The organism is Salsuginibacillus halophilus, from assembly GCF_003014715.1.
Classification (GTDB): domain Bacteria; phylum Bacillota; class Bacilli; order Bacillales; family Marinococcaceae; genus Salsuginibacillus; species Salsuginibacillus halophilus.
Window position 1 is genome coordinate 57,672 of sequence record NZ_PYAV01000006.1, and the last position, 115,343, is coordinate 173,014.

Consider the following 115,343-nt stretch of genomic DNA (forward strand, 5'->3'; position numbering starts at 1 on the left):
TTATCCTAAAGACTTTCTGCTTGAACTCGGCCGGCAGGGCTGGCTCTCATCTGAGGGGCGCTCACGAGCGGAGGCAGCTGAAGCAGAGGCTGAAGTTGTTGAAGCAGTGTCCAGCTACTGCATGACGACCGGATTTAACCTTTGGTGTCATTTAGCCGCGCTCACTTACGTCCGGCACACTTCCAATGACGCACTGCGGCAGCGTTTTCTTGCAGATTTAGAAAACGGGCGTCTGCTCGGAGCTACCGGCCTTTCAAATCCAATGAAATATTACGCCGGGCTGGAAAAACTGAATCTGCGTGCAGAAAAAGTGCCCGGCGGCTACCGGATCAATGGCGCACTTGCAGCGGTATCCAACCTCGGCAGCGGTCACTGGTTTGGCGCTATTGCAGAGGTGAGCGCATCCCAGCGTGTTATGGTATTTGTCTCCTGCGATGCTGCCGGCTTAACGATGAAGGAGAAAGTATCGTATCTCGGGTTAAATGGCAGCGCAACTTATGCCTGCCGCTTTGAGGATGTGTTCGTGCCGGATGAAGAAGTACTCGCTGAAGACGCCGACAGCTTCGTCCCTTCCATTCGCAGCTACTTTGTGACGTATCAAGTTCCGCTCGGTCTTGGTGTAACCAACTCGGCGGTAGCTTCAATGAAAAAGTGCAGCGAGCGGCAGAACGGGGCGAATCAACTGCTGCCAACACAGCCCGAACACCTCGAAGTCCGGCTCGCTGACGTGAGTACGAGATTTCAAGAGGAGCTGACATCAGGTGTTAGCTGGGAAGGGATTTTAGAGGTTCGGCGCCAAGCCGTGTATTTGACGCTCGACGCTGTTAATGCGGCGATGATGCATGTAGGCGGTCCGGCGTATTCACAAACAAGCGCCGACGGACGCCGGCTGCGTGAAGCTTATTTCTTCTTAAATTTAACGCCGACAGCTAAACATTTAGAAAAAATGTTATCAACACAGCCTGTATAACAAAAGAACCGCGGTGGGAAGCCATCGCGGCTTTTTTTGGTAGGCGGCTCATTGAAAGCGGAGCAAATCCTAGCGAAGTGGAGCGCCCTATCCCAAATATGAATCGAGCTTTGCCAACAGTGGAGCGAATTCCAGCGATATGGAGCGCGCTTGCTCGAAACTGGAGCGCGACCTTGGAAAAATGGAGCGAATTCCAGCGAAGTGGAGCGCACTCTAACCACTATAGAGCGCTCCCTGCCTAACTTGAACGCGGATCTCTGAATCTGGTACGACAATCAGCAAACACCTCACCCTATACATCACAGTATTCTCACACCCTACCCACCGCAGCCAGCTTTTTGATATGGACATTTGTCCTCACACTTTGTACACTAAAGATTACAAGAATGATGCGAATCGTCAGAGGATTGCGTCCTTTGTCGATCTAAGTGCTGCTCGAGCGGCCTCCATTTTTTCATAAGCAGAGAGGATGAACATAACGATGAGCGAAGAAAAGAAAGACTTGCGGATTAAAAGCCACGTCATCAGCGAAGGTGCCAACCGGGTGCCAAACCGCTCGATGCTTCGCGGTGCCGGCTTTACCGATGAAGATTTCAAAAAACCAATGATTGGTGTGGCAAGCACTTGGACAGAGGTTACCCCGTGTAACATGCATATTGATGTACTCGCAAAAGAAGCGAAAAAAGGTGCTGCAAACGCCGGCGGTGCGCCGATGATCTTCAACACAATTACTGTCGCTGACGGGATCGCAATGGGGCACGAAGGCATGCATTACTCCCTGCCAAGCCGTGAAATTATTGCTGACTCCATCGAAGCTGTAACCGGCGGTGAACGCCTTGATGGTTACGTTGCCATCGGCGGCTGTGACAAGACGACCCCAGGCTGTCTGATCTCAATTGGGCGCATGAACCTGCCGGCAGTCTATGTGTATGGCGGAACAATTAAGCCAGGTAAGCTGAACGGAAAAGACATCGATATCGTTTCTTCTTTTGAAGCTGTCGGTAAGCACCAGCAGGGCGAAATTAACGACGAAGAGCTTCATAACGTCGAATGTAACGCCTGCCCAGGCGCCGGTGCGTGCGGCGGCATGTACACTGCCAATACGATGGCAGCAGCTGTTGAAGCGCTCGGTATGAGCATTCCAGGCTCTTCCTCAACACCGGCAGTGGATGATTATAAAGAACGCGAATGCGAGCAGGCCGGTGAGATGGTGCTTCACCTGCTTGAAAACGAGATTTATCCACGTGATATCATGACGAAAAAAGCTTTCGAAAACGCGATTACCGTTGTGATGGCGCTCGGCGGCTCCACGAACGCTTTCTTGCATCTGCTTGCGATGGCGCAATCAACTGATGTTGACCTTTCTTACGATGACTTCGAGCGCATCCGTGAGCAAGTGCCACACATTGCAGATTTGAAGCCTAGTGGTAAGTACGTTATGGAAAACTTGTATGAAGTCGGCGGTGTGCCAGCCGTTATGAAACTTCTTCTTGAAAAAGACCTCTTGCATGGCGACTGCTTGACAGTAACAGGCAAAACGTTAGCGGAAAACTTGGAAGAACTACCAGGACTCACTGAAGGCCAAGACGTCATTACGCGGTGGGATGCGCCGAAGAAAGAAGACGGCCCACTATACGTGCTGCGGGGGAACCTTGCGCCTGAGGGTGCCGTTGCGAAAATGTCCGGTCAAAAAGTAACCCGCTTTGAAGGCACTGCAAAAGTGTTTGATAGTGAGGCTTCAGCTACAAAAGCAGTTATGAACAATGAAATCGTTGAAGGCGATGTTCTCGTGATCCGTCACGTTGGACCAAAAGGCGGACCAGGCATGCCTGAGATGCTGTCAGTAACTGCACTCATTGTCGGGCAGGGACTTGGTGGCAAAGTTGCTTTAATTACGGATGGCCGCTTCTCCGGCGGCTCACACGGTTTCGTTATCGGTCACGTAGCACCGGAAGCTGCAACCGGCGGGCCAATTGCGCTGCTTGAAGACGGCGACACTGTAAAAATTGATAGCGATGCGCAGGAGATTAATATGGTCGTAAGCGATGAAGAACTCGAACGCCGCAAGAACAACTGGACGGCGCCTGCGCTCTCCGCCTCAAGCGGCGCACTCGCAAAATACGCTAAACTCGTCTCCTCCAGCGCAAAAGGCGCGGTTACAGACGACTTTGAGAATGAATAAAAAATTATATTTTAAGAGCGGACCTAACAAGGGCCGCTCTTTTTACAACACATATTCAACTTTTAACGAAACTAATCTCGCTGCGACCTATTGTTAATTACTTAGAGTTAAAGCACAGAACCTCTTATAACACTATCTTAAACCATTTAAAAGTCACTTCAACTTACGCCATAGTGTAGAACGATTGATCCCTAACCGCTTAGCTGTTTTGGACTGGTTAAATTCCTCCTCCTCTAACACTCTTTCTATAACTTCTTTTTCAATTTCAGCTAAAGTGTTCGACAAGTCTACAGGCAAACTTGAAGATGACCCCTTTTCACTTAAGTCATCAAGCTTGATAAATGAACTTTCCGCCTTTTCAACTCCTTGCTTAACCAAATCTTTTAGCTCATTTAAGTTCCCAGGCCATTTAGACTGCCACCACTTATCTAAAACCTCACTGTCAACACCTACTATTTGCTTACCATATAGAGTATTGAAATTGGCTATAAAAGATCGAATGTAGTCTGTTAAGAAATTAGTGCGATCTCTTAAAGGAGGAAGAAAAAGCGTAGCCTGCGGCCCTAGATAACTCCACACCCATAGAGGGACTCTACTGTAATTGTGAAATGCTAAAATACAGTAGGAAGGTCCAAATTGAGCAGCCCCTACTATTTTCTCTGCAAGTTCGCGCGAAAGCCCTTCCCAACCCTCTATATAAAATGTTCCACCTGTATTTTTAATCATAAAGATGAGACGTTGGCACATAAAGTCATCTAATTCTGCTGTCAGCCGAACATGCCATTGGTTTTCTGGATAACCCTTGACATGATTGTGTAAAGCCGCAGCAAAAGACCGCTTCCCCGTTCCATGTTCACCTTGAAGAAGAAATAATCGAACCTTACCTGTAGCTTCTTTAGCTTTTTCTACAACTGTAGCTATTCGCTCGTCTGTAAGCGATAACTGCGAAAATGAATTGAGCTCTGTTCGTAAAGGTTGAACTGATAATCCAGGCTGTTCGATAGCATACCTTGATTCATTGCTGAGCTTTAAATAATACTGCTGACGAATCCCTTCTCCCAAACATTCCCCTTCAACATGAAAATGCTGATTTTCAACCGTGAGCATAGTTTGTATATATTCATGGGAAACAACCTCTGAGTAACAGTCTTTAAGCTTTGGTACTTCTTTAGGTAGATCGCTACCTACACAATCATTGCCCTCTAAAAAGAAAGCACGAAAAGATTTATTCGCGAATAAAACACGTCCATCTTCTTCAAAAATAACTACAGATTCAACTAATTTTGTTAACAAGTTTTCATAGCTTTCATTAATTTTTTGTTGCTTTCGTACCTCACAAGCCATTTCATAAGACTGTACAAACGATTGGTTGACTGATTCTTGACCAGAAGTGATCATTACTCCTTGTAACCCAAAACGTTCAGCTGTTTTTATAGTAACTGTATCCCCGATTACAACCTGCACACCACGGTTCGCAGCGGAAATTACAGCACTTTCCACTTCCTGCGGTCTATTAATAGTTTGATATGGAATATACGTTTCAAGCAGATTCGAAACCTCACTCAAACCATGGCAAACGTTAGGAAAACCAATAAGCTCCATCGTTTCTTTCGAGTCCTTAACCAAATAAAGAGTACGCAGGATATCATAACCGGAGACATCAATTTCAACGACCGGAACAGTTACATGTTCCCGTATGATGCTCGCCGTACCTCCACGACTAATCAAAACCTGACACCCTGATTTTTCAAGTGTTAATGCAGGTTGAATTGCATCTGTTAAGTCCGCTATGACAACTTCAACATGTAGCGATGACCAGGAACTCGCCACTCTGTCAACTGTTTCTTTCAAACCTCTATAAGGGGCTAATACGCCTACTTTAATTTCCATAATTTCTCTCCCTAAATGTCCTTCCTTTCATTCTACAAGATGCCAGGAAAGATTGGGAAGCACTTGATTACTTTGGGGATAAATCTACCGCTGTATCAATTGCAGCTAGCAAACTTCGGTCATCAGCTATATTTTTACCAGCAATATCAAAAGCCGTGCCGTGATCCACCGAAGTACGAACCACCCCATAGTTTAACCCTACTGTGATATTCACGCCCGCTTCCAATCCTAAGACCTTTACAGGGGAATGGCCTTGGTCGTGATAACAGGCGACCACCATGTCAAAGTCACCACGAACAGCTCGGAAGAAAAGCGTATCCGCAGGATATGGGCCTTCAACACCTATACCTTCTTCTTTAGCCTTTTGAATCCCCGGGATTAATTGTGCTTCTTCTTCCCCTTCACCAAATAATCCATTTTCACCAGCATGGGGGTTTATACCGCACACTGCAATTTTAGGATCTCTATAACCAGCTGCGTGGAGTGTATCGTACGCTAAGCGTACAACTTTATATGTTCGATCTGGTGTAATTGAGTTAATTGCCTGCTTTAAACCTACATGGGTAGTTAAATGTATAACTTTCAAATTCGGTGCCGCAAGCATCATTGAGTAATCTTTAGTACCTGTTAAGTCTGCCAAGATTTCTGTATGACCAGGATAACTATAACCCGCCATTTGAAGAGCTTCTTTATTTAGCGGCGCAGTGCAAACTGCATCTATTTTGTTTTCTTTAGCTAACTCTACTGCTTTCTCTATATAAAGGTAAGCATGGCGACCTGCCTCTCTAGATAACTCGCCGAACTCTAGACCTGCAGGCAGAGAACCTACCTGTAGACAAAATATACGGCGAGGGTCCATACTCACGAGCTGTAAGTCATCCACCTCTTCAATTTCTACATCAATTTCACAAATGCGAACCGCTTCCCTCAACCGATTGCAATCACCAATAACTAAAGGTACACACTTTTCACGCACTTCTTTACCTACTAATGCCTTTACAATGATTTCGGGACCAACACCCGCCCCATCTCCCATTGTAATACCTATAACTGGATAACTCATTTATCCTCCTCTCCCTTCAAATAACGAAGTAAACGAACGAATGTTTCTTTATGCCCAAACGCTCCTGCCTTTGTAATTGCCACTGGTTCATATTCCCCACGCAAAACTCCTAAAGGGATACCTGTTTCAAATTCATAATAAAGTTCAAATGCAGTGGTTCCCAAATGATGGCAAACAGATTTTGCCATATCTCCACCTGTCATAACAAGCGCTTCATAACTTTGATATTCATAAATATAACCCACGAGAGCCCCTATTTCTTCCGCAATATACTCTGCTATTTTTTCAGCACTAACTTGATATTGCTTTTGATATGAGGCAACACGTTCAATTGACTCCTCACTTACATCTAAATAAAGCGCCGTATACAAACTTAAACTATCACGTACCCACTCATAAAGTTCGCCCCCTCTTTCTTCAATTAGAAGTTTAAGAGGGTCTACTTTTATCGCCTTAACATCAACCTCATTGATGAGGCTATCGCGCTGCTGTACGCTCACTTCACTTCTGCTGCCGATAACGAACAAAGCAGAACTGAATTCTTCATAAGTTAAATTTTCTCCACCTTTATTTTTTTCCTCAATGGAAATAATGTGATGCAAATATTGAGCGACCCCAGCAGAACCTGCCCAAGCCAAATTAAACGGCGTGCCACTCAATAATTTAATTTGTTGTTCAAGTTCGCCTTCAGTCTCTGCATCAATACTTAAATAAGCAACCCCCTGCCCGTGCAAGGACTGCATCAGTTCAGACAAGTTTTCAGAACGAATACTTTCTTGAGAGAGATGAGACACACTATACTGGCTCTGTTCATGAATTATATCGATTGGACGAGATGACAGAAAATCAACCCCCGGGTACGGTGATATACTGGTATCAGTTAATTTCGTACCGTGAACAAATAATTCACCTTTAGAGATCGTCCGTCCATTTTTGGGATAGGCCGAGGTCACAACTACAAAATCTGGGTTTACTACTTCATAAACCGCATCAAGCTCAGCCCCAATATTACCGCGAAGTGTTGAGTCCAGTTTTTTATATACCAATTGTGGTGAAACATCAATAACTGAGTTTAATGCCATCTTAACCCTATCATAGGCTTCTGAAGCTAAAAGATTTCTTGAATCCGTGTTAATTACAAGTGCTTCATTATCTATAAGCTTATCTACAGATGCCATATCAAGCGCTACCCACGGCTTATAGCCATACTCCGTACACTGAACTCCCGAATCATTAGCTCCAGTTAAGTCGTCTGCTATAATGCATAAATCCATGAAATAATCACCTCATTCAGTGAGATAAAGAGAGCTTCGATCTTCAACCGAATTCGAAGCCCCCTAACGTCTTAACATTTATCTATTGCCTCACTTCTGCATATAACCCTCAAGTTCTCCTCTTTTCTCAAGTCGCTTTACTAGAAAACCTACATATATAGGTAAGAGGATAGCAGTTGTAACTACGCTGGCTGCAACTTGTACAGTAGCAATTGGCTCAATACTTACAAAAGCTGCATTTGCAGAAGCTATAGCTGCTGGTGTTGCTACTGCATTACCTGCTGTTGAACCTTCAGATGCACCTACAACTGGGTTCCAGTTTAAGGATTTAAACACAAAGTAACCGGCAGTACCTGTAACAAACACTGTCATAATACCAAGGATAACTCCACCTAAGCCACCGGCAATAATATCTGCAAAATTAATACCCATGCCAAGCGCAAAAGCGAAGAATGGGATCAACATGTTGCTGCCACTGCTTAAGAATTCGCGCAACTCTTCATCCAAATTACCTAGTACCGCGCCAATAACAATTGGAAGCAATACCGAAATAAAGTCTGTCGGTGCAAATAATCCATCAACAAATCCCATCGCACCGAAAATGGATAGAGCAACCATAGTCAAAAATGGTCCATCGTTCAGAGCCAAAATAGAGTATGCGGCTCTATCGTCATTTTTACCATATTGCCCTACCAATGCAACATAAAGTCCACCATTACTATTTGTCATGGCTGCAATAATAGCTAAAGGTGCAAGACCAAGAAACAAGCCATCAGGCCCTGCAAAGAGGTAAGCAACTAAACCAACCGTAGCACCTACCGCCCATTTAACTGTTAGCAACGTGACACCTTTACCTATGGTAACTCCCACATTTTTTACATTGATCTGTGCCCCAGCACATAATAAGAATAAAGCAATTAAAACGAGCGCACCATCCACGAAAAGTTCTTGTGTAAATCCTCCAATACGTAGCATTCCAGGAAAAAAGGTGTTAATGACCGCACCTAAAAGTAACGGCACTACCATCAAACCACCAGGAATTTTTTCGATATTCGCTTTAATCCTCATTATACACCCTCCTTATTTTTTTGCAAAATGCAACACACTTACTAAAAGCGCTTTCAAGTTGAAATATAAAACATAACGCACATTTTATCAACAATCTCATAAAAAATTATTGAAAACGTTTAATTTTGCAACGATTTCATTCATTATATTTTAAGTATGTCTGTAAATGATCTAACTGTTTAACTACCAGGATAGACACAAATCTTCAATCACTTTCTTAACCATTGAGCAACAAACACCTACTGGAAAAACGGCTTTTCTCCACTTTACCTTAGTTAAGAACGAACATACTTTACGTATTTGAAGATATAGAAATAAAGTAGATAATCACTGTTTTCACACCTGAATTACCTTTATACTTCAAACGTAAGTATAACGATTTGAGACCCTCGCCGGCGGCGAGGGTCTCACTTATATTTGTCACTCTTTCGTATATCGCTCACACCGCAGAAGCGTCATGGTATTCGCGTAAGTATCATTTATCAAGAGGTCGTAACGCCTCAGCTCATGAAACGTTCGACATCGTAGAAAATATAACCATTGCACTAACAATAAGTAGCGTTTGTACTGCACTCAGCATGAGAAAGCGAGGCGCCTTGATGTTCACCGGTTGTAAAAAGATATGGTAAGCGAGCATATTCAAGGGCAGCAAGAGAATGAACAACAAAGCTGCATCTAACAAAGGAGTATCAAGGAGTCGAGCAAAGGCTTTTGACACCTCTAAAGTTGGAAGCAGCCGGAGCAGACCTATGATGCCAAAAACAGCAACGGCCTGTACGAAAGAAAGCAAGCCCCATCTCGGTTTTTTGGCATCGGGCACCTGTTGTAAAAATGCGATGTATGCAAAGCCATTTAAAGGTACGAGAATGGCAAACAACACGAAAAAATATAACACCCACTCCTCAACCAACTGAACCACCTCCTCCCTATGATTTTACACCAACAAAGAAATCCCTGCCAGCAACCGGCAGGGATTCAGCGTGTAGACAAACTTTTAGAAAGGCGGGGGCTGACGTCGCTTTTCGTCGGACGCTGTTCCTGGTGGCGTCGCTGCCGGTGCTCGTCAGCCACTCTTTATTCAATACTTGGGCTAGGTGTCAGGCAGGCCTTTTTTGTGCCTGACACCTAAAAATATGGATCCTTTGTGGAAGTGAATCGTTAGCCGAAGCCAAGCCCTCGGGAAAGCATCGGTCGGTAGTGTTGATTACGTTTGTGATTCGGCTTTTACCTTCTGAATAAGGAGGTCTACTGATATTGGAGCAGTAAGCTGGAATGTCAGGTTTCGTACTTTGTCGATAGTTTGAAATCCCTGCCAGCAACCGGCAGGGATTTTCACTTTCATTTTACTTGAACGCCATGGCCGCATGAACCGCTTTCTGCCAACCGTTGTACAATTCAGCACTTTCGCCGCTGCTCATTTCCGGTGCGAACGCTTTCTCGACTTTCCACTGCTTCGCCAAGCTGTCTGCCTCCCAAAAACCTACAGCACGACCGGCAAGGTAAGCCGCGCCCAGGGCGGTTGTTTCCTGAATGTGCGGGCGCTCTACATTAGCCTGCAGCACATCACTTTGAAACTGCATTAAAAAGTCGTTATTTACAGCACCGCCGTCAACGCGCAAGTTTTTCAATGCTATGCCGGAATCTTTCTCCATCGCATCTAGCACGTCTTTCGTTTGATAGGCTAGGGACTCAAGGGTTGCGCGGACGAAATGTTCTTTCGATGTCCCGCGCGTTAAACCAAAGACAGCCCCGCGCACATCCGAATCCCAATAAGGCGCACCAAGACCGACAAATGCCGGCACAACGTAAACACCGTCTGCAGACGTCACTGCTTCTGCATATGATTCGCTGTCAGATGCATTCTGGAACAACCGCAAACCATCGCGCAGCCACTGAACCGCCGAACCGGCCACAAAAATACTGCCTTCAAGCGCATAATTTACTTCACCGTCAATGCCCCAGGCGATCGTTGTGAGCAGGCCGTTGTCAGACGTAACAGCTTCAGTTCCAGTGTTCATCAATAAGAAACAGCCGGTGCCATACGTATTTTTCGCCGAGCCGTCTTCAAAGCAAGTCTGCCCGAAAAGTGCCGCCTGTTGATCACCCGCCGCCCCGGCAATTGGAATTTCGTGGCCGAAAAAGTGATAATCAACTGTATGAGCATAAACTTCAGAAGACGGCCGGACTTCCGGCAGCATTGCTTTAGGGACGTTTAAAATCTCGAGAAGCTCTTCGTCCCATGCTAAATTATGAATGTTGTACATCAAGGTACGTGAAGCATTAGAGTAGTCAGTCACGTGCGCCGCGCCCCCGGAGAGACGCCAGATGAGCCAAGTATCGATGGTACCAAACAACAAATCCCCGTTTTCCGCGCGCTCACGGGCACCTTCTACATGATCGAGCAGCCACTTCACTTTTGTTCCAGAAAAATATGGGTCTAACAGCAGACCGGTCTTTTCGCGGAATAAAGGCTCGTGACCTGCAGATTTTAGTTCAGTACAAATATCTGCTGTCTGCCGCGACTGCCAGACAAGCGCATTATAAATCGGCTTGCCGGTATGTTTATCCCAAACGACCGTTGTTTCCCGCTGGTTTGTGATGCCGATCGCACCGATCTCTTTCGGCTCAATCTCCGTATTTGCAAGCACACCTGCAATAACTGCAAGGACAGACGCCCAAATCTCGTTCGGATCATGCTCCACCCAGCCGGCTTTTGGGAAATATTGATTAAACTCGCGCTGCTCTACGGAAACAATTTCTCCTTCTTGGTTGAATAAAATTGCACGCGATGATGTGGTTCCTTGATCAAGCGATAAAATGTACTTTGCTTCTGCCATTTGGCTTCACCTCATATTTCAAAGTTTAAGATTTTGTATGAATCACTTCGTAATCTACCGGCTTTTTTGAAGCTGACTGCTGCTCTAAAACGACGGCAAAAATGACGGCGAGAATAAACAACGTCACCGCCATCCATAACGCAGGAGTCGTCGTTCCTTCAAACCAAGCTTGATAACTAAGCGCCCCGAGACTCCCTCCTAAAAGCGGTCCAACGACAGGAATCCAAGCATACGACCAGTCCGAATCCCCTTTACCTGATATGGGAAGAAACGCATGGGCCAGGCGCGGACCAAGATCGCGGGCTGGATTAATCGCATAGCCGGTCGTACTCCCAAGGGATAAACCGATCACCATAATTAAAGTACCGACGATGATCGGGTTGACGCCTTCAGCAAAAGCTTGACTCCCCATAGCAAGCATAACGAAAACGAGAAGAAATGTCCCTAAGACTTCACTAAATAAATTAGATGGCCGGTGGCGCACTGCCGGACCTGTCGCAAACACACCAAGTTTTGCAGCTGTATCTTCTGTTTTCGCAAAGTGTGGGTAGTAATGGAGCCAGACAGCCGCCGCGCCGGTAAAAGCACCGAGTAACTGTGCAGTAATATAAGCAGGCACCGATGACCACGGAAAATCTCCTACTAAGGCAAAACCAACCGTTACAGCTGGATTTATATGGGCATCACTGATCGGCCCTACCGTGTAAATCGCCATTGTAACTGCAAGACCCCAGGCAATACTGATCACAATCCAGCCGGCACCTTCTGCTTTTGTTCCTTTGAGTGTTACACCAGCAACAACACCAGCTCCGAATATGATTAATATCATTGTACCAAGAAACTCTCCGAAAAAAGGTGTCAATTTCGATTCCTCCTTTATACACAATTTGCGTTCAAGCATAAAAAAAGACACGTTGCACCGAACCGAGCAGGGTCTGCTAGGTACCGGGCGACGTGTCTCATAAACTCTTAGTCGCTATTAACTTAATTTTATTGAAACACACGTTGAAAACGGTGTCAATCAGATCGTCTTTTAGTAATTTACGCCGCTACTTCACGGCACACTTGTGCACACTCACGACACATTTTTGCACATTGCTGGCAGTGCTCATCGTCATGTTTCGCGCATTCATCTGCACATGTCTCACAAATTTTCGCACAAACAGCCGCCAGTTCAGTTACAAAGGGGCTGCCGCGTTGCACTGCTTGAGCGAGATAAGCACACATATCGGCGCATTCCCGGTCCAAGCGAAGACAAGTAGTCATATGCCCCACGTGATCTTCTTCAAGACAGGCATCAAAACACTGGTTACAGGCAGCTTGGCAGGCTTGTAGCGCTTCAAGCAATTGATTTTGCTGTTCTTTTTCCATTAAAAAACGCCCTCCTTTATGGAAATCTAATATCATCTTTCCCTGAGGACATTTTCATTAATCACTTTTTACAGGCTGTTTCAGCTCCTCGAGCGCTGCCGGCTTGCCGGGTACTTCGTGACAGCGGCGGCACCGCGGTTCATAGGCTTCTGAAGCACCGACCAGGATGATTTCATCATCATAATGCGCCGGTGCCCCGTCAATAAGACGCTGCGTGCGGCTGGCAGTCTCACCGCAGGACGGGCATACCGCCTGCAGCTTTGTCACTTCCTCAGCCAGCGTCATTAACTGCATCACCTGCGGAAACGGCTCACCGCGAAAGTCTTGGTCCAATCCAGCAAGGATCACTTGATAACCTTCGTCTGCAAGGTGTTGTGCCACTTGAACAATCGACGGATCGAAAAACTGCACTTCGTCCACTGCCACAAGCTGTATATGCTCATCAACGAGATCGAGTATATCAAGCGGCTGCTGCACAGCCCGGGCCATTGTTTTCGTACCGTTATGTGAAGCGACCTCTTCTTGGCTGTATCGGTCGTCAAAAGCTTGTTTAAAGACGGCGGCAGGCACGTTGCCAAACGCGGCCCGGCGAACACGGCGAATAAGTTCTTCGGATTTACCAGAGAACATGCTGCCACAAATCACTTCAAGTCCGCCTTCGTATTTGATACGCTGCATTTAAAACCCTCCACACAAAAAATCCATCCCGTGACATGCTGATATGTAATTGCGATCAAGGCATTGAAAAGGAAAAAGAGCAAAAAAGAAACAGGCAAGCGGCGACCCCCTGCCTGTTCTTTAAATGCAACCATGAAATTTTAGTCGAGGTTGTATTTTTTCTTAAAGCGATCGATACGGCCGCCAGTATCAGCCAAACGCTGCTTGCCGGTGTAGAATGGGTGAGAGTCGGAACTGATCTCCACTTTGATGAGCGGGTATGAGTTACCGTCTTCCCAGTCGATCGTTTCCTCAGTAGCGCTTGTAGAACCGCTGAGAAACTTAAAGCCCGTGCCTGTATCCATAAATACAACTTTACGGTATTCCGGATGGATGTCCTGCTTCATGATATTCACTCCTTCTGCCCTGAATCGTTAAAGAATACAGAGTTGGTTTTCACACATAGAGAAATTATAGCAATACCCCTCTCGTTTTTCAACCACTGTTGACGAATTTCCCAATCTACATTTATTGAGAGGAGTAGGCGCCGGCTTTTGTGCCATTTTTCTGATTGCGCTGGCGTTCTTTTTCTTTTTGCATATCATCAAGAAATTCTTGATTTGTTTTCTTTTCTTTCAACTTTTTAATAAAGCTTTCCACATATTCCTGTGAATCGTTCATGGTGCGGCGCATCATAAATAGTGTTTCAAGCTGATCTTTGGATACGAGCAGTTCTTCTTTGCGCGTGCTTGAGCGACGAATATCGATTGGCGGGAAAATCCGGCGCTCGGCGAGTTTGCGGTCTAAGTGCAGCTCCATATTTCCGGTTCCTTTAAACTCTTCATAAATAACGTCATCCATGCGCGACCCGGTTTCAACAAGAGCTGTGGCAAGAATCGTTAAGCTTCCGCCCTCCTCAATATTACGCGCTGCACCGAAGAAGCGCTTCGGCCGGTGGAATGCTGCCGGATCGATACCGCCGGAAAGCGTACGACCGCTTGGTGGAATGACCAAGTTATAAGCCCGGGCCAGGCGGGTGATGCTGTCCATTAAAATGACGACATCTTTTTTCTGCTCCACAAGACGCATTGCCCGTTCAAGCACGAGTTCAGCTACTTTAATATGGTTTTCCGGCACTTCATCAAACGTTGAGCTGACAACATCGCCATCTACCGAACGCTCAATATCTGTAACCTCTTCCGGGCGCTCATCAATTAACAGCACCATGAGTTCAGATTCTGGATGGTTCTCGGTAATGCTGTTAGCAACTTCTTTTAAAAGGGAGGTTTTCCCTGCTTTTGGTGGCGCAACAATTAAACCACGCTGACCAAAGCCGACCGGTGTGACCAGGTCCATAATGCGGGCGGAAGTCCGGCCCGGGGTAGTTTCAAGCGCTACTTTACGATCGGGATACAAAGGGGTAAGCGCCGGAAAATGCGGACGCTCCTTCGCTGTATCCGGCTCGTCACCATTCACCGCTGCCACTTGTAAAAGACCGTGATAGCGCTCATTGTCTTTTGGTGGACGAACTTTACCAGAAACACGATCACCATTACGTAAGTCGAAACGGCGGATCTGCGAAGCTGAAATATAAATATCTTCGTTACTCGGCATATAATTGATCGGACGCAAAAAGCCGTAGCCTTCTGATTGAATGATCTCTAGTACACCTTCCATAAACATGTAGCCGTCTTTTTCCGCCTGGCTCTTTAAAATTGCAAACATAAGCTCACGTTTTGTCAGTTTGCTGTAATAAGAGACTTTATATTCCTTGGCTAATGCATAAAGCTCTTTCAAGTTTTTCTCTTCTAGCATAGCTAAATTTACACTCAAACATCGTCACCACTTTTCTATAAATTCACGGCGCGCACGCCTTCAAATGTATGCTCAAGATGATTTGCAGCATACATAAGTACTTATTTATTGTTCTTATTCCTGTTGAGAACACCGGAAATGGTTACGTAAGACATCCAGTTGGACTAAAAACGGGAGGGTATCTGCAGTGAAAGGAATGAGCACATGTTGAAGGATTACGTACGTTACTTCTTTTATTGTACCTTGAAATGGCAGTGACGTTCAATTGAATTTTTTCGCCAGTAAAGCTCAAAAACTAACAGAAAGTGCGCCTTCTGCCCAGCGCACTTTCATTCGTTCGACCGCAGTTACGGTTTAATAACAAAATCTGGCTTTTTGCTCACGTTGTGCGTACCGTCAACAAAGCGAACTGTACCTGATTTGGCACGCATAACGAGCGACTCTGTTGTAGCTCTGCCACCTTTAAAATGAACACCTTTTAGAAGCTCACCGTCAGTCACTCCGGTTGCCGCAAAGATCGCATCATCTCCGCCTACCAGGTCATCCATTCGAAGGACACGGTGAATATCATCAATCCCCATGCGTCCGCACCGTTCTTCCTGTTCTTCGGTTTGTGGCAAAAGACGTCCTTGCAATTCGCCACCGAGACACTTTAAGGCAACAGCTGCTAACACGCCTTCCGGTGCCCCGCCTGAGCCGATCAGCATATCTACACCGGTTTCATCAAACGCTGTATTCATCGCACCAGCTACATCACCGGCCGGGATCAACTTAATCCGGGCCCCTGTGCTGCGCACCTCACTAATAAGTTCAGCGTGGCGGTCGCGGTCAAGAATAGAGACGACTAAATCTTCTACTTCTTTACCTTTTGCCTTCGCTACAGCATTTAAGTTATCAACGACCGGTGCTTCCATATCAATAACACCTACCGCCTCAGGTCCTACTGCAATTTTGTCCATGTAAATGTCCGGTGCATGGAGCATGTGTCCATCATCAGCCACACCTAGTACAGCGAGGGCATTCCAAGTTCCTTTCGCCACAATATCAGTGCCTTCCACCGGATCGACCGCAACATCGACCCGCGGTCCGAAACCGTTGCCGAGGGTTTCATCAATGTAAAGCATCGGTGCTTCATCGCGCTCACCTTCACCGATCACGACGGTACCTTTCATCGGGATCGTATCAAAGACATCCCGCATTGCGCTTGTCGCCGCGGCATCAGCCTCTTCCTTTTCGCCACGACCCATCCAGCGGGCGGCAGACAAAGCGGCTGCTTCTGTTACACGTACAAGCTCCATGGATAAACTTCGTTCCATTATTTTTCCCCCTCAGCGAGAACTTTAAAATCAATATTCACGAACTTCTTGTGCTTCTTCTGCCGTTAACGGTGCACGCCAAATCCTTGCCCCAAGGGCGCGCAGTTTTTTCTCGATATGTTCATAACCCCGATCGATATCATCGATACCGACAATTTCTGTAGTGCCATCTGCCATTAATCCGGCAATCACAAGCGCAGCCCCGGCACGAAGGTCAGTAACTTGTACCGCAGCCGGCTGAAGTTTAACCGGACCTTCAATCAAGGCAGAGCGGCCTTCGAGCTTGACACGTGCGTTCATGCGGCGTAGTTCATCAATATGTTTAAACCTGGCGCTATAAATCGTATCTGTTACCACACTAGTTCCTTCTGCTTTTGTCAGAAGAGCTGTCATTGGCTGCTGCAGATCTGTCGGAAAACCAGGGTGCACGAGGGTTTGAATATCGATCGGTTCTAAACGCTCGGACGCACAGACGCGCAGACGTTCACCTGAGAACTCTACTTGAACACCCATTTCTTCAAGCTTGGCTGCTAGCGGTTCTACATGCTCTAGTATGACCGGTTCAAGCATGATTTCGCCGCCAGCTGCCGCGGCAGCAATCATATAGGTACCTGCTTCGATCCGGTCCGGGATAATAGCATGGGTGCATCCAGAAAGCACCTTTTGTCCTTCAATCCGGATCATATCTGTGCCAGCCCCTTTAATATCAGCGCCCATGCTCGATAAAAGCGTAGCTACATCAATAATCTCCGGCTCTTTGGCGGCATTTTCAATCACTGTCCGGCCTTTTGCTTTTACAGCTGCAAGCATAATATTTATCGTCGCACCGACACTGACAACATCTAGGTAAATCCGGGCACCTGTCAGTTCTTGCGCACGGATATGCATCGTGCCTTTTTCGGTGAATACCTCAGCTCCTAAAGCTTCAAAACCTTTCATGTGCTGGTCCATCGGGCGCGGACCTAAATCACAGCCACCGGGAAGGGTGAGCGAAGCCTGCTTAAAGCGCCCAAGCATTGCACCCATAAAATAATAAGAAGCCCGGAGCTGTTTCACTTGTGAGGCCGGCAGTGGTGCCGGCCGGCCCCCTTGTGGGTTAATGGTCACCCGGCTGCCTTCGCGATGAACAAACACCCCAGCTGCTTCGAGCATTTGCTGGAGAGCAGCGACATCTGAAATCGCCGGTACATTTTCAATTTTTATTGTTGCATCTGCTAATAGAGCTGCTGGCAGTAAAGCCACAGCACTATTTTTCGCTCCGCTGATTGAAACTGAGCCGTGAAGCGGCGTCCCGCCTTCAACGAAAAGTTTATCCAAATGCGTCACATCCTCTTTTCATTGCGGCTGTCGCCGTCTTGACGCATACTTCATTGTTGGGTTGGCATCAACCGTTCCAGTCTTTTAAGAATTTTTCAATGCCTTGATCTGTTAATGGGTGCTGCATGAGCTGTTCGATGACCTTGAAAGGCACTGTGGAAATATGAGCTCCCCGCGCTGCTGCTTCTGACACGTGCATCGGGTGACGTACGGAGGCTGCAATAATTTCTGTGGAAATGTCATGGACAGCAAAAATATGGGCAATCTCATCAATTAAATCGAGGCCGTTATGACCAATATCATCGAGCCGGCCAATAAACGGGGAAACGTACGTTGCACCAGCACGTGCGGCAAGCAAGGCTTGGACGCTGGAGAAGACGAGCGTAACATTCGTTTTGATTCCTTCATCAGTGAACGTTTTTACAGCTTGCAGACCATCTTTTGTCATTGGGACTTTCACGGTAATGTTTGGTGCAATTTTAGCAAGCTCCCGACCTTCATTAATCATTCCTTCTGCATCTGTTGCAATAACTTCGGCACTAACCGAACCTTCCGTTACAACTGAAGTGATTTCCTTTAAACGGTCATGGAAATTGACACCTTCTTTTGCTACAAGGCTCGGATTGGTCGTTACGCCATCTAGTACGCCAAGCGCGTGTGCCGCCTGAATGTCATCAAGATTTGCTGTATCAATAAAGAATTTCACGATGTTGGCCCCCTGTTGAAAAATTCAATTTTCTTAGATTATAACGATGCTTTTGACGCACCGGAGTCAAGAGATTAATGTGTAAACCTTTACAAAACAAGGTTTAAAAATGAAGAAGGGCGCAGAAGGCCAGCAGCCCTCTGCTCTTCTTCATAAAACGCTTTACGCTTGGTTGGAAGAACCAAAGTCACGCATTTTGCCTTTAACTGTTTCTTTGATCGCTTCACGTGCCGGACCGAGATATTTACGTGGGTCGTACTGGTTCGGCTGCTCTTCAAAGACCTCTTTAATCTTTTCAGTTGCAGCGATCTGGCTTTCTGTGTTCACGTTAACTTTTGCATGGCCATAACGGATCGCCTTTTTCACGTCTTCAACCGGCAGGCCTGTACCGCCGTGCAGAACGAGTGGTACGTTGCCGACAAGGTTGTTGATTTCTTCCATGCGGTTAAAACCAAGGTTCGGCTCGCCTTTGTAAGGACCATGTACAGAACCGAGTGCTGGAGCAAAGCAGTCAACGCCTGTCTCACGGATTAAACGCTCACACTCTTCCGGAATCGCGTAAGCTGCTTCAGCATCATCAACGACAATATCGTCTTCTTGACCGCCGATGCGACCGAGTTCTGCTTCAACAGAAACACCGGCTGCATGCGCAACTTCTACAACACGCTTTGTTAGTGCAATGTTTTCTTCAAGCGGATCGTGGGAACCGTCAATCATTACGGATGTAAAGCCAGCATGAATCGCTTGAACACACTTGTCAAAGCTGGAGCCGTGGTCCAAGTGAATCGCGACCGGAACAGTAACGTTATAAGCATCCATCAAAGATTTCACTAAGGACACAACAGCCGGGAAACCGCCCATATATTTTGCAGCACCTTCGGATACACCACAAATCACCGGGGACTGCTCTTCTTCAGCCGCCTGCAGAATAGCCTGGGTGAACTCCAGGTTGTTTAAGTTGTACTGCCCGACCGCATAGTTGTTTGCTTTCGCTGTGCGGAGCATTTCTGTCATTGATACTAAAGGCATGGTAACTCCTCCTTCATTTCTTCTCTATAATCTCTTGACTCCTAATGGGGTGTGTCAACCTGACGGTGCACCGTTCTCCATCAGTATCTTCGGTTATTATATCACATTCACCGGCTTTTTCATCCGGTTTCACGAAAAACGAAAGCAGGATTTCGAAAAAATTATGACGTACCTGCATCAAGCTGCTGCCACACTTCCCGGCGCACCTCTTCAATATCAAACGGCTTGGAAAAATAGTTCAAGACCCCGAGCTCCCCAGCCCGCTCACGCATATTTAATTCTTCGTAAGCCGTCATCATTATGACCGGCATGTGAAACGAACGGCTGCGCAGATGTTCAAGCACTTCGAGCCCATCCATTCCCGGAATTTTCATATCTAAAAGAAGAAGATCAGGCTCAGCTTGTTCAGCTGTTGCAAGCGCCTGTTCGCCATTTGCTGCTTCACAGACGTTTAAACCGTCTTCCTGAAGTACTTCACGCAGCAGCATACGTATCCCTTCTTGATCATCCACAATCATTACTGTTTTCATGAAAAGACCCCTCACATAATTTGCCTTATTTATATAGTAAACCTCACAGCTTTTAAGGTAAATCCTTTCGATAATGTTAATCGCTTTCATTTTCATTACTATTGAAACCCATTCCTGTGCCGAAATAACGTGTTATAATTCGATGGCACAATCGATTTGGAGGCGTTAAAATGATCAAAATGTTCTCTACGCAACTGCAAGGTGTATTTCAAAAAATTCAACAGGAAGAAGAAGCACTTGAAGATGGTGCCCGCCTTTTAGCGCAAGCTGTAAAAGGCAGTGGCACACTTTATACAACAGCAACCCCAAAAGCTGCCGGTATTGAAGCTGCGGCACGCTGTGCAGCTGATGCACCTGCAGGCTGCACTCCTTTTCCAGATGATAACAATAAAGATTTCAGCCCGATGGACCGGGTATTAATTTTCAGCGCCGCCGGGGAAAAAGAAGCGCTTACTGAGCTGCTTGAGCAAGCGGCAGCGTCTTTTGTTCCGGCTGTCGTCATTGGTCCAGAAGCTGTAGATGTTGCAAGTGCAGAAGGTGTGGAAGCTCCGATCCACATACCGACGTACGCAACGGACGGGCTTGTGCCTGATTTAGACGGCAGCCGTTTTGGTGACGGTACAACCTTAGCCGGGCTTTATGCGTTTCAACTCCTCGCACTATTCATCCAGGATATGCTTGAAGATGCTGAATAATCTAACCTACGTTTGATAAATACTTCATAGATGTATCATAAATCAACCCCCACCGCAGCTATTTGCGGTGGGGGTTGATTTGAGTGTGCAGACAAGCTTTTAAGTAAGACTACGGCTGACGTCGCTTTTCGGCGGACGCTGTTCATGGTGGCGCCGCCGCCGGTGCTCGTCAGCTTTGCGTCATTTCATGGTCATAAATGTTAGAGATCTAAATGATCAAGCAATATCTACATGAATCCATTTCATCATGACGCTTTATGAGTGATCAAACGAACCATATACAAATGTAAAAGTGACCGAAACGAAAGACGGCGACTCCCAGAGGGTCAAGCGCAGGCTGAAGATCCACTTGTTCGATTGACAATCCAATCGAGCAAGTTAGCTGAAGCCAAGCCCTCGGGAAAGCGTCCGTCTGAAGTAAAGGTCTCTTACCCTCTTAACAGGGCAGCCCGCGAAGCTCGGAACAGTATGCTGTACTTGAATTTCAAGCCTGGCCTTGCCGCCACCCCGTAATCAACCCCCACCGCAGCCGTTTGCGGTGGGGGTTGATTTTGGTTATTCCGCTTCTTCGCCGGCAGCTGTACGGATAAATTCGCGGAACAGCGGCTGCGGGCGGTTCGGGCGCGATACAAATTCCGGGTGGAACTGTGACGCCACGAAATACGGATGATCACTCAACTCAATGATTTCGACTAAACGACCGTCCGGGCTTGTACCGGAGAAGACGAAGCCGGACGCTTCAAGTGCTTCACGGTACGCATTGTTAAACTCATAGCGGTGGCGATGGCGCTCATATACCACTTCTTCGCCGTATGCTTGTTTCGCAATGGTACCTTCATGCAGCTTACAAGGGTAGAGACCGAGACGCAGGGTGCCCCCCATGTCCTCTACATCTTTCTGCTCCGGCAGCAAATCAATGACTGGGTGCTCGGTTTCCGGTTCAAGCTCAGCAGAACCTGCACCTTCTAAACCGGCAACACCGCGGCCGAATTCTACAGAAGCGAGCTGCATGCCTAAGCAGATGCCGAGAAATGGTACGTTATTTTCACGCGCGTACTTAATCGCATGTACTTTACCGTCGATCCCGCGATCACCAAAGCCACCTGGAACGAGAATACCATCTGCGCTTCCAAGTTTGTCAGCTACGTTTTCTGCAGTCACTTCTTCAGAGTCGACCCAGTCAATATCAATATCAACGTCAAAGTGATAACCTGCGTGCTTTAAAGCTTCAGATACGGACAAATAAGCGTCCGGAAGTGCTACATATTTACCAACAAGCGCAATGCGCTTCGTGCCGGAAAGGTTAGTCACTCGCTCGACGAGGGCTTTCCATTCCGTCATATCCGCTTCACCTTGTGGCAGATGAAGGAAGTCGCAAACAAGGCCGTCGAGATTCTGGTTTTGCAGTTCAAGCGGCACTTTGTACAATGTATCTGCATCGCGCGCTTCAATAACTGCTTCTTTCTTAATATCACAGAAGAGAGCAATCTTTTCTTTCATGCCTTCTGGTACCGGGCTCTCTGTACGGACAACGATCATGTTCGGCTGAATCCCAAGGCTGCGCAGCTCTTTTACGCTGTGCTGGGTCGGCTTAGACTTCATCTCTGCTGCAGCGTTTAAGTACGGAATTAGCGTACAGTGAATGTACATCACATTCTCAACACCGACGTCACTTTTCACCTGACGGATCGCTTCAAGAAATGGAAGGCTTTCAATATCGCCGACAGTACCGCCGATTTCAGTAATAACAACGTCTGCGTTCGTTTCGCGGCCGGCGCGGTAAACCCGCTCTTTAATTTCGTTTGTTACGTGCGGAATGACCTGTACCGTACCACCGAGATAATCACCGCGGCGCTCCTTACGAATGACAGAGGAGTACACTTTTCCTGTCGTTACGTTGCTGTTCTGGCTTAAATTAATGTCGATAAAGCGCTCATAGTGACCGAGGTCCAAGTCTGTTTCTGCGCCATCATCTGTAACAAATACTTCACCGTGCTGATACGGGCTCATCGTACCCGGGTCAACGTTAATGTACGGGTCAAATTTCTGGATCGTCACTTCAAATCCCCGGTTTTTCAATAAGCGTCCAAGCGAAGCGGCCGTGATCCCTTTACCGAGGGAGGAGACTACGCCGCCGGTGACGAAAATATATTTCGTAGACATGGTGATTCATCGACTCCTTTTTTAATTTCCCATTACAGTCTGCAGCTGGCGTTATCATTAAGAGGGAGGCTGTTAAGATTCGTCAGCCTGTAGGGTCCAGCTTATATTGCAGGAAGCGCCTGGCTCCCGGCATTAAAAAAACAAAAGGGCCGCCGAATTTATGTAGTCTTCGGGGGCGCACTTTTGTTTTAATATGCAATCTTGTATGCCAATGTCGTTCGTTTATTTCACGTTCTGCAAAAGCCCAAAGATGATTTTACTCCGGCACTTTTGAAAAGTCAAGCGTTTGCCGGACCGGAAAAATTACTCTTCTTCATCAGTGCTTGGTGTAACTTCCTGGCTGTCATCAAACGCTGCAAACTCGTCTTTTTCCTCGGCTCCAGCGTTTTCTTCTTGAGATAATTCATCGAGCTCGTCTTCAATATTTTCAAAGCCTTCTTCAAAATCTTCATCAAGCATGGCGTCTTCCGGCGGTGCTTCTGTTGATTTTTTCTTGTTCGCCTTAAAGGTTGAAGCGAGTTCTTCGTCGCTCGTTTCTGCAGGATACCAGCCGCGCAGTGCCCAGTGGTTGTCACCCATGTAAGCAAAGCGGCCGTCGATATTCATCGTGGTATAAAGCTTTGTGCGGCGCGCCCGCTTTTCATCGCCTCCATAACCTTTCATTTCAGCGATTTCTTCGAACAAATTGGTATATGCCACCGGCTCTTTCTTTTCTGCCATGAGTGCATGAGCAATTTCTAACGAAGAGAACTCTTGAATTTGTTCATTCGTGTACGTTTTCAGACCCAAGGACCCCACTTCCTTTCCGTTCATATTCATCGGCGGGAGCAGCTGAGTTCAGCCTTCCCCCACAGGGTATCCGTTATCAATCATACCTTTCATTATAAACATATCTATACGGTTTATGCCAGCACTGGCGCACATTTTTTTCAAGCTGACATAAGAAAAGTTTAAGAGAAAGAGGCATTGGTCCAATCGCACGCAAAACCTGCCCCTGCATACACAGGGGACTAGCGTGTAGACAATGTTTTAATACCACCTGTGGAGGACGCGGACGCATGCCTCGGGTAAGACTTCAACTTCCTCGGCAGCCATTACATGTTCCGGCGGTACTGACCACCTACATCATACAATGCTTCTGTGATCTGACCGAGACTTGCCACTTTGACGGTTGCCATTAATTCAGCAAAAATGTTTCCGCCGGTAACCGCCGTTTCCTGCAGACGCTGCAATGCGAAAGGCGCTTCCTCGGCATGACGTGCTTGAAACGCGTGCAGTTTTTCGATCTGGCCGTCTTTTTCTTCTTTTGAAGCGCGGGCAAGCTCCATATCAAAGTCTTCTTCTTCCTCATGTGGACTCAAGTACGTATTCACCCCAACGATCGGCAGTTCACCTGTGTGCTTTTTCATTTCATAGTACATCGATTCTTCTTGAATCTTGCCGCGTTGATACTGCGTCTCCATGGCACCGAGCACTCCGCCCCGGTCGTTTATGCGCTCAAGTTCAGTGAGAACAGCTTCTTCCACAAGCTCTGTTAACTCCTCAACAATGAAAGAACCTTGGTGTGGGTTCTCATTTTTTGCAAGACCCATTTCTTTTGTAATGATCATTTGAATTGCCATCGCCCGGCGCACCGAATGCTCCGTCGGAGTCGTGACCGCCTCATCAAACGCATTTGTGTGCAGCGAGTTACAGTTATCATAGATCGCAAGGAGCGCCTGCAAGGTGGTGCGGATGTCATTAAAGTCTACTTCCATCGCGTGCAGGGAGCGGCCGGATGTTTGAATGTGGTACTTTAAACGCTGGCTCCGGCTGCTGCCGCTGTATTTGTCCCTCATCACGGTCGACCAGATGCGGCGGGCTACACGGCCGATCACCGTATATTCCGGATCGAGACCGTTACTGAAAAAGAATGATAGGTTTGGCGCAAATTCATCGATATCCATACCACGGCTCAAGTAATATTCCACATACGTAAAGGCATTCGCAAGCGTGAACGCAAGCTGGCTAATCGGGTTCGCCCCTGCTTCAGCAATGTGGTAACCGGAAATTGAAACAGAGTAATAGTTTTGTACCTCGTGGTCGATGAAATACTGCTGAATGTCACCCATCATACGCAGCGCAAATTCAGTCGAAAAGATACACGTGTTCTGTCCCTGATCCTCTTTTAAAATATCAGCCTGTACCGTGCCGCGTACAACTGACATCGTCTCACTTTGAATCTTTTGATATTCGCCGGCGTCCGGTGAGCGGCCGTTCTCTGCAGTAAAGCGCTCCACCTGCTGATCCACTGCGGTGTTCATAAACATAGCAAGAATGATCGGCGCCGGTCCGTTAATGGTCATCGAGACAGAGGTAGATGGCGCCGTTAAATCAAACCCTTCGTACAATTTTTTCATGTCATCAAGGGTGGCGATGCTTACACCACTCTCTCCGATTTTACCGTAAATGTCCGGACGCGGATCAGGATCAGCCCCGTACAGTGTGACCGAATCAAACGCCGTGCTCAATCTCTTTGCGTCATCGTCCTGGGATAAATAGTGAAAGCGCCGGTTCGTCCGCTCCGGCGGTCCTTCACCGGCAAACTGCCGCTTTGGATCTTCACCTTTGCGTTTAAATGGAAAGACGCCGGCTGTAAACGGAAAACGCCCAGGAACATTTTCCTTGTACGACCAGCGGACAATTTCGCCCCAGTCTTTAAAATGCGGCAGCTGCACCCGCGGGATCTTTAAGCCTGATAAAGTTTCAACGTTCAACTCATTAACGATTTCTTTTCCGCGGATAACTGTTGTATGAGTGTCACCGCTGTATTCCTCGTGTAGTGCCTCCCAGTTATCGAGCACCGCTTTCGTTTCGTCAGTGAGTTCAGTTTCTACGCTCTCTATTTTTGTATCAATGGCTCCAATCACTTCCGGTGCGCCTGTTTCAAGCTGCTTTTTCGTACCATCAAGTTGAAACAACCGCCGCGCTGCATCCGCCTGCTCATCTGCATGCGCTTTATAGCTGCGCACAGTTTCAGCAACGTGTTGTAAATACTGCACCCGCTCCGGCGGAATGATATGGTCTTTCTCACCAGGGGTACCGTTTATCGCTAAATCTGCCGGCCAATCGGTACCGAAGCGTTCATTTACCACATTTGTCAGGGCGTTAAATAAAACATTCGTGCCGGCGTCATTAAACTGGCTCGCAATGGTTGGATATACCGGCATCGACTCAAGCGGCTCATCAAAGCGGAGATGGGCACGCTGATACTGTTTACGCACATCGCGGAGTGCATCTTCAGACCCTTTTCTGTCGAATTTATTAATCGCAATTAAATCAGCAAAATCAATCATATCGATTTTTTCAAGCTGGGATGGTGCACCGAATTCACTCGTCATGACATACATCGCTACGTCCGCTACATCAGTAATCTCTGCATCCCCCTGCCCGATCCCACTCGTTTCAATAATGATGAAATCATAACCTGCCGCTTTTGTGAGCAGCAGTGCTTCATCCATATTTTTTGTCATCTCCGTTTTTGATCCCCGCGTGGCAAGGCTCCGCATAAACACGCGCGGTGAATGAATGGCATTCATCCGAATCCGGTCACCAAGCAGCGCACCGCCGGTTTTCTGCTTCGTTGGATCAATGGAAAGAATGGCAAGCTTTTTCTCAGGAAACTGGTGGAGAAAACGGCGGACGAGTTCATCCGTCAGTGAGCTCTTGCCGGCGCCGCCAGTACCAGTCATACCAAGCACCGGAGCGTTCGGTTTTTCCGCTTCGAGGGCTTTAATCCCCTCCGTGAGTGCTATGTTTTCAGTATCAGCAGATAACTCCACTGCCGAGAGCATACGCGTTAAACTTTGCATCTCCCCTGCTTGCAAAGCCTTCATATCAGCTTCGACCTGCTTTGGTGTCGCAAAGTCGCTCATCTCAAGCATGCGGCTGATCATTCCCGGCAGGCCGTATTCCCTCCCGTCTTCCGGCGAGAAAATTCGGGCAATCCCGTAGTTATGAAGCTCCTTAATTTCCGGCGGTGTGATTACACCTCCACCTCCACCGAAAATTTGAATATGACCGGCGCCGCGTTCCTTTAAAAGATCGTAGCAGTACTTAAAATATTCAATATGTCCCCCTTGGTAAGATGAAATCGCAATCCCCTGCACATCTTCTTGAATGGCTGCTTCAACCACCTCTTCAGCAGCGCGGTTATGACCGAGGTGAATCACTTCGGCGCCGCCGGACTGCAGGAGCCGGCGCATAATATTAATTGAGGCGTCATGACCATCGAACAAGCTTGAAGCTGTCACAAACCGGATGTGATTAACCGGGCGGTACATGTTTTGCTGGGCCACCCTCATCTCCCCCTTTTATTTTCAACATCAGCTTTTAAACCAGACAAAATCTGTTCAATTTGTGCTTTTGTGTACGTCTCAAGCGAATAACTTGAAGCTAGTGACCAGCGGCGGAAAGCCCACATATGGCCTTTAACCATTAAATTCTCTGCAGCAAGCGGCAGCTGCTCATCAGGCAGTTGGATCACACCTTCAGCACGGCTTTTTGCAAGCACGTCCTGAATCCGCTCTGTCATTTCTTTTTCCCGCTGCAGCACGTATGGGAGTGCCTCTTTCGGCAGCGACTTTGCCTCTTGATACATCACGAGCACTTCATCCTGCATCTCGTCGATTACTTTAAATAAGGAGCGCACAAGGTGACGGACGCGCTCGACCCCTGCATTTTCTTCGGTTAAGAGCTGTTCAAGCCGTTCCATCACTTCACCATAAACTGCATCACAAACAAGATATAGTACATCCTCTTTTGAACCGATATACTCGTACAATGTACCGATACTAAAGCCGGAAGCCTTTGCGATCTCACGGGTTGTTGTCCGGTGGAATCCTTTTTCTTTGAAAAGAGCCACCGCCCCTTTCACCATCTGCGCCCGGCGTTTATGAACAAGTGCTTCATCTTTTACAAGTGACGGGACACGCTTTTTCTCCATCCACTTACCTCCCTTTTAAGTTATCATCAATCTGCAAGCAGCATCTTTGAAATGACGAGACGCTGAATTTCATTTGTCCCTTCATAAATCTGGGTGATTTTTGCATCACGCATGTAACGTTCCACAGGGTACTCTTTCGTGTAGCCGTAACCGCCAAACACCTGCACCGCTTCTGTTGTCACTTCCATCGCCGTGTCGCCGGCCATCAGTTTACTCATAGCTGATGCTTTACTATATGGAAGTTTCTCGCTTTCCCGCCACGCCGCTTGATACGTTAAGAGTCGCGAAGCTTCGATTTTTGTAGCCATGTCTGCGAGCTTAAACGCCACACCTTGTTGTTCACCGATCGGTTTGCCGAACTGTTTACGCTCATTCGCATAACCGGTCGATGCATCGAGTGCGCCTTGAGCAATACCGACCGCTTGGGCGGCAATACCATTACGTCCGCCGTCGAGCGTCATCATCGCAATTTTAAAGCCCTGGCCTTCTTCACCGAGCAGGTTTTCCGCCGGCACGCGGCAGTCTTCCATAATGATTTCTGTCGTCGGTGAAGAACGGATCCCGAGTTTCTCTTCTTTCTTTCCAACTGAAAAACCAGGAAACTCTTTCTCGACAATAAACGCACTCACGCCTTTATGTTTTTTCGCAGCATCTGTAACCGCAAAGACGATGTAGTAATCCGCTAAGCCGCCGTTTGTTATAAAAATTTTCGAACCATTTAAAATATAGCTGTCGCCGTCTTTTTCCGCTGTCGTTTTCATATTGGCCGCATCAGAACCAGATCCCGGTTCAGTTAACCCGTAAGCCCCGATCTTTGAGCCTTCTGCCATCGCGCGCAAATACTTTTGTTTCTGTTCTTCAGTTCCGAACATGTAGACCGGCCAGCCGGCAAGCGACACGTGGGCGGATAACGTCACACCCGTTGAGGCACATACACGCGAAAGCTCCTCAACGGCGATACAGTAGCTGAGATAATCTGCTCCAATCCCGCCATACTCTTCCGGCCAAGGGATACCGGTTAAACCGAGTTCAGCCATCTGATCAAAAATCTCCCGGTCGAAGCGTTCTTCTTCATCGCGCTCTGCAGCTGTAGGCCCCACTTCATTTACAGCGAAGTCGCGGACCATTTTACGTATCATCTCTTGCTCATCTGTAAGTAAAAAATTCATGATTAGAACCCCTTTATTTATTAATCTTGCAGTAATTCGCGGCTGATGACATGTTTTTGAATTTCATTTGTACCTTCGTAAATCTCACATACTTTGGCATCCCGGAAAAACCGCTCGACCGGATACTCGGTGGTAAAGCCGTAGCCGCCAAACACCTGCACCGCCTCAATCGCTGTCTCCACCGCCGTTTTTGAAGCATAAAGTTTTGCCATGGATGCCTCTTTTACCGTGGTGCGGCCGTGATCCCGGAGCCCGGCCGCTTGATACGTTAATAAACGGGATGCTTCGACCGCTGTCGCCATGTCTGCAAGCTTGAAGGCAACGCCCTGCTGCTCACCGATCGGCTTACCAAACTGCTTACGTTCGTCCGCGTAAGCTGTAGCTGCTTCAAGCGCCCCTTCAGCAATACCTAGCGACTGCGCTGCGATACCGATTCGTCCGGCATCGAGGTTGGCCATGGCGATCTTAAAACCTTCGCCTTCTTCTCCCAATCGGTTTTCTTCCGGTACCCGGGCGTCTTCAAAAATAAGCTCTGTCGTGTTTGAGCCGCGAAGCCCCATCTTCTTCTCTTTTTTCCCTACTTGAAATCCTGGTGTATCCTTTTCAACGATAAACGCCGTGACACCTTTCGCACCGGCTGCAGGGTTTGTTTTCGCAAAAACGATATACGTATCAGCTGCCCCGCCGTTTGTAATAAAGACTTTTGAGCCGTTTAACACATAAGCTTCTCCGTCTTTAACAGCTGTTGTTTTCATCGCTTTTGCATCAGACCCGGCACCAGGTTCGGTTAAAGCAAACGCGCCAACGTATTCCCCTGAAGCAAGCTTTGGCACATACTTTTCCTTTTGGGCTTCACTGCCGAAATATAAAATCGGATTTGTGCCGACAGATGTATGCACCGACAAAATGACACCGACAGCCGGGTTCACTTTTGAGATCTCATGAATCGCTGTAATATAGGAGGTGAAATCCATCCCGGAGCCGCCGTAGTTTTCCGGGATCGGAATCCCCATGAGGCCAAGTTCTCCCATTGAACGGATTAGTTCATGTGGAAACTCATCTGTTGCTTCCATGTGGGGCGTGGCAGCGGCGACCCGGTCAGCAGCAAAATCCTGCACCATTTTTTTCATCATCTGCTGTTCTTCTGTGAGATGTAATTGCATGTTGCACCCCCTAGTTGTTGTACACGTAAAACCCGCGGCCGGATTTTCTACCGAGCCAGCCGGCTTTTACATATTTACGCAAGAGTGGAGACGGCCGGTATTTATCTTCGCCGAAACCTTCGTGAAGTACTTCCATAATGTAAAGGCAAGTATCCAAACCGATAAAATCAGCGAGGGTGAGCGGCCCCATCGGCTGATTCATTCCAAGCGTCATTACTTGATCGACATCTTCCGGTGCGGCAATCCCTTCATTTACCGTGCAAATCGCTTCGTTAATCATTGGCATGAGCACCCGGTTGGAAACAAAGCCTGGCGCATCGTTTACTTCCACAGGCGTTTTACCAAGCGCCTCAGCTGCTGCCTTCACATCCTTATACGTATCCTCATTTGTCTGCAGGCCGCGGATGACTTCTACAAGTTTCATAACCGGTACCGGGTTCATAAAGTGCATACCGATCACCTGCGCCGGCCGGTTCGTTTCAGCAGCAATCTCTGTGATCGGAAGCGACGACGTGTTGGTCGCTAAAATTGCTGTCGTCGGTGCATGACGATCGAGCTCTTGAAAGATTTTCTTTTTAATCTCCATCTGCTCAACTGCGGCTTCAATGCAGAGGTCAACATTGGCAGCATCTTCCAAGCTCGTTGACGGCGTAATCCGACCGAGTGCGTCCTGCATGGCATCCTGCTCCATACGTCCCTTATCCACCTGGCGCTGCAGCTGCTTTTCAATTCCCTGACGCCCTGCGGTTACCTTCTCTTCCGTTAAATCATTGAAATATACGTGAAAGCCAGCTACCGCATGCACCTGTGCAATCCCTGCTCCCATTTGTCCGGCGCCAACCACCATCACTGTCTGCATACTCATATAACCCGCTCCTTTATTAAAAATTTGATTAGCCTTCTCTGCTTCATTTTATGGATCTACACGGAGGAGCACTGCATCGCCCTGGCCACCGCCGCTGCAAATCGCAGCAATACCAAGTCCACCGCCCCGCCGCTTTAATTCGTGGGCAAGCGTTAAAATAATTCGGGCACCACTTGCGCCGATCGGATGGCCAAGGGCAACCGCACCACCATTTACGTTCAGCTTCGCTTCATCAAGCTTGGCGATATTGCGACTTGCAAGCGCTACCGCCGCAAACGCTTCATTCACTTCAAATAAATCGATATCTTGAAGCGAACAGCCACTTTTACGAAGCAGTTGTTCAATGACCAGGCCAGGTGTTTTCGGGAAATCTTTTGCTTCCAGCGCCAGTGACGTCTGACACTCAATGGTCGCAAGCGGCTGCATGCCACGGTCGTGTGCGCTCGCTTCGTCCATCAAAAGCATCGCGCATGCGCCGTCGTTTACGCCTGGGGCGTTGCCGGCCGTAATCGTACCATCGCGCCCGAAGACCGGTTTTAAGCCAGCTAATGTTTCGACGGTTGTATCCGGTCTAAGTGCTTCATCTTCAGAAATGGTCGTTACGTCACCTTTTCGGCTGCGCACTTCAATCGGCTCGATTTCTTCGGCAAACCGGCCGGACGCCTGCGCTTTTGCTGCGAGCTCATGACTCCGTGCCGCCCATGCATCCTGCTCACTTCGTGAAATCTCCAGCTCTTCTGCAGTATAGTTGCCGTAAACGCCCATGTGTACATCTGTAAAACTGCACTGCAGGCCGTCTTTCAGCATTAAATCTTCAGCAATGCCGTCTCCCATACGCTCACCAAAGCGCATATTCGGCAGCGTGTACGGCGCCTGGCTCATTGATTCCATTCCACCGGCTGCAACAATTTGTCCGTCCCCGGCGCGAATAATTTGATCCGCAAAAGTAACGCTGCGCATGCCGGAGGCACACACCTTATTAATCGTTTCTGTCGTTACATCCCACGGGAAACCGGCTGCGTGCGCTGCCTGCCTGGAAGTGATCTGTCCCTGCCCGCCTTGAAGTACATGCCCCATCAAAACTTCTTCAATTTCTTCTGGTGCAGTATTAGCTCTTGCAGCTGCTGCCTGCAGCACATGACCGCCGAGCTCAGCAGGTTTCACAGTTTTCAAGCTGCCGCCAAATACGCCAAACGGGGTTCGTGCGCCGGCAATGATCGCTGTCTTTTTCATAAAAAATACCTCCTTTGATGCATAAGCGACTGAACGCTCGCTCGCCACATATATATACGTAAACTTCTACAATCTTATTATTTCGCAATCTTTGAAAACGCTTTCTTTTAACTTACTTCATTATGGAAAAAAACGCAAGGTTGTACCATTGAATTAATCTATATCTGTAAAAAACCCCCGTCGCAGCTTTATGCGGCTGCCACGGGGATTCGGCCCGCTGTTATACAGTTTCAGGCTCTGGTTCGGGCTCCGGGTTTGGTTCAACGTGTTGTTGACCGCCAAGCACAGAGCGCTCTAAGATCTCAGCAACATCCATCGTCGCTATATCATCTTCAACTTCTTTATCTTTCGTTCCGTCACTTAACATCGTTAAGCAGTACGGACAACCGCTGCCGATCATCGATGGGTTGACATCAAGTGCCTGCTCGGTGCGGGCGGTGTTAATGCGGTGGCCTGCTTCTTCTTCCATCCACATCATCCCGCCGCCGGCGCCGCAGCACATGCCGTCTTCGCGGTTACGCTCCATCTCAACAACCTGCAGCCCCGGAATGTTTTCTAAAATGTGACGCGGCGGATCATACACTTCATTGTAACGACCAAGGTAGCAGGAGTCGTGATACGTGATCACTTCGTTAATCGCTTCATTTGGCTTCAAGTGCCCTTCATCAATGAGCCACGCAAGCATCTCCGTATGGTGATACACTTCTACATCTTCAAGCCCGAATTCCGGGTATTCGTTTTTAAAGATATTATAAGCGTGCGGATCAATGGTAACGATCTTTTTCACATCATTTTTCTGAAACTCTGCGATGTTATCAGCCGCAAGCTCCTGGAATAAAAACTCGTTACCGATACGGCGCGGTGTGTCACCAGAGTTTTTCTCTTTATTACCAAGAATCGCAAACTTCACCCCGGCTTCATTCATTAGACGGGCAAACGACTGAGCGATTTTTTGACTCCGCTTGTCATAAGAGCCCATAGACCCGACGAAAAAGAGGTATTCAAATTCTTCCTCGCGCTTTTTCACTTCGCGTACCGTCGGCGCATCAATATCTTCGCGGCCCTCGCGCCACTTCTCCCGCTCTTTCCGGTTAATGCCCCACGGGTTACCCTGGCGCTCAATGTTTGTCATCGCACGCTGCGCTTCTGAATCCATTTTTCCTTCAGTCATTACAAGGTACCGGCGCATATCAATGATTTTATCGACGTGCTCATTCATAACCGGGCACTGGTCCTCACAGTTACGACACGTCGTGCATGCCCATAACTCTTCTTCTGTAATCACATCACCGATCAAGCTTACATCATACATTGATGCGGCTGCTGCTTCATCAAGTGATTGACCGGCGAGCTGGTTAGCGTTCGCACCACTGAAGGCATATGTCGGCATCCAAGGCTGGCGCGAAGTAACGGCCGCACCTTTTTCTGTTAAATGATCGCGCATTTTCAAAAGCAGATCCATCGGTGACAGCATTTTACCGCTGCCAGTGGCGGGACACATGTTGGTACAGCGCCCGCACTCTACACAGGCGTACAGATCAAGCAGCTGTTTTTGGTCAAAGTCTTCAATTTTACCTTTGCCGAACTCTTCTTTTGTTTCATCTTCAAAATCAATCGCATCTAATTTACCGGTCGGCCGGGTCGGACCAAGCCAGACGTTTGCCGGGCCGGCAATTAAGTGAGCGTGTTTGGACTGCGGGATGTAGACAAGGAAGGTAAGCAAAAACAATAAGTGTGCCCACCATGCAACGTAGAAAATCCCAATCGCTGCAGCCTCACCGAGAGGCGCCATCGCGAACCCTAGCATTGAAGCAATCGGCTCAAATCCGGTTGCTGCCCGGTCATGCCATACCATGTCCGCACCTTTGGCGAATAATTTCGAAACCATTAAGCCCCCGATAAAGATCAGTACAAGGCCAGCTTTCCAATTCTGCTTCAGGCGTACGAGTTTCTCCACATAACGGCGGTAAAACGCCCATACAACTGCGGCAAGAATCATAACAACAATAATTTCCTGGGAAATCGTAAAAATCGGATAAACCGGACCAAGCGGCAAGTGTGAGCCCGGGTTCAAGCCGCGCCAGATGACATCAATGGCGCTCACTTGTACGAGCAAAAAGCCGTAAAAGAACATGACGTGGATGATACCGCTCTTCTTATCTTTCAGCAGCTTTTTCTGTCCGAAGACGTTAACGAGCACATCATTCCAACGTTCTTTTGCTGACTTAATAAACGTCGGCTTTTCCCCGAGCTTTACAAACATCGTCCTCGTTTTTACGAGCGATGCAAATAAGTAAATGGCGTAAATCGTAATTGCGAGAAACGCAATAAAGTTAATCCAGAGAAATGTCTCCATATAAATCTTCCCCCTTATAAAAAACATGTTGTAAAAATCGGCTGACAATTTTGAGGATTTGAAAACAGTATAACAAAAAATATAATGAATGAACATTCACTCGGAGTAAATTTTTTAAATTTCTTACATGCCGTTTAAAAATCCCGCAGCAGACTGGACTTATAAAGTTTTTGTGTGTACGCGGAGTTTTTCGGGCAGACTATGACAAAGCAACATTGTAAAGGGGCGACTGCAGTGGAAGGACAATGGATGTTATTCATACTGCTCATTCTTATCGGCTGGATCACACTCGATTTTTATTTAGGTAGAAAAACATATACGACGCCAGCATTTCGACGTTTTGCAGACGGAGAAATTGAACTAATTGACGATGGGGAGTCATTGTACGAAAAACTGCACGCTGACATTCAGCATGCAGCACATACGGTAGACTTGTCGTTTTTTATTTTTCGCAGCGATGATACTGGCGAACGGTTTTTAACGCTGCTTGAGCGAAAAGCAGCGGAAGGGGTTCGTGTACGCTTAATGGTCGATCAGGTTGGCAGTGCGCTAACCCGGTCACGGCGTAAATCCTTGGAAACTTATGGAGTTAAAGTTAAACTTGCAGCCCCGGTACGCCCACCCTTTTTCTTAGCTGCACTCAACCGGCGCAACCACCGGAAAACGACTGTGATCGATGGCAAAGCTGCTTACACTGGCGGATTTAATGCTGGAGAGGAATATATCGGCCGGCGTACAAAACTCGGATTCTGGCGCGATTATCATGTACGATTAACCGACGGCGCAGCAGACACTTTGCAGCAGATCTTTGATGCGGATTGGGCTGAAAATACAGCCGTGGGGACAAAAGAAGGAGACGGGCGTATTCAAATTGTTGCTTCAAATGGTACAGAACTTGAAAAAGTCATGGGAGATATGATCAACAAAGCGGAAAGCTCACTCGATATGGTAACACCTTACTACATCCCGCCTGCATCTATTCATGCAGCTGTAGTTAAAGCCACGGCCCGTGGTGTCAACGTGCGACTGCTCGTACCCATGTTTGCGGATCATCCTTTTGTGAAAGAAACAGGTTTTACGTACTTTCAAGAGCTGCTTGAAGCAGGTGCTGACGTGCTTTTGTACAATCGGGGATTTTTCCACGGTAAAGCTGTCATCATTGATAGACAATTGGCTGATGTTGGCACAGCCAACCTTGATTACCGCAGTATGTACTGGAACCAAGAACTAAACTTAATTATTGAGAACCACTCGGTGTTACAAACGCTGAACGAAGCTGTTCAACGAGATATGGCTGATGCTGTGCCGCTTTATTTAAAAGACCTCACCGACCGCTCGGCATGGCAGCGCTTGAAAGGAGGCATCGGCCGACGTATACGCTGGCTGTTGTAAACGTAAAGCCCCAATAAAAAAAGGCCATCCCATAAGATATGATTTAAATGATTGGCACGGGAAATATACTCGCTTTCCGCAGGCAACGCTTCAGCTTCCTCATGAGCGAAACCCGCTCATTGCGGGATCTTCAGCTGTTGCTTTTCCTGCAGGAGTCTCATATATTTCCTGTACCTTTTCTTAAAATCGGATGTTTATAACCTTTTGAGACAGTTCCTTCAGCGTGTAGACAAACTATTGAAAAAGCTAAGGCTGACGTCGCTTTTCGACTGACATTTGCACCCGGAGGGCACAAGTGCGACACTGGTTTAACCTACGCTGACGCTTGATCTCATCGTGTGTTCTTAGCCCCCATCACGGCCTGGAGGATTTTCGGTTCGCGCTGTTCCTGGTGGCGTCGCCGCCAATCCTCGTCAGCCTTTAGTGATTTGGGTAGTCATGAATTGTAGAGATTCTTTTGATCAAGCAATAGCTACATGGATGAATTTCATAATAACGCTATATGAATGATAAAACGAACCCTATCCATTGGAAATGATGATAACCTGTAAATTGAAAAGTGACCGAAACGAAAGACGGCGACTCCCAGAGGGCAAAGCGCAGGCTGAAGATCCACTTGTTCGATTGGCAATCAATCGAACAAGTTAGCTGAAGCCAAGCCCTCGGGAAAGCGTCCGTCTGAAGTGAAGGTTACGTTCATGATTCGATTTTATCCTATTCATACGATATTCCGCGGCTCAGAGCAGTAAGCTGAGCGGAAATCTTTGGTTTGGTAGTTTGTCGACAGCCTGGGCACTCCTAAAAGTGAGGGCTTTTTTAAATTTACTTCGTCACAAAACACAGCATTCATAGAACGCGGCGTGATTCAAAGTCGCTTAAAATGGCGTTTAACGCTGCCGGCTGCCGGGTCGGTACTTGGTGCATAACGCCGCCGACAAGTACGGTTTCGAGCTGTCCCGGGGCGAGCCCTTTCTCAAATAAAAGCTGGTAGCCGTGCACATACTTATCACCTGTTCCGTACACGAGGGTGACCGGAACTTTGAGCTCATCAAGCGCAGATTCCACACTCACCGAAAGCGAATGCTGGTACAACGCCTTTACCGCCAATGGATCCGCCTGCGCCACCGTCTGTCGGATCGCCTGCCGGTGCCCCGGATGGGACGTATGTGCCGCCCCGAGCACCGAACCAAGCAGATTCATCCACGCATGATTTGCGACCTGGAGTCCTAGTTCAAACTCTTTTTGAAGCAAGAAGGAGGCCGCTTCCGGAAACCCACCCACAAGCACAAGCCCCTTCGTCCGCTCCGGGTACAATTGAGCAAATGTGAGCGCAGCCATGCCCCCGTTGGAGTAGCCGACGAGCGTGAGCCGGTCGATCCCTTCCTGATCAGCGGCATGTTTCATGTCTTCCGCCCATTGTGCCAGTGTAACCGCCACTGCTCCAGATTCACTGCCACCGTGACCGCGGGCGTTTAATAGAAGAAGACGGTGGTTCGCGCGCAGCGGATGCTGCTGCCAAAAAGTAACCGCCCCCATCGCCGGCGGGTGGAAAAAACCAAGCGCCGGACCTTGTCCCCATAAGCTGTATGTCAGCCGGGTGCCCCGTGAAATGACTTCAGCCATACACTTCCTCCTTAGTGCGCGTTATCCGCCTCCGAAGAAAGGAGCCACCCACATATACAACCGGTAGCCGAGGAATATACCAACAATCCCCATAATACCAGCAAGCGCCGGCGGTGCCGGAATCGGAAGACGGAGAAGCGCGAAAATAAATCCGACGAATAAGCCGGAACCTAAAGCTAGAAAAACTTCTTTCATTTTTGCCACAACCTTTCCTTAATATGTGCATTTTTGCTTTTTATATGTATGAAAAAGCCGGCCGGCCAGGGACATCCCCCGGCCGCCGGCGTATATTAGGATGATGTTGTTTCGCGTTCAACCACGTGTGTGCCAGCGACAAGATCGTGGATGGCGCGCCGGTCTTTGCGGAACACCACCATAAAGGCAGAGACGACTGCAGCAATGCCGAGTGTGACGGTACCGATCATTGCTTTACCGATGACTTCACGTAAAAGCATTGTGCCTAACCCGACATCATGATGATCTTGTTTCATGATTTTTAAACGCAGGGCACGTTTACCGACCGTGTAGCCTGTCCAAACCGCGGGAAGCAGCGTTAAATACACAATTGCCATCAAGCTTTCAAAAACCTGGGTCATCCTAGCTGCTGGATCCATGCCGCTTAGCTGTAAGAATAGAAATACGCCTGCACCGAGCACGAAACCATCTAAAATAACGCTTGCCAAGCGCTGCAGGGCATACAGCCCTTGTGCTTTCCAACCGCCTGCCATTTACATCCGCTCCGGCGCGGAAACACCGATGATGCGCATGCCATTTTGCAGCGTTATTTGTACGGCTTTAGCAAGGACAAGGCGCGCCTTCGTTTTCGCTTCATTTTCCTGATCCATGACGCGCTCAGCATTATAGAAGCTGTGGAAGGAAGCAGCAAGTTCATGCAGGTAGTTTGTCATCCGGTGCGGCGCATGCAGGCGGGCGGCGTCTGCGACCACTTCCGGAAATTCACCGATTTTTTTCAAAAGGTCATACTCTTTTTCCGACGCTACCGGCGAGAGATCAACTGCCGGATCATACGTAATACCGCGCTCGTCTGCCTGACGGAAAATACTGCAAAGACGGGTATGAGCATACTGCACATAGTACACTGGATTTTCATTGGACTCAGATACTGCTAGATCCATATCAAAGTCCATGTGGGTGTCGGCACTGCGCATCGCAAAGAAATAGCGGGTCGCATCCAAACCGACATCTTCCATCAACTCACGGAGGGTGACTGCGTTGCCGGTCCGTTTGCTCATCTTCACTTTTTCTCCGCTGCGGAGCAGGTTAACCATTTGGACAATCTCTACATCGAGCGTATCATGCGCGTAGCCGAGCGCTTGAATCGCCGCCTGCATCCGCGGAATATAGCCGTGGTGATCTGCACCCCAAATGTTGATGAGCGAGTCAAAGCCGCGGTCAAGCTTGTTTTTATGATACGCAATGTCCGGCATTAAGTACGTGTACGTCTGGTCATTTTTCACGAGCACCCGGTCTTTATCGTCGCCAAATTCACTTGATTTAAACCAAACAGCGCCGTCCGCTTCATATACGTAACCTTTTTCTTTTAAGAGCATTAATGTCTCTTCAATTTCGCCGCTTTCATAAAGTGCAGTTTCAGAGAACCACTCATCAAAAGTTACACCAAACGCAGACAGGTCGGCCTTCAGTTTATCGAGTTCTTTTTTCAAACCGAGTTCACGGAAAATCGCGAGACGTTCCTCTTCCGGAAGGCCTGCGTAGCGATCCCCGTTTTCTTCAGCGAGGCGTTCGCCAATCTCTTTCACATCATCACCGTGATAACCGTCCTCCGGCAGCGCTGCTTCATGACCAAGCGCCTGCAAGTACCGGGCTTCCACCGAAAGTGCCAGCCCTTCCACTTGATTGCCGGCATCGTTAATGTAATATTCGCGCGTTACATTGTAACCAGCCATATCGAGAATGTTGCAGAGCGAGTCACCGACTGCCGCTCCCCGGGCGTGACCGAGATGGAGATCCCCTGTCGGATTGGCAGAAACAAACTCAACCTGCACACGCTCCCCGCCGCCGACATCAGTCCGTCCGTAATCGGCACCGGCTTCAAGCACTGCCGGAATAATCTCGCGCAAATAGGCATTATCAAGAAAGAAATTGATAAAGCCTGGACCGGCAATATCAATTTTTTCAATCGAAGCTTTCGCATAATCCATTTCAGCGGTTAGCTCTTCAGCAATTTGACGGGGATTTTTCTTTGCAATTTTCGTCAACTGCATCGCCATGTTCGTTGCAAAGTCACCGTGCTCTTTTTCTTTCGGCTGTTCTAACATCACGTCCGGCACTTCCTCCGGCGCTGCAAGGCCCGCCTTCGTCACGGCACTTGCGATTTCTGCTTTTAAATTCTCTTTCATCTGCTCCATGCTATTCATTGTCGCCTGGGTCCTCCTCAATGGAAATCTTCACGTCATACGTGCCGGCTTCTGTGCCCTGCACGCGCATTTGATATTGAAACTGTATGCTGTGAACCTGCGGGCCGCTCCAGTCACTTGTTACGTGGTGCGTGCGGGCTTCGGTTTTCATCAAGCCGTATGGCGTTTCGTAGCTGCCTTCCGTCGTTTCACCTTGCTGAAACTGCTGGCGCATGGATACTGCGCCTTTACGAATCACCGTGAGTTCATGTTCGCCGACTTTCAGCACAGTGTTCACTTCGCCAATGCCATCTAGCTGCTCAGTAAACATTACGTAGCGGTAACCCCGCTTTTTATGCAGCTCACCTGGTGCTTGAATGTGCATCTGTTCCTTCTTTCCGTCTTGTTCAATGTTCGTTTTCATGGAGACATCAACGGCGGTTTTCATTTCCTGTTCCGCTGTCATGTGCATCACCATGCCTTCCTCAAAGTTTAGCGGTTCCGCCTATCTGTTTCAAGGCTTCAGAAACGCTTGTCCTATATCTATGCAGCGAGCGCGCCTCGCTTGCTGAAAAATCTCATAGGTGCATTCTTGTATTATACCACGCGATCGAGGCGTAGAATACATGCCGCTTTTCATTACTTCAGTGCAGCTTGGCGTGATCCGGTTTCCGCTCCGAGATCGTGCTTCGCCTACCCAAGTCGTGCTTCGCCTACCCGAGATCGTGCTTCACCGCTCCGAGATCTTGCTTCGCCTACCCGAGATCGTGCCTCGCCGCTCCGAGATCGTGCCTCGCCTACCCGAGATCTTGCTTCGCCCACCCGAGATCTTGCTTCGCCTACCTGAGATCTTGCTTCGCCTACCCGAGATCGTGCCTCGCCGCTCCGAGATCGTGCCTCGCCTACCCGAGATCTTGCTTCGCCCACCCGAGATCTTGCTTCGCCTACCTGAGATCTTGCTTCGCCTACCCGAGGTCGTGCCTCGCATCCCCAAGGTCGTGCCTCAAGTATTCAACTTAAGCAGGTATATCTTTTTTCAAATGTAATTGTAGATTCTTTAAAATATTAAGGTATAATAATCTTATCCATTAGAGAGGGTGTTGCTTGTTGATTGTGAAACCTTTAGTCCAGCCTAAACCCCTTCGTCAGCTTGAAGTATTGATGCAGCGAACCCCGAGAGATCACACTGCCTTCCCCGAACTTGAGGCATCGTATCATAAGCGCCGCGCGGGCTATTATGGAGAGCAAAGCCTTACCTACATCTTCAAACGTTTCTTCCACAATGCCTATGTTCTGCAGGATCTCCGCCTTCCTTCCCTGACTGGAGGTTATTTTCAAATTGATGCCTTGATTTTGACGCCTCAACACCTATTTCTCCTTGAAGTAAAACACTTAAAAGGTACCGTGCACTTGGAATCTCCACACGGCTTACTTACACGAGAGCTAGATGGTACTGTCGAACAATTCCCTAACCCTTTACTTCAACTTCAAAATACTTCGGAACAACTGAAGATTTGGGCAAAAAACATGAGACTACCTAAACTTAAAGTCCATCACATCGCTGTTTTCACCCACTCTAACTGCATTTTGCAACGCCCAAAGGGAGCGCTGCTACTTAGGCCTGATGAAATATTTTGGTCGATCAAACATTACATTCAAAACCGAACGGAGGATACTGAATTGTGCCAAATTTGGAGCGATACACTGATTCAAGCACATACGCCGGCACCCCCAGCGGCATTAAATCGTTTGGGAATCACACGTAGTGAGATCTCGGGAGGTGTTTGGTGTTCTGATTGCAGCAAGTTGACGATGCGTTGGGAACGCCAGCGCTGGCGCTGTACAAAGTGTAAGCATTCAGATGCAAAAGGGCATATCGCAGCGTTACAAGACTTCTTCACTCTAAGTGAAGCCCCTTTTTCTAATGCTGATATTCAACATTTTCTTGATTTACCACGCAGCGCTACAGTCCGCCGGTTTTTATATGAAGTCGGCTGCGAACGACTCCCCAAGCCTAAAAGCCACCTCTACACGCACCGAAACATAGCTCACATTTTATAAAAGTGCTTTAATCTGTCAAGCACACGCTTCAGCCCTTCCAAACGTGCATCATTCCACCAATTTAAACGATCGTCCATGCGCTTGAGGACCTTAGTTACGATGTTGAAATGACTTCCATGGTATCGAACCACATTTTTACTTTTATGTAGAACGTAGATCAAGATGCAAACGTTGGTGCCCGACTCGAGGTAACCCACGATGCATACTACAAAGATACCGAAGACAAGTTGATCCATTTAAGTCCGAACTTATAAAGTGCCTGCGCCGGTTTCGTCATACCAGAATATATAGATATTTATTCTATTTAAGGTCTACAGGGATAATACTATGAGTAAGGAAGATGCTACCAAAAGCATCTTCCTTTTCATTATGTGAATTGAACCCTAGTGATAGAAGATCGTGCTTCGCATCCCCAAGGTCGTGCCTCGCACCCTCAAGGTCGTGCCTCGCCCCCCCAAGCTCGTGCTTCGCCTACCCGAGATCGTGCCTCGCACCCCCAAGGTCGTGCCTCGCACCCTCAAGGTCGTGCTTCGCATCCCCAAGGTCGTGCTTCGCATCCCCAAGGTCGTGCTTCGCATCCTCAAGGTCGTGCCTCGACCCTCCAAAAACGTGCTTCATAAAAAAAGAGACAGCTGACATCCGCTGCCTCTCTTTTCCTATGATGTTATGACGAGCTCGATTCTTCCCAGCTTTCATAGGGATCGGTGTTACCGTGCAGCCAGATGCGCTGGGCAGGGGTCGGCTCCTCACCACTGCCGCCATCCATCATCTGCTGGGCCCGATTCATAAGCGACATCAACATTTGATAGTCATTTTCCATCTGCTTATATTTTTCCTGCAGTTCCGCAAGCTCCGTTTTGAGTTCTTCACGCTCAGCTTCAGCTTGCTCGAGGCGCGCTGATGCATCTGACTCGCCACCGCTCGACTGTTGCAGCTCCTCTAAATATTGAATGATCGCATCGAGCGAAAGTTCACGCTCTACCGACACTGGCGCAACCTTTGCCTCCTTGCGTTTCGGTTTCACAAACGGTGTATCCGTCTCTGCTGCCTCCCGCTTGCGACGTTTACGCTCCCGCTTAGCTTCTGCCACCTGCGCTTCATACCGCGGCCGGACAACGGCATTCCAGCGGAAACCGCACGCTGCCGACGTCCGGTTCATCCGGTCACCGACTTCATCAAATGCCTTCAACTGGGTGCTCCCGGTACGGATGTGCTCAAGCACCGTCTCTGCCAAAAATACATCATCTTCGTGCGACCAAGCATCCTGCCGAACCTTTGTCGTCATCATCCTATCCTCTTCCTTTCTAGCAATCGGTCTATGGCTCTATCATGACCTGAACAAGGAAGATTTATACATTCGTTTCATACCTATTCTTCTGATTTTTTCAGCGCTTGATACGCATGCATCGCGATGGCTGTATCCTGAACCCCGGTACCGGTTAAGTCACAAACCGTTATGGCGCTCTCATTACTGCGGGTGCTTTCAAGGCCGGCAATGATCGCACCGAGCTCCCGCAACGGCGTATCCTCATGTAAGACCCCTGCTTCAAGCGCAGCCCGGCCCTCACCCATCTGTTTTGACTGCGCCCACACATCACACGCAGCAATATCAGCTTTTTCAAAAACGCCGACTTCAAGCTCCTGCTTATCCGGTGCATCAGAACCTACCGCTGTAATATGCAGGTTTGAGTGGAGCCACTCAGGCTTCAAATAAGGCGCTGTCGCCGGAGTTGTTGTCACTACAACTTCGCTTCCTTTAACGACTTCTTCCATTGTAGTGACAACTTTGACCGGGCAGCCTAGCTTCTCTTCCATTTCTTTTTGATAAGCTTCTGCTTTTTCCTGACGCCGGCCGTACACAAGCACCTGTTCAAATGAACGAACGAGCTGAAGCGCTTCAATTTGCATCCGCGCCTGCATGCCTGTACCGAGGACGCCGGCCGTTTTAACGTTAGCCGGAGCTAAATGTTTCGCTGCAACTGCGCCGGCAAGACCGGTGCGCACATCAGTTAAATAACCGTTATCCTGCAGTAAAGCTTTCGGCTGCCCCGTTTTTGTGGAAAACAGCATCATTAATCCGCCAAGACTCGGCAGCCCATACGTTTCATTGTTGAAAAAACCTGTTGAGACTTTTACCGCAAAACCGTCAAACCCTTCAATGTAAGCTGTTTTAATATCAGCCTCTCCATTTTCTTCAGGGATATCAACACGTGCCACCGGCGGCTGAGACACATTTCCGGTCGCAAGGGTGCGAAATGCCGTCTCAACCGCCTCAAGCGCTTGATCATCCAACTTTACACCAGCACGAATCTCTTCTTCGCGAAACATTAACATGGCATCAACCTCCTAAGGTTTCCTTCTTCTAGTTTAGTTGCCGAGCACTTCATCATTCAATCTTCATTTTCTATGTATATAGCTGAGATGTTAGTCAACCTTTACATCTCACGCTGAACAACTCGCATTTTTCGCCTTAGAATGCTCGTCATGCAAATTTACACTTTATATAGGAACAGCTATAATTATATTTGTTAAATTTATATTTAACGTTTTATATTATTTTAAATTTATAGAAGGGGGACTTACATATGAAAAAATGGACAAAACTTTTCGGCATTGTTGCACTCACAGGGGTTATTACAGCTTGCGGTGACACTGAAGAAGAAGTAGATGAAGCCGGTGATGATGACAGCAATGATGTTGAAGAGACGGAAGGAATGGATGACGACGACACTGAAACAGAGGACGATGCAGGTGGCGAAGACGAAGATGATGAGGTTGATGCAGATGAGGAAGATGATGATGACGAGGATGCAGAAGCTGCTGAAGGCGCAGATGACGACGTCTTAAATATTGCTCACCGTGGCGCAAGCGGTCATGCCCCTGAACAGACGATGCCAGCCATCGAAAAAGCAGCCGACATGGATGTTGATTGGATTGAAATGGATATCCAAATGACAGCAGACGATGAGCTTGTTGCTTTCCATGATGTTGAGGTGGACCGGACAACAGATGCTGAAGGTGATTTGAAGGACTTCACACTAGAAGAACTGCAGGAGATGGATGCCGGCTCTTGGTTTAACGAGGAACACCCGGATTATGCTGATGAAGCTTTTGAAGGCGAAAGCATTGTGACACTTGAGGAAGTAATTGAAGCACTCGGCACCGACGAGAATTACTATATTGAAACAAAAGATGCTCACTTGTACGACGGTATTGAAGAAGCCATGGTAGAACTCGTTGAGGAGCATAACTTGATCGAAGAAGACAGTGTCATTATTCAATCATTTGAACAAGACAGCCTGCATAAAGTACAGGAGCTTAATGATGAAATTCCACTCGTACAGCTGCTCTGGTGGGAAGTGGAAGAAGATGAAGAAGGCGAGCTTGTTATGGATGAATGGCTCGATGTAACCGCTGCGCCAGATGAAATGACCGAAGAAGACTTTGCAGAGATTCACGATTATGCAATCGGCATTGGCCCACATTTGGAGTATTATGACGGTACCGAAGTGATTGACGAAGACTTTGTAAGCACAGCACAGGACAACGATTTAGACGTCCATATTTACACCATTAATGACGAAGAAACGATGGAGCGTCTCGTTGACTGGAGCGTAGACGGCATTTTCACCGACTACCCAGACCGTTTGAATGATGTGTTAGGACGCTAAGTGGCTATATCACTTCATATGAACCAGGCCCCGCGCCTGGTTTTATATATATGTAGAAGTTTATCGTGATTTCATTGACAAGCACTCAACAGATGAGTATGTTCACTCAAGTGGGTGTATTATATCCACGAAACTGATCAATTGACGAGGTAACAAAATATGACTGATGTACGCAAAGCAGATTTCTACTATGGCTCATTGTTGTCCATTTTAATCAATCAACATAAAGACCCGCGCGTATTTGAAAAAGGCGAGCACCGACGAATTTATGCGATCTCGCGGGCAGAATCTACAGGTGAAAAACTCTGGATTTACACGAAATACAAATCAGAGCCTTCAGAAAACCAGACCCACCAAACGAAAACGTGGACCTTCCGCTTCTCGCCCGACGAAATCAATGCCATTCTACAGTTATATACTGCCGGTGAAGAAGACCGGTACGCATTCGCCCTCATCTGTGCGAAATACGACTGCTTTCAAGAAAGTGAAATTGCATTATTAACATTTCAGCAAGTCATAGACTGTTTAGGTTTAGAAGGTGTGGAAGTCAGCCCGCCGCGCATTGCCATCCGCACCCGCAAAGGCCGGCGCGGACTGCAGGCTTATGGGAGTGGCCGGGATGTGGCTGAAGCATTAATGATTTCTCGGGATGCGGTGGAGCGCCTGTAAGATTTTTACGTGCGCTGAAATGAAGCTTTTGAACCTTCAGAAATGTAAATTGTCGTGAGAAGCTTTTCGATTTTTGAGAACTTAAAATTTTATTCACCCCCCTTGTCATTATCCCGGTGCGTTTGTTATATTGCTTTGACCTGGATAAAGGATTTTTAACTCAGGGTGCTTCTTCCTGGCTGCCAAGCTTTATGGCAGGTTCAAAGGAGCAAAGTGCATGGGCCAGTATTATATCGACCACTACAATCAAGAAATTCATCATACAAGCTTTGTAAACGATCGTTGTGCAATTTTGCACGTCAACAGCGAACACCGCGCTACAGTTCGAAATGAGCGTGAAATTGAAAAACTTCTAAAAGCAAATGGGTATGCAAAATGCGACTGCCTGAAAGAGACAGACATTTAAGTGACTGCTGCTGAATATACAGAGAACATGGTTTAGCATAGAACTTCAGAAATCTTACACAGCAAATAAACCATTATAAAAAACAAACTGATCTTCGGGTTTACTTTATTCCAGGGTAACTCAATTTTTAAGTGCAGGGGGAAAGCACCCCCCTCCTTTACATAAAAACCGCCACTGCCTACAAACAGCAGCGGCGGTTTTTTAGGTATTTCGTGTCAGATTTTCTCGCAAAGGTTTGACTGCTGCACTTGCCGGTAATACACCCATACACAAAGATGATAAATGAATCAATCATCTTAATTTTTTAAGGAGGATTTTATTTTGCGTACCAATGAGATGATGGAAAAGGCAATGCTTGAAAATCACGGTCTTTGTTTTGAAGAATACAGCCGTTGTGTTGAAAAGAAAATGCAGGTTGAACGTGAAAGAGCTTATGACCATCAACAAGCAAAAGCGATGGAACAAGAGGTTAACAGCCGTTTGATGTAAGGAAAGGAGGCATAACATGTCTGAAATCATGGAAGGGCTTCACCGGGAAGTCCGGGGCAAGGTTCATAAAAGTATCCATAAACTTACCGGCGACCGGCTGGAGCAGATGCTCGGCAGAAGAAATGAAGCTATCGGAAAAATTCAGCGCCAAGAGCAGTGCTCATTAACAGAAGCTGTTTTTAAATATAACAAACATTGATTGAAGTAACGCTCCACCAATAGGGCGTTATTTTTTTGGTTTTATTTTAGGTCTTCGTTAAATGAAGGTGATTTTTCCTTCTGAAGTCAACTGTAGTGCAGCGGAAAATTTCCCCTTCTTTCCTTTGAAACCTTTTAATGTATTCGTTTTTCCTTTCGTAAGCAGCGTCTGTACCTGCTGGTCGGTCAACTTTTTGCCGGCAACCGTACGAGGCAGGCTAAACAAGCAGCCTTGCCGGTAACCGCTGCAGCCAATAAATGTTTTCTTTTTCGCCTTTTTATCCTTCAACACCCCGCCACATGACGGACATGTGCCCACCGTCTCTGCTTCTTCTGCTTTCGTCTCGTAGGAGGCCACATTCCAGCTACCGGACGCGGCTTTTGCCTCCTGTACAAGCTGTGTCACTAAATGTCTCGTCTGGTTTACAAACGGATCGGCACTACGCTCGCCGGCGCCGACTTTTGTTAAATACTCTTCCCATTTTTGTGTCGTTTCTACATCTGTCAAAATCGATCCAGACCCGAGACAGTTAATCAAGAGTTCCCCTTTCGCTGTTGCGGCTGCTTGATTTTTTTCAAACGTGATATACCCCCGTTTTTCAAGCGTATCTATGATCCCGGAGCGGGTAGCTTCTGTCCCGAGATGATGCTTTTCCATCGCGCGCCGCAGCGACCCCTGGGTGTAGCGCTTCGGTGGTTTCGTCTCCTTTTCATCCACTTCAGCATTGATCACAGTGCCTTTTTGTGTTTGTAAATCTGGAATGACATCATCATCTTGTTTTGAAGCCGGAATCACATGGCGCCAACCGGTTTGGAGCTCGCGCTGACCTTCCGTTAAAAAACGAAAGCGCTCGTCGACAACGCTAATTAACTTTTCGTACTCTACTTTTTGCACCGGATAGTGCGCGGCAAGGAGCGAACGGGCTATTAAATCATAAACTTTTACTTCGTCGTTTTTCAGTTTCGCCGGGTCAGGCACTTGTTCTGTCGGAATAATCGCGTAGTGATCAGATACTTTACTTGCATCTATATAACGCTTGCCAGGCTTCTCTTTTGCTTCAGGAACAAGTTCAGCATATGATGGAAGCTCTCCTAAAGCTTTGATTACCTTTGGAAATGTCGCCGCCTCCGCCGGGGTAACATGACGGCTGTCCGTACGCGGATAGCTGACAAACCCGGATTCATACAAGGACTGAAGCGCACGTTCTGTCACTTTTGTCGGCATTTTCAAACGCTCATTTGCCGCCGCCAATAAGCTCGATAAATGATAAAACTGCGGGGGCTGATACGTTTTTGCGCTAGTGCTCCGGTCTTCAATAACCGCCGGACGATCTTTTACATATACGGCGAGGTTGTCTGCTTTATGCTGTTCCAAAATACGGTGCGTCTCTCCATTTGTCCATTTCCCTTCAATCACTTCATTCCCGTATTGAAAAGTCGCACGACATTCCCAATAAGGCTCTTTTTGAAAATCGCGGATCTCTTGTTCAAGCGCAGCGATTAAAGAGAGAAGCGGTGTCTGCACGCGCCCGACAGAAAATACACCTTGCCGGCTGGACGCCTGCTGGTTAATGAGCAGGCTGTACGCCCTAGTTAAGTTAATTCCAACAAGCCAGTCGCTTACCGCCCTGGCATGTGCTGCTTGATAAAGCGGGTAAGTTTCTTCTTTAGAACGCAATTTGCTTGCAGCTTCCTGTACCGCTTTTGGTGTTAATGACTGCGTCCATAAATAAGACACTGGCTTTTTTGCTTGTCCAGTGAAAGCGACAATTGAATATCCGATGGCTGCACCTTCTCGGCCGGGGTCACAGGCGATAACAATGTGAGAAGCTTTTTGCAGGGCTGGTTTCACGTTACGGTACTGCTTCATGCCAAACTTGGATACTTTTGAACGAAATCGTTCCGGAAGAATGGGCAGCGTACCAAGTTTCCAAGTTTTATAAGCTGCATCATAGCCTTCAGGTTCTTCAAGTTCTAATAAGTGACCTGATGCCCAAACGATGAGCGCACCTGATGGGAAAGCTTCACACGGTTTAATGTCGATGCCTTCAGAAGTTTTACGGGTCGGAAAAGCTTTGGCGATCGCTTCAGCTTGAATCTTCTTTTCGCAAAGCAGGACAGTAGTCATAGCAGGTCTCCTTGTGTGATGAGCTGAATGTTATTTTCACAGAATACGAGGTTGTAGGCAAGCGGGTAAAAGTATCGCTTCACGGGTTATAAAAGCTTTGGTACAATGAAAGAGCCTGGAAGCTGAGCCTTTAACCCCTAGGCGCTTCCTCCTGTCCGAGTTTCATTTTGGCAGGTGCAAAGGGGTTGTAACACATGGGGCAATATTATATCGACCACTACAACGCAGAAATTCATCACACCAACTTCGTCAATGATCGATGCACAATTTTAAACGTAGCAAGTAAGCACCGAGCGACCCTGCAAAGCGAGCGTGAAGTGGCACGCCTCTGCCGCGATTCCGGGTACGTGAAGTGCGCTTGTTGTGACGGCTTGGTGATTTAAGTCTCACAGTGAAGTTGCCGGCTTTTCGGCTTTTTATGCGATGAGGGGTTGGCTCTTTCCAGGAATGCTTGAAGAAGGGCAGGAGGAACGCGCCTTCTTTACTTAAAAGCATTCCTGTTGCGCGCTTTGCGTCACGACGCTTTGCACAGCGCCTGATGTAACCCATCGGCGCTGTTTTTTTATGCAAAAATGATACCTTCTTTTGGTGTATGTTTCCATATATATATTATAAAGCGTGAAAGGAGCGATAGCGAATGCAGGCACGTTCAGTTTTTGAAGCTGCGGCACGAATCCGAAGCGGGGTTTTATATTCTCCCCTCATTTACTCGCAAACATTAAGCGAAGCAGGGGGACAGCCGGTTTATTTAAAACTCGAACAGCTGCAGCCGAGCGGTTCGTTTAAACTGCGCGGGGCAATGAATTTCATCCGATCTCTGTCTAATGAAGCGCAAAAAGCGGGCGTGACGACATTTTCTACAGGTAATCACGGTATGGCCGTAGCTTACGCTGCCGCGCAGCTTGGGATTCCTGCTGTGATATGTGTATCTAAACACGTACCTAAGGCTAAGGTGGATATTCTAGAGAAAAGTGGTGCGCGCATTCACATTGAAGGTGAAACGCAGGACGAAGCGGGAGAAATTAGTGCAGCTTATGCTTCAGAAGGTATGACGGTGGTTCCCCCATTCGATCATCCGGCGATCATTGCTGGACAAGGAACGATCGGTCTTGAAATGATCGAAACCCGGCCGGAAATTGAGCATATCATTGCCGGGCTCTCAGGCGGTGGTCTATTAGCTGGTATTGGACTGTTTGCTAAATCTGTTGATGAAAACCTGCGTGTAAGCGGAATTTCAGTCATGAAAGGCGCTGCGATGGATGACAGTCTTCGTGCCGGATATCCCGTTGCAGTTGATGAACCTCCGACATATGCTGACAGCCTCCTCGGAGGGATCGGCGAGCACAATCATTATACCATGCCACTTGTCGGGCGTTATGTTGATGAACGGATTCGTCTGGCTGAAGAAGATATCGCCCGTGGCATGGCTTCTTTATATGAAGCGCACGGCCTTCTCGTTGAAGGTGCTGCAGCCGTCGGCGCCGGCGCGATTTTATCAGGAGCTGTACAGCTTAAAGGGCCGGCTGCAATAGTTGTTACCGGCGCAGGCATCAGTACTTCTGATCACCGTCAAGCAGTACAGCCGTTTATTTAGTGAATAAGACACTACCCTTTTCGGCAAGTTAAACCGAGATATATGTTTTACCATTTACCCCTAAGGGTATTGAAGTTAATGTATCAATTAAATGAAAGGGTGACTCCATGTATTTTGAGCGGTTTTATCATACGCCGTTGGCACAAGCCTCTTATCTTGTGGCGTGCCAATCAACAGGGGAAGCCGTTGTTGTTGACCCTGCCCGCGATATTCAGCAGTATTTAAACGCCGCCGAGCGCGAAGGTCTGCACATTGTCGGCTCGCTGGAAACACACATCCATGCGGATTTCGTCTCTGGTGCACGCGAGCTTTATGACACATGCAATGCTTCAATTTACGTTTCCGGCGAAGGAAATGATGAGTTTTCTACGTACACTTACGATGAAGGTGTATCGCTTATGAAAGAAGGCGATACAGTTACGATTGGGAACATTGAATTGAAGGCGATGCACACACCAGGTCATACGCCGGAGCACTTAACGTTTAAGCTGACGGACTACAGCCGCAGCAATCAACCGATGGGGATGTTTACCGGCGATTTTCTATTCGTCGGCGATGTCGGTCGTCCAGATCTGCTCGAAGCTTCAGTCGGTGTTGCTGAAAGCGCAAAAGAAGGCGCCAAGCAGCTGTTTCATTCACTGGAGCGACTTAAGCATGAACCTGGATTTGTGCAAGTCTGGCCAGGCCACGGTGCTGGAAGCCCATGCGGCAAAGCAATGGATGCCGTACCGGTTTCAACACTTGGTTATGAGCTGGTTTCAAACCCTGCGCTTCAGTTTGAGGACCAACAATCGTTCAGTGATTTTCTACTCGACAGCCAGCCGGTACCACCACCTTATTTTTCAGTCATGAAAAAGGTCAATCGGGACGGCGCGCAGTTGATTGAAGAGACAAAGAGCGCTGTTTCGTTTAAAGATGACGCTGATCATCTGGCAAAACTGGCAGATCAAGACGTTCAGGTGCTCGATGCACGGATGCCAGAGCCGTTTTCTAATGGCTTTGCCCCTGGCTCAATCAATATTCCATACGTTCGGATCTTTACAGAATGGGCCGGCTGGATGCTTGATTACGAGCGACCGATTTATGTCATCGCACCGGAAGCAAACATTGCCGGTGTCGTAAAAGAACTGCGATCGATTGGTCTCGATCAAGTCGCCGGGACGTTTAACGAGCAGGTGCTTACGAACTTTGAAAGCAGTGAACGTAACCTGTTAACCTACACTACTGTACATGCACCTGATGTGGCTGATGAGATTCAAAACGGCACGCTGCAGCCAGTAGATGTACGGCGCAGTTCCGAATGGGAAGACGGCCGGGTGCCGGGCGCTGTCCATGAGTTTCTCGGTGATATTGACGAATGGAAAAGTGAGCACAACGAAGATGAACCTCTCGTCTTATACTGCCGCACCGGCAAACGCTCAGCCATTGGCGCGAGTATCTTAAGAAACGAAGGCTTCACAAACGTCCGCAATATGGACGGCGGCTTTATGGCTTGGAAAGCAAAGTATGATGTTGAGAAAGACTAAATGATCATAAGTTAAGAGCCCGGGCAAATCCGCCCGGGCTCTTTTATCATTAACCCTTGATTTTCTGCGCCTTTATGCGCCGCGCATAAATCGCACCCTGCCGCGCATAAATCGCACCCTGCCGCGCACAAATCGCTCTCCTCCGCGCATAAATCGCACCCCGCCGCGCATAAATCTCTCCAGTCGCGCACAAATTGCACTCCGCCGCGCACTAATCCTCCACCGCGCAAAATCCTCCATCCGCGCATAAATCACTCCAGCCGCGCACAAATAACGCCAGTCGCGCATAAATCGCCCCCTGCCGCGCACAAATCTCTCCAGCCGCGCATAAATCGCACCCCGCCGCGCACGAATCGCACTCCTCCGCGCACGAATCGCACTCCTCCGCGCATAAATCGCACCCCGCCGCGCATAAATCTCTCCAGCCGCGCACAAATTGCACTCCGCCGCGCACAAATCTCTCCTGCCGCGCACAAATCTCTCCTGCCGCGCACAAATCTCTCCTGCCGCGCACAAATCTCTCCTGCCGCGCACAAATCTCTCCTGCCGCGCACAAATCTCTCCTGCCGCGCACAAATCGCACCCTGCCGCGCACAAATCGCACCCTGCCGCGCATAAATCGCTCACCTCCGCGCACGAATCGCTCACCTCCGCGCACAAATCACCCCCTGCCGCGCACAAATCGCACTCCTCCGCGCACGAACATCTGATAAGATTCCTTTGGAGATAACAAAACCGTTGAAGGTTTATCCCTCAACGGTTTTGTTATCTATAAAAATTTAAATCGCACTGATTCGATTTAAGCCGACACGCTTGGCGAGGAACCACTGGATGACAAGAGTGGTGCCGAGCAACAGCAAAGCAATACCATCATACAGCAGGTTCGGTGTCATAAGCATAATCGCGCCGCCTGCCATAACAATACGTAGCACCCATGGTACTTTTGTCATAAAGTGACCTTCTGCTGCAACGCCAAGCATCATCACACCAATTGCAGCTGTTAAGGTGACGAGTACACCTTCTGTAAAGGTCGTATTCGTTAAAAGAAGCGAGTCATTGTAAACAAAGAGATACGGTACAATAAATCCGGCGATCGCCAGCTTCATGGCGACAAATCCGGTCCGCATCTGATTGCCTCCGGAAATACCGGCAGCAGCAAATGCTGCTAAAGCAACCGGCGGTGTGATGTTAGCAAAAATTCCGAAGTAAAAGACAAACAAGTGTGCAACCAACGCTTCTATACCTAGCTCTACAAGGGCCGGCGCTGCCATCGTTGACGTAATGATATATGTCGGAATACTTGGAAGACCCATACCTAGTACAATGCAGGCCACCATCGTAAACATCAGCGTTAAGAGAAGACTTTCACCACCAATGGCAACAATACCATTGGCAAGACTCAACCCGAATCCGGTCAACGTGGCAATCCCAACGATGAGACCGACCGCCGCACAGGCTACTGCTACACCAATTGCTGTGCGAGCACCATTTTCAAGTGCATCGAAAATGTCGCGCAGTGACATACGCGTAGTTTTACGTATCATTGCAATAATGACCGTCACAATAATTGTTAAGAACGCGGAGAAAATAATTGTACGCCCGCTGAAAAATAGCATATACATTAAAAACAATAGTGGAATCAGCAAATGCCCACGTTCAGCAAGCACGCGCTTAACCTCCGGCAGGTTCTCCCTTGAAATCCCCTGCAGACCTTCTTTTGTCGCCCGCAGGTGGATCTGGGTGATCACACCTAAATAGAAAAGAAGAGCTGGAAGCAGTGCCGCCAGTGCAATTTGGCTGTAAGGCATGCCGAGAATCTCCGCCATAATAAAGGCTGCGGCCCCCATGATCGGCGGTAAAATCTGTCCGCCGACGGATGCTGAAGCCTCAACGGCGCCGGCAAAATTCTTTTTATAGCCGATTTTTTTCATAAGCGGAATCGTGAATGAACCTGTCGTTACAACGTTAGCTACTGCAGCGCCGTTAATGCTGCCAAGAAACCCGCTTGCAATGACCGATACTTTTGCCGGTCCACCGCGAGTTTGACCGGCGGCTGCCATAGCGAGGTCATTAAAGAACTGCCCCATGCCGGATTTCTGCAAGAAAGCACCAAACAAAATAAACAGGAATATATAGGTGGCTGATACGCCGATCGCTGTACTATAAACCCCTTCAGTTGTCTGATACATAAATCCAACGATCGCATCCCATTCATAACCGCGGTGCCGGAAGATCCCATCAAGCTGCCGCCCAAACATACCGTACAGTAAAAACAACAGCGCCAGCACCGGAAGCCCCCAGCCTGTTACACGCCGAGCAGCTTCAAGAACAAGGAGAACAAGCATACCACCAAACAGTAAATCTAAGTTGTTCGGCAAACCGCCGCGGTTGATAATGCCTTCATAATCGACAAATACATAGACAGTGGTGGATAAAGCCATGACCGCGAACAAGGCATCATACCAATGTAAAACGTGACGCTTACTCTTTTTAAACGGTGGATAGAGTAAAAATACGAGTACAAGAATAACCGCCACGTGCAATGAACGATGCTGCAACGTCACTGGTGTACCGAAATACGACGTATATAAGTGATAAAGGGATAGAGAAACTGCAATTATTGATACAATCCAAGCAATCACTTTATTATCAAATACACGTATGCGCGATTCATTATCGAACTTTTCCAAAACTTCTTGATGCTTATCTTCCGACGGATGCGTTTCATGTTCTTGTTCCGAAGTCGATTCTGCTTGGTTGGAGGAACGCATGCCATCACCTCTTTTCGTTGATCATTTTCAATGGTTCATGATGCGGTAGATCGCCCGGCGATATCATAACTTCTTCATTTCGTTTTATTTGGTAGTCCGCTTCTTCAGAATGGATCCAGTTGACTGTGTCATGACACTCATCAATCCCCCGGGCGGTAAACATTTCTCCATCGGAGACAACATTTTCATAGTCGTGAGCCACACCGGCGCCATAAGAAGCAAAATTTGTCTCTTTCAATAAAAAGCTACACGACGATGTCACCTGAAAATGATCCAGCCACGGTGTTTGGTCAACTGAATGAATCCAGGACAGCGTAATGATATCCCCTTCTTCTACAGCAAACGTTTGATAAACCTCACCGTGTTGCGCATGGGTAACACTCACTTCATCACTTGCTGAAAAGCTGCACCCTTTCATGATCAAGGGGATGATCAAAAGGGCGAGCAGGTGGTGCACTTTAATGTTCATAAATCGTTATAGGGAAGAGGCGTTTCGCCTCTTCCCATCTCCTTTATTCATCGTCCATAACACCTTCGTCTTCGTAGTAAGATTCAGCGCCAGGGTGGAATGGCACAGGCATGCTGTCTGTTACTGTATCAAGGTCGATCTCTTCAGCAGCATTGTGTGAACCTTGGATCGTATCGATGTTTTCAAACATCGTTTCGGTTAATTCGTATACTTCTTCTTCACTCAAGTTTTCATTCACAAGAAGCACATTCATAATCGTAGCTGTTGTTACATCTTCATCCGTATCATATACATCAGCTTCAATCGTTCCCTCGCCGAAGAAGTCGTACTCGCTTTGAAGATTTTCAAGTGGCTCGCCTTCAATAGGAAGGATGTTTACATCTGCCTGTGTAGATAGATCAATCACAGTGGAGTTTGGCAAGCCACTTGTAACAAATGCTGCATCAATCATGTTATTCTGCATTTGATCAATGGCTTCACTGTAGGAAAGGTAATCTTCTTCAATATCATCATAATCCATGTCGTGCGCCTCAAGAATAAGCTGTGCGTTCAGCTCAACCCCGGAGTTTGGTGCACCAACACCAACATCATGACCCTCTAGGTCCTCAATGCTTTCAATGCCGGAATCCTCCGTCGTTACAACTTGAACAAAGTTTGGATAAAGCGAAGCCATGCCGGCAAGGTTTTCATTTGGTTCTTCATCTTCAAATGGACCGCTACCTTCATAAGCCTGTGCTACAGCGTCAGACATCGTAATCGCAAGCTCCGCTCGATCCTCTGTCAACAAGTTAATATTTTCGACTGAAGCGCCTGTGGATTGCACAGAAGAATCTGTTCCAAGTTCTTCTTCAAACAAGTTCGACATTGCACCGCCGATCGGATAGTACACGCCGGATGTTCCACCTGTTGCAATCGTCAGGAACATATCTTCAGCTGCCCCATCTGCTTCAGCTGCTTCGTCTCCATTCTCTTCTCCCTCACCGTTTGTTTCTGTTGCTTCTTCATCACCGCAAGCTGCTAATGCTAGTGCGGAAACACCGAAAATTGCCACAAATTTTTTCATGTCCATTTCCCCCTCGGAAATATTCTTAGTATCTTACCCTAGTTAGTTTGCAAAAGCTGTGCCAACATGAATAAAAGCGCTGTGACAGGGTTTTTGTAAACGCATTCATCTAACCCGGCAGAAATATAGCGGCAATTATTGCCGCTATGCAGAAATAATTGCCGCCTTTCACCACTCCAGCTGATACTGTTTAATTTTATCGCGCAGCCCACGTTCACTTATACCTAAGGCTTCTGCCGTCTTTTTTCTGTGACCGTTAAAGTGAGTAAGAACTGAAGTAATATGCTCTTTTTCTACTTCTTTTAATGTTTTTAACGGATTTCCCACGGCTTCCGGAAGATCATCTTTTATGTCTTCATCCGCTTTCCGGTGAAGCGTTTTCGGTAAGTCGCCAATTGTAATCTCATTTCCATCAGCGATGACCATGGCAGACTCAATAATATTACGAAGCTCGCGGATGTTTCCTGGGTAGCTGTAAGCCTCAAGCTTTCGTTCAGCGTCTTTACTTACGCCGGCGATGGCTGTGTTTAACTCGGTGTTGAGTGTTTGTATAAAATGCCTGGCCAACAGGAGGATATCATCGTTACGCTCACGAAGCGGCGGTAAATGAATTTCAATCACATTTAAGCGGAAATATAAATCTTCACGGAACCGTCCAGCCTTCACTTCTTCAAGCAGGTTTTTGTTCGTCGCTGTGATCACACGCACATCGAGCTTATGTGTATCGTTCGCCCCAAGACGAGTTACTTCTTTTTGTTGAAGCACCCGCAGCAGCTTCACCTGCACATTTAATGACATGTCCCCAATTTCATCAAGAAAGATCGTGCCACCATCTGCCTCCTCAAACTTCCCAGGTTTTGCTGAAGAAGCACCTGTGAATGCACCTTTTTCATAACCAAACAATTCACTTTCAAGCAGCTGTTCCGGAATCGCTGCACAGTTTACGACTTCAAAATGGCCGCGCTGCCTTGCACCGGAGAAATGAAGCGAACGTGCAACCAGCTCTTTTCCTGTTCCGCTTTCACCGGTGATCAGAACATTTGTGTTTACTTGCTTTACTTTATCAATGAGCTGAAACACTTTCCCCATCACTTCGCTTCTCGCAATAAAGCCTTCACGGCTGTAGGTTTTCTCAAGTTCACCAGTTAAGTAATCAACCTGTCTGTGCAGCCGGGTATACTGTACAGCCCGCTCCACTACCGACATCAACTCATCCATGTTCAATGGCTTCGTTAAATACGAGTAAGCGCCGGCCTGAAGCGCCTCCACCGAAGATGATATGCTCCCATAAGCAGTGATCATGACCACAGTGATCCCACTGTCAAACGCTTTAATTTCTTTTAAAACATCCAGCCCGCTCTCACGGCCGATTTTTAGATCCAAAAGGCAGAGGTTGATCATCTCGTGCTTTAAAACATCAAACGCTTCTGTCGAATCCGCAGCTGTAAACACAGCATAGTCGTCTTCAAGTGCAAACTCCAACGACGTTCGTATGGATGGTTCATCATCAATAATTAACACTTGCTCCTTCATTACTTTCACCCCCTGCTTTTCTCTGCGTCCATATCCTCAGTCGGAAATGTAAGCACAACACTCGTGCCCTCTGCCTCCTTACTGTAAATACGAAAGGTGCCACCGTTTTCCTCAACATGCTGCTTAGTTATCGACAAGCCAAGCCCTGTACCTTCTGCCTTTGTTGTATAAAACGGCTCAAACGCCTGGCGCTGCACTTGGTCATTCATGCCAGGGCCATTATCGCGCACAGCCATCCACACATACACGCCATCCGTTCCGTTCTCCAGCACAACTTCATGGTCTGCGTTTTCTGCTTGTTCTGACAGAGCATCCACTGCGTTAATGACAAGGTTAATTACCGCTTGTTTCATTTGCTGGCGGTCAGCATAAACATACAAATGCGGGGTAACCTCAAGCTGAAGCTGTACCTCTTTATCCGCTGCCGTCCGCTCAAATAAGAGATAACAACCCTCCAAAAGCTCAGCTGTATCCAGTTTTTCTTGTGCAATCGGACGGGATTTACTGTAATCCATTAACCCTTCAATTAATTCGTTTAACCGCTCAATCTCCTGTGGCACAAGCGTTGTCACCCGTTCACGGAATTTCTCACTGTGAAATTTCTGAGGGATCAACTCAACGAATGTCTTAATTGAAGTGAGAGGATTACGAATCTCATGAGCAATTCCGGCAACAACCCTGCTTAAAGCCCGGTTTTTCTCTGCCTCAAACGCTTGATAGCGCAGCTGAATTTCCTCTGTAATATCTTCAAATGTAAACATCACACCAACAATATGCTGCTCAAAGTTGTAGAGCGGATACATGTAGGCTCTTAAACGCAAACGCATGTTGTCACTGCGCACCCATTCACTTTCCTCACCTAAATACTGCCTTCCTTGCATTACACGCTCAAATTTGTTCTGCAGGGTATAGGCAAACCATGACACCTCTGTATAATGACCGCCGGCTAAATCTTCAGATAAATTAAGAAGCATAGCAGCTTTTTCATTTAATGACGTAATCATACCGTTTTCATCAATGGTAACCATGCCTCTTGGACTCGACTGTAAGATCTGCTTTTGAAACTCGTTACTGTTTTTCGTCTTCTCTACTTGAGCCTGAAGTGACGTATTGGCTTCATGCAGGCGCTGTGTCTGCCTTGCCACCTCTTTCTGCAGCCGGCGATTAAGACGATATCCGATCAAGATAATAACTGCAATAATTAGACCTGCTGCACCACCCACTTGCAGTGCGATACGTAGTTGGTCAGCTCCGCTGTGCTGCGGAAACCAGGAAGTAAATAACTCTTGATATGTACCGTCCTCATGGAGTTCCTGCAGCCCTCGGTTTAATGTTCGCAGCAGTTGATAATTTTCAGCCCCAACCGCGAATGAGTACTCAATTGGCACAACATAATTGTCTACCGGCGCATACGCTGCTTCCAATCCGCGTGCTTCAAGCAGATGCTCTACAGTTGTTACCTCCCCAACAAGTGCATCAGCCCGCTCTTGCTCCAGCAGCCGAACAGCCCGCTGTAAATCACTTGTTTCATTAAACTGCAGTCGACGAATGTTCTGCAGAAACTCACGAGAAATACTACCCCGCTTCACGGCTGCTGTCTGGTTATTCAGCTCGGAGATTCCATCAAGCTGACTGTCCTCTGGCACGAACAAGCCGGCAGAACTCGAATAATAAGCATTACTAAATTCCATAACATCCGCGCGCATTTCGGAATAACTCACAGTAAGAATGATATCTACATCTTCAGCGGCAAGGGCCTCCTCCGCCCGGTGATCTGCAAGTGGCCTATACTCCACCCGCAAACCTTCCGCTGCCGCAACGGCTTCAAAAACTTCAACACTAAACCCTGTAAGCTCTCCATCTTCCATCACATGAAACGGGGGCTTGTTGGGGTCATAGGCCACTGTCACGGGCTGAGTCTCTGGCTCAGCCTCGACAGGCGACAGGGTGAAAGCTGCTCCTAGAAGAAATAAGCAGGTCACGAACTTCCAGGGTACAAAGCGTAGGTAATTAGCATATTTAACGCAATGTGTTAATACTTGCATTGGAGAATTCAATTTATAAAATATGTTTCCACCCATCTCAATCCGCCCTCAACACTGGTATGTTATATCTATGCATCTACAATAAGGGATTTTCCTATCCGTGGCAATTGCACACGCAGCTTTCTCCTGACGCCGCGCACAAAACGCTCCAGCCGCGCACAAATCTCTCCTGCCGCGCACAAATCTCTCCTGCCGCGCACAAACCGCACCCTGCCGCGCACAAACCGCACCCTGCCGCGCACAAATCGCTCACCTCCGCGCACAAATCGCACCTCGCCGCGCACAAATCGCACCTCGCCGCGCACAAATCGCACCTCGCCGCGCACAAATCGCACCTCGCCGCGCACAAATCGCACTCCGCCGCGCACAAACCGCACCCTGCCGCGCACAAATCGCTCACCTCCGCGCACAAATCGCACCTCGCCGCGCACAAATCGCTCACCTCCGCGCACAAATCGCTCACCTCCGCGCATAGACCACCCGGACCCTGGTGGATCTAGATAAAGGGAAGAAACGACTTTAAAAATATTCTCTGTTCATGTACACAATATAACGCCGATCCCGATATGAGCACATCGTTTAGCATTCATTATCAACCATTAACAAAGCACTTCGTTTCAGTTAAACTAAATACATATTCTAAAATGAATGATTATTTATAATTGAATAAAACCTATCAAATCAACTGCTTTAACCCTGTAACAAGCTGAAAATATCATTAATTTATTCATTTTTTGATAACGAGGAGGGACTGTCGTGGGTGAAATACATGACAAAGAGAGCGAAGCGATTTTAAACTCACTAAAAGATGATTTTTTAGTTACGGATATGAACGGGGTTATTACACGTGTAACTTCAAGCATGAAACGCGCTTACGATGCGGAAGGAGAAACGTTAGTTGGGCGTTCTGTTTACGAGCTCGAGGAAGAAGGTTTTTTTACACCAATCGTCACACCACTCGTTAAAACAAAGCAGGAACGGGTGACGGTCACGCAGACAACCCGGACCGGCAAAAACTTCTTAGTTACCGGTGTACCGGTTTATAACGATAATGGGGACCTATGGCGTGTGGCTACTTACTCTCACGACATCACCGAATTAGTCAAAATGAGAAAGCACCTTGAAGAGATAGAAGGTGAAATGGAGCGAGTACAGAACGAACTTGCACACATGCGCCATCAATACCTTGAAGAACACGGATTTATCGCTCACTCTGAGGAAATTAAAAAATGCTTGGAAACCGCCAGTCGTGTAGCTCCAACAGATGTTAATGTTCTACTTTTAGGTGAATCAGGCGTAGGAAAGACGGAAGTTGCAAAAATGATTCATAAAGAAAGCAGCCGTGCAGACGGGCCATTTATTGAAGTCAACTGCGGAGCTATTCCAGAAACCTTATTCGAAGCAGAGCTCTTCGGATACGAGGGAGGCGCTTTTACAGGTTCAGCGCAAAAAGGAAAAGTAGGCCTGGCAGAGCTAGCTGAGGGCGGAACGTTATTTTTAGACGAAGTGGGTGAATTAAGCTTAAATCATCAAGTAAAAGTTTTAAAGTTTATTCAAGAAAAGCAATTTTATAAAGTAGGCGGGCGTAAGCCGATTCATGTTGACTTTCGTCTATTATCCGCCACAAATCAACCCTTGGAAAAACGAGTTTCGGAAAACCAGTTTAGGGAGGATTTGTTTTACAGGTTAAACGTTGTGCCAGTGCGCATCCCACCACTTCGAGAGCGCACCGCAGACCTCATCCCATTAATTGAACATTTTATTAAGATGTTTAACGAAAAATACAACCGGACTTGTTCACTTAACGATCAAGTTCTGCAATGGCTTGTACGACAGCCGTGGCCTGGCAATGCCCGCGAACTGATGAATTTACTTGAACGCTTAATTGTGACCGCCCCTTCCAAAGCAATCACAACGTCTGATCTACCTAAAGAAGCCGCGAAGTATCCGAACTCCCCAGACCCTACAAAGTCTCTGCAGGAACAGCTCGAGTCGTTTGAAGCTGCCATTTTACGAGAAGCAAAGCAAACGGTTAAAACAACGACAGCAATGAGTGATATGCTTGGTATCAGCCAGCCGAGTGTCGTACGTAAACTTAAGAAGTATAACATTGACTAACCACGTGGAAAGCGCGACTAGTCAATTTGAATCTCCCGAAACCTCATACATTTAGGTTTCGGTTTTTAATTTTTGGCATAATTTTTGCAATTTAAAACAGCAAATCTACAGAGGAGGGATCTTTGTTGGCAGAGCCGCATGAATCTTATACAGATCGTAAGCCATATATGACCCCGGCGAATAAGGCTAAGGCTTTAACAGCTTCTTTAATCAGTCTATTTCTATTTTTAATCCCTGTTCCTTATCAAGGTCAGTGGACAATTGGTATTGGAATCTTTGCCGAAGCCTTGGAAAACGCCTTTTATGATTATTTAGCTCCATTTATGACAGGGGTCCTTATCCTATCGGTCCTTGCTACATTTATTGTGAAAATACTTCCTGCTCCAATAAGAGGGAATATGTCCCCGTTCTTGCAGGAGCTTTTAGATGTTAAGGCTGCCTGGATTGTTTTTAGGGTTCTTGGTGCAGCATTTGCCATCATGACACTTTATGAAATTGGTCCTGAAGTCGTCTGGTCTCCTGTAAGTGGCGGTACTGTTTTATACGACCTTGTACCGGTTTTAACGACATGGTTTTTAGTAGCTGGGTTTCTCATGCCTTTACTGCTTCAATTCGGTTTGATGGAGTTTATCGGTACGATGGTACGTGCTGTGATGCGCCCTGTCTTTAAGTTACCTGGTCGTTCTTCAATTGATGCGATGGCATCCTGGATGGGCAGTGGCACAGTTGGCGTTCTATTAACAACGCAGCAATATGAAAGCGGATTCTATTCAAAACGTGAAGCTTCGGTTATTGCCACGAACTTCTCTGTCGCTTCAATTGCATTTAGTCTCGTTGTGATTAGTTTCATTGAAATGGAGCACATGTTTCTCCAGTTTTATTTCACAGTCATTGTCGCTGGTCTTATCACTGCGATTATTTGTCCCCGGCTGCCACCACTTAACCGCAAGAGTGAAGAGTATTATGAGCCGGTAGGCAAGCAAATCAGCGAGGCTGTTCCAGAAGGCATTTCTCGTCTGCAGTTCGCTGTGAACAATGCTGTTAAGCGGGCTTCAGAGGTTAAAAGTGCGGGTCAGGTAGTCATCAATGGAACACGTAACGTGATCGATATCTGGCTTGGATTAATCCCGCTAGTCATGGCATTAGGTACGGTTGCGTTAATGATTGCTGAATTTACGCCTATATTTAACTATTTGTCATACCCACTCGTTCCAATATTAGAATTAATGCAGATTCCTGAAGCGGCTGATGCTGCCCCAGCGATGCTTGTTGGTTTCGCAGATATGTTTTTACCTGCAGTTTTAGGTAGTGGTATTGAAAGCGAGTTAACGCGGTTTGTGATTGCAGCGCTATCGATGACTCAGCTGATTTATATGTCTGAAGTTGGAATCCTTCTGCTTCGTTCCCGTATCCCGCTTTCACTGCTTGATCTTGTCATCATCTTTATTCAGCGTACGGTAATTTCACTTCCGATTATTGTCGCTATGGCACACCTTTTATTCTTTTAAATCAAGCTCTACGTCATATTGGTATAAATCTTGCAACATCTTATATAAGGCAACGAATATTCCAAAGGAGGAATTTCAATGTATAAACCTAAAGATTCATCGTTATCACCACGCTATACCGGGGTTCGCACTTTTATGCGCCTAGAACAGATTCGTACGACAGAGGATGTTGATTTTGTTGTTGTCGGTAACCCGTTCGATACCGCCGTATCCAACCGGATTGGTGCACGTGGAGGACCTCAGCACGTTAGAAATTTTTCAATTCTCTTACGCCCTTACAACCCAGATCAAGGAATCAATATCTTTGATTACTGCTCAGGCGTGGACTATGGAGACTTTTCCATCGTCCCACAAAACATTCACCGTACCTATGATGTTGTGAAAGAGGAGCTCAGCCCTATTTTAGAGAATGATATTACACCGATCATTCTCGGCGGTGACCACTCCGTTTCCCTTGGCCACTTACGCGCCTTTGCAGAAAAATACGGCCCGGTTTCACTTGTTCACTTCGATTCTCACAGCGATACTTGGGACAATTATTTCGGAGAAAAATACATGCACGGAACCCCCTTCCGCCGGGCTGTTGAAGAAGGTCTGATTGATACAGAACACTCGATCCAGGTCGGTTTGCGCGGGCCTTTGTATACCCCAGATGACCTTACCGATCCTGAAGATCTCGGCTTTGAAGTTATTACGATGAGAGATGCGAGAAAACTTGGTCAAGAGGAAGTCCTTAAACGCATTCACGCCCGAGCAGGTGACCGGCCAGTATTTGTTTCTTATGACATTGACTTTGTCGATCCGGCTTTCGCACCTGGTACAGGTACGCCAGAAGTTGCTGGGCCAAACAGCTTTGAAGCACTAGAGTATGTACGAGGGCTAGAAGGATTAAACATTAAAGGCTTTGACCTTGTAGAAGTTCTTCCAGAGTACGACAGTGGCGAAATTACAGCCGCTCTCGCCTCGTCCATAGCTTATGAAATGATTACACTTGTAGCTCTTCATAAGCGAACAAAAGAATCCTAAAGCTATAAGACCTCCCAAGTGCCTGCGATAAAGGCATCGGGAGGCTTTTTTTATTTGGAAACCCACCGCGCACGAATCACTCCCTGCCGCGCACAAATCTCTCCTGCCGCGCACAAATCTCTCCTGCCGCGCACAAATCTCTCCTGCCGCGCACAAATCTCTCCTGCCGCGCACAAATCGCTCACCGCCGCGCACAAATCTCTCCTGCCGCGCACCAATCGCTCACCGCCGCGCACAAATCTCACTCCACCGCGCTATCATCTCTTGCTGTTGCATTTGCACCACCGATTATATGTTTATAAAGGCGAAAATTCACCTAAACTATGAGCAATGGATTACGATAAAGAGGTGCTGCCTTGTGAATATTAAAAAAATGAGCCGTCGCTTGCTGCATTTCAGCTTTAGGGCTACGATGCTTGCCGGCATTGCCGGGTGCACTGCGCTGCTTGCCGTCTTTGGCTATACGTACATCGCTGGTCCGCCAGAAACAACTGTCCAGGAGTCACCTGTAATTTACAGTGCTGACGGCACAATCATCGGAGAAAGTGCGAGTGGCGAGCGCAGGCATTGGGTTACACGGGATGAAATTGCGCCAGAGCTTGAAGGTGCCCTGCTTGCTGTTGAGGACCGCAAATTTTTTGACCATAACGGCCTGGACTATCAACGAATCGGAGGTGCCGTTTATGCAAACCTGCAGGACGGCCGGCTGGCACAAGGCGCTAGTACCATTACCCAGCAATATGCACGCAACTTATTTTTAACCTTTGATAAAACGTGGCAGCGCAAATTTCAGGAGATGCTTTACACGCTGCGGCTCGAGTGGCATATGTCAAAAGATGAAATTTTCACCGGATATATGAACACCATTTATTTCGGCCACGGCGCTTACGGGGTTGAAGCAGCTTCCCGGCTGTATTTTAATAAGTCAGCCGCTGACCTGACGTTAGCAGAATCAGCAGTTCTCGCTGCGATTCCACGCGGGCCGACGTACTACTCACCTTTTGCCGATGAAGAACGGTCGTTAAGCCGGCAGCAGGTGGTACTTCAGGCAATGGAACAAGAAGATATGGTTACAGCTGAAGAAGCTGAACAAGCCTCAGCTGAAGTACTGAATTTCGCTTCGCTTGAAAATCAAAAGGCTGATCGCACGGCCCCGCATTTTCAAGATGAAGTTCTGCATATGCTTGAACATGAGCACGGTTTAACAAAAGAAGAAATTCAACAGCAGGGACTTGAAATTCATACGACACTTGATGCTGATAAGCAGGAAGCTGCAGAACGCTGGGTAACTGAGGAAATGCCGCATGATAGTGATCTCCAATCTGCCTTTGTAGCCATTGCGCCGGATAGCGGGGATGTAGAAGCAATGGTTGGGGCCGTTGATTATGAAGAGAGCCCGTTTAACCGGGCAGTGCGGGCTGAACGTCCTCCGGGTTCTACATTTAAGCCATTTCTTTATTACGCAGCACTTGAACAAGGATTTACCCCAGTAACGCCGTTTGTCAGCGAGCCGACAACGTTCGTATATGCAGATGGCGAAGAAGAATACGAGCCGGGAAACTTTGCTGATAATTACGCGCATGACTTTATTACTCTGGCTGAAGCTATGGCATTTTCAGACAACATTTTCGCCGTTAAAACACACATGTATCTTGGTTTTGAAGCGCTGATTGAGACGGCACGCGCTGCCGGCATCACCTCTGAGATTCCACCAAGCCCATCCCTTGCGCTTGGCACTGAAAATGTCGGCGTCACTGAGCTCACCGCCGGCTATGCACCTTTTGCAAACGGGGGGAGCCAGGTTGAGCCCCGCTTTATCGAGAAAGTCATCGACCGCGAGGGAAATGTGCTTATTGAGACTGAACCGAACACTCAAGAAACTTTAGATGAACGGTACGCGTACATGACGACAGATATGATGAGCGGTATGTTTGATTTATCACTCAACCGGCACACAAGTGTCACTGGCAGTACCATTGCCCCGTTTGTTCAACAGCCTGCGGCAGGAAAGAGTGGTTCTACGAGCGCAGACAGCTGGATGATCGGCTTCACACCGGATTTGTTAACCGGCGTCTGGGTTGGATACGATGAAGGACGCACCCTTGATCATAGCAGCGAAGGACAGATTGCTAAAAACATTTGGGCAAAATTCTTACGCGAACAACGCGAAAATACAGCTCATGCTTTTGAAAAACCAGATGACATTGTCGAAGTAGATATTCATACCGAAACCGGTCTGCTGCATGATGACGCCTGCGGCAGTGGACGCACGATGGCTTTTGTGGAAGGCACGGAGCCAGAAGCGGTCTGTACCGAGGAAATGGATATAGATCCAGAGCGCAACCGTAAAGAAGACGAGCTGCCTGAACGGAAAAACCGATTCTTCGACAGGCTGAAAAACTGGCTCGGATTATAAGCAGGCTGAAGAATCCAATCGTTACATGTAAAGGAATCTCACCATCGTTTCACGAATAGTACTCTAAGAGAGTATTATGCGAAAGCGGTGAGTGAGATGGCAGAATCTGCACAGTCAATCAACAAAAACGAGCCGCGCCCAAAAAAGCGGCGCCGGCGTACATATATTTTGATTGGTATTCTCGGCAGCGGTATTATCCTGCTTACAGCATCCATCATTTGGGGATATTTACAGATGCAGCGCCCTTTACCGAGCACCGACGGGGAGATTCCGGTACCTTATATGGAAGACGGCGCCTCAATTGTTCGCGACAGCCAAGGTGTGCCGCATATTGAAGCAGATAACACTTTTGATTTATATTTCGCCCAAGGGTTTGCCACCGCACAAGACCGATTGTTTCAAATGGATATGAGCCGCCGGCAGGCTTCAGGCACTTTAAGTGAAGTTGTTGGTGAAGACGCCCTTGAAACAGATAAATACTTTCGTACATTTGGCCTCCGCCGGGCTGCAGAAGCATCACTAGAAGAATACGACGACAATACCATTTCAGCCCTGCAGGCTTATACAGAAGGTGTGAATGCTTTTATGGAGCGGGCGGTTCGAGAACAAAAGCTCCCTGTTGAATTCCGCATCCTCGGCTTTCAACCTGATACGTGGACACCGCTTGATTCTTTGACGATCGGCAAAATGATGGCTTATGACCTCGGCGGAAAATGGGAGGGGCAGGCATTTCGACACTGGGCTGCCTCCAAATTTCCTGATGAAAAAGTAGAAGATTTAATGCCGGCTTATCCTGCAGATGGACCTAATGTGCTTGAAGCGAACCGTGAGCATAGTGTAAATGTTGCGCATCACTTTCAAGACATCGGGCCGCTCATACCACCACCCGACCACGGCAGCAACAACTGGGTGGTAAGCGGGGAACATACGAAAAGCGGCGAGCCGTTACTTGCCAACGACCCGCATTTAAGCTTAATGACACCTTCGATCTGGTATGAATCTCACTTAAGCGGACCTGATCACCAAGTTACCGGCGTTGTTTTCCCTGGAGTTCCAGGCATTGTCGTTGGTCATAATGAGCATGTAGCCTGGGGTGTAACCAATGTCAGCCCAGACGTGCAGGATGTCTTTCTTGAGCAGCGAAATGAAGATAACCCGCATGAATTCCTATATGATGGCGAGTACGAAGAAGCAACCGTGATAGAAGAAGAAATTTTTGTGGATGACCGGGATGAGCCGGTGATCCACGAAGTGGTTGAAACGCGGCGCGGACCGCTCATTTCAGAGTTCGCCTATCCGGAAGATGCCGAGGGACATCCACCGGAAACCGCGCTTTCAATGAAATGGACGGCACATGATGCCACAGCTGAGCTGGCAGCGGTGCTGGACTTTAACCGAGCAGAAAACTGGGAGGAATTTGAGGAAGCGCTCCGTTCGTTTGAAGCACCGGCACAAAACTTTGTCTTCGCTGACACTGAAGGGAACATTGCCTATCGTGCCAACGGTCGGATTCCCATACGCAGCCAAGGGGAGGGACTGCTTCCCAAACCTGGATGGGACCCGGATTACGGTTGGGATGATTACATTCCATGGGATGAACTCCCGACAATCATAAACCCTGAAAGCGGCATGATTTCGACAGCGAATAACCGGATTGACGACGATGACTATACGCATCACCTCACCCATTCGTGGGCGCAGCCGTTCCGCCACAGCCGCATTCTTGAAGTGTTAGATGACGGAGACAATTTCACACCTGAAGATATGCAGGCACTACAGATGGACACGAAAAACTTGCAGGCTGAAGAGCTGCTGCCGCTGCTTACGGAAGCTGTACAAAATGCGTCAGCAGAAAAACGCGCAGAAGATGAAGAGGCTCTTGAAGTGTTAGCATCCTGGGATTTTTATGATGACCGGGACAAAGCCGGGCCAGCGGTGTTTCATTTGTGGCGGCTTGCGTTAATAGACATATTGTTTGCTGACGAAATGAACGAAGACCTGCTTGAGCTTTTTTCCGGTAAGGAAGGGATTGTTGATAACATGATCCGAAGCGCTGCTGACGGGGAACCCGGGGCTTGGATTGCGGCTCGGGGCGGCTTGGAGGGCCTCGCACTTGAGAGTTTGCAAAAAGCTATTGACGAAGGTAGAGATGAGCTTGGTGCCTCCCCTTCCGACTGGGAATGGGGCGATTTTCACCAAGTGACTTTTGAACACCCCCTTGGCGCCGTGCCGCCGTTAAACTATTTGTTTAACCCGGGCACTCAGCCGATGGATGGCAGTCCGATTACAGTACAGGCAGCCGGCTACGACGATGAGGCTCCAGGAGAAGTCGCTACAGCTGCCGGCTGGCGCGGTGTAATGGATCTGAATGATTTAAGTGAGAGCTATCATTCTGTTGCACCCGGACAATCGGGCCACAGATTCAGCCCGTGGTATGATGATCAAATCGACGACTGGATCGAAGGAAATTATCACTCAACATCAATGGATACAAACGATGATGCCGGCGGCCGCTTGGAACTTTTCCCAATGGGTGGAGATTAGACAAATCACTTGAGCAACAAAAAGAGTGGACCTCACCTTTCGTGAGAGCCACAGCGTGTAGACAAATTTTTAAAAGGAACTATGGCTGACGTCGCTTTTCGGCGGACGCTTGCCCCAGGCACGGCCTCAACTTCCTCGGCAGAAAGTCTCTGCCTGCGGGATTTTCGGCTCGCGCTGTTCCTGGTGGCGTCGCCGCCGAGGCTCGTCAGTCTTGCATCATTTGATGGTCATAAATTGTAAAGGTCCTTTTGATCAAGCAAGTTCTACATGAATCATTTTCATCATGACGCTTCATGAACGGTCAAACGAACAACGTACATTGAAAATGGTTGATGATCCGTAAATTTAAAAGTGACCGTCTTCGTTTCGGTTACGTTCATGATTCGGTTTTTAGCCTCTTAATAAGGCAGCTTGCGAGCTTGGAGCAGTAAGCTGTGCGTGAATTTTAGATTTTATACTTTGTCAACAGTCTGAGAAGGGCCCTCACATTTCGTGAGTGCCCCTTCTTTTTTATCCGTTCATGCCTAACTTAAATTTACGTCGTCTGCTGGGAAACTTCTTCGCGAAGGTGAAACTTTTGCAGCTTACCGCTTGCGTTGCGCGGGAGTTCACTTCTGAAGATGTAGCGGCGCGGTCGTTTATAATCAGCGAGTCCGTCATTTTCCTTACAGAAATCTTCCAAATCTGCTTCCGTTACAGACGGGTCGTTCACCACCACAAAAGCAGTTACCCGCTCACCCCACGCTTCATCCGGTTCGCCAACCACAGCCGCATCAACAACTGCTGGGTGCTCAAACAATGTGTCCTCCACTTCGCGCGAGTAAATGTTTTCCCCACCACTTACGATCATATCTTTCACCCGATCGCTCACCCATAAATACCCTTCACGATCGAGCGTCCCGACGTCACCGCTGTAGTACCAACCGTCACGAAACACTTCTTCCGTTGCTTCCGGGCGGTTAAAATAACCTTCCATCATACTCGGACCCCGGACAATAATTTCACCGAGTTCTCCGGGTGCTACAGTTTCTTCCGGTGAGCCGGATCCTTCTTCAGAGGTGCGCACGATGCGAATTTCGTGATGCAATAGCGGCTTGCCGGCGGACCCTGCTTTGTCGAGTTGTTCATCTTCAAAAAGACATGTAATCGCTGGACCCATTTCTGTCATACCATACGCCTGGATTAAATCAACGTTCACTGATTCTGCAATGCTTTTCACAAGTGAAGGCGCCATTGGGGCTCCCCCGTATAATCCTTGCCGGAGCAGAGATAGGTCAAATGCGCTCAAGTCGTGCTGCAGCATTACATTCCACATCGTCGGTGCCCCGAAAAATGTTGTGACACGTTCGTCTTGCAGCGTCCGTAATGTTTCTTGTGGTTCGAAGTGATGCAAAATCACGTTAGAAGCACCCATATGCACGCGTGGGAGAAACGCACAGTGCAGTTCAGCACAATGAAACATCGGGGCAACACTTAACCCCCGGTCCTGGGGATGCAGACGTTTACTTGCCATTAACAACAAACTCTGGTCTACCACATCGCGGTGCGTATGCAGCACACCTTTTGGCTTACCGGTCGTACCACTTGTATACATGATGGCGTAATAATCATCTTCATCAATCATTACATCAGGCCGCTTTGGTTCAGCAGCATTGAGGTGATGATAAAATGATTCGGTACCTTCTGGCGGATCACCGTCGATACACCAATATTGAACCGCAGCGCGCTCCTTGATTGCAAGTGCCAGCGCTTCTTGTACCGCCTGCTCAAAAATGACAACTTTCGGGGCAGCATCGGTTATGATGAAATCAATCTCCCGGGCGGTTAAGCGAAAGTTGATCGGATTAAATATCGCACCAAGTTTAGCACACGCAAAATAAACGTGGGCAAACTCACTCGTGTTAAACAATACCGTAGAAACCCGATCACCCTTATTCACCCCAGCGCGGCGGAGGGCCTCTGCGGTCCGGTTTACTTCCGTGTCCCACTCTCGGTATGACCAGCGCGCACCCAAGAGAACGTCGTACAAGGCTTCCTTATCACTATGCCGATCGACCGACTGCTCAAAAACCTCACGCAATGTAGGCTGCATACATTTCCTCCTTTTGGATATTATCATTTATATATATAAAGTAAGCGATTTCAAAATAGAAGTCAAACCTTTCAGAAAATTTAGAGGTTAAGTGACTGCATCCATTCATGAACCTAAAGACACGACAAACGCCCAAGGCATTGCGCAGCTTGGGCGTTTGTCGTGTCTTAGCCTATATGCATGGCTGTAACAGCTAGTTTACGTTGATTTTCTTTCGTTCACAACCTATCACATCATTGTTCACAAAGAGTTCAACTTTTACGTTAATGCTTCACGAAATTCCGGGGCAGCCCGGTCCCATAATTCTTCATTAAAAGCCTTCAAATACTCACCGAGATATTTACGCGACTCGTCATCCATATGCTCAACAATGATATGCCCTTTCATCGCTTTATCCATGTTATTCACATGCTCTGGCATGCTTTTATAGCCACGGCGAATCTCCCGGTCGACCCAGACCGCACAAGCTCCAGCACCATGATAATATGGCTCGCCACCTTCGTTATGCTCTGTTGTGACCCAAACAATCCAGTAGCGTCGAGCGTTTGGTACTTCGTTAATATCTTTTAGCATCTTAATGCGCTTTTCAATCTCCGAGCGGGCATGCAGTGCTCCCATATCAATAAATACACGCTCATCCACCGGGTCAATAATCACCGGGGTCATGTTATCAAGGTTAAAGGTGCCGGCACCATAGCCGCCATGGCCATCTGTAGAGTCTCCACTTAAAATGTTAAACTGCTTGTTCGATTTTCCGCCGCCTCCGAAAATATCCATCCTAATTGCTCCCTTCATTTCAAGGTTCCCGAAAGTTTAGTTTATCACAGCTCACTGCTTAATGCAGATGTGTGAGCTCATCGATGAAAGCGTACGCTTCTTCAAAGTCTTCATCGCTGTAATTCTGCTTCTTTTTTAACGTATGCACCTTATCACGAACCTCTGCTTCCGTTAAATCATCAAAGTAAAGAATCGTCGATACCAACTCTAAAAACTTTGAAGAGTTGTCATTCAACCTGCAGAATAACGTATCATTTCCAACAATCGCACTTTGATGCTGATTAAGGAATGTTTGCCCTTCCGGCGTTAATGAATAACGGTACTGATAATACCCGGATTTCTGCTCACGTACTTCTTCAACAAACCCGAGGCTGTTCAACTCTTCCACCCGCAAGGTTAATTCTTCAGAATAAGGGCCAAACATATGAAAGTTGTACCGTTCTTGAAATGGCGCATTGAATTTTTTACTAATATATACGATTTTTTGAAGTTTTTTGCGTCCGACAACTTCCCCTGCCGCTTGAAACAGTGCCATCAACTTTGCATGTTCTTGTAACAACGCTTAAGCGCCTCCTCTATCCATCAAAATTTCCTGTATGCGCTGTTTTGTCGCATCACTGCCGGCTGCTTTAAGCAGCTCCTTCGGAAAGTAAACTTTTTGATCGGTCCGCTTTTTACCGGAAATTGCCTCAACCAGCTCTGATTCCCGCGATAGCTCGCGAAGCCGGTCATCTGAAGTTAGTAAATGAATCGGCATCCGCTCTTCTTCCTCGCCGGGTCGGTAGAAATCATACGGTAAATCAGAAGAAAAATCGATCACAAGATAATAATCCGGATCGAACCCGGCATCAATAAACAGCTGTCGCAGCTCGGACCATTGATTCATTACAAAATGCTGATCAAACTCTACATGTTCAAACAAACGCCGGTCTAAAAAGCGCCGACATAAGTCTTGTAAAATCGCATCTTCCTCTTCCTGCCACATTTGAAAATAATACATGGTCACCGATTCATCGAGCTTTATGTATTCTTCGAGCGTAATCTCATTATTGATAAAGCCAATAAAGTGACGCGGCGGGGTTTGAAATTCATAGCCTTTTTCGTACAAGTCTTTCACACGGTGCAGAAGTTTTGACAGAATGACTTCTGCACTCCGGGTTACCGGGTGGAAATACACCTGCCAATACATTTGATAACGGCTCATAATGTAGTCTTCCACCGCATGCATGCCGGTATATTTAATCACTGCCTGCTCTTCAGTCGGGCGCATGACTCTGAGAATCCGCTCCATATCAAAGTGTCCGTAACTCACCCCGGTATAAAAAGCATCTCGCTGCAGATAATCCATCCGGTCAGCATCAATCTGACTGGAGATCATACTCACCACGAGTTTATTATCATACGTCTTCTCAATGACTTCCGCCACTTTTTCCGGAAAATCATCGCCCATCCTGCGCAATACGGCGTTTACTTCCGTATCTTCTAAGATGATGCGGCGCGTCCACGCTTCATGATCAGTGTCATAAACTTTCTCAAACGAGTGAGAGAACGGCCCGTGTCCGATATCATGCAGTACAGCCGCTGCCAGACAAAGGAGGCGCTCGTTTTCGTCCCAGTTCGGACGGCCTTGAAACACATCAATAATGCGGCGCATAATTTCATACACGCCGAGCGAATGATTAAAGCGGGTATGTTCAGCACCGTGAAATGTTAAAAACGTTGTGCCAAGCTGGCGGATCCGCCGCAGCCGCTGCACTTCGCGGGTACCGATTAAATCCCAGATAAGTTCATCGCGCACGTGAATATAGCGGTGAACCGGGTCTTTAAATACTTTTTCTTCCGGTAAAATCCGATTTCCCTGCACCTTGGCGCCACCTTCCCCTTCAATCTGCTTCTATTTTTCCCTGTTTGAGCAAGACATCAAACGAATCGTTTCGATCTTTTTTTCACTTGGTTTATTATATCGAATTGAAGCGCTGCTTGAAACCTTGTCACGAAAACAAATATAAGTGAAACATCTAAGTGCATGAAAGTAAGGGTGATACGTCGACCATTACTTTTCAAGGGTTTGTGTATCACTACAAGGGGTGATTTTCTGCTATAATAAACAGCAATGAATTTTAACGAACGGGAGATTCAATTTATGAACCAATCGACAACGATGTCTTTTACCGGCGGCGCCTGGCGCTGGCTCGATCATTCCGTGGACGGGCTCGAATTTGAGCCGCTGGACTCCTTTGCGCTTGATGATACTTTATGTACAACCGTCGGCCAAGGTATTTCGCCACCGGCGGCGAGGTTGTGGGTGCATCCGCCTACAGTTGTGCTCGGCATTCAAGACAGCCGGCTGCCGGATGTTAAGGCGGGCATCGAGTTTCTGCAGGCGGCGGGGTACCATGTGATTGTACGTAATTCCGGCGGGCTTGCTGTGGTGCTTGATGAGGGTGTATTAAATATTTCCCTCATTATGCAGGAGCCAAAGCAGTTTTCAATTGATGAAGGCTATGACTTCATGTTTCATACGGTGCAGCGGTTATTTGCGGATGCGCCAGGTGCGGTCGAAGCTGGTGAAGTTGTCGGCTCGTATTGTCCAGGCGCGTATGATGTAAGCATCGGCGGGAAGAAGTTTGCCGGTTTATCGCAGCGGCGGAAAAAAGGCGGAGCTGCGGTGCAGGTGTACTTAGCGATGGACGGAAGTGGCAGCGAACGCGCGGAGTTGATCCGGCGGTTTTATGAGATCGCTGACGGCCCGGGAGCGAAGTATGACGTGCCTGTAATCGAGCCGGAGACAATGGCTTCTCTCTCAGAACTATACGGACACACGCTTGATGTTACAGACGGGATGCAGCGGCTCGAGCAGGTGATGCGTGCAGACGGCGCCGGCATGACACTTTCTGCGCTTCGTCCAGAGGAAACGGAGATGTTTCAAAAACTACGCGGGCAGATTTATAAGCGTGCGGAGAAATCATTTACGGATGCTGGTTTAACATGGGAGCCGCTCGATCAATAATGAAGAGGATGAAACTGAATCATTATACGTAACCTTTACTTCAGCCGGACGCTTTCCCAAAGGCTTGGCTTCAGCTAACTTGTTCGATTTGATTGCCAATCGAACAAGTGGATCTTCAGCCTGCGCTTGATCCTCTGGGAGTCGTCGTCTTTCGTTTCGGTCACGTTTCCATTTGTATACGGAGTCGTTTGATCACTCATGAAGCGTCATAATGGAATTGACCCATGTAAATATTGCTTGATCAAAAAGATCTCTACCATTTATGACAATCAAATGACGGAAGACTGACGAACCTCGGCCGCGACGCGACCAGGAACAGCGCCCGCCGAAAAGTGACGTCAGCCCTCGCTTTCTTAAAAGTTTGCCTACATGCTAAAGGAGCTGTCTCAAAAGGTTATAAACATCAAATTTAAGAAAAAAGCACAGGAAATATACGAGACGCCTGCGGAAAGCGCGTATATCCCCCGTACCTGTCATTTACATCATATCTTTTCGGTCAGCTCTTGTCTTATAATGCTTTCACCATACCCCCGTCTACAAGTAGTGACTGGCCGGTAATGTAAGTGTTTGCTTCGGATCCGAGATATACAATCATATTGGCAAACTCCTCCGGCTTACCGTAGCGAGCGAGCGGGATACCGGCGATCGAAGCGGCTTCCACTTCGGCCTTCGTCTGCCCGGTTTTTTCAGCCTTCGCTTCATCCAATTCTGCCAACCGGTCCGTTGCAATTCTGCCGGGCCCAACGGTATTGATCAAAATATTGTCCGGGGCCAGTTCCTGTGACAAGCTTTTAGCGAGGCCTGTGATACCGGCACGGAAAGTGTTGGATAAAATTAAGTTATCAATTGGTTGCTTAATGGAGGAGGAGGCAACATTAATAATGCGGCCGCTTTCCTGTTTACGCATATGTGGCAGCACTTCACGGATCGTCCGGGTGAAACTGAGCAGATTCAGCTCAAACGCCTTCTGCCAGTCTTCATCAGCGACATCATCAAAACCACCGGCAGGCGGTCCACCTGCGTTATTCACGAGCACATCGACCGTGCCGTTTTGCTCAACAGCTGTTTTCACAAGCTGCTGAATATCTTTTTCCTGCGTCATATCGCACACCGCATAAGTCACATCCTCATGCCCCGCAGCTGCCCGGATTTCGCCGGCGGCTTTTTCAAGATCCGCTTCATTTCGTCCGGAAATCACGACCCGCGCCCCTTCTTTAGCAAACTGCTCCGCTGTCGCTTTGCCAAGCCCCCGGCTTGAAGCCATCACTATTACTGATTTTCCCTGCAAACCTAAATCCACCGCTATCGCTCCTTTTGATATGTAGTAATATTCGCACAACAATTGCACTAAACAGATTATATCATAAGCATGCTTTCATCATGTATACATGCGGCTTTTAAGCGCATTCTAGCACCCTTCATGCGCGCCATCGCCTCTTTTATGCGCGTCTCGCCCTTTTTTATGCGCGCCATCGCCCTCTTTTATGCGCGCCTCGTCCTCTTTTATGCGCGCCTCGCCCTCCTTCATGCGCGCCTCGCCCTCTTTCATGCGCGCCTTCCCCTCTTTCATGCGCGCCTCGCCCTCCTTCATGCGCGCCTTCCCCTCTTTCATGCGCGCCTCGCCCTCTTTTATGCGCGCCTCGTCCTCTTTTATGCGCGCCTTCTCCTCTTTTATGCGCGCCTTCTCCTCTTTTATGCGCGCCTTCTCCTCTTTTATGCGCGCCTCGCCCCTTTTTTATGCGCGCCATCGCCCTCTTTTGTGCGCGCCTTCTCTTCTTTTGTGCGCGCCTCGCCCTCTTTTGTGCGCGCCTTCTCCTCTTTTATGCGCGCCTTCTCCTCTTTTATGCGCGCCTCGCCCTCTTTTATGCGCGCCGCCTAACGAAAAAACCCCCCGGCACGGCCGGAGGGTTTCAGCGTGTAGACAAACTTTCAAGAAAAGCGGAGGCTGATGTCGCTTTTCGGCGGACGCTTGCACCCGCAGGGCACAAGTGCGACATCGAATTTGTCTACGCTAAAGCTTGATCTCACCGTGTCTTCTTAGCCCCCGTCACGGCCTCAACTTCCTCGGCAGAAAGTCACTGCCTGCGGGATTTTCGGCTCGCGCTGTTTTTGGTGGCGTCGCCGCCGGCGCTCGTCAGCCTTGCGTCATTTGCTGGTCATGAATTGTAGAGAGCTTTTTGCTCAAGCTACATGAATCAATTTCATAATGACACTTCATGAGCGATCAAGCGAACCATAAACAATGGAAATCCTTCATGATCGTTAACGAATAAGTAACCAAAACAAAAGACGGCGACTCCCAGAGGATCAAGCGCAGGCTGAAGATCCACTTGTTCGATTGACAATCAAATCGAACAAGTTAGCTGAAGCCAAGCCCTCGGGAAAGCGTCCGTCTGAGGTGAAGGTTACGTTCATGATTCGGTTTTTTCTCTTAATAAGGCAGCCAGCGGCAGTTGAAGCAGTAAGTTGTGAGTTAATATTAAGTTTTGCACTCTGTCTACAGCCTGAAAACCCCCCGGCACGGCCGGAGGGTTTTTCTTTAGGCGTTAACAAGTTCTTCAGCTTTTTCGCTTACGTCAGTTTTTTTTTCCTGTACGGCCTGCATCGCTGTAATGAGCGAGAGGTTGTAAACGTCATCGACGCTGCAGCCGCGCGATAAGTCATTTACCGGCTGATTGAGCCCCTGTAGGATTGGACCAACGGCTTCATAGTTACCGAGGCGCTGGGCAATTTTATAGCCGAGGTTTCCGGACTCAAGGCTTGGGAAAATGAAGACGTTCGCTTCCCCTTGCAGCGGAGAGTCCGGCGCTTTCTTTTCTGCAACCGTTGGAACAAATGCCGCGTCAAACTGGAATTCGCCATCAATAACAAGATCCGGGCGCTGCTCTTGAGCCATGCGAGTGGCTGTGGAAACTTTCTTTGTTTCCTGCGAAGCAGCTGAGCCTTTTGTAGAAAAGCTGAGCATAGCAACCTTTGGATCAATGTTGAATGTTTTTGCTGTCTCTGCAGTTGAAATTGCAATTTCAGCCAACTCTTCATCGCTCGGCGAAATGTTGATCGCACAATCGGCAAAGACAAACTTTTTATCGCCTTTGACCATAATAAAGACACCTGAAGTTTTTGAAATGCCAGGCTTTGTTTTAATAATTTGCAGAGCCGGGCGCACCGTATCACCAGTAGAGTGGGCGGCCCCACTTACTAGACCGTCTGCTTCGCCCATGTAAACGAGCATCGTACCGAAGTAGTTCGGTTCAAGCAGTTTTTCACGAGCTGCTTCTTCAGTTTCTTTGCCTTTGCGGCGCTCAATAAATGCCTGCACCATCTCCTCGAACTTTTCATATGAAGACGGGCTCTCAATCATGCAGTCGTGCAGCGCAACACCAAGGCGGCGGGCACGCTCTTGCACATCTTCTTCTTCCCCAACAATCAGTGGGCGGACAACTTCTTCGCGGGCGAGTCTTGAAGCTGCCTGTACAATTCGGTCGTCATCGCCTTCTGGAAGGACAACAATTGGATACGCGGCCTGCACCTGCTCTTTTACTTCAGCAAAAATATCGCTCACAGGAATTCCTCCTAAAAATTTCGCTACGCTATTAGCTTTTATTTACATAATCCTGAATACGTTCCGTCTGATTTCCACACTTCTAGCATACGCCTCTTGACAAAAAAAATAAACCAATATGCATAAAATACTAAAAGTGAAAAAATTCACACGTCAATGATGGCAAGTGATTAAAGCGTTTTCACGAACGAAACGATGCATATGATGTATTTTTATACACCTACATTAAAAACAATATAAACAAGTTAAACTGCTCCGCGCTTCTCATTGATTTAAGTTACATGAACTATTGCATGCATTGAACTTCTATTTCCGAGAACGACGCGCTGTGATAGGATAAATCTACATATTCTACTGAGGAGGTGCACGATGCGTTATTTGACTGCCTTACTTACCGGTCTGCTGCTGCCGGCGGTGTATGCGCTCGTTACAATTCCACTTACGGGAAGCCTCGAATTATTTTTAGCTGTTACCATTTTTGCTTCCGTTCTCTGCTTTTTACCGATTCTTATTGTAACCTTAACGAACAGCAATATGCCTAAGCCTACTTTATTTGGTACATCTGCGCCGAAAACGACAGATCAAATTGAAAAAGCAGGTAAAGAGCTTGATGATCCTAAGGTGCAGTATGCCATTTACTTTGTTCTTGCCGGGATTCCACATTTATTCATCTTTTTTATCGCCGGTCTTATTTTCATGTAACGCTGAGGAGGATTGTGTATGAGCCCAAAGATGGGAATGGAAGAAATCCGGCGCGAGCAGTCGATCGCCGCAGCGCGCCACTGTATTTTAACGTACGGCATGCCGCATTTCTCCATTAAAGATGTCGCAGCGGCTGCCGGCGTAAGTACCGGCATTATTTATCATTATTTTGCCGGTAAAAATGACTTGATGGCGCAAGTGTTAAAGGCAAGCTTCAGCGAGACTGAGCGTGCTGTAGAAGAAGCAGTCACCGCCGCTGATACACCGGATGCTAAAGTGAAAGCTTATATTGACACGGTAGCTGCAGTTCCAAAAGAAAACCCTGATTTTTACCGGCTGTTATTGAACTTTTTAAGTGAGGCACCTTACCGAGAAGAAATTCAGTCGATTGTCGATAAGTTTTTCAGCAACTTAACCACATTTTTAACCGAACTGTTAGAGGATGCCCAGTCACCGGCCACACCGGATGAGCTGGCGCGGCTCATGATCAGCCAGGCGATGGGACTCGGGCTTTACGAAGCGGTGCTGCCGCATCACAATGTGCCTCACGATTCATTTGTTAGAATTTTTCAAACTTATATTGATTCCCGTAAGTGAAACCCGCTATAATAATAGAAAGCGTTTTTATAACGAACGTTCAATATCCTTTTGAATTCAGGAGGCGGATGTATGGGATATCAACATTTACAACAGTCGTTAAAGCTGCGGGAAACGGTACTTGAAAACCGTGTGATGATGGGTTCGATGCACGTTGGTCTAGAAGGTGAAGAAAACGGGCTTGAGAAACTGACTGCGTTTTATGCCCGGCGCGCTTCTGAAAATGTCGGACTCATCGTTACCGGCGGTGCTGCTGTAAGGCCGGAAGGAAGCGGTGGCGGCGATGACTTTATGTCCATCGCAACAGATGAAGATGCAGCGTACTGGAAACCGCTCACAAAAGGTGTACATGAAGCAGGCGGTAAAATTGCACTGCAGCTTTTTCATGCCGGGCGCTACGCGTATAAAGATATGACGGGTATCGATCCTGTAGCTCCGTCAGCACTGCAGTCCCCGATTAACCCTGATGTACCGAAGGCACTGACAGAAGATGAAATTGAAGAAACGATTGAGGCATTTGCCACCGGAGCACGCCGGGCCGTCGACGCTGGATTCGATGCGGTAGAGATTATGGGCTCAGAAGGCTATTTAATTAATCAATTCGTTTCGCCGGTAACCAATCAACGCACCGATGCGTGGGGCGGAAGCTTTGAAAACCGGCTCCGCTTTCCGATCGAGATTGCCCGCCGGGTGCGAGCGGCGGTTGGTCCGAATTTCCCGGTGTTGTTTCGTATGTCGGGCCTTGATTTAATTGAAGGGAGCACGACCGAGGAAGAAACCCTTGCTTGGGCGCAGGCGCTTGAAGCTGAAGGCATGGACCTTTTAAATATCGGTATCGGCTGGCACGAATCACAAGTGCCGACCATTTCCATGAAGGTACCGCGCAAAAAGTTTGTGGACGTAGCTGCCGGCATTAAGCAAGGCGTAAAAATCCCGGTTATTGCTTCCAACCGGATTAACGATCCACAAGATGCTGAAGATGTTCTTGCTGCTGGTAAAGCAGATATGATTTCCATGGCACGGCCGTTTCTTGCCGACCCGGAAATCATTACGAAAGGATTTGAAGGACGACGCGACGAAATTAATACATGTATCGCCTGTAACCAAGCATGTCTTGATCACGTATTTGAAGGGCGCTCGGCGACGTGTCTTGTCAACCCGGAGGCAGGCCGCGAACTCGAACTAACGCTGCCTGTTCCGGAAATGAAAAAGCATGTATTGATTGTCGGTGCCGGACCTGCAGGGCTTGAAGCAGCGCGCACTGCTGCGCTGCGCGGTCATACTGTGACAATTGCAGATGAGAAAGATGAGATCGGCGGTCAGTTAAACTACTCGAAAATTGTACCCGGCAAAGGCGAGTTTTATGAAACGATCCGCTACTTCCGCGTCCAGCTGGAGAAGCTCGGCGTAAACTTCGCCCTCGGCACACGGATCACCGACGACCACCCGCTTGTTGATGATGCAGATGAAATTGTTGTGGCAAGCGGTATTATCCCGCGCACCCCGGAGATCCCAGGGGTCGATCAGCCACATGTCATCTCCTACCGGGATGTGTTTGAAGGCCGTGCCGTGCCTGGTGAGCGCGTTGTCGTCATCGGCGGCGGCGGGGTTGCCTGCGATGTATCACTTTACATGCAGCATGACTCAAGCCGTGAGATCCGCATGCTGCAGCGAAGCCGACGTTTTGCCCGCGGTATCGGGAAAACGACACGCTGGGCAACGATCATTGAGCTGAAAAAGCGCGGCGTTGAGATGACCGGTGAAGTAATGTACCAAGAAATTACCCCGGATGGCATTACGTTCAGCCACAACGGTGAAACCGTACACCACCCGTGCGATACCATCGTCATTGCTAGCGGTCAGCTTGCGAACCCGGTGCTTTTTGAGGCATTAAAAGCAAAAGGAAAACAAACACATTTAATCGGCGGCGCAGAAGAAGCGCTTGGACTGGATGCGAAAAAAGCGATCTATGACGGAACAGTCATCGGCCGTGCGATTTAACTTATGAAGGGGGCACCTCGATTGGAATTGGAGCAGAACACCGTAAAATACGAAGTGAGTGAAGGAACGGCGCGAATTGTGATGAACCGGCCGGAAGTCAAGAATGCCTTGAACCTGGAGATGCACGAAGAACTGCGCGCCGCCTTTACTGAAGCAAGCAGCGATGAAGACGTGCGGGTCATTGTGCTTGAAGGTGCCGGCGATGCGTTTTCTGCCGGTGCGGATTTAAAAAGTGTCGCGCATGAAGATACAGAAAGTATTGATTACGGTCATTATTTACGCGAAACGTATAACCGGCTCATTTTGCTAATCACTGAGATACAAAAACCGATTGTGGCCCACTTAAACGGCACAGCCGTCGGTGCCGGATTAAGCATCGCCTTGGCGTGTGATTTCCGGGTCGCCTCTTATGATGCAAAACTGGCACTCAGCTTTATGAAAATCGGGCTTGTTCCGGATGCAGGTGCTTCTTACTTCCTGCCACGCCTTGTCGGTTTAGGAAAGGCGATGGAACTTGCCCTCGGCGGAACGATTTCTGCAGAAGAAGCGTACCGGATCAACTTAATTACCAAGATCGGCGCACCTGATGAACTGATTGAAACACTGCATGCCATGCCGGGGCAGGCGTACGGGATGATGAAGCAGAATATGAAAGAGGGCTTTGAGAAAAACTTAGCAGAAGTCCTTGAGATGGAGGTTTCCGCGCAAAGCCAGGCCGGCGCATCTGTTGAACACCAACAGGCGCTGAACCATTTCCTCGGACGAACTTAAAGTTGTGGAGCCACTCTAAAACCGTTCCCGCATGTCTTATGATTCGTTTTTTAAGGCCGCGTTGTTTTCAGCGCGGCCTTTCGTTATGGTATAGTGAAAGCGATATGTTTACAGACTTTGCAAGGAGTGATTGAAATGGCTGAAGCTTCACAAACACTTGATGGTTGGTATGCGCTGCACGACTTTCGCGCCATGGACTGGGCCGCTTGGAAGCGCGTTCCAAGCGAAGAGCGCCAGAGCATTTTAAATGAATTTAAACAACTCGTTTCCGGCTGGGAAGAAAATGAAGAAGCCGAAAAAGGCAGCTACGCGCTTTACTCAATTATCGGTCAAAAAGCAGATATCATGGTCATGCTTTTACGTCCGACAATGCAGGAAATTGAGCAGCTTGAGCTTGCTTTAAACAAATCCCGCCTCGCTGAATTTATGGCCCCGACGTACTCTTACGTTTCCGTGGTCGAGCTTGGCAACTACATGCCGCCAAAAGACGGCAGCGATCCGACGGAGAACCCGGAGATCCGCAACCGGATTTATCCAATTTTACCGAAGTGGAACCACGTCTGCTTCTATCCAATGGATAAAAAGCGGGAAGGTGAGGACAACTGGTACTCCCTTCCAATGAGTGACCGCAAAGAACTCATGAAAGCACACGGCATGACCGGCCGTAAATATGCCGGCTACGTGAAGCAGATTATTACAGGCTCTACCGGCTTAGATGACTGGGAGTGGGGCGTGACGTTGTTTGCCCACGATATCCTCCAATTTAAAAAACTTGTTTATGAGATGCGCTTTGATGAAGTCTCCGCCCGCTACGGAGATTTCGGCGACTTTTATGTCGGTAACATCCTGCCGAAAGAGCAGATCGAGAGCTACTTTCACGTATAATACAAGCAATTGACGCGGTGATTCATACGGATCGCCGCGTTTTTTTGTGTACGAAAACTTTTTGTCCCATTTTTTCATATCACTTCAGCTTCGTACATAACTTGAATTAGCGCTGAAAAATGAGGTGATGGAATGGCGGTCATTAAAGCGAACAATAACGATTTAAGGTTGATTGCACGCTTAATCCGGGCTGAAGCTGAAGAAGATGGGAACCAAGGAATGCTTGCAGCCGGAACAGTAATGGTCAACCGGGTGCGGTTTCCGTGCTCGGACTTTGAAGACATTCGGACTGTGGAACAAATGGTCTTTCAAACGCCAGCTGGATTTGAAGCAACTGAAAAGGGATACTTTTATCAGCGTGCTCGCGACCGCGAAATTAACCTTGCCCGAAGGCTCGTCCGCGGTGAGCGACAAAGTCCGGCCACCCGCTCTTTATGGTTCTTCCGACCGAATGGTGAATGTCCGCCGGATTGGTTCGGTCAACCGTTTGCCGGTCAGTTCAAATCGCACTGCTTTTACGACCCGCTTTATGATGAATGTCCGGAAATGTACTAAGCCTCTAACATTCAACACCTCATTAATTTATAAGGAGTGATTAAACAGATGAATGGGTACCAAATGCCAAACAACGGGTGGAACCAGCAAATGATGCCAAGTAACGGATGGTGGGACAATAACAATAACGGTCAATGGTGGATGAATGGTCAAATACCGATGAACAATAATAACAACAATGGACCGCAGCCTTTCCCTGATTTTGAAGGCATGCTTCCGATTGAGCAGTCGTATATTGAAAACATTTTACGTTTAAACAGCGGCAAACGTGCAAGAGTTTACATGACCTTTGAGAACAATCCGGAGTGGACAGCACAGGTGTTTGAAGGCATCGTGGAAGAAGCCGGCCGGGACCATATCGTTTTAAGCGACCCAGATAATGATACGTGGTATTTATTACTCATGGTTTATCTAGACTACGTCACCTTTGATGAAGAAATCGAATATGACTATCCATTTAATGATATTGACCCGGCAGAAGCTTTAGCACAGCAGGGTGGGCCGACAGGTTAAGATGATCATATGCATCGAGCAGGTTGGAAAATTAGCGCCGCCTGCTCGATTTTTACGTCTTATATCTACTTCCTTTAAAGATCTTTGAGCATATACTTAAAACCCCTGCTTATATACGTTAAAGCCGGTCTATGCTAAAGTAAAAGCATCAGAATATTTTCCTAGAGGAGTTGCATCATGGACGATCCGATCATTACCCCGTTAGGAGACCGGGCGCTGCGCGTCAACTTTGGCAGCGTTATCTCTGAACATATTCATAAAAACGTGCGCAGCTTATGTGTACTACTAGAAAAATATCCGCGCTGGGGCGTGATTGAATGGATTCCGAGCTACACTTCCGTTACAATCATGTACGACCCGCTCGAACTTCCCTTTGAACACGGCTACAGGTACGTCGAAGAGCTGATGCAGCTTGCTCTAAGCGAGCCCCTGCCGCCAGCACGTACTGTCGAAATTCCAGTCGTTTATGGCGGGACGTACGGTCCGGATTTAGATAATGTCGCCGCGCACAACCAGATTAGTGCCGAAGACGTCATCCATAAACATAGCACACCTACGTATATGATTTATATGCTGGGCTTTGCGCCAGGCTTTCCGTATTTAGGCGGCCTGCCTGAAGAGCTTGCCACGCCTCGCCTCGCTGAACCCCGCACTGTCGTTCCTGCAGGTGCTGTTGGCATTGCCGGACCGCAGACCGGGATTTACCCACTTGAAAGCCCAGGCGGCTGGCAGATTATCGGACAGACACCGCTCACGCTATATCGTCCTGATGCCGAGCCGCCGGTTTTACTTCAAGCTGGTGATCGTCTCCAGTTTTCCGCAGTGTCTGAGGATGAGTTTGTAGAAATTAGTGAATCTGTTCGGGCTGAAACGTACGAACCTGTGATTCGCTGGGAGTGTGAAGCTGATGACTAAGCGCATTGATTTGAATAGTGATTTAGGTGAAAGTTTTGGGGCTTATACAATCGGACGTGATGCTGAAGTACTTGAGCTGATCACATCGTGCAATGTGGCTTGTGGCTATCATGCCGGCGACCATAATGTGATGGCAGCTACAGTAGAAGCAGCGCTCGCTACAAATACGGCGATCGGTGCGCACCCTGGTCTTCCGGACTTAATCGGATTCGGCCGGCGGGTCATGCAGACGACGCCGGAAGATGTTTACAACTTCATGGTTTATCAAATCGGGGCGCTGCAGGCGTTTTTAAATGTGCAAGGTGCGACGCTGCACCACGTGAAGCCACACGGCGCGCTTTATAATATGGCGGCAAAGGATGCCGAGCTCGCAGCATCGATCGCTGCTGCTGTTAAAGCGGCCGCACCGGGGGCTGTGCTGTACGGACTGGCTGGAAGCGAACTCGTCGCCGCCGGCCGCGCACACGGCGTTTCTACGGCGACAGAAATGTTTGCTGACCGTCGTTACACAGCAGAAGGCATCCTCGTTCCACGGACGGAAGCAAATGCAGTCATTCATGACACGAGCGAAGCTGTGCAGCAGGTGATGCAGGTGGTTAAACACGGCACGCTCACCGCTGTCGATGGCAGTCAAATTGCGCTTCATGCAGATACGATCTGTGTGCACGGTGATTCAGAAGAAGCTGTCGCCTTCGCCGCAAACCTGCGCCGCGAGCTTGAAGCACAAGGGATTACTCTGCTTGCACCGGGAAAGGAGTTAAACGCATGACGACACCCGTGTTTTACGTACATAAAAGCGGCTTAGAAACAACGCTGCAGGATCAAGGACGGCCTGGTTTTCAGCAGTACGGTATTACCGAAAGCGGTGCGATGGATGGGTTTGCGCTTGCAATGGGCAATTTCCTTGCCGGGAATCATCCGGATGCTCCTGCGCTTGAGATTACGATGGCCGGGCCGGAGTTAGAGATGATTTCTGCGTGCACACTTGCCCTTGCGGGAGGTGATCTAGGCGCCCGGTTAAACGGAGAACGCCTCGCTTCATTTACATCATTTTATGTACAACCTGGTGACCGGCTTACGTTTGACGGTCCTGTCTTTGGCGTCCGCACGTATTTAACAGTGGCAGGCGGCTTAATTGGAACGAAAACGCTTGGAAGTACGGCTACGTTTGAAAAAGCTGCGATGGGCGGTATCGACGGGCGTAAAGTGCGGAAGGGAGATACGCTCACGCGCGGCTCATTTCATAAAGATTTTAAAACCCAAGCTGGTAAGCGGGTACATGCAGACTTAGCTGATCACCCTTATGAGAAGCGCCCGCTCCGCGTCCTTACCGGCCCGGAGTGGGAAGCCTTTACTGAAGACGGCCGGCGCATGTTTTTATCGAATGGTTATCAAGTGACCGGACAATCCAACCGGATGGGCTACCGACTGCACGGGCCAGACATCACCCATGAGGACCGGGCTGATATTTTATCCGATGCCGTTCCGTTTGGCACCATTCAAGTAGCAGCAGACGGCCAGCCGATGATCATGATGGCTGACCGGCAGACGACCGGCGGCTACACACGGATTGGCCACGTCATCACAGCGGATCACCCGTATCTCGCGCAGTTGAAACCTGGTGATGAAGTAACATTTCAGCTTGTATCCATGAAAAAAGCCCACGAAGCACTTTCACGCCAGCAGATGGCGTGTAAAAAGTTTGCCTTCGCCCGCGGCTTAACGTAAAAAAAGGCTGTGATGCATAAGCAAATCTAAAATTCACGCACAGCTTACTACTCCGAGCTTGCAAGCTGTTTTATCAAGAGGGAAAAAATCGAATCATGAACGTGATCAACACTACCGACGGACGCTTTCCCGAGGGCTTGGCTTCAGTTAACTTGTTCGAATCCAAACCATTCGAACAAGTAGATCTTCAGCCTGCGCTTGATCCTCTGGGGGGGCCGTCTTTCGTTTCGGTCACTTGTAAATTTAAAGATCACCAAGGATTTCCCTGGAAATAAATTCATCATCTAAAGAAGCTCCTGCACACGCTGTTTACTCGTTTCTGCAAGCATCATGACGGTCATATCGTCCATTGGCGGATTGTGCAGGCCAGCTCGCACGTCGCGGTGGTAGCGTTGCAGCGGTTTTCCGCCGGCTAAGCTGTGCGCCCCGCATATGCGCATCGCTGTATCGACCACCTCGACAGCTGCATTTACAACATGCATTTTCGCCGTGCCTAATTCCGGCTTCATCCTGCTTCGCACCTCTTGATCTCCATCATCCCACTTCCGTGCCACACTGTACAAAAAGTGCGTTGCCGCCATCAACTGCGCCTCGAGCTCTCCGAGTTTCTGTTTTACATTCGGCAGTTCACTAATGGTACCTTCTATGCTATTTGGTGAATAATTGAGCGCAAACGTCAGCGCTTCATGCTGCGCCGCCCGCGCAATACCGAGGTAACACGCCGGAATGTGCAGGAGCCATCCTTGCGCCCCTTTTTCTCCTGGTGTCATATACTGCAGCAAATCCTCTGCACCAACGTGAACACCGTTAAGTACTAGATCATGACTTCCAGTTCCACGCATCGCAACAGCATTCCATGTTTCTTCAATGTAAACACCGGTAAGTTCCCTTCGTATGAGAAAACTTGCCACGTCTTCGCTCCCTTTAATTCCTGCGGTAACGACGATATAATCAAGTGCTGGTGCGAGCGTGGTGAACGTTTTCCGCCCGTGAATCTCCCACCCTTCTTCGGTGCGCTCTGCCGTCGTTTCAGGACGTCCTCCGCGGGTCGGACTGCCCGTTGCCGGCTCGGAGGATGCATTGTTTAACAGCGCACCTCGCTGCTTTACGTCCTCAGCAAAAGCTTGATATTTCGCTTGCGGCCACGTTTCATTTTCACCAATATGCTTTGTAATCCCTAAGTGCCAGCCGATTGCAAGTGCTGTTGATCCGTCAAAGCGCGCTAGGGTCTCCTGCAGCTCAAGCATATGCGTTAAACTGATACCTAATCCGCCGTTTTTTTCTGGAATTGTTAAAGCAGGGTACCCGGCTGCTTGTAAAGCTTCTATATTCTCCTGCACGAACAACCCCTGTTGGTCGTAGCCGTCAGCTCGTTCGTAAAAAGGAGCTGCGAGTTTATGCAGCGCATTTATGCGATCCTGCTGCGTTGGTTGTTGATCAATACGCATGGTTTAAACTCCTTTCGATACCAATCATCTTCTCCTTTAACATAACACAAGTCGCTCCTTCACTACTTGCATGAAACGAATGACAGCTCTCTTATGATTGAAGAAAATTATCTCATAAGACTCCATTGGTAACAAAAAAGCTGAGACCCGGACATTGCCCGGACCTCAGCATACTTCTTATTTAGTTTGTCACCGGCTCTTCTTCAGTTACACCGATTTCGTAGCGGTATACCCCTGTACCGTCACCAATAGCCGTGTTAACCACGCGCTCGTTCATTGCATCAATATCGGCACGGTAAACGGTTGGATAGACCGGCGTCTGCTCAACCATGTACTCCTGCCATTCATTGTAAACTTCCTCGCGATACTCAACATCGAAAGCTTCATCCGACAAGCCGCGCTCAATCAACTCGTCGTTTTCTTCACTTACGTAACGAGAGTAGTTTGCCGGCGATGTCCGGCCATACAAGGAGTCCGGATCCACATCAATTCCGACGGTCCAGGCACCTTGATAAATGTCGATGTCTTCATCGTCTTCTTCAACCATATCATAGAAAGCGTTAAATTCGTGCAAGCGACCATCGAGGAGCTCAACGTTTAAGCCAACTTCTTCCCATGCCTGCATATAGTACTGGGCAATCGGCTCTGCTGTGTCTCCACCTTCCATAGAAGCAAAGGTGATTACAAGCTCATCACCATCTGGGTCTTCACGGAATCCGTCACCGGTTACGTCTTCATAGCCGGCTTCATCAAGGAGAGCATTCGCTTCTTCTGGATCATAGCCATGGCCTTCGATTTCATCGTTGTGGAACTCTGGATGGGAAGGTGGAATTAACGTTGTACCATCCCAGCGGAGACCATCATAGAAGTTCTCCCCAACGGCTTCGTCATCAAGTGCTTTACCCATGGCCTGTCGCAGCGCAGGGTCGGCCATTTTCGCATCTTCATTCATTACGTTTTCGCCTGCTTCTGCATCCCATTCACCGAGCTTAAAGCCAATGTAAGTGTAAGCGCGGTCTGTGACCCCGAGAAATTCAAGGTTTTCTGCATCCATTGTGTCAACAACTTGATCAGCCGGGAAGCTTTCAACGTAATCTACATCCCCGCTTTCAAGGGAGTTGGCTACAACATTTGGTCCTACAACTTGGAGGGTGGCTTCTTCAAGTGCAGGCGTACCGCGCCAGTAATCTTCGTTGCGGGACATTTGTATAGACTCTCCTGGTACGATGTCCTCAACAACGTAAGGGCCAAAACCGATCGGCTCTTCACGTACTTCAGACGAGGATTCAATTTCATCCACCGGCATATCTTCAAAGATGTGCTTTGCCAGCGGATAGCTCCAGATGCCACCAGTCACGATGGATGGGTTGGCTTCAATGAATGTAATTTCAAGTGTTTTGTCATCAATTACTTCAATACCGGAGATCTCATCTGCTTCACCTTCGTGATACTCCATAACACCTTCGACATTCATGATGTCTTCACCGAAACGCACTCCTGTATATTCTGGATCAGCAATAACTTCATAAGCGAACTCCCAGTCTTCAGCTGTCACCGGCTCGCCGTCGTGCCAATTCACATCTTCGTGAATTTCAAACGTGTATGTCAAGTTATCATCGGAAACTTCATATGTTGCTGCGCCTTCCTGATTGTAAACGAAGTCATCTCCCCAAGATAAGAGAGCTTCATCAAACCAGCTTAAAATTTGAGCATCATGCGTACCGTGGTAAAAGTTCCAGTTTAATGTCCCTTCAAACGGAGAGTCGCTCACAATAGCTGCAGTTAATGACCCATCTTCTAGCACTTCACTCTCGTCAGCTTCACGGACTTGATCAAAATCATCAAGACTTACAACCTCATCTTCGTCTACATCATCAACGTCGACTTCTTCATCTTCGTCAACTTCTGTACCTTCTTCGTCGTCATCATCACCATCATCTTCTTCGTCATCGTCGTCTTCTGTCTCTTCTGCAGTATCTTCACCACTGTCGTCGCTTTCTTCTGTCTCTGTGGCTTCATCCCCGCAGGCAGCCAGCGTCAACATCGAGACAACACCCGCCGTAACGGCGGTCTGCCGCACGAATTTCTTCATAAAATAACCTCCTTAACCCCTTCTTTGTTTTGCGTCCGCCGCACGCCTGAGCGCTTGACCGACGTTATTTATACTCAGCATCAATACAAGAATAAGTATTGATGCAGGTACCCAGATCCACCAACGTTCCTCTAAGGTCGTTGGGTTTGTTGCGTAACTGATCAATGTGCCAAGGCTTGGTGTTTCTTCTGGAAAACCGAAGCCAAGAAAGCTTAAGCCGGATTCAATCCCAATATTTGCTGCTAGATTAAGTGTCATCGTAACGATAATGATCGAGCTTAAATTTGGCATCAGCTGGGTGAAAATGATTTTTAAATGGGACGAACCTAAGGTGCGAGATGCTTTTATATAATCCAGCTCGCGCTCCCGTAATGCTTTGGAGCGTATGATCCTGGCGATCCCCATCCATAAAAACATGGACATAATAAAGATAAATGACCAAACGGTGTACTGCGGAACAATAACGATGAATACGATAACGATCAAAAGCGTCGGCAAGACAAAAAAGAAATCAACAATCCGCATAATGATGTTATCCACTGTGTTACCAAAGTAGCCCGCAACAACCCCTAAAATGATCCCGATCATTCCACTGACGGCTGTTACACCAATACCGACAGTTAAAGAGTTTCTCGTGCCAATAATGAGCTGCCCGAATACATCCCGTCCTCCATAATCTGTTCCAAGCCAAAACTCGGAGGAAGGTGGTTCATGAATAGCAAACAAATCCACTCGCACAATTTCTTCTTGTGAAAGAAACAGCGGGACGAGATATACGATCATCATAATAGAAACCACTAAAAGTAATGAAAATAACGCTACTTTATCCCGTAGTACTTCTGTTAATAATATGCGCCAACCCGGAGGACTTTTGCCGGCATCCATATCCTGCGGGTCTGCCATAGTTTCTGCTTGTTGAGACTGCTCCACAGGCTCACCTCCTTTATGCCTTTACTTGATTCGAATCCGTGGATCAACAATACTCATGATGATATCGGACAAGAGCGCACCGAGGATGGCTGCAACACCAAACAACATGACAATCGCGGTAACCACCGGGAAGTCCCGGACTTGAATGGATTCAAGGAAAAGCTGCCCCATACCCGGATAACTGAAAATTTGCTCCACAAAGATGGAACCGCCAATTAAAGTGGTTACTTCATAACCAAAAACTGCAGCGATCGGGAGTAATGAGTTTCGAAAGATATGATTCGTATAAACTTTCGGTTCAGGTACCCCTTTGGCGCGTGCTGTAGAAATAAATTCTTTCTGCTTTGTTTCAATAACTTCACTCCGCAAGTACTGTACCGTTGTCACCGTGCCGATCAGCGCCAGAGAAAGCGCCGGCAGAAGCAGGTGATATACTTTACTTGTGAAGAAATCCCAACCTGTAAGCCCTGGATCAACACTGCCGCCTGTTGGGAACCAGCCGAGCTGAAAACCGAAAATAAAGAGCATTACAAGAGCGAAAATAAATAATGGTGCAGCAAAACCTATGTACGTATAACCTGTGATTAAGCGGTCTGCAATCGTATCATTCCAGCGTCCGCTGATAAGACCAAGCGGCAGAGCCAGCATATAAACAAAAATAAGAGCAGCAACGCCCAGCCAGATGGAGTTAACCATCCGATGCCAGATTAAATCAGAAACAGGCACTGAGTGTGTAAACGAGTGTCCAAAATCACCTTGAACAACGGAGCCGACCCAATTCAAGTACTGGGTATGCCAAGGCTCATTTAAGCCTAGATCTTCACGTATCTGCTCCTGCTGCTCTGGCGAAACGTTCGGGTCCATCGCCAAACTTGACGTTACATCTCCAGGCATTAACTGTGCCAGAATAAAAACGATCATGCTTAATAGCACAAGCTGCGGAAACATGATGATAATACGCCTTACAATAAACTTCCACATTTGCTTCGTTCACCTCCTCATGGCAGAGCTGCGTAATGGGTCGAGCTGACTTGTTTTAAATCAAAGACGCCGCCATGCTCATCAAAAAATTCTGCCTTTTTATTGTCGTACTCTTTTTTCACTTCCCGGCGGAAATCGGTCTGGTGCTTTCGATTGGCCGGGTCAATATCCGGAATGGCAGCCACAAGACGTTTCGTATAAATGTGCTGTGGGTTGTCATAAACATCTTCAGCCGAACCTTCTTCCACAAACCGACCGTTATACATAATCCCGATCCGGTTGCACATATGCCGAACCACCCCGAGGTCATGACTAATAAAGATATAAGTTAAATCAAGCTCACGCTGTATTTCTTTCATAAAGTTCAAGACTTGTGCCTGCACAGACACATCTAAAGCTGAAACCGGCTCATCAGCGATAATCAACTTCGGCTGAAGCGCCAGCGCCCGTGCTACACCGAGACGCTGCTTCTGCCCGCCGGAAAATTCATGCGGATATTTATGCATCGACTCCGGACTTAGACCAACGAGCTCTAGCAGTTCTTGAATGCGCCTGCGCTCATCATCTTTCGTCCTTTTCTCGAAATTACGAATCGGCTCTGCGATAATATCATTCACCCGCTTCTTTGGGTTCAACGAAGAGTATGGATCTTGAAACACCATTTGAATATCCTTATAGTACTCTCTTCGGTCTTGGCGCTTGAGCTGATTCAGCTTTTGACCTTCAAAAGTTACTTCACCTGCAGTAGGAGACTCCAAACCGATAATTGCCCGCCCTGAAGTTGATTTGCCTGAGCCGGATTCACCTACAAGGCCGTATGTTTCTCCGCGCTCAAGCTCCATCGTTATACCATCGACTGCGCGGACAACATCTATTTTTCGGCGGAGAATGCCGCCTCGAATGGGATAATGGACTTTTAAGTTATTCACGGTGAGCAGCGACATCCTTCTCTGCCTCCTCTTCTGGAAAGTAAAAGTGTTTGTAGCATGTACAACGAACATAGTGACCATCAGCAACCTCCCGGAGCTCCGGGTTTTCTTCATGTGTGTCATCAGCCATCCACGGAATCCGTGCTTTAAAGCGGCAGCCGGTGCGCGGCATTTTCGGAAGCGATGGAACCACACCTTGAATAACGTGCAGCATATCCTTTTCATCCTGGGTAGAAGGTACAGAACTTAACAACGAACGCGTATATGGATGCTTAGGCTGCTTAAACAACGACATGACATCTGCAAGCTCCACAACTTGGCCGGCGTACATGACCGCCACCCGGTCTGCCATTTCCGCAACAACACCGAGGTCATGGGTAATTAAAATAATGCCTGAATCTTTCTCTTCTTTTAGTTCATTTAATAGATCTAGAATTTGCGACTGGATTGTTGCATCCAAAGCAGTCGTCGGTTCGTCTGCAATAAGAAGCGATGGATCACACGAGATTGCGATTGCAATGACGACTCGTTGGCGCATCCCGCCTGAAAGCTCATGCGGATATTGATTCATCACTTTATCCGCCCGCGGAATTCCAACTTCGTTTAATAAATGTAGGGCACGCTCATTTTGTTGCTTTGCAGAAAAGTTTGTGTGTAAATCCAACGCTTCAGTAATTTGATCTTTAATCGTTTTCAATGGATTTAAAGCCGTTAACGGTTCCTGAAAAATCATCCCCATATCTTTGCCGCGTACTTTATTTAACTCCGAAGTGGAGAGATGATTAACATCCTTACCGTTTAAACGGATCGACCCTTCGATTTTTGTTTTATGGCTGTTATGCAGACCCATAATCGAAAAAGCGAGTGCGCTCTTCCCAGATCCTGATTCACCTACAATCGCTAAAACTTCATTACGCTCTACATTTAAAGAGACGCCGTCCACCGCAGCATAATACGAGTCACCAACACGAAAAGATGTTTGAACGTTATCAATTTCTAGTAAGGATCGATCGGACATAAATATCACCTTTTACGTTAAAATCTTGTACTGATAAAAAACAAAAAATTGTTACTATTTAGACGATTTTTAAGGTACGCCACTATTTAATGACTGCAACTTGCCGCTAGATAACCCTCAATTCTGAAAATTTATGCGATAAGAGTTAACGTTACGAAATAAATGTCATTATGCTAAAAATAAAACGAAATTATTAGCATATTTGGAATAAGTTTATGTATTTATTAGATTTTCACATAGTGTAGGACAATTTTATAATTTTCGCAATACAAATATGAAAAATTTTTAATAGTTTTTTCTTTCTTTTTCCATATAAGCTGTATTCTACTATGACGCTGGTTGCAAACGTTGTAATCTTTCGTCGTTCTATTACAATGCATTAGAATGAACGGTCATTCACTATAATCATAAATGATGCAGGTTATACCGCCAATACTTTTTTCAAAATTAGACAATTTAATTTCAATCTTATTTGAGCCATAAACATAAAAGGTTTTACTACAAAGTTTAATATCGGATGGGAAAGTGGCTAAAAAATTTTTATAAACCCCTTGAAAGTCAAAGAAGGTCAGACTATAATAGAGTTAACATTAGTCAAAGATAGTCAAAGTCAAACTGTGAATATAAGATGTATCGAAACGACAAACGTGTGCCATGCAATTTACAAAACAAACACTTAAAGGAGGAAACACTTATGATTCGTTGTGAAAACTGTAAACAGCGACAAGCTCGTATCGAGCTCCATATGAAGGTGAATAACGAACAACAGCGCATGCATTTATGTGAAAACTGCTATCGCCATGTGCACAATCAAATGAAACAGCCATCTGGATTTAGTGGTCATGGTCAGTTTGATGAAATCATGAATTCAATGATGGGTGGTGGTGCAGAGATGCAGCAAGGTCAACAAACCGAAGATAGCGGACAACAGCAGAGCCTGCTTGAAGAACTCGGGCGTAACTTGTCTGATGCTGCTAGTGCAGGTGCGATTGACCCGGTGATTGGCCGTGCTGATGAAGTTGAGCGCGTTATTGAAACACTCAACCGCCGCAATAAAAACAACCCGGTACTGATTGGTGAACCTGGTGTAGGTAAGACCGCCATCGCTGAAGGTCTTGCCCTCCGAATTCACGAAGGCCAAGTACCAAATAAGCTGAAAAACAAGAAGATCTACTTGCTCGATGTTACTTCCCTTGTAGCAAACACCGGGGTGCGCGGGCAGTTTGAAGAGCGTATGAAGCAGTTGATTCAAGAGCTTCAAGACCAAGAAGATACCATCGTATTTATTGATGAAGTGCATCAAATTGTAAACGCCGGTGCTGCTGAGGGCTCTTCCGGCGCAGGCGATATGTTAAAACCTGCGCTTGCCCGTGGAGAAATCCAAGTGATCGGTGCAACCACACTTGCTGAATACCGCAAAATTGAAAAAGATGCTGCTCTCGAGCGTCGTTTGCAGCCGGTAATGGTGGACGAGCCTAACACTGAAGATGCAGTAGAGATATTGAAAGGCCTGCAGCCAAACTATGAAGCATATCATAACGTCCGCTTCACTGAAGATGCACTCCGTGCTTGTGTCGCGCTGTCCGATCGTTATGTACAGGACCGCTTTCTACCGGACAAAGCCATTGACTTAATGGATGAAGCCGGATCAAAGCTCAACCTGCTTCATACAAAAGATCAAGACAGCGATATTCAAAGCCGGATTGAACAGATTCAAGCAGCCAAGGAACGCGCAACCCAGCAGGAAGACTACGAACAAGCTGCCAAACTTCGTGATGAAGAAGCTCAACTGCAGCAAAAGCTTGAAGAAAACAAACAAGGCACTTCTGATCAAGAAGAGGAAGCTGTCGTTGATACGGAGCATATCCAAGAAATTCTTGAAAATAAAACCGGCATTCCAGTCCGCCGCCTGCAGGCAGATGAGCAAAAGAAAATGCGCGATCTGCCGGAGCGCTTAAACGCAAGCGTCATCGGCCAGAATGAAGCTGTTACGAAAGTTTCGAAGGCAATTCGCCGCAACCGTGCCGGCCTTCGCCGCGGCACCCGTCCAATCGGCTCTTTCTTGTTCGTCGGACCTACTGGTGTCGGTAAGACGGAGCTTTCTAAGCAGCTTGCTGAAGAAATGTTCGGTGACGGCGAAGCGATGATCCGCTTCGACATGAGTGAATATATGGAAAAACACTCCGTTTCTAAGTTGATTGGTTCCCCTCCAGGATATGTTGGACATGAAGAAGCTGGTCAGCTGACAGAGCGGGTGCGGCGCAAACCGTACAGCATTATTCTGCTTGATGAAATTGAAAAAGCACATCCAGATGTGCAGCATATGTTTCTACAAATTATGGAGGACGGTCGACTCACCGACAGCCAAGGCCGTACCGTAAGCTTTAAGGATACCGTGATTATCATGACTTCAAATGCCGGCGCCGGCATGAAAAAAGTTTCTGTCGGATTCGGAAGCGACGAGGACAACGCCCCGAAAATTACGGAAACATTAAGCGACGATTTTAAACCGGAGTTTTTAAACCGTTTCGACGGTATCGTAGAATTTAAAGAATTAAGTCGTGAAAACTTGCTACAGATTGTCGATTTAATGCTCGAGGATATTTATCAAGCTGCTGAAGACGAAGGCCTTAAAGTTCACGTCAATGATGAAGCAAAACAGAAGCTTGCTGAACTTGGTTATGACCCAGCCTTTGGTGCCCGTCCGCTTCGGCGCGTCATCGAGGAACATGTGGAAGATGGTATTGCCGACTTCATGCTCGAAGAAGACAACTTGAAAAACCTTCACATTACTGTAAAAGACGATGCCATCGCTGTCGAAAAAGCGTAAGCACGAAACAAAGCCTCATTGACCGGTTTTCACACCGTTCAATGAGGCTTTTTTATAACGCTTCAATTTCTGCTTGAATCTTTTCGAGCAGCACCTCATCCTGCAGACCGGTAACAGCTGAGATCACTTCAAATGCCGGCTCACGATGCAATCGCTCTGTAATCAGCTGGCTTTCTTCATCTTCAGCATCATTGTAGAGCAGCGCATAAGCAATGGTTCTTTGTAAATGTGGTGCCTCAATCCCTGCTTCGTGCAGCTGCACATAAGGAGAAATCAACCGTTCCTCTTTTCCTAACTTACGCATCGGCTGCCGCCCGACCCGGGTAATTTGATCATTTAATTCCGGGGTTTGAAAACGGCCGCGGATCTTTTGATGATAAGTCTTAAGCTCGTCATGATCAAAATCGTATAAATGCTGAAGCAGCGTACCTGTTTCTTCTAAAACGCCGGCAAAAACAGCAGCAGATCTGCTGTTTTCAAGTGCTCCCATAATCGTTGTTTCACCGTGATACGCGCCTGCATAAGCAAGGGCAGCATGGCCGGTATTTACTGTGAACATTTTTCGTTGAATAAACGGCAGAAGTTCCGCCACGTACGTAACATTTGGAAGTGTTCCACTAGTCTCCTTACGCTTCATATCCGGCGTCTCAATCACCCATTCGAAAAAGGGCTCCACTAAAACATCCAAGACATTTTTCTTTTCCGGCTGCGGGGGTACAATCCGATCTACTGCAGCATTTGGAAACCCAATCACTTGTTCAGCAGCTGCTTTGTTTTCAAGGTTTAAATGCATTTGCACATGAGATTTCAATGCCTCACTACCGCCCACCATATTCTCACACGCTACTATATCAAGTGGAGGGCGTGACTGTTCGAGACGAAGTTCAACACCGGCGGCGATATGAGCCGCAATGTGCGGCAGAACATTCGGCCCTACTGCAGTTGTTACAATGTCCGCCTCCGCAACAGCTTGTTCAACTTCCCTCGGCTTTTCTGCACTGTGAAGTCCATCAACATTCTCTACCCGAAAGTTTGGCCGCCCTTGTTCAGCATACATAATCTCATAGGCGCCATCTTCGTTTAACGCTTGGATCACATCCGCATTAATATCAACAAAAGTGATCGAAAAGCCGGCTTCAGTTAATACTTCGGCAACGAAACCACGACCGATATTGCCGGCACCAAAATGAACAGCACGCATCAGGCAGTCACCTCATCAAAGTGGCTGAGCAGTTCTTCAGCAGTCGTTGAAGCAAGAATCGCTTCCATATCATCATCTTCAGAACATGTTACCGCAATGCTTGATAAAATGTCCAAATGCTCATCACCTAACGCCGCAATTCCGATGACTAAATAAACGTCTTCTCCATCCCAATCCACCGGCTCATGAAATAGCAGAAAGGATAAACCAGTCGCTTGAATTTCAGACTTTGCCTCTTCTGTTCCGTGCGGGATCGCTAAACCGTTGCCCATAAATGTTGAAGTCAGTTCTTCACGTTCCTGCATCTTCTCCACGTAACCTTCGGCGACGTATCCTTCGTTCTGTAAAAGCCGGCCTGCTTCTTTAATGGCTTCAGTTTTTGACATCGTACTCAAGCCTGTACGTACCATTGCTGGTGTTACAATTTCACTCATATCTATTCGCTCCTCATTCTTCAAGTTGTTCGATCAAGTAAGACCGAAACCGACGTTCTAATAAATGATACAATGTTTCTTCTTGTCCGGTTTCAAACAGTCGTACCTGCTCCTCGTTTTCAATAATTAATGTACTAATAAAGCTCATTAATTCCGGCCCGTATTCATGCCAGACTTTAGGTGCAAGCATGACAAGTAAGCGATTTACTTTCGCAGGCTGCCTATCCATACCTTCAAGCTCAAGCGGCTCTTGTAAGTCATACACCGTAAATACCGGCTCATCGACGTGCGCACTGCGTGTATGAAACAAAGCCACATTTGTACCAGGTATAGCAAGTCCCCCAATCTCCTGCCGTGCAAGCAGCTCCTTTTGTACCTGGCCTGCCTGCTGAACACTCCCTTTCACTTCCTGGCGGCGGCAGATTTCACAAAGCACATCTGCTAAAGCGGACGAGGCCGGCGCCAGCTCGACAGTGAAGTTTTTTAATATTGTTTGAATGGCAGCACTTAACTGTTCCACGCCAGCCATATCAGCTGCACGCTTTTTCCTTGACTCTGTCTCTTTTAAAACAGCAGTTGGCTGTTCCTCTGTACTTTTTTGCACCGCTTCGTGAATGCGCACTGCTTCTTCCTCTGATAAAAAAGGCGTTACTACAAAAGCTTTCTTTGCATGCTTTAACGGCACAGTAGAGACGACAAGGTCTGCATGCGGCACATTTCCCTGCTCGATCTCAAGTACTGAAGCTAACGATACCTTCCCGATTTCCGGGATTTCCTGCTGCAATCGGGCAGCAAGCATCTTCGACGTACCAAGACCACTGGAGCAGACGACTAAAGCGTGCAGCTTCTGCTGTGGCTTTATCCGTTCCATCGCGGGCCAGATATGCATAACTAAAAAGCCGATTTCTTCAGGAGGAAGTGCTGTTGAAAATGCTTCAGGGCCGTGACGTGCAACACTTTCATACAGCGCAGGGTATTGATCTTGAATGGTTTCTAGCATCGGATTATAGATACTCATTCCTTGTTGAATACGATAGAGCGCCGGTTTTATATGGGTCAGCAGGTCATTGTGTAAGGTGCGGTCTTTCATTAACGGCACTTGCCATTCAGCTTCGATGTGCTGTAAAAAAGAATTTATTTTACGTCGGAGGACCAACGTCTGCTCTTCTTCACTAAATGCTGCTTCCACTTGCTTTGCGCCGAGCAGGTGCATCGTCACGTAAGCTGCTTCTGCTTTCGGCATTTGAAGGTTTAAGCGTTGTTCAAGCTGCTGTGAAATCACCTGCGCCGTTTCATACTCTTTTTGATGCGAGAGCTCTAAGAACGCAGCATCATCAATATCGATCTTTTCTCCTTGCTGTATGCGGGCAACAGCTAAACCGAGGTGAATTATTAATCCGGCGTAAGAAGCATCTGTGATCGATTCCTGCTGCATTTTTTGAGCTTCCCGGAGACTGTAGAGCACTTCCTTCAATACCTCAGGCTTTATAACGTGGAGCAGCTGGGCAGCAGCTGGGTAGAAAGCATCTTCCTCATCCGTCCACTCCTCCAGCCACAATAGCAACGCTTCCTCACTGCCTTGCGCAGCTAAAAGCTTGCGCAGCGCATACCGTTTTTTCACTTCAGAGCCTTCAACGATAATACCGTACCCCCGCCGGCGGGTTAAAGCTAAATCGTGATCAAGCAGCTGGCTTTCAAGTTTATTTAAGTCACTGCTGACTGTAGCAATGGTTACCCCAAGCTCTTTTGCCAGCGAATAAAGCTTAATTGGTTCATGTGCCTGCAAAAGACGCTGCAGTAAATTATCCATGCGTTCATCCCGAGAATACTCCACCGGCTCGTGTTTATTTAACTCCTGCTGCAACTTGTTAATGTTTTCAGCTTCACCAGCAATCTGTAAGCCTGAATTACTCTGCTTATTAAGCTCAAGCTGAAATGAACTTAATGTGTCTTCAACGCCGGGGAGATCACGGTGAATCGTGCGGACACTTACTTGCAGCCGATCCGCAAGCTCTTTCACTTTGATCCCTTCTTGAGAAGCTAGCAAAAACGACAACATCTGCCGTTCGCGGGCGGACAAGTACATGTGCATCACCCAGCTCCCTGTAAGTTATTTATTCTCCTTAATTTCTTCCACAATTTCATCATAACGTTCACTTTTCATAAAGTTTTCTACTGAAACGTGATGTTTATCCGGCTGCTGTTGTTCAGCGCGCTCAGTTAAATCTTGATGCGTCACAATCAAATCTGCATCATCCGGAATTTGTGAAATTGAAGTGTTGATCACTTCAACATCCAGTCCAGCCTGCTTTACTTTTTTACGAAGAACTGACGCCCCCATCGCCGATGATCCCATACCGGCATCACATGCAAATACAATTTTTTCTACATCCGCTAACGAACTTACATCTTCACGCGTCTGTGATCGTAAATGTTCAGCAGCACTGCTTTCTTTCCCTTTCATCGCTTCCATTTTCGTTGTTGCTTCATCCAGGTTTTCCTCATTTGTCCCTGTCGTTTTTAAGATGACTGCCGAAATTAGAAAAGATACAGCTGTCGCTACGAAAATACCTGCCATTACACCAAAATGATCGCCCTGCGGCGTCATAAGCGCATAAGCTATAATGCTTCCTGGCGATGGTACTGCAGCCAGCCCTACATCAAAAATAACGAAAGTGAACACGCCACTCATGCCGCCGCCGATCACAGCAAGCAAAAGCATCGGCTTCATCAAGATGTAAGGAAAATAAATTTCATGAATACCACCAACAAAATGAATGACTGATGCACCAGCTGCCGAGCCTTTCGCGAGCTTTGAACCGAAAACGATAAATGCAAGCAGCACACCAAGACCCGGTCCAGGGTTGGTTTCAAGCATAAACAAAATTGAACTTCCCATTTCAGAAGCTTCAGAGGCACCGAGTGGACTTAAAATACCGTGATTAATCGCATTGTTTAAAAACAAGACTTTTGCCGGCTCGATAATAATGCTGGTTAAAGGTAACAAACCAAGGTTAACTAACCACTGAACACCAGCGGCGAGCGTATTCGTTAAACCGCTTACGACGGGACCTACAGCTGCATTCCCGAACAATGCGAGGAAAAGGCCTAGAAAACCTCCGGTAAAGTTGTTGATCAACATTTCAAAACCTGATGGGATTTTATCTTCAAAGAATTTATCGATTAATTTCATAAGATAACCGCCAAGTGGACCCATCACCATGGCACCAAGAAACATCGGGATATCTGCCCCGACAATAACACCCATGACGGCTGTTGCACCGATCACACCCCCGCGCAGTCCGTGAACCATCCGACCACCTGTAAAAGCAATTAAAATCGGGAGAAGGTAGTTAATCATCGGATCAACCAGCTGGGCGAACCCTTCATTTGGCAGCCAGCCATCCTCAATAAATAAAGCTGTTATAAACCCCCATGCAATAAAAGCTGCAATGTTAGGCATAATCATACCGCTTAAATAACTACCTAACGTCTGCACTTTTGCCTTAAAACCGCCTGACTTTTGCTCCGTTGCTTCAGCGCTCATCAATACGTCCCCTTTCGTTTCTTGTTAATTTCATAATAAAGCGCTGTCACAACTGTCTCAATGAAAGGTAATCACAATTTCGTCACACCTTTTTATGACAAAACTATAAAAACGTATAAACGACCAAAAAAGACCGCCCTGGTTAGGACGGTCTAATACTGTCGATAAAGTACAAAAGCTAAAATCTACGCAAAGATTACAGCCCAAGCTCCGCGAGCTGTCCTATTAAGAGGATAAAATCGAACAATGAACGTAACCAACACTACCGACGGACGCTTTCCCGAGGGCTTGCCTTCAGCTAACTTGTTCGAATCATTTCCATTTGAACAAGTGGATCTTCAGGCTGCGCTTGATCCTCTGGGAGTCGCCGTCTTTCGTTTCGGTTACTCTTCAATTTACATAATGTAATTATTTCCAAGTTATATGGTTCGTTTTGATCGCTCATGAAGCGTCATGCTGAAATTGATTCATGTAGATGTTGCTTGATCAAAGTGATCTCTACCATCCTGACATTTATAAAGAAAACTTCCTCGCTTCGCCTTGTAGCTCTTCTGCCATACGTGCGAGCGTATTTGCTGCTGCTGTAATCTCTTCCATCGAAGCCATCTGTTCTTCGGCTGAAGCTGCAACACTTTGAGCGTAACTTGCCGATGATTCAGCTACCTGTCCCGATTCCTGCATAGCATCATCGAGCTGCGTTGTGCCTTGAGCCATTTCCTGGATTTCAGAACGCACATCCGCTACCTGGCTTGTCACATCCGCCACTGCTTTTGAAATGGCGTTAAACTCACCGCCTGCTTCATTGACAAATGTGATGCCATCATTAACGGACTGCTGACCTTCTGACATTGCCTGCTCTGAATATGCAACGCTTGCTTGAATATCTTGAACAAGCTCACTGATTTCCCCGGCAGATGCGTTTGATTGCTCAGCAAGCTTTCGGACTTCACCAGCAACAACGGCAAAACCTTTTCCACTTTCGCCCGCGCGAGCCGCCTCAATGGCTGCGTTTAACGCAAGCAGGTTCGTCTGTTCTGCAATGTTTGTAATTAAAGAAATAATGTCATCAACTCGCTTGGATTTCTGCCTTAAGTCTTCGATTGAAGCAGAAATATCTTCAGTTTTACCGTGGATCGTCTGCATTTGCTGCACAGCTTGATGCACGACACCGCTTCCGCTTTCTGCCCGCTTTTCCGTTTGTTGTACAGCTTCACTCACACCATTCATCTGGTTTTCTACATGAGTCATGCCTTCATTAAAACGGCTGACAAGCTCTTTTGAAGATTGAACGCTTGAAAGCTGCGTATCAGCACCATTTGCTACTTCTTGAATGGACTCTGTAATTTGATTGGTTGCTTTAGACGTTTCATCAGCACTACTTGAAAGCTGTTCAGAAGAAGCTGCAACTTGTTCAGCATTTTCATTCACTGTACCGATGATACCTTTCAAATTCTCGGTCATTTCACGAAAAGCTGCGTTTAATTCACCGACTTCATCTTTATTTTTGATATGTTGCTGCTCAACTTGTAAGTTTCCTTGAGCCAGGTGTCGTGCCGACCCTGCAAGTGCTGCAATCGGACGTGAAATACTGTTGGAAAGAAGAATGCCAATAATAATTGCGATGAGTAGTGCACCAACGCCGATTGCCATTACAATAACAGCTGCATTGGAAGCTTGTTGTTCTGTCGCTTCAGCTTCAGATGCAACAAGATCGCTTAAGTATGCGTTTAGTTCCTGCACGTCTGTCCGCATTTCACGACCAAGTGGAATGACTTCACCCATGGCATAATCAATGGCTTCTTCTCCATCCATATCAAGCGCCGCAACAGCTGTATCATAATAAGCTTCGTTTGCAGCTTCAAGTTCTGCAATCCATTCGTCTGTTTCTTCATTAAAGCTTAAAAACACAGCACGTTCTAGTTCTCCTGTCACGCTTTCATGTGCGTCGCCAAGGTTTTCAAGCTGTTCTTCTTCATCCGTTAATAAGTATCCTCGCAAATTACTGCTGCGTTGTGCAACATAAGTCCCGATATCGCTTCCCGTATCATGTAGTTCATCAATTTCTTCAATTAAATAGTCATATGAATTCGTGGTGACCTGCAAACTAATAATAGCTGTAATGATTGCAATGGCAAATACTGCACTTAAGCCAATAAAGCCTGCCAGCAGTTTTTTTCGAAGTGTAACTTTCAATTCCGCAAAACCCTCCTTTTGGATTACATATAAAATATAAAATCAAAAAACGTACAAAATTCCTAGTAAAAATAGTTTACTCCTAACTTAGGAGAATTGCAACTGAAATTGATTATCACGCAAAAACCTTGTAAATTATTTGAGTAGCTTTTGTATAATAAAGGAAATGAACCTTCAACTTGTATATTGAAAGGTAGTATTTTGAAAGGTGATTTCATAAGTATCGTTTAAGCACGGTTTTCCGGCTATTGGAGGGACAAGCGTTAAGCATTGTTAACGAGTAATTTTTCTTCTTTATTTTGTAAAAAATATCATAGGATCTATTTGACTCCTCCTTCCTTCACTTTACACTGAGGAGGCTGGAGGCGTATGATCAATGAGACTGGGATTCGTCGTTTTAAGCAGGAGATAAGGAGTTTCGATATATGGAATGGAAAAACATACCTAGAGGGATTGTAATGGGGATCGGTGATTTGATTCCCGGAGTCAGCGGTGGGACGATGGCGGTTGTGCTCGGCATTTACGATCGTCTAATTTTATCAATTAATCAACTTTTTACACGTTTTGCCTTACGTTCATTATTATTTATTGGACCACTTGCCTTAGGCATGCTTTTGGCGATTTTTTCTTTCAGCCAAGTGTTTAATTACTTAAACAACAATCACCCAGTACCTACGATGTTTTTCTTTCTTGGTTTAATTGTAGGAGTTATTCCATTTTTACTACGTCATGTGGGGGCTCGTGAGCACTTTACATTCCGTCATTACGCGCTGCTTCTCGGAGGCGCCGCATTTTTAGCTTTCGTCCTTCCGAATCCTGCAGAAGGCGGTGATGGTCCTGTGCTCACCTCCCTTGGCATGCAGGAATACGCACTGCTGTTTTTCGGCGGCTGGATTGCAAGCTCAGCAATGATCATCCCAGGCTTCAGCGGATCGTTAATGTTTATGATTCTCGGTATATACTGGACAATCATTGAAGCTGTAGCTTCGTTTAATTTCACAGTCATCGCGGTTGTCGGTGTTGGTGTACTGATCGGGATTGGAATCATGAGTAAAATTATTCATTTCTTTTTACACCATTATCACTTTGCTACTTACGCACTGTTAATCGGTTTTGTGATCGGCTCGATATTTTTAATGTTCCCTGGATGGGCAGATGACCCTTTCAGCATCGGGATCAGCCTGCTTACCTTTTTAGCTGGATTAATTGCCGCTGGGCTGCTTGGAAGGATTGAACATTCCTCTTAAAAATGAAACTCCCCCTCTTTGGTATTTCACGTGAAACACCAAAGAGGGGGAGTTTTTTCGTTGTTTCACGTGGAACATCACTTACAAATCTGCATCATTCAACGCTCTTAACGCCTCGCGCATAGCAATAGTTCCATGAAAAGCATCATGTAAATGCGTAAACTCTTCTGGCGTATGACTTTTACCTGCAACACTTGGTACAAAAATCATACCGGCATTCGTATATTTTCCAAAGTTCATTGCATCATGGGCCGCACCACTAATCACAGGCATATGTGAAATGCCTGCGCTCTCAGCACCGGTGCGCACGGCTTGCTGTACTTTTTCCGGAACGAGGACCGGTGCAACGCGCAGCTGTTCATGCCAGTTCATTTGAAGGCCTCGGCGCTCTGCAATTTCATATGCCTTTTGACGCGCCGCATCGATCACTGCATCGCGGGCACTTTCTGAAACATCACGTATGTCAAGAACCGCATCAGCTTGACCGGCAATGACATTTGATCCATTCGGATGAAGCTGTACTTTCCCAATCGTAGCCACAGCCGTATCATTTTGTGCTGCTGGTAGTTTCTCAAGTTCAAGAGCGAGCTCGCTTAATGCAGCAAAAGCATCACGACGGTCTGTCATCGGCGTATTGCCGGCATGATCGGTTTCGCCATAAAAACTACATTCATGCCAGGACGGTCCGGCAATACCAGAAACCACCCCGACAGGTTTTTTTGCCTGCTCAAGCGTTGTGCCTTGTTCTATATGAAGCTCCAAAAAGGCTTTTATATGTTCCGGCGGATAAAAGCTTTCTGCCATACCGTTTAGTGTAAACCCTTGTGAATCCATCGCTTCTTGCAGCGTAACTCCGTCTTCATCCAAAGCATGGCGCACTTCTGCTTCTGTCACTTCACCGAGCATCACCCGACTGCCGAACAACCCATTACCAAAACGGGTACCTTCTTCATCCACCATGACGACAAGCTCTACCGGCTGTGAAAATGTAAATCCTTCTGCAAGCAGACTCTCGAGCGCCATTAAAGAACTTAAACAGCCGAGCGCACCGTCAAACGCACCACCGTCCGGCACTGTATCTAAATGTGAGCCGGTCATGAGAACAGGGCCATCTGTTTTTCCTTCAATCCGTCCAAACATATTTCCAACATCATCTTCACGTACAGACATTCCGGTATTTTCCATCCAGCTTCGGAATAATGCTTTCGCCTGCTTCTCCTCATTTGTATAGACGAACCGTGATATGCCGCCATTCTCCGTCCAGCCGATTTCGGCTAACTTGGCAATCCGGTCTGCAAGCTGTTTTGGATCAAGATTTTCATCATCCTGACACTGCTTGTATGTTTCTTCTAAACGTGCCTGGCTGAATGTCATTGTCATTAACATGGTCCCCTTTCAAGATACGAAAATGCACCCGCGATTCATACCGGGTGCGCTGCTTGTAAATAGAAGTTATGCTTTTAAAACACCGATCACAAATAAGATCCAGCCGGCAATAAACGCCACGCCGCCAATCGGTGTCACCGCCCCGAGCCACGTCTGCCCGGTCAGCGCCATTGTATAGAGGCTTCCAGCAAAAAATATAATGCCGAACATCATAACACCGCCGGCCCATGCAAATAACGCAGAACCTCCCATATACAACGCAGCAAATCCTACAGCAAGGATGCCTGCTGCATGAAACATATGGTACTGCACACCTGTTTGGTAATTTTCAATCATACGCTCACTAATCCGGCCTTCAAGCCCGTGAGCACCAAATGCTCCAATACCTACAACGATCGCAGCATTAATTGCACCTAAAATAAGCAGCAATTTTGCCATGTCCATCACCTGCTTTCGTTAAAACTCGAGTAAATTGCCTTCAGCCTTAGGAACTTCTGCACGTTGTGGCGCAGGCGCCGGCTGTGACTGTACAGGCGGCTGTGGTGCTGGTTGAAACTGCGAAGGCTGTATTTGCTGCTGTGGGGCTTCTTCTTGCAAAAGCTCACAGTACAGCTGTAACTGCTTTGCCTTTTCACGGGCGGTTTGATCGTCACTCACTTGTACCGCCTGCTCGAGGGAAGCAAGTTCTCGTTTCATATAATCAACAACGCGGGCTGCAGGAATTTCCATGCGCAGTATCCTCCTTCTTTCTAACACTACGTTCTACTATAGCGCATCATTGCACTTCTTGCCAAAGGCAAACCGTTGACATAACAAAAAACCGGGAATACTCCCGGTTTCCAGATTGTAGACAAACTTTAAAAAAGCGGAGTTCACCTCGCTTTTCAGCGGACGCTTGCCTCGGATACGGCCTCAACTTCCTCGGCAGAAGATCACTACCTGCGGGATTCTCTCATTCGTTGTTCTGCTTAGGCATCGCCGCCGATGATCGTCAGCCTTGCGTTATTTGATGGTCATGAATTGCAGAAATGTTTTTTTATCAAGCGATATCTACATGAATAAATGTCATCACTCGTTATAAGAGGATAAAATCGAACAATGAACGTAACCTTCACTCTCAGACGGGCGCTTTCCCGAGGGCTTGGCTTCAGCTAACTTGTTCGTTTTATTGCTGATGAAACGTCATTACAAAATCGGCTCACATAGGTGAAAACGCCAAATCTTAAGATCATTCTTTAAACAAGACAGGCGTTGTAAAGCCGTAATGACAACCGTAATACAGTCACCTTGAAGAGGGACTGCTTTCGCAAACGAATCGTCTTAAGCTTCAACTATACATCACGATGGTTTTGTATTTACGCTCAATTCCTTTAGACACCACTGGGAAGACGCCGCAATGAACAGGTTTTTCACGCGCAAGCTGATACGCTATCCGGCGGCAAAGCAGACACGACGAAATGAAGCGTAAGCGCTGATTGAGTCGATGTCGCATTTGTGCCATTAGTGAAAGCGAGTATATCTTCTGGGACAGCCCCTTTCTCTCTCTACTACTGCTTTTGTGATAACTGTAAAAACTGCTCAACGTCTTCCAAAAGCGGGGCAGCTGCTTCTTTCCAAAATTCCTTTTTCGTAATATCAGCATGCAGATGCTTCCAGGCGAGCTCTTCCACCGGCATCGATGCTGTATCACGCAAAAGCGCAATATACTGATCTTCAAATGCTGGTCCTTCTTCCTTGGCTCGTTGATAAATCCCAAGGCTGAACAAGTAGCCAAACGTGTACGGGAAGTTATAAAACGGCACGCCGGTCATATGAAAGTGCAGCTTAGAGGACCAGAACGTTGGACTGTAAGACGCAAGCTGACCACAGTACGCTTCCTCTTGTGCTTCCTGCATTAAATGATTCAACTGATCTGCTGTGAGCCAGCCGTTTTTGCGCTGTTCATAAAACCGCTTTTCAAATAAGAAACGAGCGTGCAGATTCATAAAGAACGCAAGACCCCGGCTGATTTTTGTGTTCAACAGCGCAAGTTTTTCAGCTTCATTTTCTGCCTCATTTACTGCAGATTCAGCCACGATTTGTTCAGCAAACGTTGAAGCTGTTTCAGCTACGTTCATGGCGTAACGGGTAGAGAAATAAGACACCCCCTGCATTGCTTCCTGATGATACGCGTGACCAAGCTCATGAGCAAGGGTCTGTACATTGGATGGTGTGCCACCGTAGGTCATAAAGATGCGCGTTTCACCTGTTTCCGGAAAGCGTGTGCAAAAACCGCCAGGGCGTTTACCAGGGCGATCTTCTGCTTCGATCCAATGATTTTCAAAAGCATGCTTTGTAAAATCAGCAAGTTTTGGACTTACTTCACGAAACTGCGCGGTAATCGCTTCTGCCGCTTCATCAAATGGAACGATTTGTTCGATTTCGCCAAGCGGCGCATGTACATCATGCCAGGCAAGCGCATCGACCCCAATTAAACGTGCTTTTTCATCCATAAACGGCAGTAACTTCGGCTTCAGCTCTTCAATTGCCTCCCACATCGCATCAAGGGTTTTTTCTTCCATTCGGTTAATCATTAACGGCTCTTTTAAAACGTTCGTCCAGCCCCGCTTTTCATATAAATTTAAACGAAAGCCAGCAAGGTGGTTTAAGGTTTCTGCAAATACACTCCCCTGCTCGTCCCATGCTTCTTCCCAAGCTTTATGCATGTTTTCTCGTACGGTACGGTCACTTGTCTCCATTTGATTTTGAGCTTGACCGACGGAAAGATTTTCACCATTCCAAGGAATCTTCATCCGGCCAACCAAGGTGTTATACATTTCACTCCATCCGGCGTAACCATCCTGGGCCAAGGATGATGCAAGCTGTTCAGCTTCAGCATCCATTTTCTCTTTCGCTTTTGTCCGCTGCTCTTCAAGCGGAAAAGTTAAACCAGCAGTATCGGGATGTTCAAGCACGGCCTGCCATGTACGATCGTCCATTTGTAAAATTTGCGCTTCCATCGTCGTTATAAGCGCACTTATTTTCGTACTCGTTTGCTTTAGAGAAGCCTGCCACTGTTTTGCGTATTCATCATTCACGTCAGCACTAATGACAGCGTTCACAAATGAGCGCGCTTCCTCGAGTTTTGATGCAGCGCGCTGCAGTTTGAGATAAGAAGCGGTCCAGTCCCCTGCCTCCTCTGGCGATGCTGGTGTACCGTGTGTCTGTATGTCTGTTTCAAGTTGGTTGAGTTCTGTACGCAGCTGTTCCACAAAAGTTTGCAATTCTGCTGACGTGCTTCCACCTGAGAATATCGGCTCTAAATCCCACGTTAATGAAGTTGATTTGATCACTTATATCCACTCCTTTATTTCGTAACACTAAACAAAACGAGCATATCACGAAGTTCAGGCTTGCGAAAGGTATATGTAAAATATTTCTGAAATTTTTGAGTCGCTATTGCACTTGTTTAGTGAAAGCAGGTCCTTTTCCCGAACTTGTTAAGTCAGGGGTATCTGGTGGAAGGACCTAAAAAAACGCCTGCACCAGCTTACTGGTACAGGCGTCTTCGGATGTTAATCCATATCTTCACGGTAAATATAATACTTTGACCCGAACGACTTCGGCATATCTTCTTTAATTGCTTTTGTAAAGGAGAAGGCAAGCATCGTCATAATAAATATGAGCGGAAAGCCTGCAACAATACTTGCGGTTTGCAGGGTATCAAGCGTTCCTCCACCGATTAACAATAACACCATAGACGGCAGTGCCATAACAACTGCCCAGAATAGACGGTTCCAACGCTCCGGCTCATCATCGATATAGTTTTGACATACCGATGCAAGAATATAGGAACCAGAGTCAAATGTTGTTGCCAAAAAGATGATCGCAAGGACAACAAAGATCCCGACAAAAACTGGACTTAACGGCATTTGGGCAACCGTACCAATGATTGCAGCTTCCGTACCTACATTGTTCAGCGTATCAACCGGTGAGTACTGACCGGTAAGCTCAAGATACAAACCGAAGTTACCAAGAATTCCGAAGTACAACAAACAGCCGATCGTGCCATAAACGAGCGTGCCTAGTACCATCTCGCGAATTGTCCGTCCCTTAGAGATACGTGCAACGAACAAACCGACAAACGGTGCGTACACAAGCCACCATGCCCAATAAAAAATGGTCCAGGCTTCTGGGAATCCTGTTGATTCAAAGTTGGCAAAGTCTTTGAATGGTTCTGTCCACATCGCCATTTGAAAGAAGTTATCGAGCAGTCGACCAACGCTGTTTACCATTGTATCCGTAATAAAAAGCGTCGGTCCAACAACGAGAATGAAACCTAGCAAAATGAACGAAAGCCATAAGTTAATGTTACTTAAATGACGGATCCCGCGGCGCAGCCCGGTATAAGAACTAATTGCGAAAATGGCTGTACAACCGAGCAGGACGATGACATAAAGGCCCATACCTGGCTCAATTCCGGTAAAGTAGGAAACCCCTTCACCGATGAGTGGGGTTGCAAGACCCATCGTCGTACCCGCACCACCAAGCAAACCAATCATAAATAATACATCAACAAGTTTACCTACCGGTCCATCTGTGTATCCTTTTAAAATCGGGCGGCACGCCTCACTTACTTTAAGGACAGAGCGGCGGCGCACATAGAAGAAGTATGCAATTGGCAGGGCCGGCAAACAGTAAATCGCCCAGGCAATTGGTCCCCAGTGGAATAAGCCGTAAGTAGTCGCCCACTCAATAGCTTCATTTGAACCAGGTTCAGCACCAAACGGCGGTCCTTGATAATAAAATGCCCATTCGATTGTGCCCCAGTAAAGAACGCTTGAGCCAATCCCTGCTGCAAACAACATGCCTGCCCAGGTGAGCGTGTTAAATTCCGGTTTAGACTCTTTACTTCCAAGAACGATTCGTCCATATCGGCTGAAAGCAATATAAAGTAGAAATACAAGTAACACCATACCAATGAGTAAATAGAGGTTACCAAATGATTCGGTCACAAAGGTATTGGCCGCTGTAACCATTTCATCCCCAAAGTCCGGGAACAAAACGAGCGGCACGGCAACGCTGAATAACACGAGAAGCGCTCCGATAAACGTCGGCCAATCCATAATTTTTCGGTCCATGAATATCTCCCTTCACGTGAATAGCTTATTTGCACATCAAAACGATACCACCTGGACGGTTTTGTAACAACACAGCCCAGCCATTACTGTAAAGCTTCATACCTACTCACACTTTCAAATTCGTCCTCAACTCAAATATAGACATAAATTTCCGCTTCTTTCGCCGTTATCTGACTATTTTCGTCACTTTGTGAATTTTGAAAGCTTTTTTTAGTTGCAAGTTTACCGTCCAGATGGTACAGTAATACTCAATGAGCAGATTAATTTTTGAGGAGGATTCTTAAATGAATAAAAATATTATTGTTACAGCTGCACTGACAGGTGCCGGAGAAACCCGTCAAAAAAACGAACACGTTCCTGTAACCCCAAAAGAAATTGCAGATGATGCAATCGCAGTCGCTAAAGCCGGAGCAAGCATTGCTCACATCCATGCACGTGACCCGGAAACCGGTGGCATCAGTCACGACCCTGCCGTTTACCAAGAAATTGTTGAACGCGTACGTGAAAGTGATACAGACATTATCATTAACATGACAGCCGGTGGCGGCGGTGACTGGGTACCGGGCAAAGATAACCCTGCAAACGGGGGTGAAGGTACTGACTTACAAACGCCTGAAGAACGGCATGCCCCAGTTGGTCAACTCCTTCCCGAAATTTGTACATTGGACTGTGGCAGTTTAAATTTCGGTGATCAAGTGTATTTAAACCCTGAAAACTGGCTGCGTGAACAAGCACGGCTTGTGCAGGCAAGTGGCGTAAAACCAGAACTCGAATGCTTTGATACGGGTCAAATACGTCTTGCCAAACAGCTTGTGCATGAAGGATTAATTGATGACCGTCCTTTGTTTCAATTCTGTTTAGGCATCCCTTGGGGCGCAGAGGCAGATGCAAAAACGATGATGCTCATGAAAGATCACCTGCCGGAAGGCGCTGACTGGGCAGCATTTGGTATTGGACGCCACCAGTTCCCAATGGCTGTTCAATCAGCACTGCTCGGTGGTCACGTACGCGTTGGTTTAGAAGATAACCTCTACCTGCGTAAAGGGGTACTCGCCTCCAATGTCGATTTAGTTGACCACATCGTAAATCAAATCCAAGGACTCGGGGCAGAACCAATGTCTCCACAAGCTACGCGGGAGCACTTAAATCTGCGCCGGCCGGAAGGAGTCCGGTAATGATGCAGCACACGATCTCAAAAGCCGCGGTAGTCGGCACAGGTGTTATCGGTAACGGTTGGATCGCCCGCTGCCTTGCACAAGGAATTCAAGTAACGGCTTTTGATCCGGCACCAGAGGCAGAAGCAAAAACCCGCGAAGCTGTTGCACGCGCATGGCCTTATTTAGAAAAACAAGGGATGCATCCAGAAGCTTCAATAGAAAACTTAACATTTGCACCTACCCTTGCTGAAGCAGTGGCAGGTGCACCTTTTATCCAAGAAAACGTACCGGAGCGTGAAGCTTTAAAAGGTGGTGTGCTGAAAGAAATTGCAGAAGCAGCCGATGACGATGCCGTGATTGGTTCAAGTACCTCCGGCTTGAAACCTTCGACGCTGCAGGCTTACTGCACCGGGCCAGAGCGCTTTGTCGTTGCACATCCGT

At 47.4% G+C, this 115,343-nt stretch carries 99 protein-coding genes (2 of these 99 cut by a window edge); 34 read left to right on the forward strand and 65 right to left on the reverse strand.

Annotation, left to right across the window (positions count from 1 at the left end):
* A protein-coding gene (locus tag B0H94_RS06640; protein ID WP_245893925.1) for an acyl-CoA dehydrogenase family protein crosses the window boundary here: on the forward strand, window positions 1-970 show its 3' portion. 71 nt of this gene lie to the left of the window's left edge; 970 of the gene's 1,041 nt are visible here — the last part of the coding sequence; the start codon falls outside the window, past its left edge; its stop codon occupies window positions 968-970.
* A 481-nt stretch (window positions 971-1,451) separates the two neighbouring features.
* Window positions 1,452-3,152 carry a dihydroxy-acid dehydratase gene (gene ilvD, locus B0H94_RS06645; protein WP_106588483.1) on the forward strand — a complete coding sequence of 567 codons (1,701 nt, stop codon included), beginning with the start codon at window positions 1,452-1,454 and terminating at the stop codon, window positions 3,150-3,152.
* A gap of 153 nt (window positions 3,153-3,305) precedes the next feature.
* Here the strand turns inward: ilvD and B0H94_RS06650 are convergent, their stop codons facing one another.
* The 16 genes from B0H94_RS06650 to B0H94_RS06725 form a co-directional block, all read right to left on the reverse strand.
* Window positions 3,306-5,042: a sigma-54-dependent Fis family transcriptional regulator gene (locus tag B0H94_RS06650; RefSeq protein WP_106588484.1), complete on the reverse strand. Its 1,737-nt coding sequence runs from the start codon at window positions 5,040-5,042 to the stop codon at window positions 3,306-3,308.
* 67 nt (window positions 5,043-5,109) lie between these two features.
* Window positions 5,110-6,105 carry a 4-hydroxythreonine-4-phosphate dehydrogenase PdxA gene (gene pdxA, locus B0H94_RS06655; RefSeq protein ID WP_106588485.1) on the reverse strand — a complete coding sequence of 332 codons (996 nt, stop codon included), beginning with the start codon at window positions 6,103-6,105 and terminating at the stop codon, window positions 5,110-5,112.
* Entirely contained in the window at window positions 6,102-7,379 is a 1,278-nt protein-coding gene (locus tag B0H94_RS06660) for a four-carbon acid sugar kinase family protein (RefSeq protein ID WP_106588486.1), read from the reverse strand. Before B0H94_RS06660 ends, pdxA begins: the two co-directional genes overlap by 4 nt.
* 90 nt (window positions 7,380-7,469) lie before the next feature.
* The gene (locus B0H94_RS06665) at window positions 7,470-8,447 is read right to left on the reverse strand and encodes a 2-keto-3-deoxygluconate permease (RefSeq protein WP_106588487.1); all 978 of its coding nucleotides are present in this window, start codon (window positions 8,445-8,447) and stop codon (window positions 7,470-7,472) included.
* Window positions 8,448-8,952: 505 nt separating this feature from the next.
* Entirely contained in the window at window positions 8,953-9,357 is a 405-nt protein-coding gene (locus B0H94_RS06670) for a hypothetical protein (RefSeq protein WP_106588488.1), read from the reverse strand.
* A gap of 433 nt (window positions 9,358-9,790) precedes the next feature.
* Complete coding sequence (gene glpK, locus B0H94_RS06675; RefSeq protein WP_106588489.1) at window positions 9,791-11,284, reverse strand: glycerol kinase GlpK; 1,494 nt, start codon at window positions 11,282-11,284, stop codon at window positions 9,791-9,793.
* A 25-nt stretch (window positions 11,285-11,309) separates the two neighbouring features.
* Window positions 11,310-12,164, reverse strand: a complete 855-nt coding sequence (locus tag B0H94_RS06680; protein ID WP_427909934.1) for an MIP/aquaporin family protein — start codon at window positions 12,162-12,164, stop codon at window positions 11,310-11,312.
* Window positions 12,165-12,325: 161 nt separating this feature from the next.
* Window positions 12,326-12,655, reverse strand: coding sequence for a four-helix bundle copper-binding protein (locus tag B0H94_RS06685; RefSeq protein WP_106588491.1), 330 nt, complete (start codon window positions 12,653-12,655; stop codon window positions 12,326-12,328).
* A gap of 57 nt (window positions 12,656-12,712) precedes the next feature.
* The gene (locus tag B0H94_RS06690; RefSeq protein WP_106588492.1) at window positions 12,713-13,333 is read right to left on the reverse strand and encodes a thymidine kinase; all 621 of its coding nucleotides are present in this window, start codon (window positions 13,331-13,333) and stop codon (window positions 12,713-12,715) included.
* 140 nt (window positions 13,334-13,473) lie between these two features.
* The gene (locus B0H94_RS06695; RefSeq protein ID WP_106588493.1) at window positions 13,474-13,719 is read right to left on the reverse strand and encodes a type B 50S ribosomal protein L31; all 246 of its coding nucleotides are present in this window, start codon (window positions 13,717-13,719) and stop codon (window positions 13,474-13,476) included.
* Between the two features lie 121 nt (window positions 13,720-13,840).
* Window positions 13,841-15,127, reverse strand: coding sequence for a transcription termination factor Rho (gene rho, locus B0H94_RS06700; protein WP_427909935.1), 1,287 nt, complete (start codon window positions 15,125-15,127; stop codon window positions 13,841-13,843).
* 347 nt (window positions 15,128-15,474) lie between these two features.
* Window positions 15,475-16,443, reverse strand: a complete 969-nt coding sequence (gene glpX / locus B0H94_RS06705; protein WP_106588495.1) for a class II fructose-bisphosphatase — start codon at window positions 16,441-16,443, stop codon at window positions 15,475-15,477.
* Between the two features lie 30 nt (window positions 16,444-16,473).
* Window positions 16,474-17,760 carry a UDP-N-acetylglucosamine 1-carboxyvinyltransferase gene (gene murA / locus B0H94_RS06710; RefSeq protein ID WP_106588496.1) on the reverse strand — a complete coding sequence of 429 codons (1,287 nt, stop codon included), beginning with the start codon at window positions 17,758-17,760 and terminating at the stop codon, window positions 16,474-16,476.
* 67 nt (window positions 17,761-17,827) lie between these two features.
* Window positions 17,828-18,466: a fructose-6-phosphate aldolase gene (gene fsa / locus B0H94_RS06715; protein WP_106588497.1), complete on the reverse strand. Its 639-nt coding sequence runs from the start codon at window positions 18,464-18,466 to the stop codon at window positions 17,828-17,830.
* A 162-nt stretch (window positions 18,467-18,628) separates the two neighbouring features.
* Complete coding sequence (gene fba / locus B0H94_RS06720) at window positions 18,629-19,495, reverse strand: class II fructose-1,6-bisphosphate aldolase (RefSeq protein WP_106588498.1); 867 nt, start codon at window positions 19,493-19,495, stop codon at window positions 18,629-18,631.
* A 161-nt stretch (window positions 19,496-19,656) separates the two neighbouring features.
* Window positions 19,657-20,025 carry a response regulator gene (locus B0H94_RS06725; RefSeq protein ID WP_106588499.1) on the reverse strand — a complete coding sequence of 123 codons (369 nt, stop codon included), beginning with the start codon at window positions 20,023-20,025 and terminating at the stop codon, window positions 19,657-19,659.
* A gap of 170 nt (window positions 20,026-20,195) precedes the next feature.
* Between B0H94_RS06725 and B0H94_RS06730 the strand changes: the two genes are divergently transcribed.
* Window positions 20,196-20,720, forward strand: coding sequence for a DUF2529 family protein (locus B0H94_RS06730; RefSeq protein WP_106588500.1), 525 nt, complete (start codon window positions 20,196-20,198; stop codon window positions 20,718-20,720).
* A gap of 555 nt (window positions 20,721-21,275) precedes the next feature.
* Here the strand turns inward: B0H94_RS06730 and pyrG are convergent.
* The 9 genes from pyrG to B0H94_RS06775 form a co-directional block, all read right to left on the reverse strand.
* Window positions 21,276-22,883 (reverse strand): CTP synthase, encoded by a 1,608-nt coding sequence (pyrG, locus tag B0H94_RS06735; protein ID WP_106588501.1) that lies wholly within the window; start codon window positions 22,881-22,883, stop codon window positions 21,276-21,278.
* A 303-nt stretch (window positions 22,884-23,186) separates the two neighbouring features.
* A complete protein-coding gene (gene rpoE, locus B0H94_RS06740) occupies window positions 23,187-23,672 on the reverse strand; it encodes a DNA-directed RNA polymerase subunit delta (RefSeq protein WP_245893926.1) in 486 nt (161 codons plus the stop codon).
* 305 nt (window positions 23,673-23,977) lie between these two features.
* Entirely contained in the window at window positions 23,978-27,205 is a 3,228-nt protein-coding gene (gene icmF / locus B0H94_RS06745; RefSeq protein ID WP_245893930.1) for a fused isobutyryl-CoA mutase/GTPase IcmF, read from the reverse strand.
* Between the two features lie 17 nt (window positions 27,206-27,222).
* Window positions 27,223-27,867: a TetR/AcrR family transcriptional regulator gene (locus B0H94_RS06750; RefSeq protein WP_106588503.1), complete on the reverse strand. Its 645-nt coding sequence runs from the start codon at window positions 27,865-27,867 to the stop codon at window positions 27,223-27,225.
* Between the two features lie 26 nt (window positions 27,868-27,893).
* Window positions 27,894-29,036, reverse strand: a complete 1,143-nt coding sequence (locus B0H94_RS06755) for an acyl-CoA dehydrogenase (protein WP_106588504.1) — start codon at window positions 29,034-29,036, stop codon at window positions 27,894-27,896.
* A 20-nt stretch (window positions 29,037-29,056) separates the two neighbouring features.
* Window positions 29,057-30,199, reverse strand: a complete 1,143-nt coding sequence (locus tag B0H94_RS06760; RefSeq protein WP_106588505.1) for an acyl-CoA dehydrogenase — start codon at window positions 30,197-30,199, stop codon at window positions 29,057-29,059.
* A gap of 10 nt (window positions 30,200-30,209) precedes the next feature.
* Window positions 30,210-31,064, reverse strand: a complete 855-nt coding sequence (locus B0H94_RS06765) for a 3-hydroxybutyryl-CoA dehydrogenase (RefSeq protein WP_106588506.1) — start codon at window positions 31,062-31,064, stop codon at window positions 30,210-30,212.
* Window positions 31,065-31,112: 48 nt separating this feature from the next.
* Entirely contained in the window at window positions 31,113-32,297 is a 1,185-nt protein-coding gene (locus B0H94_RS06770; RefSeq protein WP_106588507.1) for an acetyl-CoA C-acetyltransferase, read from the reverse strand.
* A 220-nt stretch (window positions 32,298-32,517) separates the two neighbouring features.
* On the reverse strand, window positions 32,518-34,653 hold the full coding sequence (locus B0H94_RS06775; RefSeq protein ID WP_106588508.1) for a (Fe-S)-binding protein: 2,136 nt from the start codon (window positions 34,651-34,653) through the stop codon (window positions 32,518-32,520).
* 234 nt (window positions 34,654-34,887) lie between these two features.
* Here B0H94_RS06775 and B0H94_RS06780 point away from each other — a divergent pair, with 234 nt between their 5' ends.
* Window positions 34,888-36,045 (forward strand): phospholipase D-like domain-containing protein, encoded by a 1,158-nt coding sequence (locus B0H94_RS06780; RefSeq protein ID WP_181315298.1) that lies wholly within the window; start codon window positions 34,888-34,890, stop codon window positions 36,043-36,045.
* A gap of 846 nt (window positions 36,046-36,891) precedes the next feature.
* On the opposite strand, the gene B0H94_RS06785 is transcribed toward B0H94_RS06780, so the two are convergent.
* From B0H94_RS06785 to B0H94_RS15515, 6 genes are all read right to left on the reverse strand, one after another.
* Window positions 36,892-37,668: an alpha/beta fold hydrolase gene (locus B0H94_RS06785; RefSeq protein ID WP_106588510.1), complete on the reverse strand. Its 777-nt coding sequence runs from the start codon at window positions 37,666-37,668 to the stop codon at window positions 36,892-36,894.
* 21 nt (window positions 37,669-37,689) lie between these two features.
* The gene (locus B0H94_RS06790) at window positions 37,690-37,863 is read right to left on the reverse strand and encodes a XapX domain-containing protein (RefSeq protein WP_106588511.1); all 174 of its coding nucleotides are present in this window, start codon (window positions 37,861-37,863) and stop codon (window positions 37,690-37,692) included.
* 95 nt (window positions 37,864-37,958) lie between these two features.
* On the reverse strand, window positions 37,959-38,396 hold the full coding sequence (locus tag B0H94_RS06795) for an RDD family protein (protein WP_106588512.1): 438 nt from the start codon (window positions 38,394-38,396) through the stop codon (window positions 37,959-37,961).
* Window positions 38,397-40,067, reverse strand: a complete 1,671-nt coding sequence (gene argS / locus B0H94_RS06800) for an arginine--tRNA ligase (protein WP_106588513.1) — start codon at window positions 40,065-40,067, stop codon at window positions 38,397-38,399.
* Window positions 40,060-40,518 (reverse strand): YwiB family protein, encoded by a 459-nt coding sequence (locus B0H94_RS06805; RefSeq protein WP_181315299.1) that lies wholly within the window; start codon window positions 40,516-40,518, stop codon window positions 40,060-40,062. Before B0H94_RS06805 ends, argS begins: the two co-directional genes overlap by 8 nt.
* A 221-nt stretch (window positions 40,519-40,739) precedes the next feature.
* Window positions 40,740-40,973 (reverse strand): alanine-zipper protein, encoded by a 234-nt coding sequence (locus B0H94_RS15515; protein ID WP_219899785.1) that lies wholly within the window; start codon window positions 40,971-40,973, stop codon window positions 40,740-40,742.
* Between the two features lie 186 nt (window positions 40,974-41,159).
* On the opposite strand from B0H94_RS15515, the gene B0H94_RS06815 reads away from it, so the two are divergent.
* Window positions 41,160-42,107 carry a nuclease-related domain-containing protein gene (locus tag B0H94_RS06815; protein ID WP_245893931.1) on the forward strand — a complete coding sequence of 316 codons (948 nt, stop codon included), beginning with the start codon at window positions 41,160-41,162 and terminating at the stop codon, window positions 42,105-42,107.
* Window positions 42,108-42,578: 471 nt separating this feature from the next.
* Here B0H94_RS06815 and B0H94_RS15155 read toward each other — a convergent pair whose 3' ends face one another.
* From B0H94_RS15155 to B0H94_RS06825, 3 genes are all read right to left on the reverse strand, one after another.
* Window positions 42,579-42,746, reverse strand: a complete 168-nt coding sequence (locus B0H94_RS15155; protein ID WP_181315300.1) for a hypothetical protein — start codon at window positions 42,744-42,746, stop codon at window positions 42,579-42,581.
* Window positions 42,747-42,771: 25 nt separating this feature from the next.
* Window positions 42,772-43,392, reverse strand: coding sequence for an RsfA family transcriptional regulator (locus tag B0H94_RS06820; RefSeq protein ID WP_106588516.1), 621 nt, complete (start codon window positions 43,390-43,392; stop codon window positions 42,772-42,774).
* A gap of 83 nt (window positions 43,393-43,475) precedes the next feature.
* Entirely contained in the window at window positions 43,476-44,441 is a 966-nt protein-coding gene (locus B0H94_RS06825; RefSeq protein ID WP_181315301.1) for a cyclodeaminase, read from the reverse strand.
* Window positions 44,442-44,692: 251 nt separating this feature from the next.
* On the opposite strand from B0H94_RS06825, the gene B0H94_RS06830 reads away from it, so the two are divergent.
* The 5 genes from B0H94_RS06830 (at window position 44,693) to B0H94_RS06845 (ending at window position 47,541) form a co-directional block, all read left to right on the forward strand.
* A complete protein-coding gene (locus B0H94_RS06830) occupies window positions 44,693-45,778 on the forward strand; it encodes a glycerophosphodiester phosphodiesterase family protein (RefSeq protein ID WP_106588517.1) in 1,086 nt (361 codons plus the stop codon).
* Window positions 45,779-45,937: 159 nt separating this feature from the next.
* A complete protein-coding gene (locus B0H94_RS06835; RefSeq protein ID WP_106588518.1) occupies window positions 45,938-46,447 on the forward strand; it encodes a hypothetical protein in 510 nt (169 codons plus the stop codon).
* Between the two features lie 217 nt (window positions 46,448-46,664).
* Entirely contained in the window at window positions 46,665-46,853 is a 189-nt protein-coding gene (locus B0H94_RS06840; protein WP_106588519.1) for a hypothetical protein, read from the forward strand.
* A 321-nt stretch (window positions 46,854-47,174) separates the two neighbouring features.
* Window positions 47,175-47,342, forward strand: coding sequence for a YuzK family famiily protein (locus B0H94_RS15160; RefSeq protein WP_181315308.1), 168 nt, complete (start codon window positions 47,175-47,177; stop codon window positions 47,340-47,342).
* A 16-nt stretch (window positions 47,343-47,358) separates the two neighbouring features.
* Window positions 47,359-47,541, forward strand: a complete 183-nt coding sequence (locus tag B0H94_RS06845) for a CsbD family protein (RefSeq protein ID WP_106588520.1) — start codon at window positions 47,359-47,361, stop codon at window positions 47,539-47,541.
* Between the two features lie 57 nt (window positions 47,542-47,598).
* Here B0H94_RS06845 and B0H94_RS06850 read toward each other — a convergent pair whose 3' ends face one another.
* Window positions 47,599-49,668 (reverse strand): type IA DNA topoisomerase, encoded by a 2,070-nt coding sequence (locus tag B0H94_RS06850; RefSeq protein ID WP_106588521.1) that lies wholly within the window; start codon window positions 49,666-49,668, stop codon window positions 47,599-47,601.
* A 194-nt stretch (window positions 49,669-49,862) separates the two neighbouring features.
* On the opposite strand from B0H94_RS06850, the gene B0H94_RS15000 reads away from it, so the two are divergent.
* The 3 genes from B0H94_RS15000 (at window position 49,863) to B0H94_RS06865 (ending at window position 52,788) form a co-directional block, all read left to right on the forward strand.
* Window positions 49,863-50,051 (forward strand): hypothetical protein, encoded by a 189-nt coding sequence (locus tag B0H94_RS15000; protein WP_146139932.1) that lies wholly within the window; start codon window positions 49,863-49,865, stop codon window positions 50,049-50,051.
* Window positions 50,052-50,305: 254 nt separating this feature from the next.
* A complete protein-coding gene (locus B0H94_RS06860) occupies window positions 50,306-51,262 on the forward strand; it encodes a pyridoxal-phosphate dependent enzyme (RefSeq protein ID WP_106588523.1) in 957 nt (318 codons plus the stop codon).
* 107 nt (window positions 51,263-51,369) lie between these two features.
* Window positions 51,370-52,788, forward strand: a complete 1,419-nt coding sequence (locus B0H94_RS06865; RefSeq protein WP_106588524.1) for an MBL fold metallo-hydrolase — start codon at window positions 51,370-51,372, stop codon at window positions 52,786-52,788.
* Window positions 52,789-52,860: 72 nt separating this feature from the next.
* Here B0H94_RS06865 and B0H94_RS06870 read toward each other — a convergent pair whose 3' ends face one another.
* The 7 genes from B0H94_RS06870 to B0H94_RS06900 all read right to left on the reverse strand — a co-directional run bounded on the left by B0H94_RS06870 (window position 52,861) and on the right by B0H94_RS06900 (window position 61,142).
* A complete protein-coding gene (locus tag B0H94_RS06870; protein ID WP_181315302.1) occupies window positions 52,861-53,469 on the reverse strand; it encodes a hypothetical protein in 609 nt (202 codons plus the stop codon).
* Between the two features lie 98 nt (window positions 53,470-53,567).
* Window positions 53,568-55,559, reverse strand: coding sequence for a TRAP transporter permease (locus tag B0H94_RS06875; RefSeq protein ID WP_106588526.1), 1,992 nt, complete (start codon window positions 55,557-55,559; stop codon window positions 53,568-53,570).
* Between the two features lie 4 nt (window positions 55,560-55,563).
* Complete coding sequence (locus tag B0H94_RS06880; RefSeq protein ID WP_106588527.1) at window positions 55,564-56,028, reverse strand: DUF1850 domain-containing protein; 465 nt, start codon at window positions 56,026-56,028, stop codon at window positions 55,564-55,566.
* A 43-nt stretch (window positions 56,029-56,071) separates the two neighbouring features.
* Window positions 56,072-57,091 carry a TAXI family TRAP transporter solute-binding subunit gene (locus B0H94_RS06885; RefSeq protein ID WP_106588528.1) on the reverse strand — a complete coding sequence of 340 codons (1,020 nt, stop codon included), beginning with the start codon at window positions 57,089-57,091 and terminating at the stop codon, window positions 56,072-56,074.
* 168 nt (window positions 57,092-57,259) lie between these two features.
* Window positions 57,260-58,624: a sigma-54-dependent transcriptional regulator gene (locus B0H94_RS06890; protein WP_106588529.1), complete on the reverse strand. Its 1,365-nt coding sequence runs from the start codon at window positions 58,622-58,624 to the stop codon at window positions 57,260-57,262.
* 5 nt (window positions 58,625-58,629) lie between these two features.
* A complete protein-coding gene (locus tag B0H94_RS06895; protein ID WP_181315303.1) occupies window positions 58,630-60,534 on the reverse strand; it encodes a transporter substrate-binding domain-containing protein in 1,905 nt (634 codons plus the stop codon).
* A gap of 203 nt (window positions 60,535-60,737) precedes the next feature.
* Window positions 60,738-61,142 (reverse strand): hypothetical protein, encoded by a 405-nt coding sequence (locus tag B0H94_RS06900; RefSeq protein ID WP_106588531.1) that lies wholly within the window; start codon window positions 61,140-61,142, stop codon window positions 60,738-60,740.
* 283 nt (window positions 61,143-61,425) lie between these two features.
* Between B0H94_RS06900 and B0H94_RS06905 the strand changes: the two genes are divergently transcribed.
* The 3 genes from B0H94_RS06905 to speB all read left to right on the forward strand — a co-directional run bounded on the left by B0H94_RS06905 (window position 61,426) and on the right by speB (window position 65,321).
* Complete coding sequence (locus B0H94_RS06905; RefSeq protein WP_245893927.1) at window positions 61,426-62,787, forward strand: sigma-54 interaction domain-containing protein; 1,362 nt, start codon at window positions 61,426-61,428, stop codon at window positions 62,785-62,787.
* Window positions 62,788-62,954: 167 nt separating this feature from the next.
* Window positions 62,955-64,295 carry a YjiH family protein gene (locus tag B0H94_RS06910; RefSeq protein WP_106588644.1) on the forward strand — a complete coding sequence of 447 codons (1,341 nt, stop codon included), beginning with the start codon at window positions 62,955-62,957 and terminating at the stop codon, window positions 64,293-64,295.
* 78 nt (window positions 64,296-64,373) lie between these two features.
* The gene (gene speB, locus B0H94_RS06915) at window positions 64,374-65,321 is read left to right on the forward strand and encodes an agmatinase (RefSeq protein ID WP_106588532.1); all 948 of its coding nucleotides are present in this window, start codon (window positions 64,374-64,376) and stop codon (window positions 65,319-65,321) included.
* Window positions 65,322-65,371: 50 nt separating this feature from the next.
* On the opposite strand, the gene B0H94_RS15005 is transcribed toward speB, so the two are convergent.
* Complete coding sequence (locus B0H94_RS15005; RefSeq protein WP_146139934.1) at window positions 65,372-65,557, reverse strand: hypothetical protein; 186 nt, start codon at window positions 65,555-65,557, stop codon at window positions 65,372-65,374.
* Window positions 65,558-65,679: 122 nt separating this feature from the next.
* Here B0H94_RS15005 and B0H94_RS06920 point away from each other — a divergent pair, with 122 nt between their 5' ends.
* Together B0H94_RS06920 and B0H94_RS06925 are read left to right on the forward strand one after the other, a co-directional pair.
* Entirely contained in the window at window positions 65,680-67,737 is a 2,058-nt protein-coding gene (locus B0H94_RS06920; RefSeq protein WP_181315304.1) for a transglycosylase domain-containing protein, read from the forward strand.
* A 96-nt stretch (window positions 67,738-67,833) separates the two neighbouring features.
* Window positions 67,834-70,281: a penicillin acylase family protein gene (locus tag B0H94_RS06925; protein ID WP_106588534.1), complete on the forward strand. Its 2,448-nt coding sequence runs from the start codon at window positions 67,834-67,836 to the stop codon at window positions 70,279-70,281.
* A gap of 535 nt (window positions 70,282-70,816) precedes the next feature.
* On the opposite strand, the gene B0H94_RS06930 is transcribed toward B0H94_RS06925, so the two are convergent.
* The 4 genes from B0H94_RS06930 to B0H94_RS06945 all read right to left on the reverse strand — a co-directional run bounded on the left by B0H94_RS06930 (window position 70,817) and on the right by B0H94_RS06945 (window position 75,014).
* Entirely contained in the window at window positions 70,817-72,373 is a 1,557-nt protein-coding gene (locus B0H94_RS06930) for a fatty acid--CoA ligase (protein WP_106588535.1), read from the reverse strand.
* Between the two features lie 258 nt (window positions 72,374-72,631).
* Complete coding sequence (locus B0H94_RS06935) at window positions 72,632-73,150, reverse strand: YwhD family protein (protein ID WP_106588536.1); 519 nt, start codon at window positions 73,148-73,150, stop codon at window positions 72,632-72,634.
* Between the two features lie 58 nt (window positions 73,151-73,208).
* Complete coding sequence (locus B0H94_RS06940) at window positions 73,209-73,709, reverse strand: YwgA family protein (protein ID WP_106588537.1); 501 nt, start codon at window positions 73,707-73,709, stop codon at window positions 73,209-73,211.
* Window positions 73,710-73,712: 3 nt separating this feature from the next.
* On the reverse strand, window positions 73,713-75,014 hold the full coding sequence (locus B0H94_RS06945; protein ID WP_106588538.1) for an HD domain-containing protein: 1,302 nt from the start codon (window positions 75,012-75,014) through the stop codon (window positions 73,713-73,715).
* 279 nt (window positions 75,015-75,293) lie between these two features.
* Between B0H94_RS06945 and B0H94_RS06950 the strand changes: the two genes are divergently transcribed.
* Window positions 75,294-76,160: a lipoate--protein ligase family protein gene (locus tag B0H94_RS06950; RefSeq protein ID WP_106588539.1), complete on the forward strand. Its 867-nt coding sequence runs from the start codon at window positions 75,294-75,296 to the stop codon at window positions 76,158-76,160.
* A 508-nt stretch (window positions 76,161-76,668) separates the two neighbouring features.
* Here B0H94_RS06950 and B0H94_RS06955 read toward each other — a convergent pair.
* Window positions 76,669-77,460, reverse strand: a complete 792-nt coding sequence (locus B0H94_RS06955; protein WP_106588540.1) for an SDR family oxidoreductase — start codon at window positions 77,458-77,460, stop codon at window positions 76,669-76,671.
* 120 nt (window positions 77,461-77,580) lie between these two features.
* Here B0H94_RS06955 and B0H94_RS15010 point away from each other — a divergent pair, with 120 nt between their 5' ends.
* The gene (locus B0H94_RS15010) at window positions 77,581-78,039 is read left to right on the forward strand and encodes a hypothetical protein (protein WP_146139935.1); all 459 of its coding nucleotides are present in this window, start codon (window positions 77,581-77,583) and stop codon (window positions 78,037-78,039) included.
* Between the two features lie 660 nt (window positions 78,040-78,699).
* On the opposite strand, the gene pta is transcribed toward B0H94_RS15010, so the two are convergent.
* Window positions 78,700-79,722, reverse strand: coding sequence for a phosphate acetyltransferase (pta, locus tag B0H94_RS06965; RefSeq protein WP_106588542.1), 1,023 nt, complete (start codon window positions 79,720-79,722; stop codon window positions 78,700-78,702).
* A gap of 369 nt (window positions 79,723-80,091) precedes the next feature.
* Between pta and B0H94_RS06970 the strand changes: the two genes are divergently transcribed.
* The 10 genes from B0H94_RS06970 to B0H94_RS07015 all read left to right on the forward strand — a co-directional run bounded on the left by B0H94_RS06970 (window position 80,092) and on the right by B0H94_RS07015 (window position 88,389).
* Complete coding sequence (locus B0H94_RS06970; RefSeq protein WP_106588543.1) at window positions 80,092-80,424, forward strand: hypothetical protein; 333 nt, start codon at window positions 80,092-80,094, stop codon at window positions 80,422-80,424.
* An 18-nt stretch (window positions 80,425-80,442) separates the two neighbouring features.
* On the forward strand, window positions 80,443-81,021 hold the full coding sequence (locus B0H94_RS06975) for a TetR/AcrR family transcriptional regulator (RefSeq protein ID WP_106588544.1): 579 nt from the start codon (window positions 80,443-80,445) through the stop codon (window positions 81,019-81,021).
* Window positions 81,022-81,093: 72 nt separating this feature from the next.
* Window positions 81,094-83,022, forward strand: a complete 1,929-nt coding sequence (locus tag B0H94_RS06980) for an oxidoreductase (protein ID WP_106588545.1) — start codon at window positions 81,094-81,096, stop codon at window positions 83,020-83,022.
* A gap of 21 nt (window positions 83,023-83,043) precedes the next feature.
* Window positions 83,044-83,793 carry an enoyl-CoA hydratase/isomerase family protein gene (locus tag B0H94_RS06985; protein ID WP_345789034.1) on the forward strand — a complete coding sequence of 250 codons (750 nt, stop codon included), beginning with the start codon at window positions 83,044-83,046 and terminating at the stop codon, window positions 83,791-83,793.
* A gap of 135 nt (window positions 83,794-83,928) precedes the next feature.
* Window positions 83,929-84,678: a hydrogen peroxide-dependent heme synthase gene (gene hemQ / locus B0H94_RS06990; protein WP_106588547.1), complete on the forward strand. Its 750-nt coding sequence runs from the start codon at window positions 83,929-83,931 to the stop codon at window positions 84,676-84,678.
* A gap of 132 nt (window positions 84,679-84,810) precedes the next feature.
* Entirely contained in the window at window positions 84,811-85,233 is a 423-nt protein-coding gene (locus B0H94_RS06995; protein ID WP_106588548.1) for a cell wall hydrolase, read from the forward strand.
* 48 nt (window positions 85,234-85,281) lie between these two features.
* Entirely contained in the window at window positions 85,282-85,746 is a 465-nt protein-coding gene (gene gerQ, locus B0H94_RS07000; RefSeq protein ID WP_106588549.1) for a spore coat protein GerQ, read from the forward strand.
* A gap of 177 nt (window positions 85,747-85,923) precedes the next feature.
* Complete coding sequence (gene pxpB / locus B0H94_RS07005) at window positions 85,924-86,661, forward strand: 5-oxoprolinase subunit PxpB (RefSeq protein WP_106588550.1); 738 nt, start codon at window positions 85,924-85,926, stop codon at window positions 86,659-86,661.
* Window positions 86,654-87,430: a LamB/YcsF family protein gene (locus B0H94_RS07010; RefSeq protein ID WP_106588551.1), complete on the forward strand. Its 777-nt coding sequence runs from the start codon at window positions 86,654-86,656 to the stop codon at window positions 87,428-87,430. The genes pxpB and B0H94_RS07010 overlap by 8 nt, the downstream gene beginning before the upstream one ends.
* Entirely contained in the window at window positions 87,427-88,389 is a 963-nt protein-coding gene (locus B0H94_RS07015; protein ID WP_106588552.1) for a 5-oxoprolinase subunit C family protein, read from the forward strand. The genes B0H94_RS07010 and B0H94_RS07015 overlap by 4 nt, the downstream gene beginning before the upstream one ends.
* Window positions 88,390-88,673: 284 nt before the next feature.
* On the opposite strand, the gene B0H94_RS07020 is transcribed toward B0H94_RS07015, so the two are convergent.
* From B0H94_RS07020 to B0H94_RS07045, 6 genes are all read right to left on the reverse strand, one after another.
* On the reverse strand, window positions 88,674-89,837 hold the full coding sequence (locus B0H94_RS07020) for an acyl-CoA dehydrogenase family protein (RefSeq protein ID WP_106588553.1): 1,164 nt from the start codon (window positions 89,835-89,837) through the stop codon (window positions 88,674-88,676).
* Between the two features lie 181 nt (window positions 89,838-90,018).
* Window positions 90,019-91,929, reverse strand: coding sequence for an oligopeptide ABC transporter substrate-binding protein (locus B0H94_RS07025; protein WP_106588554.1), 1,911 nt, complete (start codon window positions 91,927-91,929; stop codon window positions 90,019-90,021).
* Window positions 91,930-91,941: 12 nt separating this feature from the next.
* Complete coding sequence (locus B0H94_RS07030) at window positions 91,942-92,832, reverse strand: ABC transporter permease (RefSeq protein ID WP_106588645.1); 891 nt, start codon at window positions 92,830-92,832, stop codon at window positions 91,942-91,944.
* Between the two features lie 48 nt (window positions 92,833-92,880).
* Window positions 92,881-93,840: an oligopeptide ABC transporter permease gene (gene opp4B / locus B0H94_RS07035; RefSeq protein ID WP_106588555.1), complete on the reverse strand. Its 960-nt coding sequence runs from the start codon at window positions 93,838-93,840 to the stop codon at window positions 92,881-92,883.
* A 17-nt stretch (window positions 93,841-93,857) separates the two neighbouring features.
* Window positions 93,858-94,784 carry an ABC transporter ATP-binding protein gene (locus B0H94_RS07040; RefSeq protein WP_106588556.1) on the reverse strand — a complete coding sequence of 309 codons (927 nt, stop codon included), beginning with the start codon at window positions 94,782-94,784 and terminating at the stop codon, window positions 93,858-93,860.
* On the reverse strand, window positions 94,762-95,787 hold the full coding sequence (locus B0H94_RS07045) for an ABC transporter ATP-binding protein (protein ID WP_106588557.1): 1,026 nt from the start codon (window positions 95,785-95,787) through the stop codon (window positions 94,762-94,764). Before B0H94_RS07045 ends, B0H94_RS07040 begins: the two co-directional genes overlap by 23 nt.
* 697 nt (window positions 95,788-96,484) lie before the next feature.
* Here B0H94_RS07045 and B0H94_RS07050 point away from each other — a divergent pair.
* Window positions 96,485-98,617, forward strand: a complete 2,133-nt coding sequence (locus tag B0H94_RS07050; RefSeq protein WP_106588646.1) for an ATP-dependent Clp protease ATP-binding subunit — start codon at window positions 96,485-96,487, stop codon at window positions 98,615-98,617.
* A 52-nt stretch (window positions 98,618-98,669) separates the two neighbouring features.
* Here B0H94_RS07050 and B0H94_RS07055 read toward each other — a convergent pair whose 3' ends face one another.
* The 5 genes from B0H94_RS07055 to B0H94_RS07075 form a co-directional block, all read right to left on the reverse strand.
* Window positions 98,670-99,818 carry a mannitol-1-phosphate 5-dehydrogenase gene (locus B0H94_RS07055; protein ID WP_106588558.1) on the reverse strand — a complete coding sequence of 383 codons (1,149 nt, stop codon included), beginning with the start codon at window positions 99,816-99,818 and terminating at the stop codon, window positions 98,670-98,672.
* The gene (locus tag B0H94_RS07060) at window positions 99,818-100,252 is read right to left on the reverse strand and encodes a PTS mannitol transporter subunit IIA (protein ID WP_106588559.1); all 435 of its coding nucleotides are present in this window, start codon (window positions 100,250-100,252) and stop codon (window positions 99,818-99,820) included. The genes B0H94_RS07055 and B0H94_RS07060 overlap by 1 nt, the downstream gene beginning before the upstream one ends.
* A 13-nt stretch (window positions 100,253-100,265) precedes the next feature.
* A complete protein-coding gene (locus B0H94_RS07065; protein WP_106588560.1) occupies window positions 100,266-102,344 on the reverse strand; it encodes a BglG family transcription antiterminator in 2,079 nt (692 codons plus the stop codon).
* A gap of 18 nt (window positions 102,345-102,362) precedes the next feature.
* Entirely contained in the window at window positions 102,363-103,799 is a 1,437-nt protein-coding gene (locus tag B0H94_RS07070; RefSeq protein WP_106588561.1) for a PTS mannitol transporter subunit IIBC, read from the reverse strand.
* A 513-nt stretch (window positions 103,800-104,312) separates the two neighbouring features.
* The gene (locus B0H94_RS07075) at window positions 104,313-105,992 is read right to left on the reverse strand and encodes a methyl-accepting chemotaxis protein (protein ID WP_106588562.1); all 1,680 of its coding nucleotides are present in this window, start codon (window positions 105,990-105,992) and stop codon (window positions 104,313-104,315) included.
* A gap of 425 nt (window positions 105,993-106,417) precedes the next feature.
* Here B0H94_RS07075 and B0H94_RS07080 point away from each other — a divergent pair, with 425 nt between their 5' ends.
* Window positions 106,418-107,239, forward strand: coding sequence for a DUF368 domain-containing protein (locus tag B0H94_RS07080; protein WP_106588563.1), 822 nt, complete (start codon window positions 106,418-106,420; stop codon window positions 107,237-107,239).
* An 81-nt stretch (window positions 107,240-107,320) separates the two neighbouring features.
* On the opposite strand, the gene B0H94_RS07085 is transcribed toward B0H94_RS07080, so the two are convergent.
* From B0H94_RS07085 to B0H94_RS07105, 5 genes are all read right to left on the reverse strand, one after another.
* Window positions 107,321-108,619 (reverse strand): Zn-dependent hydrolase, encoded by a 1,299-nt coding sequence (locus B0H94_RS07085; protein ID WP_245893928.1) that lies wholly within the window; start codon window positions 108,617-108,619, stop codon window positions 107,321-107,323.
* Window positions 108,620-108,691: 72 nt separating this feature from the next.
* Window positions 108,692-109,063 (reverse strand): DUF423 domain-containing protein, encoded by a 372-nt coding sequence (locus B0H94_RS07090; RefSeq protein WP_106588564.1) that lies wholly within the window; start codon window positions 109,061-109,063, stop codon window positions 108,692-108,694.
* Window positions 109,064-109,081: 18 nt separating this feature from the next.
* Window positions 109,082-109,354, reverse strand: a complete 273-nt coding sequence (locus B0H94_RS07095; RefSeq protein WP_106588565.1) for a DUF5327 family protein — start codon at window positions 109,352-109,354, stop codon at window positions 109,082-109,084.
* An 818-nt stretch (window positions 109,355-110,172) separates the two neighbouring features.
* The gene (locus B0H94_RS07100) at window positions 110,173-111,957 is read right to left on the reverse strand and encodes a M3 family oligoendopeptidase (protein ID WP_106588566.1); all 1,785 of its coding nucleotides are present in this window, start codon (window positions 111,955-111,957) and stop codon (window positions 110,173-110,175) included.
* A gap of 222 nt (window positions 111,958-112,179) precedes the next feature.
* Window positions 112,180-113,745: a BCCT family transporter gene (locus B0H94_RS07105; protein ID WP_106588567.1), complete on the reverse strand. Its 1,566-nt coding sequence runs from the start codon at window positions 113,743-113,745 to the stop codon at window positions 112,180-112,182.
* Between the two features lie 284 nt (window positions 113,746-114,029).
* Between B0H94_RS07105 and B0H94_RS07110 the strand changes: the two genes are divergently transcribed.
* Together B0H94_RS07110 and B0H94_RS07115 are read left to right on the forward strand one after the other, a co-directional pair.
* On the forward strand, window positions 114,030-114,920 hold the full coding sequence (locus B0H94_RS07110; protein ID WP_106588568.1) for a beta-keto acid cleavage family enzyme: 891 nt from the start codon (window positions 114,030-114,032) through the stop codon (window positions 114,918-114,920).
* On the forward strand, window positions 114,920-115,343 hold the start of the coding sequence (locus B0H94_RS07115) for a 3-hydroxyacyl-CoA dehydrogenase NAD-binding domain-containing protein (protein ID WP_106588569.1). 542 nt of this gene lie beyond the right edge of the window; only the first 424 of its 966 coding nucleotides appear in the window; the start codon lies at window positions 114,920-114,922; its stop codon lies beyond the right edge, outside the window. Before B0H94_RS07110 ends, B0H94_RS07115 begins: the two co-directional genes overlap by 1 nt.

Bases quoted from the DNA above. Each gene is read 5' to 3' on its own strand.
- ilvD (WP_106588483.1), top strand. From the start codon at position 1,452: ATGAGCGAAGAAAAGAAAGACTTGCGGATTAAAAGCCACGTCATCAGC.
- B0H94_RS06650 (WP_106588484.1), bottom strand. From the start codon at position 5,042: ATGGAAATTAAAGTAGGCGTATTAGCCCCTTATAGAGGTTTGAAAGAA.
- pdxA (WP_106588485.1), bottom strand. From the start codon at position 6,105: ATGAGTTATCCAGTTATAGGTATTACAATGGGAGATGGGGCGGGTGTT.
- B0H94_RS06660 (WP_106588486.1), bottom strand. From the start codon at position 7,379: ATGGATTTATGCATTATAGCAGACGACTTAACTGGAGCTAATGATTCG.
- B0H94_RS06665 (WP_106588487.1), bottom strand. From the start codon at position 8,447: ATGAGGATTAAAGCGAATATCGAAAAAATTCCTGGTGGTTTGATGGTA.
- glpK (WP_106588489.1), bottom strand. From the start codon at position 11,284: ATGGCAGAAGCAAAGTACATTTTATCGCTTGATCAAGGAACCACATCA.
- B0H94_RS06685 (WP_106588491.1), bottom strand. From the start codon at position 12,655: ATGGAAAAAGAACAGCAAAATCAATTGCTTGAAGCGCTACAAGCCTGC.
- B0H94_RS06690 (WP_106588492.1), bottom strand. From the start codon at position 13,333: ATGCAGCGTATCAAATACGAAGGCGGACTTGAAGTGATTTGTGGCAGC.
- B0H94_RS06695 (WP_106588493.1), bottom strand. From the start codon at position 13,719: ATGAAGCAGGACATCCATCCGGAATACCGTAAAGTTGTATTTATGGAT.
- rho (WP_427909935.1), bottom strand. From the start codon at position 15,127: ATGCTAGAAGAGAAAAACTTGAAAGAGCTTTATGCATTAGCCAAGGAA.
- glpX (WP_106588495.1), bottom strand. From the start codon at position 16,443: ATGGAACGAAGTTTATCCATGGAGCTTGTACGTGTAACAGAAGCAGCC.
- fba (WP_106588498.1), bottom strand. From the start codon at position 19,495: ATGCCTTTAGTATCAATGACAGAAATGCTCCGCACAGCGAAAGCAAAC.
- B0H94_RS06725 (WP_106588499.1), bottom strand. From the start codon at position 20,025: ATGAAAACAGTAATGATTGTGGATGATCAAGAAGGGATACGTATGCTG.
- B0H94_RS06730 (WP_106588500.1), top strand. From the start codon at position 20,196: ATGATCAAAATGTTCTCTACGCAACTGCAAGGTGTATTTCAAAAAATT.
- pyrG (WP_106588501.1), bottom strand. From the start codon at position 22,883: ATGTCTACGAAATATATTTTCGTCACCGGCGGCGTAGTCTCCTCCCTC.
- icmF (WP_245893930.1), bottom strand. From the start codon at position 27,205: ATGTACCGCCCGGTTAATCACATCCGGTTTGTGACAGCTTCAAGCTTG.
- B0H94_RS06750 (WP_106588503.1), bottom strand. From the start codon at position 27,867: ATGGAGAAAAAGCGTGTCCCGTCACTTGTAAAAGATGAAGCACTTGTT.
- B0H94_RS06755 (WP_106588504.1), bottom strand. From the start codon at position 29,036: ATGAATTTTTTACTTACAGATGAGCAAGAGATGATACGTAAAATGGTC.
- B0H94_RS06760 (WP_106588505.1), bottom strand. From the start codon at position 30,199: ATGCAATTACATCTCACAGAAGAACAGCAGATGATGAAAAAAATGGTG.
- B0H94_RS06765 (WP_106588506.1), bottom strand. From the start codon at position 31,064: ATGAGTATGCAGACAGTGATGGTGGTTGGCGCCGGACAAATGGGAGCA.
- B0H94_RS06770 (WP_106588507.1), bottom strand. From the start codon at position 32,297: ATGAAAAAGACAGCGATCATTGCCGGCGCACGAACCCCGTTTGGCGTA.
- B0H94_RS06775 (WP_106588508.1), bottom strand. From the start codon at position 34,653: ATGGAGACATTTCTCTGGATTAACTTTATTGCGTTTCTCGCAATTACG.
- B0H94_RS06785 (WP_106588510.1), bottom strand. From the start codon at position 37,668: ATGGCTGAAGTCATTTCACGGGGCACCCGGCTGACATACAGCTTATGG.
- B0H94_RS06790 (WP_106588511.1), bottom strand. From the start codon at position 37,863: ATGAAAGAAGTTTTTCTAGCTTTAGGTTCCGGCTTATTCGTCGGATTT.
- B0H94_RS06795 (WP_106588512.1), bottom strand. From the start codon at position 38,396: ATGGCAGGCGGTTGGAAAGCACAAGGGCTGTATGCCCTGCAGCGCTTG.
- argS (WP_106588513.1), bottom strand. From the start codon at position 40,067: ATGAATAGCATGGAGCAGATGAAAGAGAATTTAAAAGCAGAAATCGCA.
- B0H94_RS06805 (WP_181315299.1), bottom strand. From the start codon at position 40,518: ATGCACATGACAGCGGAACAGGAAATGAAAACCGCCGTTGATGTCTCC.
- B0H94_RS15155 (WP_181315300.1), bottom strand. From the start codon at position 42,746: ATGTCAGCTGTCTCTTTTTTTATGAAGCACGTTTTTGGAGGGTCGAGG.
- B0H94_RS06820 (WP_106588516.1), bottom strand. From the start codon at position 43,392: ATGACGACAAAGGTTCGGCAGGATGCTTGGTCGCACGAAGATGATGTA.
- B0H94_RS06825 (WP_181315301.1), bottom strand. From the start codon at position 44,441: ATGTTAATGTTTCGCGAAGAAGAGATTCGTGCTGGTGTAAAGTTGGAT.
- B0H94_RS06830 (WP_106588517.1), top strand. From the start codon at position 44,693: ATGAAAAAATGGACAAAACTTTTCGGCATTGTTGCACTCACAGGGGTT.
- B0H94_RS06835 (WP_106588518.1), top strand. From the start codon at position 45,938: ATGACTGATGTACGCAAAGCAGATTTCTACTATGGCTCATTGTTGTCC.
- B0H94_RS06840 (WP_106588519.1), top strand. From the start codon at position 46,665: ATGGGCCAGTATTATATCGACCACTACAATCAAGAAATTCATCATACA.
- B0H94_RS06845 (WP_106588520.1), top strand. From the start codon at position 47,359: ATGTCTGAAATCATGGAAGGGCTTCACCGGGAAGTCCGGGGCAAGGTT.
- B0H94_RS06850 (WP_106588521.1), bottom strand. From the start codon at position 49,668: ATGACTACTGTCCTGCTTTGCGAAAAGAAGATTCAAGCTGAAGCGATC.
- B0H94_RS15000 (WP_146139932.1), top strand. From the start codon at position 49,863: ATGGGGCAATATTATATCGACCACTACAACGCAGAAATTCATCACACC.
- B0H94_RS06860 (WP_106588523.1), top strand. From the start codon at position 50,306: ATGCAGGCACGTTCAGTTTTTGAAGCTGCGGCACGAATCCGAAGCGGG.
- B0H94_RS06865 (WP_106588524.1), top strand. From the start codon at position 51,370: ATGTATTTTGAGCGGTTTTATCATACGCCGTTGGCACAAGCCTCTTAT.
- B0H94_RS06875 (WP_106588526.1), bottom strand. From the start codon at position 55,559: ATGCGTTCCTCCAACCAAGCAGAATCGACTTCGGAACAAGAACATGAA.
- B0H94_RS06880 (WP_106588527.1), bottom strand. From the start codon at position 56,028: ATGAACATTAAAGTGCACCACCTGCTCGCCCTTTTGATCATCCCCTTG.
- B0H94_RS06885 (WP_106588528.1), bottom strand. From the start codon at position 57,091: ATGAAAAAATTTGTGGCAATTTTCGGTGTTTCCGCACTAGCATTAGCA.
- B0H94_RS06890 (WP_106588529.1), bottom strand. From the start codon at position 58,624: ATGAAGGAGCAAGTGTTAATTATTGATGATGAACCATCCATACGAACG.
- B0H94_RS06900 (WP_106588531.1), bottom strand. From the start codon at position 61,142: ATGCGCGGAGGTGAGCGATTTGTGCGCGGAGGTGAGCGATTTGTGCGC.
- B0H94_RS06910 (WP_106588644.1), top strand. From the start codon at position 62,955: ATGACCCCGGCGAATAAGGCTAAGGCTTTAACAGCTTCTTTAATCAGT.
- speB (WP_106588532.1), top strand. From the start codon at position 64,374: ATGTATAAACCTAAAGATTCATCGTTATCACCACGCTATACCGGGGTT.
- B0H94_RS06925 (WP_106588534.1), top strand. From the start codon at position 67,834: ATGGCAGAATCTGCACAGTCAATCAACAAAAACGAGCCGCGCCCAAAA.
- B0H94_RS06930 (WP_106588535.1), bottom strand. From the start codon at position 72,373: ATGCAGCCTACATTGCGTGAGGTTTTTGAGCAGTCGGTCGATCGGCAT.
- B0H94_RS06935 (WP_106588536.1), bottom strand. From the start codon at position 73,150: ATGGATATTTTCGGAGGCGGCGGAAAATCGAACAAGCAGTTTAACATT.
- B0H94_RS06950 (WP_106588539.1), top strand. From the start codon at position 75,294: ATGAACCAATCGACAACGATGTCTTTTACCGGCGGCGCCTGGCGCTGG.
- B0H94_RS15010 (WP_146139935.1), top strand. From the start codon at position 77,581: ATGCGCGCCATCGCCTCTTTTATGCGCGTCTCGCCCTTTTTTATGCGC.
- B0H94_RS06970 (WP_106588543.1), top strand. From the start codon at position 80,092: ATGCGTTATTTGACTGCCTTACTTACCGGTCTGCTGCTGCCGGCGGTG.
- B0H94_RS06975 (WP_106588544.1), top strand. From the start codon at position 80,443: ATGAGCCCAAAGATGGGAATGGAAGAAATCCGGCGCGAGCAGTCGATC.
- B0H94_RS06980 (WP_106588545.1), top strand. From the start codon at position 81,094: ATGGGATATCAACATTTACAACAGTCGTTAAAGCTGCGGGAAACGGTA.
- hemQ (WP_106588547.1), top strand. From the start codon at position 83,929: ATGGCTGAAGCTTCACAAACACTTGATGGTTGGTATGCGCTGCACGAC.
- B0H94_RS06995 (WP_106588548.1), top strand. From the start codon at position 84,811: ATGGCGGTCATTAAAGCGAACAATAACGATTTAAGGTTGATTGCACGC.
- gerQ (WP_106588549.1), top strand. From the start codon at position 85,282: ATGAATGGGTACCAAATGCCAAACAACGGGTGGAACCAGCAAATGATG.
- pxpB (WP_106588550.1), top strand. From the start codon at position 85,924: ATGGACGATCCGATCATTACCCCGTTAGGAGACCGGGCGCTGCGCGTC.
- B0H94_RS07010 (WP_106588551.1), top strand. From the start codon at position 86,654: ATGACTAAGCGCATTGATTTGAATAGTGATTTAGGTGAAAGTTTTGGG.
- B0H94_RS07015 (WP_106588552.1), top strand. From the start codon at position 87,427: ATGACGACACCCGTGTTTTACGTACATAAAAGCGGCTTAGAAACAACG.
- B0H94_RS07020 (WP_106588553.1), bottom strand. From the start codon at position 89,837: ATGCGTATTGATCAACAACCAACGCAGCAGGATCGCATAAATGCGCTG.
- B0H94_RS07025 (WP_106588554.1), bottom strand. From the start codon at position 91,929: ATGAAGAAATTCGTGCGGCAGACCGCCGTTACGGCGGGTGTTGTCTCG.
- B0H94_RS07030 (WP_106588645.1), bottom strand. From the start codon at position 92,832: ATGGCAGACCCGCAGGATATGGATGCCGGCAAAAGTCCTCCGGGTTGG.
- opp4B (WP_106588555.1), bottom strand. From the start codon at position 93,840: ATGTGGAAGTTTATTGTAAGGCGTATTATCATCATGTTTCCGCAGCTT.
- B0H94_RS07040 (WP_106588556.1), bottom strand. From the start codon at position 94,784: ATGTCGCTGCTCACCGTGAATAACTTAAAAGTCCATTATCCCATTCGA.
- B0H94_RS07045 (WP_106588557.1), bottom strand. From the start codon at position 95,787: ATGTCCGATCGATCCTTACTAGAAATTGATAACGTTCAAACATCTTTT.
- B0H94_RS07055 (WP_106588558.1), bottom strand. From the start codon at position 99,818: ATGCGTGCTGTTCATTTTGGTGCCGGCAATATCGGTCGTGGTTTCGTT.
- B0H94_RS07060 (WP_106588559.1), bottom strand. From the start codon at position 100,252: ATGAGTGAAATTGTAACACCAGCAATGGTACGTACAGGCTTGAGTACG.
- B0H94_RS07065 (WP_106588560.1), bottom strand. From the start codon at position 102,344: ATGCACATGTACTTGTCCGCCCGCGAACGGCAGATGTTGTCGTTTTTG.
- B0H94_RS07070 (WP_106588561.1), bottom strand. From the start codon at position 103,799: ATGAGCGCTGAAGCAACGGAGCAAAAGTCAGGCGGTTTTAAGGCAAAA.
- B0H94_RS07080 (WP_106588563.1), top strand. From the start codon at position 106,418: ATGGAATGGAAAAACATACCTAGAGGGATTGTAATGGGGATCGGTGAT.
- B0H94_RS07085 (WP_245893928.1), bottom strand. From the start codon at position 108,619: ATGACAATGACATTCAGCCAGGCACGTTTAGAAGAAACATACAAGCAG.
- B0H94_RS07090 (WP_106588564.1), bottom strand. From the start codon at position 109,063: ATGGCAAAATTGCTGCTTATTTTAGGTGCAATTAATGCTGCGATCGTT.
- B0H94_RS07095 (WP_106588565.1), bottom strand. From the start codon at position 109,354: ATGGAAATTCCTGCAGCCCGCGTTGTTGATTATATGAAACGAGAACTT.
- B0H94_RS07105 (WP_106588567.1), bottom strand. From the start codon at position 113,745: ATGGACCGAAAAATTATGGATTGGCCGACGTTTATCGGAGCGCTTCTC.
- B0H94_RS07110 (WP_106588568.1), top strand. From the start codon at position 114,030: ATGAATAAAAATATTATTGTTACAGCTGCACTGACAGGTGCCGGAGAA.